The organism is Nocardioides sp. GY 10113, assembly GCF_004919105.1.
Taxonomy (GTDB): domain Bacteria; phylum Actinomycetota; class Actinomycetes; order Propionibacteriales; family Nocardioidaceae; genus Nocardioides.
This window is the reverse complement of the sequence record NZ_STGK01000012.1, coordinates 1-113280: the sequence shown is the minus strand read 5'-3', so window position 1 is coordinate 113280 and position 113280 is coordinate 1. Positions and strand designations below refer to the sequence as shown.

The 113280-nt window shown below is 71.2% G+C and carries 108 protein-coding genes, 1 tRNA gene and 2 pseudogenes (1 of these 111 only partly in view); 39 read left to right on the top strand and 72 right to left on the bottom strand.

The genetic code is table 11. From position 1 onward, the window contains the following. Positions 1–478, bottom strand: the start of a protein-coding gene (locus E8D34_RS15195) for an acyl-CoA dehydrogenase family protein (protein WP_136595490.1). It extends 1556 nt beyond the left edge of the window; the window shows 478 of its 2034 coding nt (coding positions 1–478); its start codon is at positions 476–478; the stop codon falls past the left edge of the window. An 82-nt stretch (positions 479–560) separates the two neighbouring features. Between E8D34_RS15195 and E8D34_RS15190 the strand changes: the two genes are divergently transcribed. After that, a complete protein-coding gene (locus E8D34_RS15190) occupies positions 561–1277 on the top strand; it encodes a class I SAM-dependent methyltransferase (protein WP_240771386.1) in 717 nt (238 codons plus the stop codon). Here E8D34_RS15190 and E8D34_RS15185 read toward each other — a convergent pair. Genes E8D34_RS15185 through E8D34_RS15175 form a run of 3 tightly spaced genes read right to left on the bottom strand, consistent with a single transcriptional unit; the run spans position 1251 to position 4418 of the window. Next, the gene (locus E8D34_RS15185) at positions 1251–2384 is read right to left on the bottom strand and encodes a prenyltransferase (RefSeq protein ID WP_136595489.1); all 1134 of its coding nucleotides are present in this window, start codon (positions 2382–2384) and stop codon (positions 1251–1253) included. The genes E8D34_RS15190 and E8D34_RS15185 overlap by 27 nt on opposite strands. Further along, complete coding sequence (locus E8D34_RS15180) at positions 2374–3168, bottom strand: class I SAM-dependent methyltransferase (protein ID WP_136595488.1); 795 nt, start codon at positions 3166–3168, stop codon at positions 2374–2376. The genes E8D34_RS15185 and E8D34_RS15180 overlap by 11 nt, the downstream gene beginning before the upstream one ends. Next, the gene (locus E8D34_RS15175; protein WP_136595487.1) at positions 3168–4418 is read right to left on the bottom strand and encodes a glycosyltransferase family 4 protein; all 1251 of its coding nucleotides are present in this window, start codon (positions 4416–4418) and stop codon (positions 3168–3170) included. The genes E8D34_RS15180 and E8D34_RS15175 overlap by 1 nt, the downstream gene beginning before the upstream one ends. A 217-nt stretch (positions 4419–4635) precedes the next feature. On the opposite strand from E8D34_RS15175, the gene E8D34_RS15170 reads away from it, so the two are divergent. Further along, positions 4636–5262: a TetR family transcriptional regulator gene (locus E8D34_RS15170; RefSeq protein WP_240771380.1), complete on the top strand. Its 627-nt coding sequence runs from the start codon at positions 4636–4638 to the stop codon at positions 5260–5262. 28 nt (positions 5263–5290) lie between these two features. Here the strand turns inward: E8D34_RS15170 and E8D34_RS15165 are convergent, their stop codons facing one another. From E8D34_RS15165 to E8D34_RS15085, 17 genes are all read right to left on the bottom strand, one after another. Next, entirely contained in the window at positions 5291–6046 is a 756-nt protein-coding gene (locus E8D34_RS15165; RefSeq protein ID WP_136595485.1) for a glucose 1-dehydrogenase, read from the bottom strand. A 28-nt stretch (positions 6047–6074) separates the two neighbouring features. Next, entirely contained in the window at positions 6075–6989 is a 915-nt protein-coding gene (locus E8D34_RS15160; protein ID WP_240771379.1) for a 3-oxoacyl-ACP reductase, read from the bottom strand. Then, a complete protein-coding gene (locus E8D34_RS15155; RefSeq protein WP_136595484.1) occupies positions 6986–7183 on the bottom strand; it encodes a ferredoxin in 198 nt (65 codons plus the stop codon). The genes E8D34_RS15160 and E8D34_RS15155 overlap by 4 nt, the downstream gene beginning before the upstream one ends. Before the next feature lie 79 nt (positions 7184–7262). Next, complete coding sequence (locus E8D34_RS15150) at positions 7263–8270, bottom strand: NAD(P)/FAD-dependent oxidoreductase (protein ID WP_240771378.1); 1008 nt, start codon at positions 8268–8270, stop codon at positions 7263–7265. Positions 8271–8334: 64 nt separating this feature from the next. Then, positions 8335–9222 (bottom strand): hypothetical protein, encoded by an 888-nt coding sequence (locus tag E8D34_RS15145; protein WP_136595483.1) that lies wholly within the window; start codon positions 9220–9222, stop codon positions 8335–8337. 13 nt (positions 9223–9235) lie between these two features. Next, complete coding sequence (locus tag E8D34_RS15140) at positions 9236–9856, bottom strand: hypothetical protein (RefSeq protein ID WP_136595482.1); 621 nt, start codon at positions 9854–9856, stop codon at positions 9236–9238. Positions 9857–9858: 2 nt separating this feature from the next. After that, complete coding sequence (locus E8D34_RS15135; protein WP_136595481.1) at positions 9859–11130, bottom strand: MlaD family protein; 1272 nt, start codon at positions 11128–11130, stop codon at positions 9859–9861. After that, on the bottom strand, positions 11127–12506 hold the full coding sequence (locus tag E8D34_RS15130; RefSeq protein WP_240771377.1) for an MCE family protein: 1380 nt from the start codon (positions 12504–12506) through the stop codon (positions 11127–11129). Before E8D34_RS15130 ends, E8D34_RS15135 begins: the two co-directional genes overlap by 4 nt. Further along, complete coding sequence (locus E8D34_RS15125; protein WP_136595480.1) at positions 12503–13741, bottom strand: MCE family protein; 1239 nt, start codon at positions 13739–13741, stop codon at positions 12503–12505. The genes E8D34_RS15130 and E8D34_RS15125 overlap by 4 nt, the downstream gene beginning before the upstream one ends. Next, positions 13741–14724 (bottom strand): MlaD family protein, encoded by a 984-nt coding sequence (locus E8D34_RS15120; RefSeq protein WP_136595479.1) that lies wholly within the window; start codon positions 14722–14724, stop codon positions 13741–13743. Before E8D34_RS15120 ends, E8D34_RS15125 begins: the two co-directional genes overlap by 1 nt. Beyond that, on the bottom strand, positions 14724–15800 hold the full coding sequence (locus E8D34_RS15115; RefSeq protein WP_136595478.1) for an MCE family protein: 1077 nt from the start codon (positions 15798–15800) through the stop codon (positions 14724–14726). The genes E8D34_RS15120 and E8D34_RS15115 overlap by 1 nt, the downstream gene beginning before the upstream one ends. Continuing rightward, the gene (locus E8D34_RS15110) at positions 15797–17221 is read right to left on the bottom strand and encodes an MCE family protein (RefSeq protein ID WP_240771375.1); all 1425 of its coding nucleotides are present in this window, start codon (positions 17219–17221) and stop codon (positions 15797–15799) included. Before E8D34_RS15110 ends, E8D34_RS15115 begins: the two co-directional genes overlap by 4 nt. A gap of 49 nt (positions 17222–17270) precedes the next feature. Then, positions 17271–18104: an ABC transporter permease gene (locus E8D34_RS15105; RefSeq protein WP_136595477.1), complete on the bottom strand. Its 834-nt coding sequence runs from the start codon at positions 18102–18104 to the stop codon at positions 17271–17273. Positions 18105–18132: 28 nt separating this feature from the next. Further along, the gene (locus E8D34_RS15100) at positions 18133–18855 is read right to left on the bottom strand and encodes an ABC transporter permease (protein WP_168929467.1); all 723 of its coding nucleotides are present in this window, start codon (positions 18853–18855) and stop codon (positions 18133–18135) included. A gap of 443 nt (positions 18856–19298) precedes the next feature. After that, positions 19299–21431: an excinuclease ABC subunit UvrB gene (uvrB, locus tag E8D34_RS15095; RefSeq protein WP_136595475.1), complete on the bottom strand. Its 2133-nt coding sequence runs from the start codon at positions 21429–21431 to the stop codon at positions 19299–19301. A gap of 62 nt (positions 21432–21493) precedes the next feature. Then, entirely contained in the window at positions 21494–22765 is a 1272-nt protein-coding gene (locus E8D34_RS15090) for a phospholipase D-like domain-containing protein (protein WP_240771374.1), read from the bottom strand. A gap of 89 nt (positions 22766–22854) precedes the next feature. After that, the gene (locus E8D34_RS15085) at positions 22855–23781 is read right to left on the bottom strand and encodes a DNA-3-methyladenine glycosylase 2 family protein (protein ID WP_136595474.1); all 927 of its coding nucleotides are present in this window, start codon (positions 23779–23781) and stop codon (positions 22855–22857) included. Positions 23782–23905: 124 nt separating this feature from the next. Here E8D34_RS15085 and E8D34_RS15080 point away from each other — a divergent pair, with 124 nt between their 5' ends. The 3 genes from E8D34_RS15080 (at position 23906) to E8D34_RS15070 (ending at position 26887) form a co-directional block, all read left to right on the top strand. Then, a complete protein-coding gene (locus E8D34_RS15080) occupies positions 23906–24517 on the top strand; it encodes a TetR/AcrR family transcriptional regulator (protein ID WP_168929462.1) in 612 nt (203 codons plus the stop codon). Positions 24518–24569: 52 nt separating this feature from the next. Beyond that, positions 24570–26108, top strand: coding sequence for an ATP-dependent DNA ligase (locus E8D34_RS15075; RefSeq protein WP_136595472.1), 1539 nt, complete (start codon positions 24570–24572; stop codon positions 26106–26108). Between the two features lie 77 nt (positions 26109–26185). Next, positions 26186–26887 carry a TetR/AcrR family transcriptional regulator gene (locus tag E8D34_RS15070; RefSeq protein ID WP_136595471.1) on the top strand — a complete coding sequence of 234 codons (702 nt, stop codon included), beginning with the start codon at positions 26186–26188 and terminating at the stop codon, positions 26885–26887. Positions 26888–26998: 111 nt separating this feature from the next. Here the strand turns inward: E8D34_RS15070 and E8D34_RS15065 are convergent, their stop codons facing one another. Beyond that, positions 26999–28279 (bottom strand): acetyl-CoA C-acetyltransferase, encoded by a 1281-nt coding sequence (locus tag E8D34_RS15065; RefSeq protein WP_136595470.1) that lies wholly within the window; start codon positions 28277–28279, stop codon positions 26999–27001. A gap of 165 nt (positions 28280–28444) precedes the next feature. Between E8D34_RS15065 and E8D34_RS15060 the strand changes: the two genes are divergently transcribed. Together E8D34_RS15060 and E8D34_RS15055 are read left to right on the top strand one after the other, a co-directional pair. Then, positions 28445–29797 (top strand): 3-oxoacyl-ACP reductase, encoded by a 1353-nt coding sequence (locus E8D34_RS15060; protein WP_136595469.1) that lies wholly within the window; start codon positions 28445–28447, stop codon positions 29795–29797. Further along, on the top strand, positions 29790–30695 hold the full coding sequence (locus E8D34_RS15055) for a MaoC/PaaZ C-terminal domain-containing protein (RefSeq protein WP_240771372.1): 906 nt from the start codon (positions 29790–29792) through the stop codon (positions 30693–30695). The genes E8D34_RS15060 and E8D34_RS15055 overlap by 8 nt, the downstream gene beginning before the upstream one ends. 156 nt (positions 30696–30851) lie before the next feature. Here the strand turns inward: E8D34_RS15055 and E8D34_RS15050 are convergent, their stop codons facing one another. From E8D34_RS15050 to E8D34_RS15010, 8 genes are all read right to left on the bottom strand, one after another. Further along, positions 30852–31775, bottom strand: a complete 924-nt coding sequence (locus E8D34_RS15050) for an acyl-CoA thioesterase II (protein WP_136595468.1) — start codon at positions 31773–31775, stop codon at positions 30852–30854. Beyond that, positions 31772–32719 (bottom strand): PAC2 family protein, encoded by a 948-nt coding sequence (locus E8D34_RS15045; RefSeq protein WP_136595467.1) that lies wholly within the window; start codon positions 32717–32719, stop codon positions 31772–31774. The genes E8D34_RS15050 and E8D34_RS15045 overlap by 4 nt, the downstream gene beginning before the upstream one ends. A gap of 28 nt (positions 32720–32747) precedes the next feature. Beyond that, complete coding sequence (locus tag E8D34_RS15040; protein ID WP_136595466.1) at positions 32748–34058, bottom strand: hypothetical protein; 1311 nt, start codon at positions 34056–34058, stop codon at positions 32748–32750. Then, on the bottom strand, positions 34039–35979 hold the full coding sequence (gene dxs, locus E8D34_RS15035; RefSeq protein WP_136595465.1) for a 1-deoxy-D-xylulose-5-phosphate synthase: 1941 nt from the start codon (positions 35977–35979) through the stop codon (positions 34039–34041). Before dxs ends, E8D34_RS15040 begins: the two co-directional genes overlap by 20 nt. A gap of 23 nt (positions 35980–36002) precedes the next feature. Beyond that, positions 36003–36974, bottom strand: coding sequence for an SMP-30/gluconolactonase/LRE family protein (locus E8D34_RS15030; protein ID WP_240771370.1), 972 nt, complete (start codon positions 36972–36974; stop codon positions 36003–36005). After that, entirely contained in the window at positions 36971–37408 is a 438-nt protein-coding gene (locus tag E8D34_RS15025; protein ID WP_136595464.1) for an NUDIX hydrolase, read from the bottom strand. The genes E8D34_RS15030 and E8D34_RS15025 overlap by 4 nt, the downstream gene beginning before the upstream one ends. Before the next feature lie 68 nt (positions 37409–37476). Continuing rightward, positions 37477–38178 (bottom strand): DUF3105 domain-containing protein, encoded by a 702-nt coding sequence (locus tag E8D34_RS15020; RefSeq protein WP_168929461.1) that lies wholly within the window; start codon positions 38176–38178, stop codon positions 37477–37479. Positions 38179–38264: 86 nt separating this feature from the next. After that, positions 38265–39461, bottom strand: a complete 1197-nt coding sequence (locus E8D34_RS15010; RefSeq protein WP_136595462.1) for a hypothetical protein — start codon at positions 39459–39461, stop codon at positions 38265–38267. Between the two features lie 207 nt (positions 39462–39668). Between E8D34_RS15010 and E8D34_RS20820 the strand changes: the two genes are divergently transcribed. Continuing rightward, entirely contained in the window at positions 39669–40538 is an 870-nt protein-coding gene (locus E8D34_RS20820; RefSeq protein ID WP_168929460.1) for a hypothetical protein, read from the top strand. Positions 40539–40675: 137 nt separating this feature from the next. Here the strand turns inward: E8D34_RS20820 and E8D34_RS15000 are convergent, their stop codons facing one another. From E8D34_RS15000 to E8D34_RS14985, 4 genes and pseudogenes are all read right to left on the bottom strand, one after another. Continuing rightward, positions 40676–40861, bottom strand: a complete 186-nt coding sequence (locus E8D34_RS15000) for a hypothetical protein (protein WP_136595461.1) — start codon at positions 40859–40861, stop codon at positions 40676–40678. A gap of 63 nt (positions 40862–40924) precedes the next feature. Further along, the gene (locus tag E8D34_RS14995) at positions 40925–41965 is read right to left on the bottom strand and encodes a hypothetical protein (protein ID WP_136595460.1); all 1041 of its coding nucleotides are present in this window, start codon (positions 41963–41965) and stop codon (positions 40925–40927) included. After that, positions 41962–42120, bottom strand: a pseudogene (locus E8D34_RS14990) (thiamine-binding protein); the annotation flags it as partial. The pseudogene E8D34_RS14990 and the gene E8D34_RS14995, both read right to left, overlap by 4 nt. A 53-nt stretch (positions 42121–42173) precedes the next feature. After that, the gene (locus E8D34_RS14985; RefSeq protein WP_136595459.1) at positions 42174–42491 is read right to left on the bottom strand and encodes a thiamine-binding protein; all 318 of its coding nucleotides are present in this window, start codon (positions 42489–42491) and stop codon (positions 42174–42176) included. 289 nt (positions 42492–42780) lie between these two features. On the opposite strand from E8D34_RS14985, the gene E8D34_RS14980 reads away from it, so the two are divergent. Continuing rightward, on the top strand, positions 42781–43182 hold the full coding sequence (locus E8D34_RS14980; protein ID WP_136595458.1) for a hypothetical protein: 402 nt from the start codon (positions 42781–42783) through the stop codon (positions 43180–43182). A gap of 88 nt (positions 43183–43270) precedes the next feature. On the opposite strand, the gene E8D34_RS14975 is transcribed toward E8D34_RS14980, so the two are convergent. The 4 genes and pseudogenes from E8D34_RS14975 to acnA form a co-directional block, all read right to left on the bottom strand. Beyond that, positions 43271–44131, bottom strand: a complete 861-nt coding sequence (locus E8D34_RS14975) for a phage major capsid protein (protein WP_136595457.1) — start codon at positions 44129–44131, stop codon at positions 43271–43273. A 105-nt stretch (positions 44132–44236) separates the two neighbouring features. Then, positions 44237–44395: pseudogene (locus E8D34_RS14970) on the bottom strand (thiamine-binding protein); the annotation flags it as partial. A gap of 55 nt (positions 44396–44450) precedes the next feature. Continuing rightward, positions 44451–45155 carry a hypothetical protein gene (locus E8D34_RS14965; protein WP_136595455.1) on the bottom strand — a complete coding sequence of 235 codons (705 nt, stop codon included), beginning with the start codon at positions 45153–45155 and terminating at the stop codon, positions 44451–44453. Positions 45156–45298: 143 nt separating this feature from the next. Next, positions 45299–47974 (bottom strand): aconitate hydratase AcnA, encoded by a 2676-nt coding sequence (gene acnA / locus E8D34_RS14960; protein WP_136595454.1) that lies wholly within the window; start codon positions 47972–47974, stop codon positions 45299–45301. Positions 47975–48221: 247 nt separating this feature from the next. Here acnA and E8D34_RS14955 point away from each other — a divergent pair, with 247 nt between their 5' ends. The 4 genes from E8D34_RS14955 (at position 48222) to E8D34_RS14940 (ending at position 51501) form a co-directional block, all read left to right on the top strand. After that, positions 48222–49028 carry an ABC-2 family transporter protein gene (locus tag E8D34_RS14955; protein WP_136595453.1) on the top strand — a complete coding sequence of 269 codons (807 nt, stop codon included), beginning with the start codon at positions 48222–48224 and terminating at the stop codon, positions 49026–49028. Then, positions 49021–49872 carry an ABC-2 family transporter protein gene (locus tag E8D34_RS14950; protein WP_136595452.1) on the top strand — a complete coding sequence of 284 codons (852 nt, stop codon included), beginning with the start codon at positions 49021–49023 and terminating at the stop codon, positions 49870–49872. Before E8D34_RS14955 ends, E8D34_RS14950 begins: the two co-directional genes overlap by 8 nt. A gap of 53 nt (positions 49873–49925) precedes the next feature. Continuing rightward, on the top strand, positions 49926–50909 hold the full coding sequence (locus E8D34_RS14945; protein WP_136595451.1) for an ATP-binding cassette domain-containing protein: 984 nt from the start codon (positions 49926–49928) through the stop codon (positions 50907–50909). Between the two features lie 166 nt (positions 50910–51075). Then, positions 51076–51501 (top strand): TIGR03618 family F420-dependent PPOX class oxidoreductase, encoded by a 426-nt coding sequence (locus E8D34_RS14940; RefSeq protein WP_136595450.1) that lies wholly within the window; start codon positions 51076–51078, stop codon positions 51499–51501. A 100-nt stretch (positions 51502–51601) separates the two neighbouring features. Here the strand turns inward: E8D34_RS14940 and E8D34_RS14935 are convergent, their stop codons facing one another. Next, on the bottom strand, positions 51602–53476 hold the full coding sequence (locus E8D34_RS14935) for an ABC transporter ATP-binding protein (protein ID WP_136595449.1): 1875 nt from the start codon (positions 53474–53476) through the stop codon (positions 51602–51604). A gap of 161 nt (positions 53477–53637) precedes the next feature. Here E8D34_RS14935 and E8D34_RS14930 point away from each other — a divergent pair, with 161 nt between their 5' ends. Together E8D34_RS14930 and E8D34_RS14925 are read left to right on the top strand one after the other, a co-directional pair. Continuing rightward, the gene (locus E8D34_RS14930) at positions 53638–54213 is read left to right on the top strand and encodes a dihydrofolate reductase family protein (RefSeq protein WP_136595448.1); all 576 of its coding nucleotides are present in this window, start codon (positions 53638–53640) and stop codon (positions 54211–54213) included. 109 nt (positions 54214–54322) lie between these two features. Next, the gene (locus E8D34_RS14925; RefSeq protein ID WP_136595447.1) at positions 54323–54676 is read left to right on the top strand and encodes a hypothetical protein; all 354 of its coding nucleotides are present in this window, start codon (positions 54323–54325) and stop codon (positions 54674–54676) included. Positions 54677–54682: 6 nt separating this feature from the next. On the opposite strand, the gene E8D34_RS14920 is transcribed toward E8D34_RS14925, so the two are convergent. Then, the gene (locus E8D34_RS14920; RefSeq protein ID WP_240771369.1) at positions 54683–55573 is read right to left on the bottom strand and encodes an esterase family protein; all 891 of its coding nucleotides are present in this window, start codon (positions 55571–55573) and stop codon (positions 54683–54685) included. 508 nt (positions 55574–56081) lie between these two features. Between E8D34_RS14920 and E8D34_RS14915 the strand changes: the two genes are divergently transcribed. Then, on the top strand, positions 56082–56261 hold the full coding sequence (locus E8D34_RS14915) for a hypothetical protein (RefSeq protein ID WP_136595445.1): 180 nt from the start codon (positions 56082–56084) through the stop codon (positions 56259–56261). Between the two features lie 38 nt (positions 56262–56299). Further along, on the top strand, positions 56300–56542 hold the full coding sequence (locus E8D34_RS14910; RefSeq protein ID WP_136595444.1) for a hypothetical protein: 243 nt from the start codon (positions 56300–56302) through the stop codon (positions 56540–56542). 44 nt (positions 56543–56586) lie between these two features. Here the strand turns inward: E8D34_RS14910 and E8D34_RS14905 are convergent, their stop codons facing one another. From E8D34_RS14905 to E8D34_RS14885, 6 genes are all read right to left on the bottom strand, one after another. Continuing rightward, positions 56587–58239 (bottom strand): NERD domain-containing protein, encoded by a 1653-nt coding sequence (locus E8D34_RS14905; protein ID WP_136595443.1) that lies wholly within the window; start codon positions 58237–58239, stop codon positions 56587–56589. Further along, positions 58227–58667: a hypothetical protein gene (locus tag E8D34_RS21090; RefSeq protein WP_206056748.1), complete on the bottom strand. Its 441-nt coding sequence runs from the start codon at positions 58665–58667 to the stop codon at positions 58227–58229. Before E8D34_RS21090 ends, E8D34_RS14905 begins: the two co-directional genes overlap by 13 nt. Beyond that, positions 58640–59068 (bottom strand): hypothetical protein, encoded by a 429-nt coding sequence (locus E8D34_RS21085; protein ID WP_206056747.1) that lies wholly within the window; start codon positions 59066–59068, stop codon positions 58640–58642. Before E8D34_RS21085 ends, E8D34_RS21090 begins: the two co-directional genes overlap by 28 nt. A gap of 211 nt (positions 59069–59279) precedes the next feature. After that, entirely contained in the window at positions 59280–60368 is a 1089-nt protein-coding gene (locus E8D34_RS14895; protein WP_136595442.1) for an ADP-ribosylglycohydrolase family protein, read from the bottom strand. Positions 60369–60376: 8 nt separating this feature from the next. After that, a complete protein-coding gene (locus E8D34_RS14890) occupies positions 60377–61834 on the bottom strand; it encodes an ADP-ribosylglycohydrolase family protein (RefSeq protein WP_136595441.1) in 1458 nt (485 codons plus the stop codon). Beyond that, entirely contained in the window at positions 61831–62403 is a 573-nt protein-coding gene (locus E8D34_RS14885; RefSeq protein ID WP_136595440.1) for a hypothetical protein, read from the bottom strand. The genes E8D34_RS14890 and E8D34_RS14885 overlap by 4 nt, the downstream gene beginning before the upstream one ends. A gap of 65 nt (positions 62404–62468) precedes the next feature. On the opposite strand from E8D34_RS14885, the gene E8D34_RS14880 reads away from it, so the two are divergent. The 5 genes from E8D34_RS14880 (at position 62469) to E8D34_RS14860 (ending at position 67572) form a co-directional block, all read left to right on the top strand. Then, the gene (locus E8D34_RS14880) at positions 62469–62954 is read left to right on the top strand and encodes a helix-turn-helix transcriptional regulator (RefSeq protein ID WP_168929458.1); all 486 of its coding nucleotides are present in this window, start codon (positions 62469–62471) and stop codon (positions 62952–62954) included. Next, positions 62951–63844: an HNH endonuclease signature motif containing protein gene (locus E8D34_RS14875; RefSeq protein WP_168929457.1), complete on the top strand. Its 894-nt coding sequence runs from the start codon at positions 62951–62953 to the stop codon at positions 63842–63844. Before E8D34_RS14880 ends, E8D34_RS14875 begins: the two co-directional genes overlap by 4 nt. Before the next feature lie 352 nt (positions 63845–64196). Next, positions 64197–64640: an SHOCT domain-containing protein gene (locus E8D34_RS14870; protein ID WP_136595437.1), complete on the top strand. Its 444-nt coding sequence runs from the start codon at positions 64197–64199 to the stop codon at positions 64638–64640. Positions 64641–64724: 84 nt separating this feature from the next. After that, positions 64725–65717, top strand: coding sequence for an SHOCT domain-containing protein (locus E8D34_RS14865; RefSeq protein WP_136595436.1), 993 nt, complete (start codon positions 64725–64727; stop codon positions 65715–65717). Between the two features lie 310 nt (positions 65718–66027). Then, on the top strand, positions 66028–67572 hold the full coding sequence (locus E8D34_RS14860; RefSeq protein WP_136595435.1) for a hypothetical protein: 1545 nt from the start codon (positions 66028–66030) through the stop codon (positions 67570–67572). A gap of 288 nt (positions 67573–67860) precedes the next feature. Here the strand turns inward: E8D34_RS14860 and E8D34_RS20815 are convergent, their stop codons facing one another. Next, positions 67861–68007, bottom strand: a complete 147-nt coding sequence (locus tag E8D34_RS20815) for a hypothetical protein (RefSeq protein ID WP_168929456.1) — start codon at positions 68005–68007, stop codon at positions 67861–67863. Here E8D34_RS20815 and E8D34_RS14855 point away from each other — a divergent pair. Beyond that, complete coding sequence (locus E8D34_RS14855) at positions 68006–69112, top strand: cutinase family protein (RefSeq protein ID WP_168929455.1); 1107 nt, start codon at positions 68006–68008, stop codon at positions 69110–69112. The two genes, E8D34_RS20815 and E8D34_RS14855, sit on opposite strands and share 2 nt — an antisense overlap. Before the next feature lie 471 nt (positions 69113–69583). On the opposite strand, the gene E8D34_RS14850 is transcribed toward E8D34_RS14855, so the two are convergent. Both E8D34_RS14850 and E8D34_RS14845 read right to left on the bottom strand, forming a co-directional pair. Continuing rightward, a complete protein-coding gene (locus E8D34_RS14850) occupies positions 69584–71218 on the bottom strand; it encodes a hypothetical protein (protein ID WP_136595433.1) in 1635 nt (544 codons plus the stop codon). Between the two features lie 525 nt (positions 71219–71743). Then, positions 71744–72094 (bottom strand): hypothetical protein, encoded by a 351-nt coding sequence (locus tag E8D34_RS14845; protein WP_136595432.1) that lies wholly within the window; start codon positions 72092–72094, stop codon positions 71744–71746. A gap of 161 nt (positions 72095–72255) precedes the next feature. Here E8D34_RS14845 and E8D34_RS14840 point away from each other — a divergent pair, with 161 nt between their 5' ends. After that, positions 72256–73464 (top strand): IS481 family transposase, encoded by a 1209-nt coding sequence (locus tag E8D34_RS14840; protein WP_136595431.1) that lies wholly within the window; start codon positions 72256–72258, stop codon positions 73462–73464. A 150-nt stretch (positions 73465–73614) separates the two neighbouring features. Here E8D34_RS14840 and E8D34_RS14835 read toward each other — a convergent pair whose 3' ends face one another. Next, a complete protein-coding gene (locus E8D34_RS14835; RefSeq protein WP_136595430.1) occupies positions 73615–75228 on the bottom strand; it encodes a CHAP domain-containing protein in 1614 nt (537 codons plus the stop codon). A 427-nt stretch (positions 75229–75655) separates the two neighbouring features. On the opposite strand from E8D34_RS14835, the gene E8D34_RS14830 reads away from it, so the two are divergent. Continuing rightward, positions 75656–78058 carry a M66 family metalloprotease gene (locus E8D34_RS14830; protein ID WP_168929454.1) on the top strand — a complete coding sequence of 801 codons (2403 nt, stop codon included), beginning with the start codon at positions 75656–75658 and terminating at the stop codon, positions 78056–78058. Between the two features lie 466 nt (positions 78059–78524). Here the strand turns inward: E8D34_RS14830 and E8D34_RS14825 are convergent, their stop codons facing one another. Then, entirely contained in the window at positions 78525–79673 is a 1149-nt protein-coding gene (locus E8D34_RS14825) for a TRAM domain-containing protein (protein ID WP_136595428.1), read from the bottom strand. Next, positions 79670–81721, bottom strand: a complete 2052-nt coding sequence (locus E8D34_RS14820; RefSeq protein WP_136595427.1) for an APC family permease — start codon at positions 81719–81721, stop codon at positions 79670–79672. Before E8D34_RS14820 ends, E8D34_RS14825 begins: the two co-directional genes overlap by 4 nt. A 49-nt stretch (positions 81722–81770) precedes the next feature. Here E8D34_RS14820 and E8D34_RS14815 point away from each other — a divergent pair, with 49 nt between their 5' ends. Both E8D34_RS14815 and E8D34_RS14810 read left to right on the top strand, forming a co-directional pair. After that, entirely contained in the window at positions 81771–82427 is a 657-nt protein-coding gene (locus E8D34_RS14815) for a TrkA family potassium uptake protein (protein WP_240771384.1), read from the top strand. Positions 82428–82442: 15 nt separating this feature from the next. Continuing rightward, positions 82443–83114: a TrkA family potassium uptake protein gene (locus tag E8D34_RS14810; RefSeq protein WP_136595425.1), complete on the top strand. Its 672-nt coding sequence runs from the start codon at positions 82443–82445 to the stop codon at positions 83112–83114. A gap of 203 nt (positions 83115–83317) precedes the next feature. Here the strand turns inward: E8D34_RS14810 and E8D34_RS14805 are convergent, their stop codons facing one another. From E8D34_RS14805 to dut, 4 genes are read right to left on the bottom strand one after another with little or no spacing between them, the layout of a single operon-like run. Then, the gene (locus E8D34_RS14805) at positions 83318–84094 is read right to left on the bottom strand and encodes a DUF3159 domain-containing protein (protein ID WP_240771368.1); all 777 of its coding nucleotides are present in this window, start codon (positions 84092–84094) and stop codon (positions 83318–83320) included. Beyond that, the gene (locus E8D34_RS14800; RefSeq protein WP_136595424.1) at positions 84091–84450 is read right to left on the bottom strand and encodes an OB-fold nucleic acid binding domain-containing protein; all 360 of its coding nucleotides are present in this window, start codon (positions 84448–84450) and stop codon (positions 84091–84093) included. The genes E8D34_RS14805 and E8D34_RS14800 overlap by 4 nt, the downstream gene beginning before the upstream one ends. 10 nt (positions 84451–84460) lie before the next feature. Beyond that, positions 84461–85147, bottom strand: a complete 687-nt coding sequence (locus tag E8D34_RS14795; protein ID WP_168929453.1) for a DUF3710 domain-containing protein — start codon at positions 85145–85147, stop codon at positions 84461–84463. A 52-nt stretch (positions 85148–85199) separates the two neighbouring features. Further along, on the bottom strand, positions 85200–85655 hold the full coding sequence (gene dut / locus E8D34_RS14790) for a dUTP diphosphatase (RefSeq protein WP_240771383.1): 456 nt from the start codon (positions 85653–85655) through the stop codon (positions 85200–85202). A gap of 123 nt (positions 85656–85778) precedes the next feature. Between dut and E8D34_RS14785 the strand changes: the two genes are divergently transcribed. After that, a complete protein-coding gene (locus E8D34_RS14785; RefSeq protein WP_136595421.1) occupies positions 85779–86258 on the top strand; it encodes a DUF3093 domain-containing protein in 480 nt (159 codons plus the stop codon). A 61-nt stretch (positions 86259–86319) separates the two neighbouring features. Next, positions 86320–86619, top strand: a complete 300-nt coding sequence (locus E8D34_RS14780) for a DUF4235 domain-containing protein (protein ID WP_136595420.1) — start codon at positions 86320–86322, stop codon at positions 86617–86619. A 129-nt stretch (positions 86620–86748) separates the two neighbouring features. Here the strand turns inward: E8D34_RS14780 and E8D34_RS14775 are convergent, their stop codons facing one another. The 3 genes from E8D34_RS14775 to E8D34_RS14765 all read right to left on the bottom strand — a co-directional run bounded on the left by E8D34_RS14775 (position 86749) and on the right by E8D34_RS14765 (position 89120). Continuing rightward, the gene (locus tag E8D34_RS14775) at positions 86749–87039 is read right to left on the bottom strand and encodes a DUF4193 domain-containing protein (protein WP_136595419.1); all 291 of its coding nucleotides are present in this window, start codon (positions 87037–87039) and stop codon (positions 86749–86751) included. Positions 87040–87187: 148 nt separating this feature from the next. Further along, positions 87188–88003: an inositol monophosphatase family protein gene (locus tag E8D34_RS14770; protein WP_136595418.1), complete on the bottom strand. Its 816-nt coding sequence runs from the start codon at positions 88001–88003 to the stop codon at positions 87188–87190. 7 nt (positions 88004–88010) lie between these two features. Then, a complete protein-coding gene (locus tag E8D34_RS14765; RefSeq protein ID WP_240771367.1) occupies positions 88011–89120 on the bottom strand; it encodes a ferrochelatase in 1110 nt (369 codons plus the stop codon). A 93-nt stretch (positions 89121–89213) separates the two neighbouring features. Between E8D34_RS14765 and E8D34_RS14760 the strand changes: the two genes are divergently transcribed. From E8D34_RS14760 to E8D34_RS14750, 3 genes are all read left to right on the top strand, one after another. Then, positions 89214–90443, top strand: coding sequence for an MFS transporter (locus tag E8D34_RS14760; protein ID WP_136595417.1), 1230 nt, complete (start codon positions 89214–89216; stop codon positions 90441–90443). Continuing rightward, on the top strand, positions 90400–91731 hold the full coding sequence (locus E8D34_RS14755) for a D-arabinono-1,4-lactone oxidase (RefSeq protein ID WP_136595416.1): 1332 nt from the start codon (positions 90400–90402) through the stop codon (positions 91729–91731). Before E8D34_RS14760 ends, E8D34_RS14755 begins: the two co-directional genes overlap by 44 nt. Positions 91732–91825: 94 nt before the next feature. After that, positions 91826–92641, top strand: a complete 816-nt coding sequence (locus E8D34_RS14750) for a trypsin-like serine protease (protein ID WP_206056746.1) — start codon at positions 91826–91828, stop codon at positions 92639–92641. Between the two features lie 30 nt (positions 92642–92671). Here E8D34_RS14750 and E8D34_RS14745 read toward each other — a convergent pair whose 3' ends face one another. The 9 genes from E8D34_RS14745 to E8D34_RS14705 form a co-directional block, all read right to left on the bottom strand. Then, positions 92672–93361 carry a histidine phosphatase family protein gene (locus tag E8D34_RS14745; RefSeq protein ID WP_136595415.1) on the bottom strand — a complete coding sequence of 230 codons (690 nt, stop codon included), beginning with the start codon at positions 93359–93361 and terminating at the stop codon, positions 92672–92674. A 5-nt stretch (positions 93362–93366) separates the two neighbouring features. Then, on the bottom strand, positions 93367–94110 hold the full coding sequence (locus E8D34_RS14740) for a C4-type zinc ribbon domain-containing protein (RefSeq protein ID WP_136595414.1): 744 nt from the start codon (positions 94108–94110) through the stop codon (positions 93367–93369). Continuing rightward, positions 94107–95228 carry a Nif3-like dinuclear metal center hexameric protein gene (locus tag E8D34_RS14735; protein WP_136595413.1) on the bottom strand — a complete coding sequence of 374 codons (1122 nt, stop codon included), beginning with the start codon at positions 95226–95228 and terminating at the stop codon, positions 94107–94109. The genes E8D34_RS14740 and E8D34_RS14735 overlap by 4 nt, the downstream gene beginning before the upstream one ends. Before the next feature lie 69 nt (positions 95229–95297). Next, positions 95298–95717, bottom strand: coding sequence for an NUDIX domain-containing protein (locus E8D34_RS14730; protein WP_240771366.1), 420 nt, complete (start codon positions 95715–95717; stop codon positions 95298–95300). A gap of 86 nt (positions 95718–95803) precedes the next feature. Beyond that, positions 95804–97357, bottom strand: coding sequence for an AMP-binding protein (locus tag E8D34_RS14725; protein ID WP_136595412.1), 1554 nt, complete (start codon positions 97355–97357; stop codon positions 95804–95806). Between the two features lie 119 nt (positions 97358–97476). Beyond that, positions 97477–97548: transfer RNA gene (locus tag E8D34_RS14720), tRNA-Val, on the bottom strand. Positions 97549–97849: 301 nt separating this feature from the next. Then, positions 97850–98305, bottom strand: coding sequence for a peroxiredoxin (locus E8D34_RS14715; protein ID WP_346763612.1), 456 nt, complete (start codon positions 98303–98305; stop codon positions 97850–97852). 23 nt (positions 98306–98328) lie between these two features. Next, on the bottom strand, positions 98329–99978 hold the full coding sequence (locus tag E8D34_RS14710; protein ID WP_136595411.1) for an AMP-binding protein: 1650 nt from the start codon (positions 99976–99978) through the stop codon (positions 98329–98331). Positions 99979–100166: 188 nt separating this feature from the next. Further along, positions 100167–100595 carry a DUF3052 domain-containing protein gene (locus E8D34_RS14705; protein WP_136595410.1) on the bottom strand — a complete coding sequence of 143 codons (429 nt, stop codon included), beginning with the start codon at positions 100593–100595 and terminating at the stop codon, positions 100167–100169. Positions 100596–100782: 187 nt separating this feature from the next. Here E8D34_RS14705 and aceE point away from each other — a divergent pair, with 187 nt between their 5' ends. After that, complete coding sequence (gene aceE, locus E8D34_RS14700) at positions 100783–103593, top strand: pyruvate dehydrogenase (acetyl-transferring), homodimeric type (RefSeq protein WP_136595409.1); 2811 nt, start codon at positions 100783–100785, stop codon at positions 103591–103593. A 76-nt stretch (positions 103594–103669) separates the two neighbouring features. Here the strand turns inward: aceE and E8D34_RS14695 are convergent, their stop codons facing one another. After that, complete coding sequence (locus E8D34_RS14695) at positions 103670–104668, bottom strand: alpha/beta fold hydrolase (protein WP_136595408.1); 999 nt, start codon at positions 104666–104668, stop codon at positions 103670–103672. A gap of 171 nt (positions 104669–104839) precedes the next feature. Between E8D34_RS14695 and E8D34_RS14690 the strand changes: the two genes are divergently transcribed. The 5 genes from E8D34_RS14690 (at position 104840) to E8D34_RS14670 (ending at position 109725) form a co-directional block, all read left to right on the top strand. Beyond that, entirely contained in the window at positions 104840–106024 is a 1185-nt protein-coding gene (locus E8D34_RS14690; protein WP_136595407.1) for a helix-turn-helix domain-containing protein, read from the top strand. Between the two features lie 108 nt (positions 106025–106132). Next, positions 106133–107116, top strand: coding sequence for an ACP S-malonyltransferase (locus E8D34_RS14685; protein WP_136595406.1), 984 nt, complete (start codon positions 106133–106135; stop codon positions 107114–107116). After that, complete coding sequence (locus E8D34_RS14680; protein WP_136595405.1) at positions 107113–108084, top strand: beta-ketoacyl-ACP synthase III; 972 nt, start codon at positions 107113–107115, stop codon at positions 108082–108084. Before E8D34_RS14685 ends, E8D34_RS14680 begins: the two co-directional genes overlap by 4 nt. An 89-nt stretch (positions 108085–108173) precedes the next feature. After that, positions 108174–108419 (top strand): acyl carrier protein, encoded by a 246-nt coding sequence (locus E8D34_RS14675; protein WP_136595404.1) that lies wholly within the window; start codon positions 108174–108176, stop codon positions 108417–108419. A 40-nt stretch (positions 108420–108459) separates the two neighbouring features. Continuing rightward, on the top strand, positions 108460–109725 hold the full coding sequence (locus E8D34_RS14670) for a beta-ketoacyl-[acyl-carrier-protein] synthase II (RefSeq protein WP_136595403.1): 1266 nt from the start codon (positions 108460–108462) through the stop codon (positions 109723–109725). Positions 109726–109855: 130 nt separating this feature from the next. On the opposite strand, the gene E8D34_RS14665 is transcribed toward E8D34_RS14670, so the two are convergent. Both E8D34_RS14665 and E8D34_RS14660 read right to left on the bottom strand, forming a co-directional pair. After that, positions 109856–110365 carry a DUF3145 domain-containing protein gene (locus tag E8D34_RS14665; protein WP_168929451.1) on the bottom strand — a complete coding sequence of 170 codons (510 nt, stop codon included), beginning with the start codon at positions 110363–110365 and terminating at the stop codon, positions 109856–109858. Positions 110366–110538: 173 nt separating this feature from the next. Next, entirely contained in the window at positions 110539–111492 is a 954-nt protein-coding gene (locus E8D34_RS14660; RefSeq protein WP_136595402.1) for an alpha/beta hydrolase, read from the bottom strand. Between the two features lie 67 nt (positions 111493–111559). Here E8D34_RS14660 and E8D34_RS14655 point away from each other — a divergent pair, with 67 nt between their 5' ends. After that, the gene (locus E8D34_RS14655; RefSeq protein WP_136595401.1) at positions 111560–112129 is read left to right on the top strand and encodes a hypothetical protein; all 570 of its coding nucleotides are present in this window, start codon (positions 111560–111562) and stop codon (positions 112127–112129) included. A gap of 48 nt (positions 112130–112177) precedes the next feature. On the opposite strand, the gene E8D34_RS14650 is transcribed toward E8D34_RS14655, so the two are convergent. Continuing rightward, the gene (locus E8D34_RS14650; protein WP_136595400.1) at positions 112178–113113 is read right to left on the bottom strand and encodes a tetratricopeptide repeat protein; all 936 of its coding nucleotides are present in this window, start codon (positions 113111–113113) and stop codon (positions 112178–112180) included. Positions 113114–113280 lie beyond the last annotated feature (167 nt).

Genomic DNA, 113280 nt, shown 5'->3' with positions numbered 1-113280 from the left:
GGGTGACCGCGAGCCGGCGCCGGCGGGCGTCGTCGGAGGCGCCGGAGGCGCCCGCGTGCCGGGCACTGAGGTCGATACCGAGCGCCGGGGTGCCGGCCACGGCGCCGTCGGCGAGCAGCGGCTCGGCGGCGGTGCCGCCGTCCCAGACCACGTCGCCGACCTGCACGCCGTACCGACCGGGGCGGCCGGTGAGCAGCCCGCCGACGGCGGCACCGAGCAGCCCCCCGGGCAGCAGCTCGTGGGCGCAGGCCTCGAGGGCGACGGCCTGGTCGAGCACCGAGCCACCGCCACCGCCGGCCGACTCGGGCAGGGCGATCGCGTGCAGCCCCATCTCCTCGATGGCCGTCCACTGCTCGTCGAAGCGGGCCGCGACCTCGCCCTCGGACGCGCGGGCGGCCTCGATCGGGCCGAGGCTCGCCGCCCACTTGCGCAGGGTGCTGGCGAGCTCGACCTGCTCGTCGCTGATGCCGAGGGACATGCGGGCTCCTTCGCGTCGACACGCGGCCACCGGGGACCGAAGTAGAACGTGTTCTAACACTACTAGAGTGAGGCGCGTGCCGATGATCCCGCTGCCCGACATCCGGATGCCCGCCGACCTGCTCGCCCACGCCCGCGACGCCAAGGGCTTCATGCCCGAGGACGAGGGTGAGCTGCTGCACCGGGCCGCGCGAGCGCGGCTCCCGCACGGGCCCGCGCTCGAGGTCGGCACCTACTGCGGCAAGTCGGGGGTCTACCTGGGCGCGGCCGCCCGCGAGGTGACCCGCGAGATGACCCGAGAGAGGAGCGGCGATCCGGCGCGGCCGGCGACGGTCTTCACCGTCGACCACCACCGCGGCTCCGAGGAGAACCAGGCGGGCTGGGAGCACCACGACAGCAGCCTGGTGGACCCCGAGTTCGACCGGATGGACACCCTCCCGGTCTTCCGCAGGACGATCGCCCGCGCCGACCTGGAGGAGCACGTGATCGCGGTCGTCGGGCGGTCCGCGGCCGTCGCGGCGCACTGGCGCACGCCGCTGTCGCTGCTCTTCATCGACGGCGGCCACGGCGAGCAGCCGGCGCGCGACGACTTCGAGTCCTGGCCGCGCTGGGTCCAGGCCGGCGGCTACCTGGCGATCCACGACGTCTTCGAGGACCCGGCCGAGGGCGGCCGCCCGCCGTACGAGCAGATCTACCTGCCCGCGCTGGCGAGCGGCCACTTCACCGAGGTGGCCGCGGTCGGCTCGATGCGGATCCTCGAGCGCACCGCCGGCTCAGCGGGCGACGCTCTCCCCCGCTAGGCAGCCGCACTCCAGCGCGATCTCCTCGAAGTGACGCGCCAGGGAGGTGCCGCGCATGATGCCCGAGCCGGCCGTCGCGTGACCGTAGGTCTCCCCCAGCGCGTCGACGGCGAGGAGCACGGCGGCGGCGGTGTAGGTGGTGTGCTCGACCGGCCAGTGCACGTTGCGGGGCTCGTCGCTCGGTGACGGGCGGCGCGGGTCGTCGTAGACCCAACCCGTCCAGTACCGGCCGTCGTCCTCGCGCAGGTGCTGCACGTCGGAGACCAGCCTCCGGGCGCGCTCGGTCTCGCCGAGGTTGTCCAGCGCCATCGCCAGCTCGCAGGTCTCCGCGCCGGTCACCCACGGATTGGTGTCGACGCAGTGGATGCCCAGCCCGGGCACCACGAAGTCGTCCCACCGCTCGGCGAGCAGCGCGTGCGCCTGCTCGTCGCGCACGGCACCGCCGAGCACCGGGTAGTACCAGTCCATCGAGTACGTCGACTTGTCAGCGAACGCGTCGCGGTGGCTGCGGATGGCGTGACCGAGGCGGCCGCCGGCCAGCTCCCACTCCGGCTGCGGGTCGTCCATCAGCTCGGCCAGCGCGACACCGGCGCGCAGCGAGTGGTAGATGCTCGAGTTGCCGGTGAGCAGGCAGAAGTCGTCGACCGGCGTCCACTGGATGCCGCCGAACGGCTGCTGGAGGCTGACCACGAAGTCGAGCCCGGCGCGGACCGAGGGCCAGTAGCGCTGGACGAAGGCGATGTCCCGGCGCACCAGCCAGTGGTGCCACACGCCGACGGCGAAGTACGCCGACATGTTGACCTCGCCGCGCTCGTCCTCGGGCTTGCCGTCGACGATCTTCATCGGCCAGGAGCCGTCGGCACGCTGCATCGTCGGCACCCACGCGTAGGCGCGCTCGGCGGCCTCGACCTGGCCGCCGATCAGCATCGCCATCGCGGCCTCGACGTGGTTCCAGATGTCGACGTGCTCGCCGACGGTCCACGGCACGGCGCCCCAGGGCTCCTGCATGGCGGCGATGGCGGCGGCGGTGTCGGCCACCTGCTGCGCGCTGAGCAGGCCGTCGACGTACGGGATGCGGGCGAGCGGGACCTCGGGCTCAGCCGGCATCGGCGGCCCCCAGCACGTCCCGATGGTCGGCGCGCTCGGCGTCGAGCGGCTTGCGGAAGTAGAGCACCATGCTCTTGCCGATCATCGGGTCGAGCACCTTGCCCGCCCACCGCAGCGCCTTGGGCTGCTTCATGATCTCCCAGACCAGGAGCTTGTGGTACGCCTTGGCCAGCGGGTGCTCGTCGTTCTCGACGCCCACCGCGCACTTGATCCACCAGTACGGCGCGTGCAGGCCGTGGGTGTACTCCTTGCCCTCGAAGACCATCGCGTCGCCGGGCGTGCCGTCGTTGAACCGGCCGGCCTTGGTGACCTTGTCGATCAGCTCGTGGTCGGTGTAGATGCGGATGTGGCCGCCGGTCGCGTTGTGGTAGTCGGCCGACAGCTTCCAGTTGATGACCTCCGGCAGCCACCGGGGCACCGAGATCGCCAACGTGCCGCCGGGGCGCAGCACCCGGACCAGCTCCTTGATGGCGTCGACGTCGGCGTGGATGTGCTCCAGCACCTCCGCGGCGACGATCCGGTCGAACTCGCCGTCCGCGAACGGCAGCGCCAGCGCGTCGCCCTGCTTGACGTCGGCCTCGGCCCCGGCCGGCACCTCGCCGGCCTCGGCCATCGCCACGAAGAGGTCCTTCACCCCGGCCAGCTCGTCGGCGTCGAGGTCGAACGCGATCACGTCCGCGCCGCGTCGGTACATCTCGAAGCTGTGCCGTCCGGCACCGGCGCCCATGTCGAGCACCCGGTCCCCCGGGCGCAGGCCGAGACGGTCGAAGTCGACGGTCAGCATCAGTGGCTCTCCTTCTCGCTGGTGAAGTCGTCGATCACGTGCTGGTAGGCCTCGGCGACCTTCTCGGCCACCGCGCGCCAGCTGAAGTGCTCCTCGACGCGGGCGCGGCCGGCGGCACCCATCCGGGCGCGTCGCTCGGGGTCGTCGAGCATCCGCTCGAGCGCGGTGAACAGCTCGCCGACGTCGCCGGGGGTGACCAGGTCCGCGCACTCGCCGTCGGCGCCGACCACCTCGGGGATGGCACCGGCGCGCGAGACCACGAGCGGCGTCGCGCACGCCATCAGCTCCGCGGTGGGCAGGGAGAAGCCCTCGTAGAGCGACGGGACGCAGGCAACCTCGGCCGAGCCCATCAGGTCGACGAGCTCCTCGTCGGTCAGCCCGCTGGCGAACCGGACGGAGTCGCCGATCCCGAGCTTGTCGATGAGCCGCTCGGTGCGTCCGCCCGGCGCGGGGCGGGTGACCAGGACCAGCTCGACGTCGCGCTCGGTGCGCAGCTTCGCGAAGGCCTCGAGCAGCGTCGAGATCCCCTTCATCGGGGCGTCCGCGCTCGCCATCGCCATGATCCGGCCGGGCACCCTCGGCTTGGTCGGCGGCACGAACTTGCCGTCGACGCCGAGCAGGATCACCTGCATCTTCGCCGGGTCGACCCCGAAGTCCTTGGCGATGTCGCGCTTCGAGGTCTCCGACGGGGTCAGGATCCAGCGGGCCTGGCGCGCCACGGCCGCCTGCATCCGCAGGAAGCCGTACCAGCGGCGCAGGGTGAGCTTGCGCCACGGGTTCTTCGTCTGGGCCAGGTCGATCCGCCGGTCGAAGGTGATCGGGTGGTGGATCGTCGTGATCATCGGCACGCCGACCCGCTCCTCGATCTCGAGCAGCCCGTGTCCCAGCACCTGGTTGTCGTGGACGATGTCGAAGTCGCCCTTGCGCTCCTCGAGGACCCGGGTCACCCGGCGCGCGAAGGTGCGCGGCTCGGGGAAACCGGCCAGGCACATGATCGCGAACTCCTGGAGGTCGTACCGGTCGCGGAACTCGCGCGGCTTGGGGATCCGGAACGGGTCGGGCTCGCGGTAGAGGTCGAGGCTGGGCACCTTGGTCAGCGCCACCCCCTCGTCGAGCTCGGGGTAGGGCTGCCCCGAGAAGACCTCGACGGTGTGACCCAGCGCGGTCAGCTCTCGGCTGAGGTGACGCAGGTAGACCCCCTGCCCTCCGACGTGGGTCTTGCTGCGGTAGGACAGCAGGGCGATCCGCATTCGACTCTTCTCCTCCCTGGTGGGCGCTGACTCATGGCCGGTGTCGTGGCGCTTCCTCACGCCGGTCACGGCGCCGCACTCGCAGGGAGCTGGGCCGACTCGGAACTGGAACGTGTTGCTGATTATGCGCTACAGGTGAGTAGCCTAGGGCCACCATCCGGAACATCGGTGCGAGGCATGTCCGACGGGTGAGGAACGAACGACCGAGGAGATGTCTGTGACCACCAACTCGCTGCCCGCGTCGACCGACGGCGGCGCGCCGACCGACCGCGGCGGCTCCGCCGCGCAGCGGGACCGCCGTCGCCGGATCCTCGACGCGACCTACGAGCTGGCCAGCGACGGGGGCTTCGACGCCGTCCAGATGCGTGCGGTGGCCGAGAAGGCGGACGTCGCGCTCGGCACGCTGTACCGCTACTTCCCCTCGAAGATCCACCTGCTCGTGTCGGCCCTGGGCCGCCAGTTCGACGAGGCCGCGCCGCGGCTCGCGGCCAAGCCGGTGCCGGGCGACACCGCCGCCGACCGGGTGCTCTACGTGCTCAAGCGGATGGCCCGCGGCATGCAGGGCGACCCCAAGCTCACCGAGGCGCTGACCCGCGCCTTCATGTTCGCCGACAGCAGCGTCAGCACCGAGATCCACCAGGTCGGTATGGCGATGACGTCGATCGTCACCCACGCGCTGCACGGTGAGGACACCTCCGCGGAGACGACCGAGGAGGAGGTCGCCATCGCCCGCGTGCTGGGCGACGTGTGGCTCTCGACCCTGGTCGCCTGGGTGACCGGACGGTCCACGGCGGCCGAGACGGCGGCCCACATGGAGACCGCCGTCCGGCTCGTGCTGCGCTGATCCGGCGCCCCGAGGCGCCGGGCACACCTCAGGCGCCGAAGGCGTGGGTCGAGGTGACGCCGCCGTCGATCGCGATCTCCGCGCCGTTGACGTAGCCCGACTCGTCCGAGGCGAGGTACACGTAGAGCGGCGCGATGTCCTCCGGCAGGCCGACCCGGCGCAGCGGCACCTTGGAGGCGCCGTACTCCATCGCGGCGTCGCCGCCGTGGACGCGCGTCATCGGGGTGTCGATCATGCCCGGGTGCACCGAGTTCACCCGGATGCCCTTCGGCCCGAGCTCCATCGCGGCGCACTTGGTCATGCCGCGGATCGCCCACTTGGTCGCGGCGTACGCCGTGCACGCGGGCATGCCGGCGAGCCCCTCCACCGAGGAGGCGTTGATGATCGAGCCGCCGCCGTTCTTGCGCATGGTGCGGGTGACGGCCTGCATGCCCAGGAAGGTGCCGAGCTGGTTGACGCGCCACAGCAGCTCGACCTCGGCGGCGGGCATCCGCTCGATGTCGCCGAAGCGCAGCACGCCGGCGTTGTTCGCGAGCACGTTGACCGGACCGAACCGCTCGTTGGTGTCGACCACCAGCGCGGTCCACGACGCCTCGTCGCTCACGTCGTGGTGGGTGAAGTGCGCCGCGGCGCCCAGCTCGTCGGCGAGCGCCTGGCCGGCCTCCTTGGCCACGTCGGCGATCACCACCTTCGCGCCCTCCGCGACGAACCGCCGCACGATCTCCGCGCCCTGGCCCTGCGCGCCGCCGGTGACGATGGCGACCTTGTTGTCCAACCGACCCATCTGGTCCTCCTCCTTCGGTACGTCGCGCTCAGACCGTGAGCTGCATGATCGAGTCGGCGGCGAAGCCGACCGACGGGTCCCGGTCGACGAAGAAGCCGCCGAGCTGCTTGTCGAGGTCGTCCGCGGTCCACAGGTCGCCGGCGGCGTCGAACCGCTGCTCGACCACCGGCGCCGCGACCAGTGCGACCATGCCGCCGTAGACCACGAACACCTGACCGGTGATCTGGGCCGCGGCCGGGGAGGCGAGGTAGGCGACCAGCGGCGCGACGTGGTCGGGCGAGTACGGGTCCACCGCGTCGCCGGAGGTGTCCTCGCCGAAGACCTGGGCGGTCATCGCGGTCCGCGCACGCGGGCAGATCGCGTTGGCGCGCACGCCGATCCTGGACAGGCCGCGCGCGGTGGAGAGCGTCAGCGCGGCGATGCCCGCCTTCGCAGCGGCGTAGTTGGGCTGCCCCGGGGAGCCGCCGAGGAACGCCTCCGAGGCCGTGTTGACCACGCTGGCCTCGACGGTGCCGGACTCGGACGCCTTGGCCTGGGAGCGCCAGTACGACGCGGCGTTGCGGGAGAGCAGGAAGTGGCCGCGCAGGTGGACCGCGATCACCGCGTCCCACTCCTCGTCGCTCATGTTGAACAGCATCCGGTCGCGGGTCATGCCGGCGTTGTTGACCACGATGTCGAGCCGGCCGAAGCCGTCCACGGCGGCCGCCATCATCGCGTCCGCGGTGCTGCGCTGGCTGACGTCGCCACCGACGGCGACCGCCTCGCCGCCGCGCGATCGGATCTCCTCGACCGCCTCGTCGCCGGCACCGGGCAGGTCGTTGACGACCACCCGCGCGCCGGCGTCGGCCAGCGCGAGCGCCTCGGCGCGGCCGAGCCCCGCACCCGCGCCGGTGACGATCGCGACCTTGCCGTCCAGGCTGGTCGGCCCCTGCAGCGCGCTCACGCGTCGCCCTCCAGGCTGATCGCCGCGCGCGGGCAGGCGGCCACGGCCTGCTTGACGGCGTCGAGGTTCTCCGGGGTCGTCTCGTCGGTGTGCACGTGGAGCAGGTCGTCGTCGTCCAGCTCGAACACGTCGGGGGCCATCGCCTCGCACAGCCCGTTGGACTCGCAGAGGTCGAAGTCGACCTTGATCTTCATCTTCCTTCTCCTTGTGGATGCTCGGATGCTGGATGCTCGGGTGCCGAGGGCTCGGGCGCGGTACGACGCCGGCTCGGTCTCAGGTGCCCTCGGAGGAGTGGCCCGGGAAGAGGTGCGCGTCGGGGTCGATCGCGACGGCGGCGTTGTTCACCGCGGTCGCCGCCTCGCCGAAGCCGACCGCGATCAGCCGCACCTTGCCCGGGTACTCGGTGATGTCGCCCGCCGCGAAGACCCGGGGCAGGTTCGTCCTCATGGCGCCGTCGACCACCACGTGTCGCTTCTCCGTCTCCAGTCCCCACGCCTGCAGCGGGCCGAGGTCGGCGAGGAAGCCGAGCGCCGCGACCACGGCCTGGCAGGGCCGGACGACGGTCTCGCCGTCGACGTCCAGCTCGACCTCGGCGACGTGATCGTCGCCGCGCAGGGCAGTGACCTGCGCCTTCGTGATGATCTCGACCGAGGACTCCCGCGCCTCCGCGACCGTGCGGGCGTGCGCGCGGAACGCGTCGCGGCGGTGCACCAACGTGACCGAGCGCGCCACCGGCTCGAGGTGGAGCGCCCAGTCGAACGCGCTGTCGCCACCGCCGACCACGACCACGTCCTTGTCGGCGTACGGCTCGAAGGACGGGACGAAGAACTCGAGGCCCCGACCCAGCCACTCGCCGCCGGCGGGCAGCGGGCGCGGGCTGAACTTCCCGATGCCGGCGGTGATGATCAGCGCGCCGGCCCGGACCGTGGTGCCGTCGTCGAGGCCGAGCACGACCCCGTCGTCCTTGCACGTCAGGTCGGTCGCGGTGCGGCCGAGCAGCAGCACCGGGTCGGCGGTCTGGGCCTGCGCCACCAGTCCGGCGACGAGCTCGCGACCCTTGACGGTCGGGAAGCCGGCCACGTCGAGGATCGCCTTCTCCGGGTACATCGCGGTGACCTGGCCGCCCAGCTCCGGCAGCGAGTCGACCAGCGCGACCGAGAGACCGCGGAAGCCGGCGTAGTAGGTGGCGTAGAGTCCCGCCGGTCCCGCGCCGAGCACCACCACGTCGACGACCACGTCGCTCACGATCTCGGCCTCGTCGCCGCCCTCTCCCGCTGTCACGGTCGAACTGTAACGTGTTCTAGTTCTTCTCGGTATCCCGTTCCCATTGGCCACGCGACAAGACTTACTTGGTGTCGAGGCCGTCGACCAGCCATCCGCGGTCGGTGTTCACGACGGTGACGACCGCGCGGTAGGGGGTGTACGTGGTGCGCTCCTGCCCCTTCTCGCCCTTGGTCGTGTACTGGTTGAGGAAGATCAGCGCTTCCACCTGCGTGTCCGTGGCTCGCACGACGCCCTGCGCGACCACGCGGGACTGCACCGCGGTGCGGTTGGCGATGAACTCGTCGCGGATCTGGTCGGTGGTGGTGCGGTACTCCGCGGCGAATCGCTCGGTCATCGTCGCCGCCGCCTTCTCCACGTCCCGGTCGTAGGACTTGAAGTTGCGGCTGACGACGAGGTCCAGCGCCTTCGCCGCCGCGTCGACGCCCGCCAGCGCGTCGGCCTCGTTGGCCACCACGGGTCGGCCGTCGGGCACGTCGAGCTCGGCCCGCTCGGCGGCGGTGGTGTCGTCGACGTGGACCGGCGCCGGCTCGTGGCGGGCGAACCAGACGCCCTGCACCGCGAGCACGACGCCCAGGAGGGCGAGGACGACGACCAGCAGGCGGGTCACGCGGCGCCCGGCCAGGGGCGAGCCCGACCCGGCGCCGGCGGCGGGCGGCTGGGCGACAGCCGGCTCCACCGCCGGCTCGGGGGCCTCCGGCGCCAGGATCGCCGACCGCTCGACGACCGGCTCGTCCCGGCCCCGCTCGTCCCGGACCGGCTCGTGCAGGACCGGCTCGTGCAGGACCGGCTCGTGCAGGACCGGCTCGTGCAGGACCGGCTCGTCCAGGACCGGCGCGTCGGCGGTCGACACCTCGGTCCGGGGCGCGGCGGCGCCCTGTCCGGCCAGCTTGCGCGGACGGGCGGTGGCGCCGGACGACGACGGCTTGCGGCGTGCGATGTTCTTGCTCATCGTTGCCTCCCCCTCACGCCACGAACTGCAGGTCGCGGACGAGCCACAGGCGGTCCTTGAGCACCAGCTCCATCTGCAACCGGTAGTTGCGCGCCTGCGGCTGGAACTTCGTCACCTTGTTCTTCACGGACCCGGTCGTCGCCGCGATCACGGTCGCGGAGTCGTCGTCGCTGTCGACGATCCCGGACCACAGCACCTCGCCCTCCATCTCCGACTGGGCGCGCTCGGTCATCTTCACCAGGCTCTTCACCGACTTGTCCCACTGGGTCTGGAAGGCCCCGGTCGCGTACGTGCGGACAGCGTCGAAGTCCAGGTTGACGAAAGCGGTGGCGATCGCCGAGGTCGCCTGCAGGATCGCCGCGCTGCGCTCCTGCTCGGACTCGGGTGCCTCGTCGACCGCCTTCACGGTGCGGGCCCCGAGCGCGGCGCCGGCCTCCTCGCCCGTGGGCTGCCGGTCCGCGATCACCGCCACGGTCCGCTCGAGGACGTTGCCCGAGGTGTCGCCGCCGTCGCTCCGATACTGGTCGACCATCCGCATCCCTGCCCAGGTCGCCGCGGCACCGCAGAGGATGACCAGCACCCACAGCGCGATGTTCACCCGGAGCCGCCGTCCCTGGCCGCTCGCCACGCTCATCGTCATCGTCCCTTCACTGGTCCTACCAACATCCACTTCCACGCGTCCCCACCGAGGACGGACATGGCTGCCGGCGGGTTGAACCGCACCGGGTTGCCCTCGGCGTCGACCACGCCGGCCACGTCACCGGTGGCGGCGTCGTACGCGCTGGTGTAGGCCCGCGGGGCCGACGCGTTGGCGCCCGAGCCACCGGGGGCGGACTTCGACCCACGGGGCACGTACGGCGCCCCCGCCGTGCAGCTCGCCGGGAAGATCGGCGCATCGGTCAGGTCCTGGGTGGAGCGCCACTCGCTGGGGCGCAGGTATCCCTGCGTGCACGGCGGCACCTCGTAGTCGAACTGGAGGTTGATCCGCCCCCAGCCGTCCTCCGTGATGCCGTTCGGACCGCCGTTGATGATCACCGGGTAGGTGACGAGCAGCTGCTCGACGCCGTCGAGGTGCGTGAGCACCGTCTGGGTGGTGGTGGAGAGGTCGTTCAGCAGCACCGGCAGCGTCGGCTCGAGGTCCTCGAGCAGCGCCTGCGCCTCGCGGGCCGCGCCCGGGGTCTGCCCGATCACGGTCCGCAGGTCGCCGTCGCTGCGCCGCAGCGCCGCCGTCACGGTCGCGAGGTCCGCGGAGAAGCTGCGGATGTTCTCCTTCTGCCCCCGCTGGGTGCGCAGCACGGTGAGACCGCTGTCGAGCAGCTTGACCGTCTCGGCGGTGTGCGCGGAGGCCTCCTCGATGAACGCCGTGCCACCGTCGAGGAGCCGCTGCAGGTCGTCCCCGGTGCCCCGGAACATCCGGCCGAGCTCGCGGACGGTGACCTGGAGGTTCTCCTGGTCGACGGACTGCACGAAGTCGTTGAGGTCGACCAGCAGGTCGCCCTCGTCGACCGGCAGCGAGTCGCTGCTGCCGTGGTAGACGGTGCCGTCCTCGGCGTACGGCGGCTGGTCGTCCGGCGGCTGGAAGTCGAGGTACTGCTCGCCGACCGCCGAGAGGTTGTGCACGTACATCTTCGACTCGACGGGCAGCCGCGAGTCCGGGTCGAGGTCGAGACCGAGCGTGACGCCCTTCGCGGTGGGGGTCATCGCGGCCACCTTGCCGATCTTGACGCCGCGATAGGTCACCTCGCTGCCGACGAACAGCCCGCCGGACCCGGGCAGGGTCGCGGTCACCTCGAGTCGGCGTCCGGTGATCCGGTCCACCACGCCGAGGTAGGAGGCGGTCACGTAGGTGATCCCGACCGCGCTGAGGATGACGAACGCCATCAGCCGCATCCGCACCGCGCGGGTCATGCCGCACCTCCCAGCAGGGTCGCGGTCGTGGTCGCCGGATCCGCCGTACCGCCGGCGATGCCGCGGGTCAGCCCCTCCGGCCCCTGCACCGCCGCCAGCCCCGCTTCGGCCACCCGCCGGTCCGCGAGCCGCTTGAGCTCGACCGCCGGGACGGTCGCGATGACCTCGCACACGGGGCTGCGACGCAGCCCCGGCTGCTCGCAGCGCTCGGTGAGGCTCTTGCGAGTGGAGACCTGTTGGAGCGCGGTCGTGCAGTTCTCGCTGGTGATCCGGCCGCCGCGCACGCAGCCCCGGACCGCACTCTGCAGGACCCGGCCGAGCAGCCCGCGGACGTTCACCTTCGGCAGCTCGACGCCGACGTTGCTCAGGATCTGCTCGATGTCGAGGTCGGCGCGCATGATCGTGTCGGCGTAGTCGCCCTGCACGATCGCGTTGGCGGACTTCGGGAACGGGAAGCTGACCAGCATGTTCAGGCCCGGGCCCAGCTCGTCCCCGGAGTCGGCGAGGCGGTTCAGCACCGGGTCGAGGTGGCGGAGGATCTTCAGCACGTCGTCCTTGCTCGCGTTGATCACCCGGGTGCCCACCCTGCCCAGCTCGTCCAGCGCGCCGAGCATGTCGACGAGCTCGTCGTGCTGGTCGGAGAGCACCCGGATCGCCGGACCGGTCGCGTCGAGGGCGTCGGTGATCGTCCCCTTCTCGGCATTGAGCGTGGCGGTCAGGCTGTTCAGCGAGTCCAGCGCGCGGATGATGTCCGACTTCTGGCCGTCGATGGTGCCGATCACGCCCTCCAGCGACCCCATCAGGTTGCGCAGCCGACCCTCGCGGCCGGACATCACCGCGTTGGCCTCCTTCATGATCGTGCCCAGCTGCGCGACGCCGCCGCCGGTGAGCAGGAAGGAGAGCGCGCCGAGGACCTCCTCGACCTCCGGGTTGCGACCGGTCGCGCTCATCGCGATCCGGTCGCCGTCGGAGAGCCTGCCGACCGCCCCGGCCCCCTTCGGCGCCTCCAGCGCGACGTACTTCTCACCGAGCAGGGAGACCTGCCGGATGTCGGCGACGGCGTTGTCGGGCAGGTCGACGGTGTCCTTGATGCGCATCGTCACGCGGGCGTTCCAACCGATCCGCTCGACGTCGACCACCTCGCCGACCACCACGTCGTCGACCATCACGGTGGAGCGCGGGACGACGTTGAGCACGTCGGCGAAGTCCGCGGTGACCTCGAAGGAGTCGTCGTCGCCCACCGGTGACCCCGGCAGCGGGAGGTCGTAGGCCTCGAGCGAGCAGCCGCCGAGCACCAACGCGCCGGCGACCGCCGCCGCGCCGGCACGCACCAGCCGGGCGCGGGCGGTCGAGGCGATCATCCTGGAGCCGATCACTGGGCACCTCCCAGGAGTCCGGTCACCGACGCGTCGTCGGGCGCGGAGTAGGTGACGGGTCGGACGGGCACCTCGAAGCCACGCTGCGTGTCGCCCGGGGCGTACGAGGCGTTCTGGTTGTCGTCGGTGATCCCGGCCGGCTTCCAGGGCAGCGAGGTGACCAGCGGCTCCAGGTACTCCTCGAGCAGGTCGCAGGCGAGCTTCTTCATCGACTTGGAGATGTCGGGGTTCAGCTTGACCGTCGCGCAGATGAACCCGTCGAGGTCCCAGATGTTGTTGCCGAAGTTGATCCGCGAGTTCTGGGTCATGCTGGCGATGTCGAAGCCGAGGTTCAGGTTGGCCATCGCGACCGGCGCGATCCGCAGCGCGGTGTCGAGGTTGTCGCGCTCGGAGGCGATCGCGGAGATGGTGGTGGTCAGCTGACGCACGTCCTTGACCAGGGCGGTCCGGTTGTCCCCGAGGAAGCCCTTGACCTCGCCGACCGCGCCGGCCACGGCGGCGACGGCCTGTTGCAGCTCGTCACTCTCGTCGGCCAGGAGGTCGGAGACGCCGGCCAGGTCCTTCATGAACGCCTGCACCAGCTGGTCGTTGTCGGCGAGGGTCGTCGTGAACTCGGCGAGCTGGGTGACGGCCTCGAACAGGGGCCCGGCCCCCTCGCCGAACGTCTCGGCCGCGACCGACAGCTCCCGGATCATCCGGTTGCCACGGGCGCCCTGGCCGTCGAACGCGTTGCGCGCCGCCTTCATGACGTTGTTGAGGGTGCCGTTCTTGTTGACGCCGTTCGGGCCGAGCGTCGTGGTCAGGGTCTGCAGGCTCGCGTAGATCCGGTCGAGCTCCACCGGCACGGCCGTGTCGGGAAGTGGGATGTCGGCTCCGTCGGCCATCACGTCGCCCCGGGTGTAGACCGGCGTGAGCTGGACGAAGCGGTCGGCCACCAGCGTCGGGGTGACCACGACCGCCTTCGCGTCCTCGGGCACCCGGTACGACGCGTCGTACTCGATGTCCACCCGGACCGAGTTGCCCTCGGGGATGACGGCGGTCACCCTGCCCACGCTCACGCCGAGGATCCGCACGTCGGTGCCGGGGTAGACGCTGACCGCGCGCGGGAAGTGCGCGGTGACGGTCTTCATCTGCGCGGGCGAGCGGACGACGTTGAGCGCGACGGCAGCCACCAGGATCACGGCCACCAGGATCACGATGCGCCGGTCGATGCGACTCCAGATCTTCGCCACCATCAGTACCTCCCCGGGGCGATCTCGAACTCGCCGGTGACGACGCCCAGGACGTTCGCGGCGTACGCGTCGAACCACGGGCCGGTGCCGACGATGTTGCTGAGGATCGACACGTACGGCCCGAGCTGGGCGAGCGTCGCCTTGAGCTGCTTCTTCCGCTCGACCAGGAGCGAGGTGAGCTGGTCGACCTGGGCGAGCGCCGGGCCGATCTGCGCCGCGTTGTCGGTCGCCACCCCCTTGAGCTGGTCGGCCAGCACGCGGGCGTTGACCAGCAGGTCGTGCACGGCCCGCCGCCGCTTCTGCAGCTCGTCGAAGACCAGGTCGCCGTTCTTCATCAGGTCGACGATGTCGTCGCTCCGTGCCTGGAGCACCTCGCTGACCTGCGCCGTCGACTTGAACAGCGTCTGCAGCTCCTCGTCGCGTGAGGCGATCGTCTTCGAGAGCCGCGCGATGCCCTCGAAGGCGCCCTGCACCTCGGGCGCCGCGGCGTCCAGGGTGTCCGCGACCACGTCGAGCGCTTGGGTGAGCTTCTGGGTGTCGATGCCCTCGGTGGTCTCAGCGAGGTCCCCGAAGACACCGACGATGTCGTAGGCCGCCGTCGTGTTCTCGACCGGGATCGTGCCGCCCGCCTCGAGCTGGCCCGACGCGTCGGGCTCGACCTTGAGGTACTTCTCCCCCAGCAGGTTCAGCACGTCGACCGAGGCCTTGCTGTCGGGGCCGAAGTCCACCCCACCGTCCACCTCGAACGTCACGACCACCTTGGGTCCGTCGAGGTTGAGGTCGGTGACGCGACCGACGCGGATGCCGCCGACCTGCACGATGTTGCCCTTGTGCAGGCCGCTGGCATCGCTCAGCTCGGCGTAGTAGGTGGTCCCGCGGAAGCCGGGGAACTTGGAGAGGTTGAAGGTCGCGGCAGAGACCAGCACCAGCACGGCGAGGGTGATCACGCCGAGTCGCAGGACCTGCTTGTCGTTCGTTCTGGCCATCAGCGGTCCTGGCACCGGGGTGCGGTCGAGGCGAGCTCGTAGCCCGCGATCTTGTCCTGGAGCTGCTTCACGATCGGGATGTCGCCGATGTAGGGCAGCTTGATCGCGACCGAGATGCCGCAGACGTAGTACTGGTACCAGGAGCCGTAGGTGCCCGTCCGGGTCTGGTCGCTCATCATCTCCGGCATCCGGTCGAGCAGGTCGATGATCGAGGCCCGCTGCTTCGGCCGGTTCAGCAGCCGGGCGAGCCGGTCCAGGGCCGCCACGTCCTGCTTGATCAGCGGCCGGCCCTGGCGCAGCAGGTCCGCCACCACCACCGTCAGGTCGGAGATGTTGTCCAGCGAGGAGCCGATGGTCTCGCGGTCCGTGGCGAGGTCCTGCATCCAGTCCTTCAGCTCGATCACCAGCGTGCTCAGCTGCTGGCGCCGGCCGTTGACGGTGTCCAGCGTCTGGCTCAGGTTGGAGACCACCTCACCGATCAGCGCGTCCCGGTCCGCCAGCGTGTTGGTCAGCGAGGAGGTGTTCGCGAGCAGTCCCTGGATGGTGCCGCCCTCCCCCTGCAGCACCTGCACGATGTTCATGCTCAGCTCGTTGACCTGGTCCGGCGTGAGTGCCTGGAAGAGCGGCTTGAACCCGTCGAACAGCACGGTCAGGTCCAGCGCCGGTTGGGTCTGCGACACGGGGATCGTGGCGCCGTCCGGGAGGGGGGCCGCGCCCTTCGCGGTGCCGCGCTCCAGCGCCATGTAGCGGTCCCCGACCAGGTTGAGGAAGCGGATCTCCGCCGTGGAGGCCGTGGTCAGGTCGACGTCCTCGGCGACCCGGAACGTCACCTTCGCCATCGATCGCTCGTAGTGCTCGACCTTCTTGACCTCGCCGACGTTCACGCCGGCGATCCGGACGTCGTCGCCCTTCTGCACCATGCTCGCGTTGGTGAAGACGGCCGCGTAGGTCTTGCCGCCGCCGAGGCCGACGTTGCCCATCAGCATCGCGAGCATCCCGGTGACCACCACCGAGATCACCGTGAAGATGCCGAGCTTGACGCCCGCTGCGATCGTGACGTTGTTGCGCCGGCTCATTCGGCGACCTGCTCCCCGGCGGGCTGCCCCTCGCGGACCACCGGGCCGTACAGCAGGCTGCCGAGCGCGCCGTAGGCGGCCGGCTCCTTCCCGCTCTGCTCGGCCAGCAGCACGTTGACCAGCTCCTTGTCCCTGTCGGTGCCCGCGAAGCCGCTGCTCACGCCCCGGGCGTCGCCGCCGGCCCCGCCCGCGTTCCCGCTGGTCGTCGTGCGGCCTCCCCCGCGGCCGATGTCACCGCTGTCGATGCCGAACTCGTCCTGCAGCTGGACGGGAACCCAGCTGGTCGGCGGGTTCTCGTCCATCGGCGACCCCTGGTCCAGCGGGATCCGCTGCGCCGGGCTGGTGAAGTGCGGGAGGCCCAAGCACCACGGGCCATGGCCCACCTCGCCGTTGACCGGCTTGTCCCGCTCGTCGAAGTTCCGGTACTGCGGCGTGCCCAGGAACATGTACTGCTTGACCACGTTCCCCTCGAAGGTCTTCGACAGGATCGGCTCGTACCGGGCAGCGCCCTTGAGCAGGCAGCTGAACTCCGGCGAGTAGGTGTCCAGGACCGCCATCACCGGCTCGCTCACCTGTCCCATCCGGACGAGGTTCTGCTCGTTGTCGTCGAGCACCCGGTTGGCCACACCGGCGAGCCCGGAGATGTCCGAGAAGAACGTGTCCAGGTCGCGCCGCTTCTGGACGATGGTCCGGCTGGTCACGGTGAGGTTCGCCAGCGTGTCCAGCAGGTCCGGCGCGGCCAGGTCGTAGACGTCCGCGACGTCGGCCAGCTCGACGAGGTCCTGGCGCAGCGTCGGCAGGTGATCGTCGATCGCGGTGAGGTAGCCGCCCAGCTGCTCCATGGTGCGGCCGATCTGCTCCCCGCGCCCGCTGAGGGCGGTCGCGATCGCGTTCAGCGTGGCGTTGAGGTCGGCCGGACGGACCGAGCGCAGCAGCGGGAAGAGCTGGCTCAGTACCTGCGACAGCTCCACGTTGGTCTGCACCCGGCTCGCCGGGATCACCTCGCCGTCGGCGATCGGGGTGGTCGACGGCTGGGCCGGGCGGACCAGGGAGACGAACTTCTGTCCGAAGAGCGTGGTCGGCAGGATCTCGACCGAGATGTTGCTGGGGATCCCCTCGGCAGCCGCGGGGTCCAGCGCCAACCGGATCACCGCCTGCTGGCCGTCCTGGCTGATCTCGCGGACCTGGCCGACCAGGACACCGTCGATCCGCACGTCGCCGTACTTGGCGAGCTGGAGACCTGCCCGGTCGGCCTCGACGGTGACCCAGGTGGCCCGCTGGAACGTCTTGTTGTAGATCGCGATCGAGAGGACGATCAGCAGCGCGATCGCGGTCAGGAAGGCGACGCCGGCGACGAAGAGCCGGGCGTGCTCGCGGGGCGAGTCGTGGTGGACGTTGACCAGCATCACCGGGGTCCCCACGATCTTGTTCGGGGGAGCGGAGCGGCGGAGAAGAAGATCGTGGGGTGGTTCATCCTGTGATCCTGACCGTGGTGGTCGAGCCCCAGATCGCGAAGCTCAGGAAGAAGTCGGCGACCACGATCGTCACGATGCTGGTCCGGATCGCCTGGCCGACCGCGCGGCCGACGCCGGCCGGGCCACCGGAGGCGGTGTAGCCGTAGTAGCAGTGGATCAGGATCACCGCGACCGCCAGGAAGAGCAGCTTGAAGAAGGACCAGAGCATGTCGATCGGCGGCAGGAACTGCAGGAAGTAGTGGTCGTACGTGCCCGGCGACTGACCGTAGATGAGGGTGACGATCAGTCGCGGCGACAGGTAGGAGGCGAACAGCGCGACGATGTAGAGCGGGATCACCGCGACGAAGGCGGCGATCATCCGACTGGTGACCAGGAACGGCAACGACGGGATGCCCATCACCTCCAGCGCGTCGATCTCCTCCGAGATCCGCATCGCGCCCAGGCGCGCGGTGTACCCGCAGCCGACGGTGGCGGCCAGGGCGATCGCCGAGACCAGCGGCGCCACCTCGCGGGTGTTGAAGTACGCCGAGATGAACGCGCTGAACTTCGCGACGCCGATCTGGCTCAGCGAGGCGTAGCCCTGGATGCCGACCTCGGTGCCGGCGAAGAACGCCATGAACCCGATGACCCCCGCGGAGCCCGCGATCAGGGTCAGGCCGCCGACGCCGAAGGCCACCTCGGCGAGGGTGTTCAGGATCTCCCGGGGGTACCGGACGATCGCCCGCGGCACCCAGCCCAGCGCCTTGACGTAGAAGAGCAGCTGGTCGCCGTAGCCCTCGACCGAGCGTCGCCATCCGCCGAGGATCCCCATCGGCATGCTGAAGGCCATCAGCGCACTCCCCTGTCCACTGCCGTGTTCACAGGCCCACCGGCGGGGCGACCTGGAAGTAGATGGCGGTGATCACGGCGTTCAGGAAGAAGAGCGCCATGAACGCGATGATCACCGACTCGTTGACGGCCCGGCCGACGCCGCTGGGGCCACCGCCCGCGCCCAGCCCCTTGTAGGCGCCGATGATCGCTGCGAGCCATCCGAAGATGACCGCCTTGATCATCGAGATGTAGAGGTCGGGCAGCGAGGCGAGCGCGGTGAACGAGCTCAGGAACGCGCCGGCGGACCCGCCCTGCACGATCACGGTGAAGAAGTAGCCGCCGCCGATCCCGGCGCCGATCACGATCCCGTTGATCATCAGCGCAACGAACATGGTGGCCACCACGCGGGGCGCCACCAGCCGCTCCAACGGGTCGACGCCGAGCACCTCCATCGCGTCGATCTCCTCGCGGATCTTCCGGGCGCCCATGTCCGAGCAGATCGCCGACCCGGCCGCGCCGGCGATGATCATCGCCGCCGCCATCGGCGCCGCCTCGCGGACCGTGGCCAGCACCGCGGTCGCGCCGGCGAACGACTGCGCGCCGAGCTGACCGGTCAGGTTGCCGACCTGCAGCGAGATCACCGCGCCGAACGGGATCGAGACCAGGATCGTCGGCATCAGCGTCACGCTGGTGACGAACCAGGCCTGCTCCAGGAACTCACGGAACTGGAACGGACGGGTGAAGATCCGCTTGGTGACCTCCAGGACCATCAGGGCGATCTCGCCCGGTCCACGGATCACAGCCACCGCGTTGAACGCCACGGATCGCTCTCCTCCCGAATCGATCGCCATCGGCCGACTAGAACGTGTTCTCGTTGTGACCAACGCAACAAGGCACGTTCGCGTTACGGCCCGATGCGCGACCATTTGTTTCAAGTGATCCAACGAGGCAGGTGTGGCGACGGTCACGGCCTCGGGAGAAAATGCGTGACACCGCGTCGCGGCGACTGCGCTGGGGCGCTCGGGATGGGGAACGCCCGAGGCCGGCGAACCACCAGTGGCGGCTCACGCGGTCGCCAGCTAGCGACCCGACTGACGAGCGCGTACCCGCTCGACCTTCAGTCGGCTCACTTGGTCGCCGGCGCTCGCTTCGCTCGCGCTGCTCCTCGTTCGTCGGAACTACTCGAGCTCGTTCCTCGCTCGGCAGTTCCTCCTCACTTCGTTGCTTCCATCATCTGGCGGAGCTCCTTCTTGAGCTCGCCGATCTCGTCGCGCAGGCGTGCGGCCAGCTCGAACTGCAGCTCCGCGGCCGCCGCCTTCATCTGGTCGGTGAGGTCCTGGATCAGCGCGGCGAGGTCCGAGCTGGGCAGGCCGGCCAGGTCCTTGCTGTGCGCGCCCACGTCGGTGGAGCGCAGCGCCGGGGTCGGCGAGCCCTGGCGGGCCTTCACGCCACCGGCCCGACCCTTCTGGCCCACGTCGGCCCAGGTCTGCAGCAGCTCCTGGGTCGTCTCGTCCTCGCGGGCGAGCATCTCGGTGATGTCGGCGATCTTCTTGCGCAGCGGCTGCGGGTCGATCCCGTTCTCGGTGTTGTAGGCGATCTGCTTGGCCCGGCGACGCTCGGTCTCCTCGATCGCCGAGGCCATCGACGGGGTCACCTTGTCGGCGTACATGTGGACCTCGCCGGAGACGTTGCGCGCCGCGCGGCCGATGGTCTGGATCAGCGACTTGTCCGAGCGCAGGAAGCCCTCCTTGTCCGCATCCAGGATGGCGACCAGCGAGACCTCCGGCAGGTCGAGGCCCTCGCGCAGCAGGTTGATGCCGACCAGTACGTCGTAGGCGCCCAGCCGCAGGTCGCGGAGCAGCTCGACCCGCTTGAGGGTGTCGACCTCCGAGTGCAGGTAGCGGGTGCGGATCCCGGCGTCGAGGAGGTAGTCGGTGAGGTCCTCGGACATCTTCTTGGTCAACGTCGTGACCAGGACCCGCTCCTCCTTCTCGGTGCGCGCGCGGATCTCGCCGATCAGGTCGTCGATCTGGCCCTTGGTCGGCTTGACCACGACGTGCGGGTCGACGAGCCCGGTCGGGCGGATGATCTGCTCCACGACGTCGCCCTGGACCCGGTCCAGCTCGTAGTCGCCCGGCGTCGCGGAGAGGTAGATGGTCTGCCCGATCCGCTCCACGAACTCCTCCCAGCGCAGCGGCCGGTTGTCCATCGCGCTGGGCAGCCGGAAGCCGTGCTCGACCAGGTTGCGCTTGCGCGACATGTCGCCCTCGTACATGCCACCGACCTGCGGCACCGTGACGTGCGACTCGTCGATCACCAACACGAAGTCCTCGGGGAAGTAGTCGAGGAGCGTGTTGGGCGCGGTGCCGCGGCCGCGGCCGTCCATGTGCATCGAGTAGTTCTCGATCCCCGAGCACGAGCCGACCTGGCGCATCATCTCGATGTCGTACGTCGTGCGCATCCGCAGCCGCTGGGCCTCGAGCATCTTGCCCTGCCGCTCGAAGGCGGCCAGCTGCTCGGCCAGCTCCGCCTCGATCCCGGCGATCGCCCGCTCCATCCGCTCCGGGCCGGCGACGTAGTGGCTGGCCGGGAAGATGTAGAGCTCGGAGTCCTCGGTGAGCACCTCGCCGGTGACCGGGTGCAGCGTCATCAGCCGCTCGATCTCGTCGCCGAAGAACTCGATCCGGACCGCCATCTCCTCGTACACCGGGAAGATCTCCAGGGTGTCGCCCCGGACCCGGAAGGTGCCACGGGTGAACGCGAGGTCGTTGCGGGTGTACTGGATCTCGACCAGCCGACGCAGCACGGAGTCGCGGTCGTGCTCCTCCCCCACCCGGAGCCGGACCATCCGGTCGACGTACTCCTGCGGGGTGCCCAGGCCGTAGATGCAGGAGACCGTGGAGACCACGATCACGTCGCGGCGGGTCAGCAGCGAGTTGGTCGCCGAGTGGCGCAGCCGCTCGACCTCCTCGTTGATCGAGGAGTCCTTCTCGATGTAGGTGTCGGTCTGCGGGACGTACGCCTCGGGCTGGTAGTAGTCGTAGTAGCTGACGAAGTACTCGATGGCGTTCTTGGGGAACAGCTGGCGCAGCTCGTTGGCGAACTGCGCGGCCAGCGTCTTGTTGGGCTGCAGCACCAGCATCGGCCGCTGCACCTGCTCGGCGACCCAGGCCACGCTCGCCGTCTTGCCGGTGCCCGTGGCTCCGAGCAGCACCACGTCCTGCTCACCCGCGTTCAGCCGGCGGGTGATCTCCTTGATCGCCGCGGGCTGGTCGCCGGAGGGCTGGTAGTCGGACTCGACGTGCAGCGGCGCGACGCGACGCTCGAGATCGGTGACCGGACGCATGGTGCGAGCCTACGAGGTGGCGCCGACAGCCCTGCTCACGGCGCCGCCCGGCGCGGGTCGGCTCAGAGCAGAGGACGCAGCGGTGTGAGCACCAGCTCGGTGAACTTGCGATGCAGGTCCCGGGCCGCCCACTCCTCGCGGGTCAGCTCGAGGCAGTTGGACTCGTCGACCCGGAAGACCTCCTCCAGCTCGCGCGCCACGTCGGCATTGATGAACTCGACGTTGATCTCGTAGTTGCCCTGCAGGCTGAGCCGGTCGATGTTGGCGGTGCCCACCGTGCTCCACCGGCCGTCGACGGTCGCGGTCTTCGCGTGCACCATCGCGTCGCGGAAGCGCAGGATCCGTACGCCGGCGTCGAGCAGCTGGCTGAAGTAGCCCCGGGAGATCCAGTCGGCGACGATGTGGTTCGACTTCAGCGGCAGCAGCAGCCGGACGTCGACGCCGCGGCGGGCGGCCGCCTTGAGCGCGTCCACCAGGTCCTGGTCGGGCATGAAGTAGGCCTGGGTCATCCAGACGTTGCGGCTCGCCCGGTTGATCGCCTCCAGGTACATCCCGCGGATCGGGAACACCAGCAGCCGCGGCACGTTGCGGTGGATCCGGATCTGCGGCTCCCAGGTCGACGCCGTCTCCAGCAGCAGCGGGCGCTCCGAGGCGCGCAGCCGGCGGCGGCGGTTGAGGTTCCAGAAGTCGGCGAAGCTGCGCTTGAGGTCGAAGACCGCCGGACCGGTGATCCGCACGTGCGTGTCACGCCACTCGGTCTCGTACGCCGTCCCGATGTTGTAGCCGCCGACGAACCCGACCTCGTCGTCGACCACCAGGATCTTGCGGTGGTCGCGTCCGTAGCGGCGGAAGTCGAAGAACCGCCAGCCGGCCGGGTAGACCGGGTAGCGCAGGACCTTGATCGAGGACGGGAACCGCTGGAACCGCGGGGAGACCACCAGGTTGGCGAAGGCGTCGTAGATCACGTAGACCTCGACGCCGCGCTCGGCCGCGGCGCGCAGCGCCTCCTTGAAGCGCTCGCCGACGGCGTCGCCCTTCCAGATGTAGGTCTCGAACAGGATCTGCCGCTCGGCGCCGTCGATCGCGGCCAGCATGGCGTCGTACAGGTCCTTGCCGAAGGTGTAGGCCGTGACCTCGCCCTCGCCGATCGCGGCCGACCCCGGGCCGTACACCGGGAACGGCTTGGGACGCTTGCCGCGGCGGCGGTAGGAGTCGACCAGCGACATCGCGATCGCCACCAGCATCGGGATCCCGAAGAAGGCGAGCAGTGTGCGGCGCACCCAGGCACGGAGGCTGACCCTGCCGGTGCTGGCCTCGCCCGCTTCGTTGCCCACGCGCACAATCTAGTGGAGCCGGCCCACCGCCCGCGCCCGGCCCCGGTGGGCCCGCGGACCCTGGACCGACGCCGTCACCTGCGCAAACGCTAGCGGGACGGGAGGTGCGCGCGCGGGGCCATGCGGGGGCCACGGCGGGGCTTGCCCAGGGCCGCGGCCGCGATCAGGAACGGCACCCGGCCGCGGTGCGGGCGCCAGGGCTCCAGGTACGCCGCGAGGGCCCGGTCGTCGAACGGGGCACCGGTCAGCGCCCAACCGACGTCCTTGGCCACGTGGTAGTCGCCGAAGGAGACCGCGTCCGGGTCGCCCAGCGCCCGCTGCCGGACCTCGGCGCTGGTCCAGACGCCGACGCCGGGGATGCTGCGCAGGGCCCGGTCGACCTCCTCGGCGGACCCCGCCCCGACGCGCGCCCAGGCGGCGTCGCCGCGCCGCGCCACCTGCACCAGCGCCCGCGAGCGGGCCGGGTCGACGTGCAGCGCGAGCCACTCCCAGGACGGGATCGCCGCCAGCGTCGCGGCGTCCGGCTGGAGCCGGAGCCGCAGCTCGGCGCCGGGGCCAGGAGCGTCCTCGCCGTGGCGGCGTACCAGCGCGCGGAACCCGCCGAAGGCCTCCTGCCCGGTGACCTTCTGCTCGATGATCGCCGGCACCAGGGCCTCCAGCAGCAGACCGGTGCGCCCCTGCCGCAGGTGCGGGTGGCGGCGCCGGATCTCGGCCAGCAGCGGATGGCGCGGCTCGAAGCCGCTCCAGTCATCGGCCTCCCCCAACAGCTCCGGGAGCTGCTCGAGCGCCCAGTCGGCGCCGGGCCCCCAGGCCTCGGCGTCGATCGTGCCGTCGCCGGCCTGGGCCGACACCGCCAGCGTCGCCGCGCCCACAGGGGTGCGGCAGGCCCGCCAGTGCCGGTGCCCGCGGACCACGAGCGTCGGGTCCCCGCCGCCGCGCCGGTGCTGGCCCAGCAGGCGCCCGACCGGGACCGGGCGGCCCGGGCGCCACGTGCGCCGCGACGGCGTCTCCGACATGCCGACGACTCTAGCCAGGACGCTGCCGGTCACGACGCCCGACGGACCGCCCGGTCGCGGTCGACGGCCGCACCACTACGATGTCTCGTGTCAGCACGAAATACCTTCGCACACAGGAGACACCGTGAGCCTCGAGAGTGCACGGCCCCGCCGTGGGCGGCTGGACCAGGAGGTCGTGCTGCAGGCGGCCGAGGCGCTGGTGGACCGCGACGGCTACGACGCCCTGACCATGACATCCCTGGCCGCGGAGCTCGACGCCCGGGTCTCCTCGCTCTACAACCACGTGGCGAACCTCGAGGAGCTGCGCGCGCTGATCCAGGTGCGCGCGATGCGGATGCTCGGCGACCACGTCCGGCGCGCGGCGATGGGGCACTCCGGCGCCGACGGGCTGCGTGCGCTCAGCCACGAGCTGCGCTCGTTCGCGCTGGCCAACCCGCAGCGGTACGCCGCCCTGACCCGGCCGCCGCTGGACCGCGAGGCGTTCTACAGCGCGGCGATCGACGCGATCGAGGCGCTCGCCGTGATGGTGCGCTCGGCCGGCCTCCCCGAGGATCGGCTGCTGATGACCGGCACCGCGGTCTTCGCCGCGCTGCACGGCTTCGTCTCGCTCGAGGTCGCCGGCTACTTCGGCGACTTCGACGGGGTCGAGGACCAGCCGGGGTTGGAGCTCGACGAGATCTTCGAGCTGGTGATCCGCGGGGCGGTCACCGCCGCGGTGCTCGAGGCCACGCACTGACGCGGCCGGGCACCGGCTGATCGGCGTCGGACCCGGGTGGCAAGGTGATCGCGTGCTGCTCAGCGACCTGGTCTCCACCTCCGCGGCGGTCGCCGCCACCCCGGCTCGGACCGAGAAGACCCGGCTGATCGCCGAGGCCCTGGCCGCCGCCGAGCCCGACGAGCGCGCCCTCGTGGCGCGCTACCTCGCCGGGCGGCTGCGGCAGCGGCGCACCGGCCTCGGCTGGCGGTCCCTGCGCGACCTGCCGCCGCCGGCTCCCGCGCCCTCGCTGACCGTGGTGGCGGTGGACGCGGCGTTCGACGCGATGGCCGCACTGGCAGGCCCGGGCTCGGCGGGCGCCCGCACCGCCGCCGCGACCTCGCTCTTCGCCGGCGCCACCGAGGCCGAGCAGGCCTGGCTGCGCGCGGCCGCGCTCGGCGAGGTCCGGCAGGGCGCCTCGGACGCACTGCTCGTCGATGCGCTCGCGGCCGCCACGTCGCACCCGGTGGCGGAGGTACGGCGGGCGGCGATGCTCGCCGGCGGCGTACCGCCGGTCGTGGCCCAGGCGTTCGCCGGGACCCTGGACGCGATCCGGTTCGAGGTCGGCCGGCCGGTGCTGCCGATGCTCGCCGCCTCCGCGCCCGACCTCGCCGCCGCGTGGGAGAAGGTCGGTGCTGTCGCCGGCGCGGCCGGCACCGGGCTCGCGGTCGACGCCAAGCTCGACGGCATCCGGATCCAGGCCCACCGGCGGGGCGGCGAGGTGCTGCTGGTGACCCGGACCCTGGAGGAGATCACCGCCCGCCTGCCCGAGGTGGTCGACGTCGTGGCGGCACTGCCCGGTGGCGACCTCGTGCTCGACGGCGAGGCGCTGCTGGTGGGGCCCGACGGCCGCCCGCGACCGTTCCAGGAGACGGCCGCGCGCACCGCGAGCACCGGGGCGGGCGGCGCCCGCGTGGCGCCGTACTTCTTCGACCTGCTGCACCTCGACGGGCGGGACCTGCTCGCCGCGCCCGCCCAGGAGCGTTGGGACCTGCTGGCGGGCCTGGTGCCCGAGCAGCACCGGGTGGCGCGGTGGCGCGGCGCGGACCCCGCGGCGGCCGAGGAGTTCGCGCGGCGGGTGCTCGCGGCGGGCCACGAGGGGGTGGTGGTCAAGGCCCCCGGGGCGCCGTACGACGCGGGCCGCCGGGGCTCGGCGTGGGTCAAGGTGAAACCCGTGCACACCCTCGACCTGGTGGTGCTGGCCGTCGAGTGGGGCTCGGGGCGGCGGCGCGGCTGGCTCTCCAACATCCACCTCGGCGCCCGGGCGGCCGACGGCTCCGGCTGGGTGATGGTGGGCAAGACCTTCAAGGGGATGACCGACGCGATGCTCGCGTGGCAGACCGAGCGGTTCCTTGAACTGGAGACGCACCGCGACGGCCATGTGGTCCACGTCCGGCCCGAGCAGGTCGTCGAGATCGCGTTCGACGGCGTCCAGCGGTCGACCCGCTACCCCGGTGGCGCGGCGCTGCGCTTCGCGCGGGTCGTGCACTACCGCGACGACAAGCCCGTGGCGGAGGCCGACACGATCGACACCGTGCGGGCGTACCTGGGCGGCGGACCGAGCACTGACTGACCCTCACCCGGACGGCCCGGAGCGTGCCGTGCAACAACGGTGCAACTGCGAGTTGCACACGCCGTACACTCGCTGACATGGTCACCCCGGCACCGCCGACGGATGGTCGGCGCAAGGCGGCAGCGGCGCGACGACGCGAGCGCGAGGCTCAGATCATCGGCGCCACCCGGCAGATCTTCGACGCCAAGGGCGTCCGGGACGTGCAGATCGAGGAGATCGCGACCGCCGTCGGGATCAACCGCGCGATCGTCTACCGCCACTTCACCGGCAAGGAGGAGATCGTCGCCCTGACGCTGGTCGGCTACCTGGAGGAGCTGGGCGAGGCGCTGCGTGCGGCGGTCGCGACCTCCACGGACCCGGTCGAGCAGCTGCAGGCGCTGGTGGGCGCGTTCGTCGACTACGGGGTGGCGCACCCGGCGTTCATCGACTGCTCCCACGCGCTGATGACCCGGCCCGGCCACGAGCTGCTCGACGAGCTCTCCGAAAGCGCCCTGTTCCGGGTCGGCCGGGCGATCAGCTCCACCCTCAAGGTGCTCTCCGACGCGCTCGCCGCCGGGCAGGCCTCGGGGATCTTCGCCAGCAGCGAGGACCCGACGCTGCTGGCCAACATGCTCTACTCCAGCGGCCTCGGCGCGCTGCAGCTCGCCCGGCTGGGGATCCTGGTCGGAGAGTCCGCGCCCGGCATCCCCACCGTCGGCGCGGTCTCCCCGGAGCAGGTCCGCTCCTACCTCGTGGCCTCGGCGCTGGCACTGATGTCGCCCGCGCGTACGACGGCCTGACCGTGTCCCGGGCGCCCCACGCGCCCCACCGGACGGCCACTTCCCTCGCGTGACGGCCATTGCAGTGGCCGTCACGCGCGGGAATCCCCGGTCGACCGGGGATTCCAGGGCTCACGCCTCCAGGATCGCCACCACGCCCTGCCCGCCCGCGGCACAGACCGAGATCAGCGCCCGGCCACCGCCGTTGGCGGCGAGCAGCTTCGCGGCGTTGGCCACGATCCGCCCACCGGTGGCGGCGAACGGGTGTCCCGCGGCCAGCGAGGAGCCCTTCACGTTCAGCTTGTCGCGGTCGATGGAGCCCAGCGGGGCATCCAGGCCGAGGCGCTCCTTGCAGAACACCGGGCTCTCCCATGCGGCCAGCGTGGAGAGCACCTGCGAGGCGAACGCCTCGTGGATCTCGTACAGGTCGAAGTCCTGCAGGGTCAGGCCGTGTCGCGCCAGCATCCGCGGGACGGCGTACGCCGGCGCCATCAGCAGGCCCTCGGCGCCGTTGACGAAGTCCACGGCCGCGACCTCGGAGTCGACGAACCAGGCGAGCGGGGTCAGCCCGTGCTCCTCGGCCCAGTCCTCCGAGGCCAGCAGCACCGCGGAGGCGCCGTCGGTCAGCGGGGTCGAGTTCGCGGCGGTCATCGTCGCCGCCTCGCCCTTGCCGAAGACCGGCTTGAGCTTCGCGAGCTTCTCCAGGGAGGAGTCGGCGCGCAGGTTGTTGTCGCGCTCCAGGCCGCGGAACGGGGTGATCAGGTCGTCCTGCCACCCCTCGTCGTACGACGCCGCGAGGTTGTGGTGGGAGGCGACGGCCAGCTCGTCCTGGGCCTCGCGGGTGATCTGCCACTCCAGCGCCGTCAGCGCCTGGTGCTCGCCCATCGACAGCCGCGTGCGCGGCTCGCCGTTGCTGGGGATGGCCAGCCCGATGTCACCGGGCCGCAGCGACCCGAGCACCCGCAGCCGGTCGGCGTTGGTGCGGGCGTTGTTGAGCTTGATCAGCTTCTTGCGCAGCCGCTCGGAGAGCGCGATGGGGGCGTCGGAGGTGGTGTCGACGCCGCCGCCGACCCCGGCCTCGATCTGGCCCAGCTTGATCTTGTTGGCGATGTAGTTGATCGCCTGCAGGCCGGTGCCGCAGGCCTGCTGCAGGTCGACGGCCGGCGTGTCGGGGGCGAGCCTGCTGCCGAGGACGGACTCGCGGACCAGGTTGAAGTCGCGGCTGTGCTTGAGCACGGCGCCACCCGCCACCTCGCCGAGGCGCTCGCCCTCGAGGCCGAACCGCGCCACCAGGCCGTCCAGGGCGGCGGTGAACATCTCCTGGTTGGACGCGCCGGCGTACGCACCGTTGGAGCGCGCGAACGGGATGCGGTTGCCGCCGATCACGGCGGCCCGGCGGGCAGTGTCAGCCATGGTTCCTATCCTCGTACTCGGGTCCCGCGGCGGTCACCGCGCGGGTGCTTCAAGAAATGTGGACTCAGAGTTACACATACAGTTACATTCGACCAGCGGGCGGCGCCCGCCGTGACCATTCTCGCAATACTCCCTCGCAGCTGGCGAAAGGCGCAGGCGCACACCATGAGCGACAAGTACCAGGGCTTCGTGACCTCCCCGGTCGGCAAGTTCCTCGTCAAGAACCTCGGCCTCCCCAACCCCACCCCCCTCGAGCGGTACGCCGAGGGCGACCCGCTCGTGCAGGGCACCGTGCTGGTCGGCGGCACCGGCCGGCTGGCCGAGTCGCTGCACGGTCTGCTGGACCTGATCGGCGCGACCTCCACCGGCGACCCGACCAGCGGCGAGACCGAGCCGTTCAAGGGCATCGTCTTCGACGCCACCGGCCTGACCAGCAGCGCCGAGCTGGTCGCGCTCCGCGACTTCTTCACCCCGGTGCTGCGCAGCCTGGCGTCGTGCGCGCGGATCGTCGTGCTCGGCACCCCGCCGGAGCAGACGGCCGGCGCCGAGCGCGTCGCCCAGCGCGCCCTGGAGGGCTTCACCCGCAGCCTGGGCAAGGAGGTCGGCCGGGGCAGCACCGTCCAGCTGGTCTACGTCGCCGCGGGCCAGGAGGCGGCGGTGACCAGCACCCTGGCGTTCCTGCTCTCCCCCAAGTCCGCCTACGTCTCCGGGCAGGTGGTCCGGATCGGCGCCCACGGCGCGGCGACCCACACCAACGTCGAGGACTGGGCCCGCCCGCTCGAGGGCAAGGTCGCCCTGGTCACCGGCGCCAGCCGCGGCATCGGCGAGGCGATCGCCCGGGTGCTGCACCGCGACGGCGCCACGGTGGTCGGGCTCGACGTACCGCAGGCGGCCAGCGAGCTGCAGTCGCTGATGAAGGAGCTCGACGGCGACTGGCTGACCCTGGACATCACCGCGAAGGACGCGCCGCAGCGGATCGCCCACCACCTGACCGAGAAGCATGGCGGCGTGGACGCGGTGGTGCACAACGCCGGCATCACCAAGGACCGCAAGCTGGCCAACATGGCGGCCGACGAGCGCGGCGACCGTTGGACCGCGGTGATCGGGGTCAACCTGACCGCGCCGGAGCTGATCACCCGCGAGCTGCTCGACCAGGGCGTGGTCCGCCCGGGCGGCTCGATCATCGGCGTCGCCTCGATCGCCGGCATCGCCGGCAACGTGGGACAGACCAACTACGCCGCTTCCAAGGCCGGCGTGATCGGCCTGGTCGACTCCCTGGCCGACGAGCTGACCGACGGGATCACGATCAACGCGGTGGCGCCCGGCTTCATCATCACGCAGATGACCGCGGCGGTGCCGTTCGCGACCCGCGAGGTGGGTCAGCGCCTCAACGCGATGTCCCAGGGCGGCCTGCCGGTCGACGTCGCCGAGACGATCGCCTGGTACGCCAACCCGGCCTCCTCCGGCGTCAACGGCAACGTGGTCCGGGTCTGCGGCCAGATGATGCTGGGTGCCTGAGGTGGTCACGCCGATCCGGGTGGTCGACCGCTCCGCCGGCACGGGGACCATGGTCCGGGCGGCACTGCCGGCGGTGCCGGGACTCAACCGGCTGCCCGGGGTCCGACGAACCGGCACCGAGCTGCCCGACGTGGTGCTGCGCCGCCCGCTGGTCACCGTCGAGCGCGACCACGTGGACCGGTACGCCGCGGTCTGCGGCTTCCCGGTCAAGGACACCGCCCCGCTGCCCTACCTGCACCTGCTGGCGTTCCCGCTGCACATGGAGCTGATGACCGATCCGTCGTTCCCGTTCCCCGCGATCGGCACGGTGCACCTGGAGAACGTCATCACCCAGCACCGCCCGGTCGGGATCGGCGAGACCGTCGAGGTCAGCGTCGGCGCCCGGGACCTGCGGGCCAGCACCAAGGGCCGCGCCTTCGACATCGTCGCCTCCGCCAAGGCCGGCGGCGAGACGGTCTGGGAGTCGACCTCCACCTACCTGCGGCTCGGCGGCGGCGACAAGGAGCACGGCGACCCGGGCACGACCTTCGCCCCGGTCGAGCCGACCGCCCCCGAGTGGCGGCTGCCCGCCGACCTGGGCCGGCGCTACGCCGCCGTCTCCGGCGACCGCAACCCGATCCACCTCTACCCGCTGACCGCCAAGGCCTTCGGGTTCCCCCGGCACATCGCGCACGGCATGTGGAGCCTGGCGCGCTGCGTGGCCGCCCTGGAGAACCGGCTCCCCGACGCGGTCCGGGTCGAGGTCGGCTTCAAGAAGCCGCTCTTCCTGCCCGGCCGGGTCAGGTTCGGCGTACGGCCCTCGGAGGCCGGCTGGGAGTTCAGCCTCTCCAGCGCCTCCTCGGGCGCCCCGCACCTCCTCGGCCGAACCGTGGCTGAGGCAGCCCCGAGCCGGGCCTGAGGCACCACCGACCCGGGGCTCAGGCACCCCCGAACCGGGGCTCAGGCACCACCGGGGACCGCGCCCGCTTCGCTGTCGGCGCCCTACTCCCGGCTCGGCCGTCCCCAAGGCCCGGGTCGAAGGCCCGGGTCGACGGTCGCCGGAGGCCCGGGTCGGTCAGCCGTGGGGGCGCTCCACGTTGGCGTTGGGCCGGATCAGGCCCTCCTGTGCCACGGTCGCGACCAACGTCCCGTCCTGGGCGAAGACGCGGCCCATGGAGAGTCCGCGGCCGCCGGTGGCCGAGGGCGACCACTGGTCGTAGAGCCACCACTCGTCCGCGCGGAACGGCCGGTGGAACCAGATCGTGTGGTCCAGCGACGCCATCTGCACCTTGGCCGGGTTGGTGTCGTGCGCGGCGAGGGAGACGCCGAGCAGCGTCACGTCGCTGGCGTAGGTGAACAGCGCCAGGTGCTCCAGCGGATCCTCCGAGAGCCGTCCGGCGACCCGGAGCCAGACCGCGGCGCGGGACGGCCGGCTGGGGTCGTCGGCCAGGCCACCGAAGCGCGAGTTCCCGATCCAGCGCACGTCGAGCGCGGCCCACTCCTGCGCCAGCCCGTAGTCGGACTCGCGCGACCGCATCATCTCCAGCAGGTCGACGCCCTCGGCCGGCGGCTTGACCTCCGGCATCACGTCCTGGTGCTCGAAGCCCTCCTCGGGGCGCTGGTAGTTGAGCGTCTGGTAGTAGATCGGCCGGCCGTGCTGGCGGGCCACCACCCGGCGGGTGAGGAAGGACTTGCCGTCACGGATCCGCTCCACGTCGTAGATGATCGGCACCTGGTAGTCGCCGGGGCGCAGGAAGTACGAGTGCAGCGAGTGCACCGTGTAGGCGGGGTCGACCGACGTGTTGGCCGCGATCAGCGCCTGGGCGGCGACCTGACCGCCGTAGACCCGCTGCCGGGTGGTCTCGGGCTGCTTGCCGCGGAAGAGGTCGACGTCCAGCGGTTCGAGGTTCAGCAGCCCGACCAGCTTGCGGGTCTCGGCCTGGGCCGACTCGTTCGTCCCGGCGGCCGACTCGTCGGTCGGCGTGGTCGTGTCGCTCATGCTCCCCCTCCGGTGGTGCCCTCGTCGGGCCCCTCGAGGCCCGCGAGGAACTGCTCGAACTGGCGACCGAGGTCCTCGCCGGTCGGCAGCGGCTCGTCGGCGGCGAGGAGGCTGGAGCCCTCCTCCTCCGCGCGAGCGAACGTGTCGTACTGCTGCTCCAGCGCGGCGACGACCCCGGCCACCTCCTCGTTGGAGGCCAGGTACCGCGCGATCTCGCCCTCGCGCTCCTCGGCCAGCAGACGGAGGTCACCGAGGTCGATGGTCAGCCGTGCGGCCAGCTCGACGTGCTCGAGCAGCGCCAGCGAGGCGCGCGGGTAGTCCAGCTGCGCCAGGTAGTGCGGCACGTGCGCGACGAATCCCTGCGCGTCGTGTCCCCACTCCCCCAGCCGCACCTCGAGCAGCGCCTGAGCGCTGCCGGGGATCCGCAGCTCACCGCGCCAGGGGCTGGTGCCGGTGAGCAGGTCGGGGTTGTTGGCGTGGTGCGTGATCGCGATCGGGCGGGTGTGCGGGACCGCCATCGGCACCGCGCCGATGCCGATCACCAGCGACACGTCGAACCGCACGATCACGTCGCGCACGGCCCGGCAGAACGCCTCCCACCGGATGTCGGGCTCGGGCCCGTGCAGCAGCAGGTACGGCGTGCCGCCGGCGTCGCGCAGCAGGCGCACCACCAGGCGCGGGGCGTCGTAGGCCTCGTAGTGGTCGCGGACGAACGACATCGGGGGGCGGCGTGCCCGGTAGTCGTGGAGCTCGTCGACGTCGAAGGTCGCCACGACCACGCCGCCGCCGCTGGCACCGGACTCGACCAGATGGGCGCAGGCGACCGCGCCCGCGTTCCCGGCGTCCAGGAAGCCGTCCAGGGCGATCACCAGGCGAAGGTCGGTGACGCCGTCCAGCTCGGGGACGTCGTCGACGATGTGGACGAGTCGGGCGGAGTTGCTCACGGGCACAACCCTATTCCGCCGCGTCGGATCACCGACGATAGGTGCTGGTCATCAGCGCGACGCCCCGCTGGACGAGCTGGTCCTCGGTCAGCCCCAGCCGGTCGGCGAGCACCCCCGCCTGGTCGGCGCCGCCGGCCAGCTCGTCGAGGAGCACCCACAGCATCGACGGCCCCTCGGTGTTCGCGACGTACTCGCAGACCCACCAGGCCACGGCGTACCAGCCGACGGCGTCGGGACCCTGGAAGTCCTCCGCCGAGGGCAGGGCGCTCGCGCCGGCGCCGACCTCGAGCGCGGCCGCCGGCAGCCTTCGCTGCAGGGCGTCCATCGGCTGCACCGAGACGTACTCGGCGATCCCCTCGGTGATCCACAGCGGCGCGCCGCGACCCTCCGCGCCGAGCAGGGCGTGGGTCAGCTCGTGGCGCACCAGCCGGTCGCGCACCGACGCGGACTGGGCCAGGACGCGGGGGTTGAGCGAGATCCGGAAGCCGGCCGTCGGACTCGAGCTGTCGCCGGGGACGCTGGGGATGGCGATCGTCAGCCCGTCGGCGCGCTCGGGGTCACCGACGGTGTCGCCGGTCAGGTCGTCGACCGCCGACCGGTCGGAGAGCACGTAGACGACGGTGCCGAGGTCGCGCGGAGCACCGTCAGCGCCGTCACCGTCGACGGCCGACGACCGCTCCTCGGGGAGCTGCAGTCCGACCTCGAACCGGCCGTCGGAGACCGCGTCGAGCACCATCGGAGCGTCGCCGATCGTTGTCGCGTCGAAGATGCCGAGCGCGTCCAGCCGCTCCTCGACCCGGATCGGACCTCGGTCCCAGGGCTGCTCCGCGGAGGTGTGCTCCTCCTCCCAGGCGGCATCACGGGTCGAGGCGAGCACGTAGCGTCGCCCGTGCTCGCCGAGGGTGAACCGCCACCGGTCGCGGGTGCGCACCGGCACCGCGTCGTACCCCTCCAGCTGCAGGCTGGTCTGGACGACCGCCCACACGCTGCGCTGGTCGTCCGGGTCGGCGGTGACCGATCCCCTCTCCACGCGGTAGCGCAGCACCTCGACGGGCAGCTGGGCGAGGTTGGCCAGGTAGGTGGCCTGCTGACGGCGGATCGCGTCGCCGGGCGCCAGCGTCCGCTTGAGCGCCGCGGCGTCGTCGTCGAGGATCGCTCGCGCGCGCTTGCGCAGCACCGTGGTCAGGTCGGCCTCGAGCTGCGCGGAGGTCGGCTCGATCGGGCCGGGCGGATCGGCGGAGCAGGCGACGAACGGGAGCAGGCTCAGCAGGAGGACCGGGACACCGAGCGTACGACGACGGGCGGGGCTCCGGCCCGGCTCAGCGCGTCCCGTCCGCATCGAGGAGGGCCCGCGCTGCGGCGCGGACGTCCGGCTCCGTGTCCGGGTCGGCCGTGATCGCGTGCACCACGTCCAGGGCGATGGCCTGGGCCGAGAGCCCGACCCGCTCCATGATGACCGCGCGCTTGGCGTGGTCCAGGAACTCCTGGGGGATGCCGTGCAGGTGGACCGGGACGTGGACGCCGGCGTCGTTGAGCTCCTGCAGCAGGACCGCGCCGACGCCGCCGACGCGGCCGTTGTCCTCGATGGTGACGACGCGACGGAAGCCTCGGGCGAGCTCGACCAGGGCGGCGTCGACCGGCTTGACCCAGCGCGGGTCGACGACGGTGACCCCGATGCCCTGGGCCTGCAGCCGCTCGGCCACGTCGATCGCGACGCCGGCCATCGCGCCCACGGAGACCACGAGCACGTCACGGGCACCCTCGCGGTAGAGCACGTCGATCGGGCCGTGCTCGCCCGTGAGGATGTCGATCGCCGGGAGGTCGCTCGGCGGCGGACCCTTGGGGAACCGGACCACCGTGGGCGCGTCGGCGACCTCGACCGCCTCGTCGAGCAGCTCGGTCATCCGGGTCACGTCGCGGGGTGCGGCCAGGCGCAGCCCCGGCACCACCTGCAGGATGGACATGTCCCACATGCCGTTGTGGGAGGCGCCGTCGTCGCCGGTGACGCCGGAGCGGTCCAGCACGAACGTGACGCCGCAGTTGTGCAGCGCGACGTCCATCAGCACCTGGTCGAAGGCGCGGTTGAGGAACGTCGCGTAGACGGCGACGACCGGGTGCAGCCCGCCGATCGCCAGGCCGGCGGCGCTGGTCGCGGCGTGCTGCTCGGCGATGCCGACGTCGAAGGTGCGCTCGGGGAACCGGGCCTGGAACTTGTCCAGCCCGACCGGGTGCATCATCGCCGCGGTGATCGCGACGACGTCGGGACGGCGGGCGCCGATCTGCACCATGTGGTCGGCGAAGTGATCGGTCCAGATCGGACCCTTCGGCTTCTCGGCGCCGGTCTGCACGTCGAACGGTCCGGGCGCGTGGAACTGGTCCGCCTCGTGCCGCTCGGCCGGGTCGTAGCCGAAGCCCTTGCGGGTCATCGCGTGCACGATCACCGGGCCGCCGAAGCGCTTGGCCTGGCCCAGCGCCTGCTCCATCGCGACCCGGTCGTGACCGTCGACGGGGCCGACGTACTTCAGGCCGAGGTCCTCGAACAGGCCCTGCGGGGCGAGGGCGTCCTTGAGCCCGCGCTTGACCGCGTGCAGCGCGTCGTAGGCGGTGGGCCCGACGCCGGGCACGGCGTTGAGCCGCTTCTTGATCAGCTCGAGCACCTGCTCGTAGCGCGGGTTGGTGCGCAGCCCGGCCAGCGCCTGGGCGAGGCCGCCGATCGTGGGCGTGTAGGAGCGGCCGTTGTCGTTGACGACGATGACCAGCTTGGAGTCGTCGGCGATCGCGATGTTGTTGAGCGCCTCCCAGGCCATGCCGCCGGTCAGCGCGCCGTCGCCGATCACGGCCACCGTGTGCCGGTCCTCGCCGCGGATCGCGAACGCCTTGGCGATGCCGTCGGCGTAGCTGAGCGCCGTGGAGGCGTGGGAGTTCTCGACCAGGTCGTGCTCGGACTCCGCCCGGCTCGGGTAGCCGCTCAGTCCGCCCTCGCGCCGCAGGGTGCCGAACTCACCGGCGCGGCCGGTGACCAGCTTGTGCACGTAGGCCTGGTGGCCGGTGTCGAAGACGACCTTGTCGCGCGGCGAGTCGAAGACCCGGTGGATCGCCAGGGTCAGCTCCACCACGCCGAGGTTGGGGCCGAGGTGCCCGGAGTTCGTGGCGACCGTGCGGATCAGCAGGTCGCGGATCTCGGCGGCGAGGTCGGTCAGCTGGTCCTCCGACAGGTCACGCAGGTCGCGCGGGCCGGAGATCGTGTCGAGGACTGCCATGGCGCCGAGTCTAGGGCGTGCCACTACCGCGCGGCCCCGGCGAGGTCGAACCGCGCGACCGCCGGCTCGTGCAGGCTGCCCAGCCAGACCGTGCCGTCGTGCTCCCGCACCCCCGTGACCATGTGGTACGCCGACCCCGGGCGGTCCGGGTCCAGGTCGAGGTCGTGCACCAGCCGCCCCCGGGCGTCGTAGGCCTGCACGCGCACCGTGCGCTTCGGGTTCGGCTGCAGCGGCTCGGGCAGCGTGGTCACGACGCGGCGCAGGAGCATCGGCGAGCGCTGCAGCCGCTCGACCACCCGGTCCCGCGGACTCGCCAGGGTCACCCAGATCAACCCGTCGCTGCCGCGGGAGATGTTGTCCGGGTAGCCGGGCAGGTCGGAGCAGAGCCGGTCGCGCATCCCGGCGCTGGGCCCGGTCAGCCAGTACCGGACCACGTCGCGGGTGCTGGTCTCGGCGACGCAGACGAACGAGTCGTCCGCGGCGAGGGCGACGCCGTTGGCGAACGCCAGGCCGGAGAGCACCGTGGTGCGGGTGCCGTCCGGGTCGACCCGGATCAGCCGGCCGGTGCGGGTCAGCTGGACCATCTCCTCCCGCCAGCGGTCGATCCCGAACTTGGTCGAGGAGTCGCTGAACCAGATGGTGCCGTCGGCGGCGATGGCGGCGTTGTTGCAGAACGTCAGCTCGCGGCGGCCCTCCGGGCTGGCGCTGTCCACGATCGTCTCGATCGCGCCCGTCGCGGGATCCAGCCACAGCAGCCCGCGGCGGGCGTCGCAGATCAGCAGGCGGCCGTCGGCGGCGTACTCGATGCCGAGGGGGCGGCCCGCGGTGTAGCCGACCTTGTCGATGCGCTGGCCGTCGGCGCTGATCCGGAAGACCGAGCCGTCCTCGGTGCCGGTGAAGGCCGCGCCGGTGTCCGGTCCATGGGTGGCGACGACGACGTCCTCGGCGCCGCCGGCGGGGACCCGGGTCACGGAGAGTGTCACGGGACGGGTCACGCGGGCCTCCTGCTGAGCTCGGCGTACAGGTCGGAGTCGAGGAACGCCGGCAGCGTGGTCGCGGCGAGGTCGCTCAGCGGCAGCCCACGGGCGACCTCCGGGTCGACGAAGACGATCTGGCGCCCCTCCCCGAGCACCACGTCGTCGTCGGTCAGCTCGGTCGGCGCGGTGAAGAACGCGATCGTGTCCTGCGACCGGGTCTCGGGGTGGAACAGGTCGAAGTGGCCGTGCAGGCGCAGGTCGGCGGCGGCCACCTCGATGCCGGTCTCCTCGGCGAGCTCGCGCACCGCCGCGTCCAGGTCGGACTCCCCCGGCTCGACGTGCCCGCCGCTGTAGCTCCACCGCTCGGGGGCGATCCGCGCGTGCTCGTCGCGCTCCTGGAGGAGCACCCAGCCGCGAGGGTCCACGAGGACGACACAGGCGAAGCGGGTCACCGGCCCACCGTAGCGACCGACCGCGACGGCCGCCGATGAACGCCGTGTCGTGGGCTCAGGCGGTGGGGTCAGGCGAGTCGGCCCTGGTCGGGGCGCGCCCCGCCGGCGCAGGAGGCGAACGGCTCCGGCGCGGTCTCGCCGTGGCCGTAGGCGGCGATGAAGAGCGGGAGCCGCGGGTCGTCGACGCCGGTCAGCTCGAGCTGGCGGCCCCAGACGGTGATCACCACCGGCGCCTGCTGCGCGGGCCACGGCGTCAGGATGCCGTTGCTCGGCAGCTGCGCGGCCAGGGTGCCGACCCCGTCGCCGTCGACCGCGTCCGGCCGGTAGCTGATCACCACGGTCCCGTGCTCGAGGTCATGCACCAGGTTCTCGGCGGGCACCGGCAGGTCGTAGACCCCGCAGTCCAGCCAGGTCGGGGCGTGCGGTCCGCCCACGGGCGGCGACTGCGGATAGTCGATCGGGCCCCGCTCGTGGTCGCGGGAGAGGTTGTCGTAGGCAACGACCTCGTCGAGGTCGGCCGGCGCCTGCCGGGTCTCGCCCGCCGGTCTCAGGCCGACGCTGCCGTCGCCGTCGACCAGGATGGCCGGGACCGCGATCGCGATCACGAGGACCAGCAACCCGCCGACCACGCCGAGCGCCACCGGAAGCGCCGTGCGCCGGGGCCGCGTGGGGCCCTGGGACTGGGGGTACCCGGGCGGCGGGTACGGCGGAGGCGGGACGGGCGGGTATGCCGGCGGGGGCGGCGGCGGGGCCGTCGTCTCGTCGTTCACGGTCACCCTCCTTCACCGATCCGCGGGCCGGAGGATTCTGTCAGTGCGCCCGACCGTGCCCGTGCCCGGGTCGCCGAACGCCGGCGTCAGGCCCGGGGTGCAGCCGGCGCGACGAACGACGGCGCCAGCTCGCCGAAGCAGCTGGCGCGGTCCTTGCCCCAGTACCCGGCGTGGACCTTCCCCGAGGTGAAGATCTGCAGCGGGCTGAGCCCACGCTCGGTGTACCGGATCGAGGTGGGGCGCACCGCGCCGATGCTGACGTCGCCGGCGCCCTCAGCCTTGTCGTCGCCGTTCACGAGGTTCGAGGCGAACACATCCGCCTCGATGAAGACGTTCGTCCACCGCAGGTCGTCCTTGCGGGCGATGCGCCCGTCGTCGTAGCCGGGACTGAACAGGCGCACCATGTCCAGCGGGCAGCCGACCGTCACCATCGAGGCGACCTCCTCGGGCGGCGCGAAGTCGCGGAGCGAGCCGTCGCGCGGGAAGAACGTCTCGAACAGCACCAGGCTTCCGAAGCTGTAGCCGAGGAGGTGCACCGGGCCCACCCAGCCGCTGGGCCGGAGGCCGTCGATCGCCTGGTCGAGCGCCTGGCTGACGGAGTCCGCGATGACGTCGGTGTTCTTCACGAACCAGATCGAGGCCTGGATCGCCCCGACCACGCCCAGCAGGCGGTTGCGGAGCGCGGCCCAGGTGACGACCACGCCGAGCGAGGAGATGCTGATCCAGGGGCTCTCCCCGCCGTCGTAGAAGCCCTTCAGCCAGGACGGCATCGTGACGCCCAGGGCCGCCAGCAGCCCGACGGCCGCGTAGACGGCCCCGAAGGCCAGGACGGCACACGCCCCCACGCCGAGCCAGAGCTGGACCTTGGTCTGCCACCGCTTCGCCGGCCGGCGGAACGCGGCGGCGAGGGCCAGGATGGCCTGGCCGGTGAGCGCGACCGCCCGGACCGCACCGGGTACGACCGGCGGCAGGGCGCCGCTCGACCGTGGCACCAGCCTCGCGGCGTAGTCGAACTGGAACAGCTGGAGGACCTCGACGTCGTTCTCGTCGACGATGGTCTTGCTGACCCTCAGGCCGGACGGCGAGGGAACGCCGGCGGCGTCGACGAGCCGGAACGACCCCGGCCTCTGGGGATCCAGGCTGGCCCGGATCGAGTCCGCCACCTGGTCCGCGGTGTTCTCCTCGGACGCGCCGAGGCCGGGGACGTAGATGAGCAGCGGCGTCGTCTTGGGGGCCGGCGTCGTGCCCACAGGATCGGTCGCCTCCGCAGCGTGTTCGCCCATCTGTGCAGGATCCACCGCACGGGGCGGGGCCGCCAGCGCCGGCTAGACCGGATCACCCGCATGGCCTGCGGGTGACCAGCGGCGCCGGGGCGCCGACACCGATCGCTGCGCGCCCCGCGTCCCCGCGCGTAGAGTCGCCGGGCGCCCCTCCGCCACCGCGGCGGGCGGGACCCAGCGTCGGGCCGACGGGAGCGACCGATGAGGTTGGTGAGCACGTGCGTGGCGACCGTCGTCGCCGCCGCGCTCCTCGGCGCGACGGGATGCGGGAGCGGCGACGAGCCCGGCAGCACCAGCGACGCCGGCACCACCGGCGCGGCCAGCGACGCCGGGACCACCAGCGCCACCGGCGAGGCCGGCGAGGCCGGCGAGTCCGGCGACGCCGGCGCGACCGCGCCGCCGGCCGCGGTGCAGTGCCCGTACGGGGAGTTCAGCACCGTCTACACGCCGACCGACTGGGTCGCGGGGGTCGCGAGCATCTGCCACACCGGCGATGGCGGCGCGGTGCTGCTGGTCAACGACTCCGCCGTCCTCCTGGATGTCGGGCCCGGCCCGGGCGCCGGCGTCAGCCAAGCGGGCGCGAACGAGCCCGAGACCTTCGAGGACCTGACGAACCTCGAGGCCGCCGGCGCCTTCGCCACTCCACCCGGCCACGCGGCGGTCCCACCCGGGGGCTGGGTCGTCGTCACCGGCCAGCCGGCGACCGTCACCGTCGAGGTGCCGGCGCAGGCCGTCGTGCTGGCGTACGCGACCTCGAAGCTCGTCGGGTACGCCGAGGACAGGCTGGCGCCGGACCGGGCGCGAGCGCAGAGCGTGGCGGGCTGCGCCCAGGACGTGGCGACGGCCTGGTCACTGGCGCAGGACCCGCAGGCGAGCCTGACCCACCTCCTCGCCGACACGCTGCTCGGCCCCACCTGGAGCTGCTCACAGCTGCTCGACGAGCTCGACGAGGTCGACCCACCGCCGCGCGCGACGTCCGCGCTGGGCGAGCGCCTGGCTCGCATCGGCAGCGTCGTCGAGGCGACCGTGGTGGACGACGTGCTCCGCTACGTCCGCAATCTCGCACGGATCCTCCCCTGAGTCCTCCCCTGAGCGGCGCGGACGCTGCCGATCGGTTCGGTGGGCTGCGTGGTCGGCCTCACGGTGACCCACCAGCCCGGGCGCGGCCCTGGGCCTGCCCTCTCCCGCCGCCAGGGGCGTGAAGGTCAGCGCGGTCGTCAGGCCGGGCGGCGGAACGGCCTCTCGTCCCGCAGGTACCAGATGAGCCAGGTGACAGGGAAGGCGAGACCGGCCAGCGCGACCAGGGGACCCGACGTCCCGCGGCGGCGTTGGCCGAGGCCGGTCAGCAGCGCGAGCAGCACGCAGGGCGCCACCGCCAGGAGCGCCACCGCAACCGCCATCACCTGCCCATGCTGGCGTAGGCCGGGGCACGCCGCCACCCGTTCGGCGCGCGAGGTGGCGGCCGGTCAGGGCCAGGTGCCCGCCTCCAGCAGCAGGTCGGCGTACCCGCTCTCCTGGTAGCCCGACCGGAGCACCGGGCTGACCGGCGAGCAGGCGAGGCTGGCCAGCTCGCAGGTGACGACCTGCCGCGCCTTCGCGCTGCCGCCGACCCGCTCCGCGATGCCCATGAAGGTGTCCTCGTCGCTCCAGCCACCGAGCGTGAAGTACCGCGACGGGCCGTCGAGCCGGCGCTGGCGCCCGGTCGTCGCGTCGTACACGACCGCGGCGGCCGGCCAGCTGGAGGCGTCGAAGAGGGTGCTCCGGTCCGGCGAGAGCCGCCCCACACCGAACGCCTCGCTACCGGTCATCTCACGGCGCCGGCCCTCTCCCCCGATGCCGACGTGGTAGCCGTCGGGGAACAGCGTGTCGGCGTACCCCTCGTAGACCTCGACGCGCTCCGCGTCCCGGGTCGCCGGGTCGGACGAGCCGTCGTCGAGGTGGATGGTGGAGCGGTCGAAGAACAGCAGCTCGTCGCTCACGCCCCGCAGCAGCGGCATGATCTCGCCGTACAGGTCGGCCAGGTCGTCGCCGTCGGCCGGCTCGCGGTCGGGGGTGCGGTACAGCTGTTCGCCGGTACGGGTGTCGAACGCCGCCACCTGCAGGACGTGGGTGCCGTAGCGGTCGGTGGGTCCGCGCGACTGGTCAACGGTCGCGAGCACGGAGCGGTCCGCGGAGATCGCCAGGTTCGCCCAACCGACCTCCGCGACCTGCTCGGTGAGTCCGGCCGCGCTGGTGAACATCAGCATCCCGTCACGCACCCAGTAGACCCCGGTCGCGCCGAGCACGAACTCCTCGACGGCGCCGAGCTCGAGCCTCTCGTCCCCGACGTGCAGCGTCCCGTCGTGGTACCAGGCCGCGACGGGCACGTCCCACTCGGTCGGGCCCACGGGGAGCGTGAACGGGTCCGCGCTCGCCCCCTCGACGCCGACGTCGATCCCGCACCCGGCCGCGGCGAGGCAGGCGAGCAGGGCCGCGACGGCGCCCCGCCCGAACGGCCGCGCGCTCACTCGGACAGCGCTGCTTCGATCCGCTCGACCTTCGCTGTCAGCTGCCCGGTGTAGCCGGGCCGGATGTCGGCCTTGAGCACCAGCGACACCCGCGGCGAGACCGCGGCGACGGCGTCGACGGCGGCCTTGACCACCGCCATCACCTCGTCCCACTCTGAGGCAAATCCATGGGGGTAGTGGCGCTGAACAGGCTCGCAGGTCAGAGCACTCATTCCGCCGCACCGCCGTCCGCGGACAGCGCCGCCTCGATCCGCTCCACCTTCGCCGACATCTGGCCTTCGTAGCCGGGCCGGATGTCCGCCTTCAGCACCAGGCCGACCCGCGGAGACACCTCAGCGACTGCGTCCACAGCCCGCTTCACCACCGCGAGGACCTCGTCCCATTCGCCCTCGACATTCGTGAACATCGCGTTCGTCTCGCAGGGCAGGCCGGACTCGCGGACAACCTGCACAGCCCGCGCTACAGCGTCGGTCACTGAGCCGCTGCCGTCGGAGGACATGGGCGAGATGGAGAAGGCGACCAGCATGTGCCACACCGTAGGGGAAGGCGCGCGCACTCCTGCGGAAGGGTGGGGAGGCCCCTGCGGCCCAGCCCACACAAGGAACCCCCGGCCAGCGAAATTTCCGGCCCCGCAGTTATCTCGGCGTCGAGATACCGACGTCAGGGGTCGATGCCTCGCCGGACAGTAAAGAATGAACGGTTCAGCAGCCCCCCGGCGGTTCGTCCTGTCATCATCCGGGCCCAGTTGCATCTAGCAACTCCTGGCCTCGCATCCGCGCGGCAGCCACGGAGGGCAAGCAAGAGGAGCGAGTCTCATGGGTTGGTTCGGTAACAAGAGAGCAGCCGTAATCAACAAAGAGACGCCGGTCTCCGCGCAGATGATCTTGCGGTTCAAGTTCGCTCCTTCCGGGCCCGTCATCTTCACGCTGGATCAGGGGGCAAGAGGGCGCACCTGGTACTCCGGGTACACGAAGCTCCTCCTTGTCGAGGACCCGCGCACCCTCGAAACCGCGTCGATGGAAGCGATCTTCGAGTGGATGATGCCGCAAGCCTGGGCAGTCGTTCAGGACCAGGTGCCGAGTGCAACAAAGACGCAGATGCAAGTTCAACTCGACGGTGAAACCGGCGATTTTGTCTGCGTCGGCCCCGTGACCTTCCTGGAGTCCGAGTGGTCGACGTCGAAGGCACGACTCCTACGACTCGCCCAAGGCGACTGACTCCACAGACTGCGCAGGACTACGGCCGTCCCCCACTGGAAGGGCGCGAGTCGCCCGACCGGCGAGGACGGTCGGGGGACGGCCTTGCCTACTTCTTCCTCGTGGCCGGCGCCTTCTGCGTCGCAGGCGAGCCCGACTCGCTGTCGTACCCGAGACCGTAGGCGCTGCTGAACGCGGCACCCTGCACCCCCGACAGCGCCCGGATCGAAGCATCCGGCACCGGCACACCCACCGTGAACTGACCGCTGGTCCGCAGCGCCACCGAGTCACGCTGATACGCCGGGGCGTAGTCCCGCGACGGCGTCACCACGAAGTCCTCCGCGACGATCAGGTAGCAACCCGACTTGTCGTAGACCAGCCCCTCGTCGGCGGCCATCGCCGGAACGGCGACCACCTCCAGCCCCGCGTACGCGGTCAGCGCCCCGTCATAGAGCGGACGGTTCTGGGCGTCCAGCCGGGCCTCCTCAGCGACGATGGCCGAGGGTGGCAGCGCCACCGTCGTCGGGGAACCGCCCGCCGTCACGATGGCCGCCTTCGCGGCGTGCACCGAGGACCACAGGTCCGTCCCGGTGGCCTCCTCCGCGAACGAGAACACGCCCGTCGGGTTCGGCGCGGTGCCGTTGCCGTGCAGCAGCCCGTCGTCGAGCACGCGCCCGAAGTAGAGACGCAGCACCCGCTGCACCTCGGCGAGCAGGTTCACCTTCGTGTCACGCACCGCCCGCTCGGACACCAGCGGGATGCCCGCCAGTTCCTGGGCGACAGCGACGTAGGACGACACGGACGCGGACACGTCGGGCTTCGCGTCGGCCTCGTTGATCCAGGCGGCCCCGGTGAGGGAGTCGATGACACCGAACACGGCGCGACTGTTGCCGGTGTCGTAACGAGTGAGCGAGTCCGCGAACGGGTCTCGACGACCTCCAGCCCGAGGCGGTCGGCTAGGTCGCGGCATCGCTTCTGCTGCGCCGTCACCCCGTCTGAATCGTGCCGGTCGTCCCTACTGATGCGGGCGTAGATCGCGGCCCGTCCTGCTGTTCCCATACCCACATGGTCGCGCCTCAGCCCACTCCCCCTCGACGTTCGTGAACATCGCGTTGGTCTCGTTGGGCAGCCCGGACTCGCGCACCACGCGGACGGCCGCGGCGACGGCCTCGGCCACGCTCCCGCTCTCGTCGGCGGCGGCTCCGGTCGGGGCGATGCTGAAGGCGGCGATCATGGCGCCCACGCTAGCCGGCGCGGCGGCAGGCCCGGGGGAAGGCTCGGACCAGTGCTCAGCTGAAGGTCGCGTAGTCCCCCGGCGCCAGGAAGAACCCGGTGCGGGTCGACTCGTCGACGCAGGTCACGCCGATCTTCTCGACGGCGCAGGTGACGGCGCCGGCGGTGACCACGGCGGGCGGGGCGATGGTCGTCGCGCCCGGCTCACGGATGGTGTCGGTGTTGCACTGCGGCAGGGCACCCTGGTCGGTGAACTCGATCCGGCCGACCGCGTCGCCGAGCGCGTTGGCGCAGATGTCGGGGTCGGCGATCGCGCCGACGCGCAGCTCGCAGGCGACGAAGCCGTCGAACAGGCAGTAGATCGCGTCGCCGGGGGTGGAGAAGCGGGCGACGGCCTTCACACTCGCGCCGGAGGTCACCTGGTCCGTGATCTCGGCCTCGGCCTCCGCGTACGTCGTCGGACGGTCGACGACCGGCTTGCCCGATCCGGCGCCAGCCGACGCCGGGGCTGCGGTCGACGGCCCCGCGTCCCCCGGTGTCGCCGTGCTGGCCTCCTCCGCCGCGGCCGAGGAGGTCTCCTGAGCGGCGGGGGTGGTCTGCGGCGCCGCTGCGGCGGGCGAGCTGCCGGCCTCGGCGGGCACCGGGGTGGCGACCGGCTTCTCGGCGGCGTCGCAACCCGTGACGAGCCCGCCCGCGAGGACGGCGCCGAGTGCCGCGGCGGCCAGGACGGCGGGACGGGGGCGGCGGGAGCGGGTGATCACCGGGACATCCTGCCGATCGGGCCGCCCGGATCGTGGGAGGCACGACGGATCCACGCCGGGAAGCGCGACGGCCCGCCACCCCGAGGGGTGACGGGCCGTCGTACCGCGTCCGCGGTCGGCCGAACCGGGCGGATCAGCCCGGATCAGGACTTCCGCAGGTTGCGCAGCACGTACTGCATGATGCCGCCGTTGCGGTAGTAGTTCGCCTCGCCGGGGGTGTCGATCCGGACCACGGCGTCGAACTCGACGTCGCCGGCCTTGACCTTGACCGTCTTCGGCGTGACGCCGTCGTTGAGCGCGGTGATGCCGGTGATGGAGAAGGTCTCCTCGCCGGTCAGGCCCAGGCTCTCGGCGTTCTGGCCCGCGGGGAACTGCAGCGGGATGACGCCCATGCCGATCAGGTTGGAGCGGTGGATGCGCTCGTAGGACTCGGCGATGACGGCCTTGACGCCCAGCAGCGAGGTGCCCTTGGCCGCCCAGTCACGCGACGAGCCGGAGCCGTACTCCTTGCCGGCCAGGACGACCAGCGGCACGCCGGCGTCCTGGTAGTTCACGCTCGCGTCGTACACGAAGGTGACCGGGCCGCCCTCCTGCGTGAAGTCGCGGGTGAAGCCGCCCTCGGTGCCCGGCGCGATCTGGTTGCGCAGGCGGATGTTCGCGAACGTGCCGCGGATCATGACCTCGTGGTTGCCCCGGCGCGAGCCGTAGGAGTTGAAGTCACGCTGCTCGACGCCGTTCTCGGTCAGGTACTGACCGGCCGGGCTGTCCTTCTTGATCGCACCGGCGGGGCTGATGTGGTCGGTGGTGACCGAGTCGCCCAGCTTGAGCAGGACGCGGGCGCCGTCGATGTCGGTGACCGGCTCCGGGGTGTCGGGCATGCCGTCGAAGTACGGCGCCTTGCGGACGTACGTCGAGGCCGGGTCCCACTCGAAGGTGTTGCCGTCCGGGGTCGGCAGCGAGCGCCAGCGCTCGTCACCGGCGAAGACGTCGGCGTAGTCCTTGGTGAACATCTCGGAGTTGATCGCGCTGGCGATCGTCTCCTCGACCTCGGCCGGGGTCGGCCAGATGTCGTGCAGGAAGACGTCGTTGCCGTCGGCGTCCTGGCCGAGCGCGTCGTTGAACAGGTCGACGTTCATGTTGCCGGCCAGGGCGTAGGCGATGACCAGCGGCGGCGAGGCCAGGTAGTTCATCTTGATGTCGGGGTTGATCCGACCCTCGAAGTTCCGGTTGCCCGAGAGCACCGAGACGACGGCCATGTCGTGCTCGTTCACCGCGGCGGAGACCTCGGGGATGATCGGGCCCGAGTTGCCGATGCAGGTGACGCAGCCGTAGCCGACGAGGTTGAAGCCCAGCTTGTCCAGGTACGGCGTGAGGCCGGCCTTCTCGTAGTAGTCCGAGACGACCTTCGAGCCCGGCGCCAGGGTCGACTTGACCCACGGCTTGCGCTGCAGGCCCTTCTCGACGGCCTTCTTCGCCAGGAGCGCGGCGCCGATCATGACCGACGGGTTGGAGGTGTTGGTGCAGGAGGTGATCGAGGCGATCGTCACCGCGCCGTTCTCCAGCTCGAAGGTGGTGCCGTCCTCCAGCGTCACCGGGACCTTGACGTCCGGGGTCTCGGAGTAGGTCGGCAGCGCCTCGCCGAACGCCGCGGCGGCGTTGGCGAGCTCGATGCGGTCCTGCGGGCGCTTCGGGCCGGCGATGCTCGGCACCACCGTGGAGAGGTCCAGCTCGAGCTTCTCGGAGAAGCGGGGCTCAGCGGCCGGGTCGAGCCAGAGGCCCTGCTCCTTGGCGTACGCCTCGACGAGCGCGATCTGCTCCTCGGAGCGACCGGTCAGGCGCAGGTAGTCGGTGGTCTGGCTGTCGATCGGGAAGATGGCGCAGGTCGAGCCGAACTCCGGGCTCATGTTGCCGATCGTCGCGCGGTTGGCCAGCGGCAGCGCCGAGACGCCCTCGCCGTAGAACTCGACGAACTTCCCGACCACGCCGTGCTGGCGCAGCATGTCGGTGATGGTGAGCACCAGGTCGGTGGCGGTCGAGCCCTCGGGCAGCTCGCCGGTCAGCTTGAAGCCGACGACGCGCGGGATCAGCATGGAGACCGGCTGGCCGAGCATCGCGGCCTCGGCCTCGATGCCGCCGACGCCCCAGCCCAGGACGCCGATGCCGTTGACCATGGTGGTGTGGGAGTCGGTGCCGACGCAGGTGTCGGGGTAGGCCTGCAGCACGCCGTCGACCTCGCGGGTGAACGCGACGCGGGCGAGGTGCTCGATGTTGACCTGGTGCACGATGCCGGTGCCCGGCGGGACGACCTTGAAGTCCTCGAAGGCGCCCTGGCCCCAGCGCAGGAACTGGTAGCGCTCGCCGTTGCGCTGGTACTCGATCTCGACGTTGCGCTCGAACGCCTCGGGGGTGCCGAAGACGTCGGCGATCACGGAGTGGTCGATGACCATCTCGGCCGGCGCGAGCGGGTTGATCTTGGAGGCGTCGCCGCCCAGGTCGGCCATCGCCTCACGCATGGTGGCGAGGTCCACGACGCAGGGCACGCCGGTGAAGTCCTGCATGATCACGCGGGCCGGCGTGAACTGGATCTCCTTGTCGGGCTCGGCGGTCTCGTCCCAGCCGGCCAGCGCCTTGATGTCGTCGGCGGTGATGTCCGCGCCGTCCTCGGTGCGGAGCAGGTTCTCCAGCAGCACCTTGAGGGAGTACGGCAGCGAGGCGACGTCGAGCCCCTCGCCGGTCACGGCGTCGAGGCGGAAGATCTCGTAGGACTTCCCCTCCACGTCCAGGGTGCTCTTCGCACCGAAGCTGTTCACGCTGGGCATCGCGTCTCCGTCCTGATTCGTTGATCCGGCTCGAGGTTCTCCCGGGGCCGGTCCGCCTCGCCTCCGACCATCCTGCCGCCGCCGGCAACCGCGCCGGTAGTGAGGCAGACCTAACCGTCGAGAGCGACTCGCGAGCGGCTCGGACCCGGAATATCTTGATATCAAGATACATCACCGTGGAGGTCGGGCCAACACCACCCCTCGACTGCCGCTCCGACCGGGCGCCGCTCCGGTAGCGTCGCCGTCGATGCGCGCCACGACCCGGGTCTACTGGCGGATCCTCGTCGCCGGCTTCCGGCGCCAGTCCACCTACCGCCTCGCCGCCCTCGGCGGCCTGGTCGCCAACGTCACCTTCGGCCTGCTCAAGGTCGCCGTGCTGCTCGCCACGGTCGAGGCCGCCGGCGGCGAGCTCGCCGGGTACGACGCCGCGATGATGAGCACCTACGTCTGGCTCTCGCAGGGGCTGCTGGGGTCGGTCAACCTGTTCGGCCGCTCCGACCTCGCCGAGCGGATCAAGGGCGGCCAGGTCGCCGTCGACTTCCTCCGCCCCGTCGACGTGCACGCCGCGGCGGTCGTCACCGAGGTCGGCCAGTCGCTCTTCGCGCTCATCCCCCGCGGGATCCCGTCCGTGCTGATCGGCGCGCTCGTGGTCGGCATGGCCGCGCCGCCCAGCCTGGCGGCGTACCTGCTCGGGGCGGTGAGCCTGCTGCTCGGGATCGTGGTCTCGGCGGCGACGGTCTACCTGGTCGGCGTCTCCGGGTTCTGGCTGGTGGAGACCCGCGGCGCGCAGGTCTTCTACATGGTCGTCTCCGGCTTCCTCGCCGGGCTCTTCGTGCCGATCTACCTGTTCCCCGCCTGGCTCCAGGCGCTGGCCCAGGCGACGCCGTTCCCGGCGATGATGATGTATCCCGTCGACGTCCTCTCCGGGCGGGCCACCGGCCTCGACGCGCTCGGGCTGGTCGCCGCGCAGGTCGGCTGGCTGATCGTGATCGCGGCCGTCGGGCAGGCGCTCACCCGAGGCGGGCGACGGCGGCTGGAGGTGCAGGGTGGCTGACGTCCCCGGCTCCCCCGGCTCCCCCGGCTCGGCGGGCACGCTCGCCGAGCGGCTGCGCCCCTACCGCGCGGTGCTCGGCTCCCGGATCCGCTCGCAGCGCACCTACCGCGCCAACTTCGCGACCGACCTGGCCAGCTCGCTGCTGGTCGGGATCATCGAGCTGGCCGAGGTCTGGGTGATCTTCCACAACGTGGTCAGCCTCGGCGGCCTGGAGTTCCACCAGATGCTGCTGGTGTTCGGCATCGCCGACCTCTGCTTCTCCCTGGCCGACCTCTCCTTCGGTCACTGCGACAACCTGCCGACGTACCTGCGGGCGGGCACGCTCGACGTCTTCTACCTGCGTCCGCAGCCGCTGCTGCTGCAGCTGGTGACCTCCGACATCAGCCTGCGCCGGCTCGCCCGCGCGGCGGTGGGACTGATCGCGCTGGTCGCCGGGTTCGCCGTCAACGACGTCGACTGGACGCCGGCGCACGTGCTGCTGGTGGCGCTGGCCCTGGTCAGCGCCTACGCGACGTTCTGCGCGCTCTTCGTCTGGGCGGCGGGATGCCAGTTCTTCCTCGTCGACGGCGCGGAGGCGACCAACGCGTTCGTCTACGGGGGCCGGTACGCCGCCACACAGCCCGCCTCGGTCTGGTCGAAGCCGCTCGTGGTGCTCTTCGGCTTCCTGTTCCCGATGGCGTTCACCGGCTTCCTGCCGGTGGTCACCCTGCTGGGGCTGCCCGGCCCGGAGTGGATGCCGTCGTGGCTGGGCTGGTGCGCGCCGCTGGCCGCGGTCTGGGCGTGGGCGATGGCGCTGCTGTTCTGGCGGGCCGGCGTGCGGCACTACCGCGGAGCAGGAGGATGACGGAGCCGCGGAGCAGGAGGATGACGGAGCCGCGGAGCGGGAGGATGACGGGGATGGACGGGACGGGCGGACCGGAAGCGGGCTCCGAGGCGATCGTCGAGACGGCCGGGCTGACCCGGGAGTTCTCGGTGCGCGACGGGCTGCGCCGCCGCCGGATCACGGCCGTCGACGACCTGTCGCTCCGGATCACCGCGGGAGAGTCCGTTGGCTACATCGGCGCGAACGGGGCCGGGAAGTCGACCACGATCAAGATGCTCACCGGGATCCTGGTGCCGACCGCGGGGTCGGTGACCACCTGTGGCCTGCGGCCGGTGCCCGACCGCCGGCGCCTCGCCCGCGAGGTCGGCGTCGTCTTCGGGCAGCGCTCCCAGCTGTGGTGGGACCTGCCGGTGCGGGAGTCGTTCCGGATCCTGGCCGCGATCCACCACCTGTCCTCCACCGAGGAGCGGGAGCGGTTCGAGGAGCTGGTCGAGCACCTGGAGATGGGCGACTTCCTCGGCACGCCGGTGCGCCAGCTCTCGCTCGGCCAGCGGATGCGGGCCGAGGTGGCCGCCGCGCTGCTGCACTCACCCCGGCTGGTGATCCTCGACGAGCCGACGATCGGGCTGGACGTGCTGTCCAAGCAGCGGCTCCGTGAGTTCCTGCTCGCCGAACGGGCCCGGCACGGCACCACGCTGCTGCTGACCACCCACGACATGGGCGACATCGAGAGGCTCTGCGACCGGGTGCTGGTGATCGACCACGGCCGGCTCGCGTACGACGGCGACCTGCCCGGCCTGTCCCGGACCGTCGGCGCGGAACGGGTGCTGGTGGTCGACCTGGTCTCGCCCACCGCGGACCTGCTCGGCATCCCCGCCACCCGGCACCTGGCCAGCGAGGGCAACGGCCTGCGCCAGCGCCTGTCGTTCGACCCCGAGCTGACCACCGCCGCCCGGGTGCTGGCCGCGATCGGGGAGCGGGTCGAGGTGCGGGACCTGGCGATCGAGGAGCCCGACATCGAGGACGTCGTTCGGCGGATCTACGCGGCCAGACGGTGAGGATCGGGGCGGCGCCCGCTCCTGGGCCGGGTCGTGGCGGGGTGGCGTGCCGACCCGGATCGGGTCGTGTGCCCGAGAGCCCGGCATAGGGAGGCGTCAGGCACACGACCCCGCACCGGGCAGGATGGGAACCCCGCCCCACCGCCATCTCATCGGAGGACCGCCCATGGCAGTCGACCCACCGCAGCCCGAGTCCACGGGCGACTCCTTCTGGGAGGAGCGCCGGATCTGCTTCCTGGTGACCCACCGCCCGGACGGCAGTCCGCACCTCGTCCCGGTGGGAGTCACCTTCGACCCCGACGCCGGCATCGCGCGCGTGATCAGCAGCGCCGGCAGCAAGAAGGTCCGCAACGTCCTGGCCGCCGGCCCCGGCGCCCAGGTGGCGGTCAGCCAGGTCGACGGCGCCCGCTGGTGCACCCTCGAGGGCACCGCGCAGGTGAAGGACGACCCGGAGTCCGTGGCCGAGGCGGTCCGGCGCTACACCGCGCGGTACCGGGCGCCCCGCGAGAATCCCGACCGCGTCGTCATCGAGATCACCGTGACCCGGGTGATGGGCAACGAGCGCCCGTCCGGGGAGCTGCCTCGCCGGTGATCCGGCCCGGCCCGCCGCCCGGGGCGCGTCGTCACATGGATTCTGGCCCCTCCCCCCGGCGTGTCGGGGCGAGAATCCATGTGACGCGGGGCCAGCAGCCTCAGCCGACGGCAGCGTCCTCCGCGAACTGCGTCCGGTAGAGCTCGGCGTAGCGCCCGCCCGCGGCCAACAGCTCCCCGTGGGTCCCGCGCTCGACGATCTCGCCCGCCTCGATCACCAGGATCAGGTCGGCGGCGCGGACCGTGGAGAGCCGGTGCGCGATCACCAGCGCTGTGCGGCCGTCCAGTGCCTCCCCGAGCGCCGCGGTGACGGCCGCCTCGGAGGTGGAGTCGAGCGAGGCGGTCGCCTCGTCCAGGATCACCACGCGGGGGCGCTTGAGCAGCAGCCGGGCGATGGTGAGGCGCTGGCGCTCCCCGCCGGAGAGCCGGTAGCCGCGCTCCCCCACCACGGTGTCCAGCCCGTCGGGCAGCGACCGGATCAGGTCGGCCAGCCGGGATCGCTCCAGCGCCTCCCACAGCTCGGCGTCGGTCGCCTCGGGGCGGGCCAGCGCCAGATTGCCGCGGATGCTGTCGTGGAAGAGGTGGCCGTCCTGGGTGACCACGCCGACCGCGCCGCGCAGGTCGGCGGCGGTCAGGTCGCGCACGTCGACGCCGGAGAGGCGTACGGCGCCGGCGTCGACGTCGTACAGGCGCGGGACGAGCTGGGCGATGGTGGACTTGCCCGCGCCCGAGGAGCCGACCATGGCGACCATCTGGCCGGGCTCGGCGGTGAACGAGATGCCGTGCAGGACCTCCTCGCCGCCGCGGGTGTCGAGCACCGCGACGTCCTCGAGGGAGGCGAGGGAGACCTTGTCGGCCGAGGGGTAGGCGAACCGGACGTCGTCGAACTCGATCGCCAGCGGTCCCTCCGGCAGCGCCCGCGGCTCGTCCGGCTCGGAGATCATCGGCTCCAGGTCGAGCACCTCGAAGACCCGCTCGAAGCTGACCAGCGCCGACATCACCTCCACCCGGGCGTTGGCCAGGGCGGTCAACGGGGCGTAGAGGCGGGCCAGCAGCAGCGACAGGGTGACCACGGCGCCGGCCTCCAGGGAGCCGCGCAGCGCGCCGACGCCGCCGACGCCGTACACGACCGCGACGGCGAGCGCGGAGACCAGCGTCAGCGAGGTGACGAAGGTGGTCTGCACCATCGCGGTCTTCACGCCGATGTCGGCGACCCGGCGGGCCCGGCCGGCGAACTCCGCCGACTCCTGGTCCGGGCGTCCGAAGAGCTTGACCAGGGTCGCGCCGGGCGCGGAGAAGCGCTCGGTCATCTGGTTGCCCATCGCGGCGTTGTGGTCGGCGGCCTCGCGCTGGATGCCGGCGAGCCGGTTGCCCATCCGACGGGCGGGGATCACGAAGACCGGCAGCATCGCCAGCGCGAGCACGGTGACCAGCCAGGAGATGCGCAGCATCACGCCGAGGGTGAGCACCAGCATCACCAGGTTGCCGACGACGCCCGACAGGGTGTCGCTGAACGCCCGCTGCGCGCCGATCACGTCGTTGTTGAGGCGGCTGACGAGCGCGCCGGTGCGGGTGCGGGTGAAGAAGGCGACCGGCATCCGCTGCACGTGGTCGAAGACGGTGGTGCGCAGGTCGAGGATCAGCCCCTCGCCGATCCGGGAGGAGAACCAGCGCATCAACAGGCCGGCCCCTGCGTCGACCACGGCGACGACGGCGATGGCGCTGGCCAGCAGCACGATCGTCCGGCTGGAGGAGCCGGCGATGATCTCGTCGACGACGCGGCCGGCCAGGATCGGGGTCGCCACGGCGAGGACGGCCGTGGCCACGCTCAGGACGAGGAACCCCGCCAGCTTCCGCCGGTGCGGGCGCGCGAACGCCAGCACCCGCCGGGCGGTCGCCCACGAGAACGACCCGCGGTCCTCCGTGCCGTGGGACCGGCGGAACATCTGCTGCCGGGCCACCATCTCCATGCTCATGGGCGCAACGCTAGGACTTCACGTGGACATGAGGTCCAGCGGGAGGGCCGGTGGCCGAGGTGCGAGCGCGCGAGCCCCTCGACCACCACGCCGATGAGTTGTCCCGTTCCAGCCGGTCGATCCACGAGGATGAGGATCCGACCACAACCCGAGGAGAACCCTTGCGCACCCTGATCAGCACCGCCTTCGTCTCCCTCGACGGCGTCGTCGAGGCACCCGGCGGCGAGCCCGGCTACCGCAACAGCGGCTGGACCTTCCAGGACCTCGAGTTCGTGCCCGAGGCGTACACGATCAAGGGGTCGGAGCAGCAGGAGGCCACGGCGATGCTGATGGGCCGCGTCAGCTACCAGGCGTTCGCGCCGGTCTGGCCCTCGATGACCGAGGAGTTCCCGCTCTACAACGCGATGCCCAAGTACGTCGTCTCCACCACGCTGGACGAGTCCGACCTCGTCGACAACTGGGGTGAGACCACGATCCTGCGCTCCCTCGACGACGTCGCCGCGCTCAAGGAGACCGACGGCGGCCCGATCTCGATGCACGGCAGCGCCGCCCTCGGTCGGTCGCTCTCGGACGCCGGGCTGATCGACCGCTACCACCTGCTGGTCTTCCCGGTGCTGCTCGGAGCCGGGAAGCGGCTGTTCAGCGACACCGACAAGGACAAGCAGATGCTGACGCTGGTGGAGAGCGAGTCGTACGCGAACGGCATCCAGAAGCTGGTCTACGACGTGGTGCGCTGAGGGGACGGATCGATCAGGACCAACGACCCGCGGAGCGCCGCTCATCGCCTCTGACCCCGCCGCGCCGGACCGGCCAGCATGAGGGTGTCGACTGACGGAGGTGAGGACGGTGTCCGGACGCCCGGCGCAGGCCACGGGGAGCGATCGCGACGTGCGACGCGCCTGGTGGAGCCTCGCGCTCTTCGTGCCGTCCACGGTCGCCGCCTTCGTCATCGGCGAGGGCCTGGCCGCCGCCTTCGGGTACGCCGACCTGGTCGACGTCCCCGTCGGGGTCGCGCTGGCGGCGGGACTGCCGGCGATCCTGGTGTTCGCGCTGCCCGTCGCCGCCGTCTGGTACTTCGGGCACCGGGCAGTACGGCGGGGCCACCCTCAGGGACGGGTGCCGATCATCGTGGCGGCCGTCGTCGGGGGCGGTTTCCTGGCGTTGAACCTGCTGCAGCTCGCGATGCGGCTAGTGCTCTGAGCCGTCTCAATCCACCAAGGCGTTCCCGAGGTGCTCGAGCGCGTGCGGTGCGATCCGGCGCCAGTAGCCGACGTCGTGCCCACCCGGTTCGAACCCGCCGGCCGGTGGGGCGTCGAAGCCCGCGACGTACTCCCGGGTCGCGGAGCAGAACGGGTCGCCCTCCCCGCAGTCGACGCGCAACGGGACGTCGTCGAACGTCGCCTGCTGGTGCATCACGGCGACCCGCTCGAAGTCGGCGGCGTCGTCGTACGCGCCGGGAGTGGTGTCGGCGTAGGTACGGAAGAGGGCCGGGCTCATCACCGCCACCCCGGCGACCCGCGTGCCGCCGCGTGCCTCGCTCAGGGTGTGGGTGAGGTGGAGCGACCCGAAGCCGCCCATCGACCAGCCGAAGAAGCCGATCCGATCGATGTCCAGGTCGTGCTCGCGCAGGAGTGGCAGGAACTCCTCGAGCACCATCGACCCGCACCGATCACCGTCGGCCCGGTCGTGCCAGTACGCCTCGCCACCGTCCACGCTGGCCAGCGCGAAGGGCGGTACGCCGCCCGCGACCGCGGCGGCGAGGAACCGGTCCAGCGCGAGGTGAGTGCCGCGGAAGGGGGTCGCGTGGTTGCCGCCCCGGCCGTGCAGCACCACCACCACCGGCAGCCGCCCGGAGGCGCCGGGCGGTCGGGCGATCGTCCAGCCGACCTCGGTGCCCCGGGCAGCGGAGTCGAAGGAGCTGCTGACGGTCGGACCGGGTTCGATGTCGGGCACGGTCCCGTCGGGCCCGTCGAGCCCGAGCGCGCTGTTCAGCCGCGTCCGCCCGGGCAGCATCCCATCCTCGATCGCGAGGACCCCCGCCCCGCCGAGGGCGACGGCAGTGCTGGCCCCCCACAGCAGGCTGCGGCGCGTCAGCACGCGGCGACCAGGCGACCGACCGGATCGGTCCGCATCGTGTCCACCCACCGCCGTCCCCCCTGTCATCGATTCGCTCGATGATGACGCGCAGTGTCCGCCGAAGGTTGAGATGTTCAGGAGACCGTCGTCGGCTCCAGCAACGCGACGCATTCGACGTGATGCGTCATCGCAACAGCATCTGGGCCTCTGAGCGCGGGCGAAATTGCCTGGTTCGCGTTGTTCAATTCGGCAGAAAACCATGGTTGAACTGCTGTTTCACGACTGGAGGCGGCTTCGCGCGTGAGTTCACTCGAGAAGCGATCCGCGATTCGAACCGCGCCCAAAGCGCGCCCTCATTCGGGTGCTTCAGATGGCTTCATCCGGCCGACATTTCGGTCCTCCGCGAGTGCGGGGCTCCTGGGATCGCCGCCCTCCAGGACACCGCCATGTTACCTCCGACTCAGCCGTGAAGCACCCCGCAGGCGATCTGCCCCGCACTCCCGGCGGCGGGCACAAGCAGCCAGGCGGGATGGCCGTCGTCCAGGAGGTTGGTCGCCAGGCGCAGTCTCCACTGGCCCTTGCGGGTCATCTGCTCGGCGAACTCGAACGGGTCCGGGACGAGCGCACAGAGCAGCGCGAGGTCGTGGTAGTGACGCTCCGGCCCGGTCAGCGCCGTCGCTGCCGCCTTGCCGACGATCGCGGCAAGTAGTCGCCACCGTCCCTCGATCCGCGTGGCACTCTTCAGCCATGAAGCTTAGATACAAGGACTATGAAACCGGGTTCCTCCACGTCTGGGACGGAAGCGAAGTGACCTGCTTCGGCGACGCAGGTGAGGAACGCTTCCGCGAAGCCCGCGAACCGATCAAGTCGGTAGCGCTCGCATACCTCGACAAGAGCGGGCAAGACGGAAGCGACATCATCGTGCTGCACATCAACGGCACGGCTCCCGCCCATGCGCTCGAGGTCACCGACTTCGAGGTGTCGCTGTAGTCGTCTCGTGTGGCATTCGGGAGTGCCGCAGGCTCCGAGACGGGTCAGATCCCGAGGCGCTTGGCCACCTCCGGCCCACCGACGGCGCGCACCATCTCGGGATCCCCAACCACCACGAGCTGGTCGGTGGCGCGTGACATGCCGACGTACAGACGCTCGCGGGCGCGATCGCGCGAGCCGTCCTCGTTGAGGCACAGCACGACGGCGGAACGTTCCAGGCCCTTGCAGCCGAGGACGTGGCCGTAGAAGACGTCCTCGTCGTCGAAGTAGCCCTGCCAGTAGGCCTCCTGGCCGTGGCGCTCGGTGATCTCGAGCTGGACAGGGTGGCGGCGGCCGCTGGTGATCAGCGCGACGCGGCCCGGGTCCCATCCCGCCTCGAGCAGCGCGTCGACCTGGTCGTCGGCGACCTCGAGCGCATCCTCCGGCGTCGTCGCGACGAACCGGACCGCGGGGCCCTCCCCGCCGCGGGCGTACATCCGTCCCGGCGTCATCGGACCGAACGCCTCGAAGACCTGCTTGGTGTTGCGCAGGCAGTGGTCGAGGACGAGCGGAACCAGCTGTACAGGCGGGCGGCCGAAGCGGGAGAAGACCCGCTGGTTCTCGTCAGCGAACACGAAGAGACCACCGTCCTCCTCCGAGCGAAGCGCTGTCATCAGCGGCCGCCACCAGGAGTCGGCGAAGTCCTGGGCCTCGTCGACCACGACCGCGTCGTACTTCTTGCCGTCCGGCAGGTCGGCGGCCAGGTCGGTCATCAGGCCGGGCAGGGTCTCCTCCCAGAACTCGGAGTCCTCGCGGGTGCCGGGCGGGGCGCCCCACATCCGACCGAGCTCCTCCCAGGTACCCACGAACGCGGGCTGCTCACGACGCTTCCAGGTGGCGACCTCTCGCTTGAAGTACTCGGCCAACCCGATCGAGTAGCAGAGCAGCGCAGTCCGCTGCGCGGGGACGTCCGCGCGGCCGCGCTGCAACTCCTTGGCCTTCTGCAGCGCCAGCACCGTCTTGCCGCTGCCCGCGCCGCCGCGCACCTCGACCCGGTTCAGCAGGCGCGTGACCTGCAGGATCATCGCCTGCTGCTCGGTCAGCCGGTCGGCCTCGGCTGCCCGATCTTCGGCCTCCGCGTTCGGGTTGCGGGTACCGCGGGCCAGCCTGCCGGTGAGGATGTCGACGAGGGCTTCGACGTCGTCGTGGTTCGTGAGGCGCTGGTCGCGGTCGAGGCGGTAGGCGTTCTGCCGGGCGCGGGTGGCCAGGTGCGCCAGGTCGCCGCGGCCGTGCAGTGCGAAGCGGGGCAGGTCGGGCATCGCGTCGTCCTCGGCGAACGAGGAGTACGGCGCCACCACGCCGTGTGCCCACGCGACCCGGCCTCGGCTGCCCCACCGTGGTTGGTGCTCGGCGAAGGAGCGCAGCGCGTACTTGTTGTTGCGGGCCTGATCGACGGGGTGGATCTCCTTGTGCTCGCCGCCGGCCGACTGCCACCAGCCGTCGTCGTACCAGACCGAACCGCCCTTGACCTCCAGCACGCGTACGCCGTACCCGGGCATCACGACGACCAGGTCGGCCTCGTGGTCCTGGGCCTCGGTGGTCAGGCGCACATTGGCCAGCAGGACGTCGTCGTCTCCGAGCTGGTCGCGGAGGAGCTCCCAGACCGCCTGCTCGGAGGCAGTGACGAACACGGGCTTCTCCGGGATCAGACGAGGCACGGAAGGAGTGTGCCCGGCCGCGAGCCCAACCGGTCGGATCTGTAGGGATCGTGTCGGCCGGCGAACCTCGTGGGCCGCGATCGACGTGTCACCGAGGGGAAGATCTTGACGACCGTCGCCAGGTCGACCGGCGTGAAGGGCGCGTGATCCTCGACGAGCACCTCGCCGATCGTCCTCACCTTCGTGAGGGTGTCGCTCGGCGCGAGATCGGCGTGGTCGGCGTCGTGGTAGTCGAACCGGCCGCACCAGACGTACGTCCCGCGGTCGATGGGCGTCGGCGGCGGGGCCTCGCCGGCAATGGCCGTCCACTCGGCCGCCGAGCACAGGTGGATGAACACCCGCCAGGAAAGATCCGCGTCGTACGCGGCGAGAGTGCGGTCGCCGGCGGAATTCTCCTGCTTCACCCGCCCGCCCGCGCCGAGGCCCACGGCCGCACCAGGCGGCGGTGCGGGGACATCACCATGTCCATCTCGGCGTCGTCCCGCCGAGGGCGCGCGATCCGCTGCGCGAGGGCGGCGGCGGTGAGACCGATGGCCCGGAGTTGGACGGCTTCGTCGACCTCCTCGCCGCGCACCTGCGCCTCGACCGTGGCGCCGTGCCCCAGCGGTACGGCGACGACCTGTCGGATGAAGCCGTCGCCAGCGTTGATCCCGGCATGCCAGGGCTGCTCGGGCACGGGGGCGTAGCTCTGCAGGTCCTGACTGAGGCGCAGCGCCCAGTCGTTACCGCTGACGGCGCGCACCCGGCCGACGCCCACCTGAAGCGCAGCCGGTTCGTCGGCCTCAAAGAACAGCCACATCGCTTCGCGCTGATAGACCGGCAGCATCACTCTCCACGAGCCAGCCACTCCGCCGGCGCAGTGTCGGGGTCCTCGGCCCGCCGCAACGGAAACCTGCCGAGGCCAGGCGGGAAGGGATACCAGCCGTCCTCCGGGACGCGGAGCGTGCGCAGGAACGCCACCCGCGCCGCACGCTCGTATGGCTGTCCTCGCGGGCGGCCAGATGCCCCGCTCGCGACCGGCTCTTGCCTCCGGGGCGAGGTCAGACCCCCGGGTACTTGGTGTCCTCCCACCACGGGTCGATCGGGTCGTCGCCGTACCCGTCGCCCTTCCAGCCCTCACCGGCCTGATTCTCGGTGGTCTGCCGTGCGAGGTCCCGCGCAAGGGTGTCCATGACCCAGCCGAGTTCGAGGCGGGACACGAGAGGCGTCGGGAAGGCTTCGTAGCCGTGCACCGCGCCGAGGAGAGCACCTGCCACCGCGGCGACGGAGTCGCCGTCGGGCGCCCAGCCGGCGAACTCGAGCGCCTCCTCGACGGTGTCGAGGTCCGGGAACGAGAGCGCCACGTAGATGCCACCGGCGAGCGCGGACGTGGCGGTCTTGTCGGGGGCCAGCCGTTCGAGCAGTTGTGGCACGCAGGGCTCCGCCATGCCCCGGTCGACGATCAGGTCGATGGCGGGCATCACCGCGGCGGGCACGCCCTCTCCGATCGTGTGGTCGAACGCGCGCTGGAAGCTGTCGGCCCCCAGACACGCGCCGGCGAGAAGAACCGCGAAGCCGGTAGCCGCGTTGCGGTTGCCATCGTCGTGGGTGAGACCGGCCGCGGAACACGCCAGCGCCTCCACGGCGTCGGACGGCTCGCGCCGGGAATACGAGGCGATCGGGAGCGAGCGGAGCAGTGCCTGGCAGCCCGCTGACTTTCTCGGGCGGCCGCGCGTGATCGCATCCAGGGTGGCCGGCGAACTTCCCCTGGCTTCTCCCATCGCGGGTACGTCGATCAGCCAGCCGCGCGTGAACACCTCGTCGATGTCCCCTACCGGGTACCACCACTCCGGGTTGGGTCGCCCGCCACGCAGGAGCGCCCAGCGCTGGTAGGCATGCCGGAGGACGTCCTCGGTACTCGGCAGCATGTATCCGCCGTATCGGGTCGCTGAGCGCAGCAGGCCTTCGGCCGTCCAGGCCGCGAGTTGGGTCGCCGCTCCCCCCTCGAGGACCCCGGTCGCCGGGACATCGCTGCGGCGCGAGCCGATCGCGTCGCCCAGGGCGAGCCCGATCATCAGTCCCCGGAGCTTGCTCTCCCAGGTCGTCGGCGCGGTGTTGCGCAGACCGTGTCGGTTGTTGCCGGTCGGCATGGGTCGATTCAAGCGCGGATCCCCTTGTCGGCGAGTCGTTTCAGGGCGGTTCGGAATGTCCGGTTGGGGCGGGCGTACGGCAAGGCGGAGCACACCTCGGCGACCGCGCGGTCGTGCTCGACTCCGCGCAGCATGGCGTAGGCGGCGCCGACGGTTGGGGTGCGTGACTGCGCTGCGACACAGTGCACCAACACCGCCTTGCCCTCGGCTCGCAGCGCGGCTACCGTCTGGGCCGCGTCGCGGATGACGAAGTCCAGATTCGGGTTCGCGGCGGGGTCGGGCACGTCGATCAGCCGGAACCCGACTCCCTCGAGGTCTTCGGGTACCTGCGTGCGGCCCACCAGGCACAAGCTGACCACGGCGTCGACCTCGTCTGGGAGGTCGTCGAGCGCGGTGGCCGAGGAGAGCCACACGCCGGTGTCGTGGGGGTGCCGGGCCAGCGCGGGCGTGGCGCCCTGCCAGTCCGTGTAGTCGATGTGGTCCGCCAGCGGCCACCCGTACGGGCCGGGCGCCCCGCCGGTTGCGGCGAGGTAGGCCAACTCCTCCAGGGTGCGGGCGGACGCGCGCGGCCAGCCGTGCAGCATCCGCCGCCATCGGGCGGGTACCGCGCTGGCTCCCCAGCGGGCGCCGAGGAGGGCACCGGCGATGGCGGCGACGGTGTCGGTGTCGTGGCCGATCCGGACGGCGGACCCCAGCGCGTCGACCAGTTGTCCGCAGGGATCCTCGGCCGGGATCGGGGTGTGGGTGATGGCCGACCACGCCGCCTGCAGTGCCCCTCCCGCCCAGGCGTTGGTTGTGAACTCTGCCGGGTGCCGACTTTCGGCCTCGGCAAGGACCTCGCGCCAGTAGGCGGGGTTCGGGCACCACTGCTCGATGTCGGACCATACGGGCAGAGTGCCCGTCAGCACCGCGTGCCGGATCATCAGGCACCACACCGCGCACGCCTCCCCTGCCACGGCTTCGTGGTGGGTCAGTGCGCTGACCGCCATCGCGGCCTCGACCAGGGCGACGGGATCGTCCAGGTGAGTCAGCGCGACGGGTCCGGTCCGCATCAGCGACCCGTTGCCCGCGCTTCGTCCCCGCAGCTGGTGGACGCGGCGGGCAGCCTCCGCCATCGTCGCACCGGTCGGGCGCGGACCCGCGAGTCGGAGCACTTCAGAGGTCTGCACGCCGACGTCGGCTGGGCCACCGCCGTACCAGTCGGCGAAGCCCTGGGCGATCCGGTCCAGCGCCGTCGGGCTGCGTAGATCGAGTCCGTCCGCAGCGACCACGGCGATGGCCATCGCCTGCGCCGTGTCGTCGGTCCACTCCCCGGGCGCGAAGCCACCGAGTCCGCCACCGATCATCTCCGGCACCAAGCCATCCGGGATCGCGGCGAATTCATAGCCCGCCCCCAGCGCGTCACCCGCCGCGGACGCGACGAGCACTCCCACGGCGCGGTCGAGTTGGGCCGAGGTGAGCTTCATCGTGACTCCAGGATCTGCTTGGCGACGCTCTCGACCCGGCGGCGGTACCCAGTCGTCGGTCCACCTGCGGACTCGGTCATCGGCAGGTCCGCTGCGGCACGGATGTACGCCGAGTCGATCGGCAGGCGCCGCCGTCGGACAGCCCGAAGAGCCGACCAGCGAACCGCCGCCCGCGGCGACGTCAGGCACCGGGTCACGATCTGCTCCGGGCACTGGGGGTGGCGCAACGCCACCCTGAGCTCGAGTTCGTTGCTGTCGCTCAGCGAGCGCAACGTGTCGGTCGAGAGGAATGGCAGTTGCAGGTAGCGGGCCCTCGCCAAGCCCGGCGGCGTCCTCCGGTAGCCCTTGATGGCAGCCTCCGTCAACAGGTCCTCTGCGATGTCTCCCCGCTTGGCGAGACAGTCGAGATCCCATGCGCTCGGCCGAGCCGCCAGGTAGCGCGTCGCGCACGCCAATGGCCAGGTCGGATCCGCAAGGATCCGCGCCTTGAAGTCGGACACCGCGATGAACTCCACCGGACAATCGGGCCGGTACAGCCGAGCGACCTCGTCAGTCACGCTCAGTGTCATGCCATCCCCCTCGCATGCTATGCGATCCGCATAAGTCTGATGCAGCCGAACGTACCACATTGTCAATGCGCCTGGATGCGATCATGTTATGCTTCGTGCATAGTCCGGCCGAAGAACTCGACCTGAGGAGCAGCGACGTGGTGGCGTCACCCAAGACAGGCGACCTGGAGCTCGGTCGCACCATCGCCGCCCGGCGCACCGAGTTGGGGATGTCCCGCAAGGAGCTCGCCGAGGCGACCGGCCTGTCCTACCCATATGTGGCCCAGATCGAGACTGGCTACCGGCTTCCGTCCAGCCGACACCAGGTCCCCATCGCGAAGGCGCTCGGGCTTTCCCTCGACGAGCTCTTCTCGACCGGCATGGACGTCGGACCCGGAGCATCCAGCCGAACCACCAGAAGCCGGAAGCCCTCGCTCGACGAAGCCGTCGAGGCCGCCACCGCCGCAATCGACGCGCTGCCCGTCGCGGTGCGGCTCGAGGCGCTGTCCCGCGTCCAGCTCAACGTCATGACCAGCGTCACCCAGGCCCAACCACCGAAGAGGAACCAGTGAGCCAACTGCCCATTCGCAACGAGGCCGCGCCGATCGGCGCCTTCGTCCGTCAGCACCTCCCCCAGATCCTCGCCTACTGCCAGGCGAACCCCGAGGAGTTCGCCAACCTCCAGGATCGGGAGTACTGCCTCACGAACTTCCGGCAGTCCTACGCCGTCCTGCGCGCACGCACGGGCGAGAGCAAGCCGTCGAAGTGCTGGGCTGCGAAGAGCTCAGGCCCATTCAGCGACGCTGGCTACTGGGTCACGTCGGAGTGGGTGTCGAACCTGCACACCGCGCACTTCATCGTCTACCTCATCAGCAAGGGGATCGAACCCATCGGGGTGAGCGAGGATTTCATCGCCTGGGCGCAGGAGACCGTCGATGAGTTCGGCACCACCAGCGCAGCACCCGGCGGCGCGCGCTACCGATCGACCGCCCTCGGCGTCGCGCAGAACGCACTCGTCCGCTACCTCCTTAGCAACCTCCCCTACGAGACGTTCGCCCAGGACGACTGGGAGGCAGTGAAGGCCCGCGACTTCGGCGGCACCTGCGCCTACTGCGGCGAGACCAAGAAGACCACGATCGACCACGCCGTACCGATCAACCGGATCCACCTGGGCGAGCACCGACTCGGCAACCTCGTCCCTGCCTGCGGTTCCTGCAACGGCAGGAAGAGCAACACCACCTACACCGAGTTCCTCGAGACGTTCTACGCCGCCGACCCGGAGCAGGCTCGGATGCGCATCGGGGACCTCGACACGCACGCGGCCAAGCACGACTACCAGCCGATCGAGGACCACGAGGGGGTACGCCCGATCATCGAGGAGGCCCGCGCCAAGCTCGCGGAGGTCGCCAGCCTGTACCTCGACAGGATCAACGAGCAGTTGGCCCAGCAGCGGGGCTGCTGAACTCGGGGCGCGACCAAAGCGCGCCCTCTTCCGGGCCTCGGATGGACCACCGCCGACCTGATCCTCAGGTGTCACCTCTCATGCAGCCAGGCTGCGATAGCGACGGGTGACGGCGGCCCTAGCATGCGCGCCGAGTGCAGAGCACCCCCATCAGCCCCGGCACGCAACAACTGAACCGGCGCGATGCAAACGACGGTCGAAACCTGACCCTTTCCGTCGGGCGAGTTCTACGGCGGATTTTGGGCGCCGTCGACACACGAGACAATCCGCCGAAGGATGACGACTCAACCTCGTACACTCCGATGACTTCTCGCACCCCTGCGAGTGAGGACAAGCACGAAACGAGGATCGGGTGACGCTGGCGGACGACCTGGAGGAGCTCTCCGAGCTGCGCCGCACGGGCGTCCTTTCCGAGCCGGAGTTCACCGAAGCCAAGCGCCGACTCCTTTCTTCGTCTACCGAATCGACCGATACAGGCGCGTCGTTGTCAGCGAGCCTTCCGCCGGAGAAACACCACCCGGGGCTGTTCGCCGGTCCGCGCCGGCGAAGCTGGATCGCCGGTGCTGTCGTTGCGACACTCGTCGCGCTTGTTGCCGGGGTCGCACTGGTCAGCTCACTCGGAGACGACGGCCGCCCGAACGAGGAGATCGAGCAGCGCCCCGACGCCGAGTGCCAGGCGCTGAGTGACGATCTGGCTGCACAGGGAAAGCCGATGGCTGAGGTGTATCCGTCCCTGCGAGGTCTCGGGTGCGGCAAGTGGCTCGACGAACGGCTCGCCGCGAACAACCCTTCGTGAGTGCCTACCACGGCTTCTCCCAGCACCAACGCCACATGACTGCGCCCTGCCGTCATCCGGAACACACTCGAAGAAAGTCGTCACATGTCCATTGCCGAGGAACTGCGTCGCATCGCCGATCTGCACGCAGCCGGAAGTCTCGATGACGAGGAGTTCGCCGCCGCCAAGGAGCACATCCTCCGCAGCAACGGCGCTCCCGGGCCTACGGAGCGAGGTGTGAGCTCCCCGGCGGATCCGGCACCCGGGGGCGCCACCTCTGGAGTGGTCAGCTCCAAGCGAACACGGATCGCGCTCGCCGCCAGTGCGACCCTCCTGGTAGCCGCCGGAGCGGGTGTGGCAACAGTCCTCGCCACCGACGACTCGACCCCGACCGGTTCCCAGGCTCGGCCTGCGCAAGCCGGGAGCGGCACTTCAGGGGACGGAAGGGCCGACGCTCTTGGATCCGAAAACGCCGAGCAGGCCCTCGAGGAGGAGATGAGCGCCGAGGGCCCCGGAATGTACGACGGCGACGTGACCATCCTCGACTCCGGGTTCACCCGCATGTTCGGTGGAGCCGTAGCCAGCTGGGGCGTCACTCTCGACAACCCGACCGAGTACTTCCCGAACGCAGAGATCACCGTCGAGGTCTTGGACGGTGACGGCGCCATCAGTGACTCCTACAGCGTCGATGTGTCGCTCAAGCCGAACAGCGTGACGCCAGTCGGCGGATATGTCCCGCTGGACCCGTTCGCCGGGGACCTCGGCTTCTCCGTCGACTTCGATACCTACGACGAGGTGGACGGCGAGTACTTCATCGACTCCGAATGGTCTGCCACCGGGGCCATTCTCGGCCGCGACACCAACGCTGACCTCACCATCACCGCGGGGTCCTCCGAAGGCGTGGGCGAACTGTGCCCCATCTACCTGGTCTTCCGCGACAGCGCTGACAACATCGTCGGCGGCGCCACCATCGAGGACCACCCGAACATCCCTGCTGGGGTTTCCAAGACCTTCAAGAAGTACCTCATCGACGACCTTTTCGTCCCCAAGAGTGCCGAGACGTTCGAGGGATATCCGGACAGCACCGCTTGTTGGTGAGGCAAGCGGGCCGCGCAGCCACCTGGCCCTGACCCACAGCGAGACCCCGCACCATCAGGTGACCGCGGCTACGGCCGGCGAACGCCCGACGTCGTCCTGCGGCTGCAGCCGTCTGAACTGCGGCGTGTTCACCGCGTATCCACTACCTACTGCTGGCGGCGCAACGATGGCGGGTGTCGGCGCCACACCGAGCTGTCACGGACGGTGCAGCACGCCCCTGGGTGGGCTCGGATTCGTGGGCCGTCTCCCGGCGATGCGACCATCGACAGGTAGACCGGTAGACCGGCACAGTGCCGTAGGAGTAGAAGTCGTGCGTCAGAACAACCTAGGGATTCCCGGGCCGATACGCGGTACTCGCTTCCCCTCCATCCTGGCTTGGGTCATCACCTCGATCGCGTGCCTGGTTGCCTCGGTTGCCGTGGTGCCGACCTCCGCGTCGGCAGCCGAGGGAACCGATACGGCCACCATCACGGGGCGCGTGAGCAGCCACCGTCAGCCGCTCGACAAGGCATCTGTGGCCGCCTACTCGCTGGGCGCCGCGGAGTCCCCGCCGGATGCGGCCGAGCTTCCAGTGGCTGAGGCGGCCACGAACGACGAAGGGCGCTTCACCCTGGTGGTCCCGGTGGGCCAGTACCAGCTACGGATTGTCGACCAGCGACGCTTCTACGCTTCCCATTGGGTCGGTCCGGATGGGACGCGGGCGTCTGCCTCGATCGTGGACGCCTCCGCCGGGTCGACCCACACCATCGATGTCACCAGCCTCGAGATCCTGAAGACCGTCCGCCTCTCGTACGGAACCTGGGGAACGCTGTCGGCCCGGCGGTGGGACGAGACTACCCAGACCTGGGGACCCCTCTACCGACTGACCGACCAAGCACTGTTCGGGTGGGTCATCGAACCGGGCCGCTACCGCTTCCTGCTCAACGGCGAGGGCCTGCCCACCTGGTACGGCGACACCACCGACTTCGACGAGGCGACAGACGTCGTCGTCAACGAGAATGACGACCCCCAGCTCGTGCTGACCATCTCCCCCGTCTACGCCCAGTCCATCGTGGCGCTCGAACCGGCCGAACTGCTGGGCAGCGGATGGGTCGGAGACACCCTGGCGTTCCGCGATGCCGCCTGGAGCGTCGCTCCCGGGATGTGGTCGTACACGGTCGTCCGCGACGACGGAAAGGTCCTCGCCCGCAACGGGCCCCATAGCTACGTCCCGACCAGCGCGGACGCCGGGCACACGATCACGCTGCATGTCACCGCCCACCGGGACGGGTACAACGCCGGCGCATCGGTGTCCGACCCAGTACTCATCCAGAACCTGGTGGCCACCAGGCCGCCCACCGTGGCAGGACAGCCCCATCCCGGGAAGACGTTGCGGGCGCGCGTCGGCAACTGGAACCACCCAGTGGCCTCCTACAACTACCAGTGGACCCGCTCGGGGAAGCCGATCGCTCGCGCAACCCGAGCCACCTACAAGCCCACAAAGGCCGACCTCGGAGAGAAGGTCGCCGTCCAAGTCACCGCTACCACCTCGGATGGCCATAGTGGCACCGCCGCCGCCAAGGCCGTCCGGGTCCGCGTGGGCGTCTCGTTCACGGTCTCTCGCCGCACATTCCGCAGCGACGGCCACACCCTGACCAGGTTCAAGGCGACCATTCACCTCACTGGCGCCAAGCGAGTACGCACGATATTCAAGGTTTCCGGACACCGGGTCGGCGTATGGGGGGCCACTGAAGACGGCACCTCGGTGACCTGGACGACCCCCAGCAAGCCTGGTCGATACAGCTACCGGATCAGCCAGCGTTCCTCGAGCACGGTCGAGGGAGCCGTCAAGACGGTGACCGCCAAGGTCCGCTGACGCACAGAGGCCGACCGGCGACACCTAGTCAGCGGTCCGACCAGCAAAGGGTGGACGCCTGCAGCGGTGTTAACTACGGGCTTCACCGCGTATCTACTACCTACTGCTGCCGGGGCGACGCTGCCGAGCGCCGCGCCTCACCGAGTTGTCACGGATGGTGCAGCAGTCCCGACCGTTACGGAGGGTTTGATCAGCCCGCTTGGCGGCGGCGATCTGCTGCGCGACCGGACGCTGAGCGATCCGCTTCGCCTTCGCCGCGGTGGCGACACGGGTCGGCGTCGGTCAAGGTCACGTTCCGCTGACGATCGGGGCCGCGACGCTCAACGTCACGTCCCACGCGCCGAACACAGCAATGACAGCCGCCCCCGCCGACGCGGCGCGGGGACCGGACGCATCCCCGCGTGCCCGGCTGCCGTCGCCGAACAGGAGCACCATGAAGAAGATGCTGACCCTCGCCGTCGCCCTCGTCGGGCTGGCGGCACTGCCCACCCCCGCCGACGCCGCCCCACCCGGCGGAGGTGGCACACCCCCGCCCGCGCCGACCAAGGTCACCGTGAGCGTCTACGGATCCGGCTACAAGGTCGCCTGGACCAAGGTTACCGGCGCGGTCGCCTACACCGTCGAGGTATCGGCCGTCACCGGCGCGAAGGGCGCCCTCACCACCAAGACGGTCACCGCCAAGGGCAGTACCGTCACCTCCGCGGTCGTGCCCGCGATCACGACGGCGATGCGCGGCGGCATTGCCAAGCCCACGATCAAGGTCCAGGCCATCAACTCCTCGGCAAGGAAGAGCCCCTGGCGCTACGCCGCCGCCAAGGCGGTGCCCTGCGCCAGCGGCTACATCGTCGACGTGCGCGGCTCGGGCCAGAGCAAGGACGTCACCGGGCGCAACCCCAAGATCAGCGTCCAAGGCAAGGAGTTCGCCAAGCAGATCCGCAAGGCCGTCGGCGTCGCGGAACGCACCCTGCCCTCGATCTGGGTCAACTACCCGGCCGTGGGCGCCCTCAACGCCGCGACCGCCAAGTTCCACCTGTCCTCGACCTACACCAACTCGGTCAAGGCCGGCGTCACGGCGCTGAACACGACGATGAACGCGATCGAGGACGCCTGCCCGAACGCGAAGGTGATCTTGTTCGGGTACTCCCAGGGCGCGCAGGCCACCGGCAACTGGCTGGCCAGCAGCAGCGCAGACCGCCACCTCGACCAGATCCGTTACACCGCACTGCTGGCCGACCCGACCCGCAACGCCGCAGACCACCGTGTGGACCGGGGCAGCGAGACCGACAGCAACGGGTTCCTCACAAAGCGCGCCAAGTTCGAGAAGCACCGGTTCGTCGGCTCGTGGTGCGACGAGGACGACGACTTCTGCGCCGGCTACGGGTTCCCGCTCACCAACGGCATCCCCTTCCATCACGACACCGCTCCCGACGAGCGCCTGGTCGAGTGCGCGGCCACCGAGGCGACCACCTACTTCAAGGCCCAGCAGGTGCTGCCCGACCACGAGCCCACCGCCGACCTCAGCGACCTCGACTGCGACTGACCCCGCGACCCGGCCCGCAGAATCTGCGGGCCGGGTCGCCCGGCTGCGACGGCGACCGCATAGGGGCGGGTTGCCCCACCCACCCGCACCGCCCACACGCGCAGGAGCACCCAGATGCCCCTGAAGTGGCCCCGGTAGCCCGGACACCTTGATTGAGGCGACGATCGTCGCCCGAGAGGAGTCCCCATGCCGGCACCGAAGAACCGAGATCCGTCGTCGGGCAATCGAGCTGGGCCGTCAACGGGACAAGCCAATCTCCCAGATCGCCAAGGATCTCGGGGGGCCTCAGCACGTGGGCGTGCTACCCGGGGCAGCGCCAACAATCGGTCTTTCGAGCCACGCTACCGACGTGTGGCGCCGTTGCCCGAGTAAACCCCCAGGCGGGGCCGCCTTCTCAGTCGACCGAGGCGTCGATTCCCGTCGCCCGGATCAGCTTTGCCGGGACACCGGCGATGACCGCGTCCGCGGGTGCTACCGAGACCGCGTCAGTGGCCGGACCCGGTCGGCGGGAGCAGCGCGGGCCAGCAGCGTGCGCAACTGGCTTAGCAGGTCCTGGACCTGTGCCCGACTCGCGTCGATGTCCGCGACTTGTTGCTCGTGCCTGTGGCGGGGAGCCGCTAGAGTGCCGACAATCTCGGCCTCGATCTGGTCTGCCTGCTTTCGGAGGGCCTCGATCTCGGCGCTCCCAACGGAGATGCGGGCTTCCCTGTCCTGGCGCTCCCTCTCGAGGTCGGCCGGCAGTTGGTCGAGTAGGCGGCGAGCCTCGGTCACTCTCCACTCGAGATCATCAGCGGTCACCTTCTGGACACGGCCGATAGTCGACGCCCATCCCTTGCCAGCGCGCAGACCCTCAAGGAGGAACACTTGTTGACTAAGGCGTTCCGCCATCTCCTCCTCGAACTGAGACCACCTAACCTGGTTCAGGAGGTGACCGATCTCATCCTCCCGGGCCCTCCGGTACGCCTGACCTCCGTCGACGACTAGGTCCTTACAGGCCAGCTCCTTCGTGGAGATCTGGCCTCTGATGTGAGCGACCTCCTCGCGCGAGGACACCAAAGTGCTCGACTCGAGCAACTCCAGCTCTGCACGGTGCTCGCCCTGGATCGTCCCCGCGGCGGCCCGCAAGCCAGCGTCTGCCTTCTGTCGGAGGGCATCGACCAACTCCGGCGCCCGCAGCAGGAGGTCGCAGGCTTCAAGCACCTCATCGAGTGGCGACAGACCAGAACTCGGCACGGCCAGCTGACCAAAGGACTCGCATGAGGTGAACGGAAGTGCCGCGACCTGAGCAAGGAGCCGCCTGAGCTCGGCTGCAAGGTCGAGGGTCGGCGCGAGGCTTCCGCCGACGGCAGCCTCCTCAAGTTGGTCGGGCGTGCGGAGCATCGCGACACTCACGAGTTCCGGAGCGACGAGAATCGACGATGAAAGGACCGATGCGTCGTCGCCGAGTTGGACTCGAAGCAGCCCCAGTTCAGCGCAGGTCGGATAGTCCTGATGGGCGCGAGTGGCGGTAGCCAGCGCCTCGGCGAGGTCGCCTGCCTCAGAATGCAGACGCGCGAGTAGGAGTGCTGCGCCAACTGCCAGTGGTGGCTCGTCCGGCGTCCCGTAGCGGACCGCCTTCGACAGCGGCGCGACGGCGTCCGGCTCACGGTCGGGTGCCCGCAGGATGGTTAGGGCGAGCATCAGGTGAGCGATCGCGAGATAGGGGTCGTCCGTCACGGCGGCCGTGAACTCAGTCTCGGCCTCAGGCAGCCACTCCCGCTCATACGCGCGGATGCCCCGGTGGTAGCGCTCCCTCGCGGCTGTGCCGAGCGGCGTGCGGAGCACTTCCTCGATGCCGCGGAGGAGAGCGTTGGAGTTGGCGACCCCGCGCGCGATGTCTCTCAAACCGACTCCGAGCGTGGCCGCAGCTCCGAACAACGACTCGCGCAACGAATCCTGCACTCCGGCGAGCCCGTCGGAGATCACCTCTGTCAAACCGGACTCCCTGATTCCGGTGGCGAAACTCTCGGCGTCGTAGTGACGCTCGAGCGAATAGCCGGTGGTGCGGGCGCGGTTCTGCTGCTCGAGCAGTCCGACGACGGTCGACACACTTGCTTCCAGGGTCACAGTCGGCGACCCTACTGACTCGATCCAGCTGCGATCGGGGTAGAAGATATTTCGGCCGATCTGCCCGGATGCTGGTCTAGGGCTTTTTGACACCGGGGAGGTCGGCGGGAAAGCGGCACGACCAGGCGACAGGGTCCTCTCGCCGGCAACGGCCGACCCCACCCCTGCTCGATCCGACGCAGCCAGCTGGAGCGCCGATCGCGGCTGGAAGACCGTGTTGCGCTGTCGGAATGAATCACGCCGGGCCTGATGAAGGCTCTCAGTCCATGGAGGCTGAGAGCCATCGCAGCACCCAGCAAGTACCCGACGGGGTGCGTGAGCGCGCCACCCGGATGGCGGTTGAGTTCCGGCAGGCCCCGGCCATAAGCAGGGCGCGATCACTCGCGTGGCCGAGCAGCTCGGCATGCACCGCGAGACGCTGCGCGGCTGGGTCCGCCAGACCGAGACTGACGGCGGCGCCAGGCGCGGATCCACCAGCAGGTCGACGTAGAAACTGGGGCCGGGAAGCAGCCCAGCGCCGGGCTCCTACAGGGCGAGAGCTCCTGCGAGCGCCGCAGCGTCATTGAACGAGTTCAGCTTCACGGTGCGGCTCAGACCACCGCCGAAATGGATCTTGGCGAACACGCTGCCCGCGCCGGCGTCGCTGATCTCGAGAGACGACACCGATGCAACCGCAATGACCGCCCAGTTCCCGCCGTCCTCCATCAAGAACACACGCCGATTCGTCACCGCAATGTCGCGGTTGTCGGTACCGAGCGTCGCGAGGAGATCCTCCCCCTCTACCAGGAGCGGCTCGACAGCCTGCCGTCCAGCAGGCGCGGCAGCGGGTGCAGCAGAAGGGCTTGTCGACGTAGACGCAGAGTTTCGGTTGAACAAGGTGGTCTCCTTACAGGGTGGTGCGACGCGTGCGCGCCACATGGCGGACTGTTCTGGCTCAGGACATCGGAATGGGGTGTCTCACGACATCGGAATAGCCATGTCTCGCGTCATCGGCATGGCACCCACCACCCCACCAACCAGCGGCGGCAGGCTGCCCGGTGTCGAAACGTCGCCTCGTCATCACCGCCGTCCTGGCCGGCGCCTCCCAGTCCGAGGTCGCCCGCACCTACGGCGTCTCCCAAGGCTGGATCAGCCGCCTCATGACCCGCTACGCCACCGAGGGCGAAGCCGTCTTCGAACCCGCCTCCCGCGCCCCGAAGACCAGCCCCACCGCAACTCCGCCAGCCACCGTCGAACTGGTCCTACGGCTGCGCAAAGAGCTCACCGACGCCGGCCACGACGCCGGCGCGGACACCATCGCCTGGCACCTGACCCATCACCACGACCAGACACTGTCGCGGGCCACCATCCACCGCATCCTGACCCGCCACGGCACCGTCACCCCCGAACCGAACAAGCGCCCCAAGTCCTCCTACATCCGCTTCGAGGCCGAGCAGCCCAACGAGACCTGGCAGTCCGACTTCACCCACTACCGACTCACCCGGCCCGACGGCAGCCCGGGCGCGGACGTGGAGGTCATCACCTGGCTCGACGACCACTCCCGCTACGCACTCCACATCAGCGCCCATACCCGGATCACGGCCCCGATCGTGGCCGCCACGTTCACCGAAACTGCAGGCCAGCACGGGTATCCCGCATCCACCCTGACCGACAACGGGATGGTCTACACCGTCCGTCTGGCCGGCCAGGGACGCCGCGGGGGCCGCACCCAGCTCGAGGCCGAGCTGCGCCGACTCGGGGTCCGGCAGAAGAACTCCCGCCCCGGCCACCCCACCACCTGCGGCAAGGTCGAACGCTTCCAACAGACCATGAAGAAGTGGCTACGCGCCCAACCCGTCCAGCCGAGGACCCTGGCCGAACTGCAGGCGCTGATCGACGCCTTCCGCGCCGAGTACAACCAGCAGCGACCGCACCGCTCGCTGGCACACCGAGCGACACCGGCGGCCGCCTACACCGCCCGGCCGAAGGCCAGCCCCGGCGTCGACCGCAGCGGCGACACCCACGACCGGGTGCTGACCAGCATCATCGACAGCTCCGGCACCGTCACCGCCCGCGTGAACGGGCGACTGCACCACATCGGCATCGGTCGAGCCCACGCCCGGACCCACGTCATCGTGCTCCTCCAGGACCTGCACGCACGCGTCGTCAACGCCGCCACCGGAGAACTCCTCCGCGAACTGATCATCGACCCCAACCGGGACTACCAGCCCACCGGCAGACCACCCGGGCCCGGAAAAACGAACTAGCCCGGACCCACATTCCGTGGGTCCGGGCTATTCCGATGTCTTGCGACATCACACGCCACATGGCGGACTACTTGAACCCACGCCAGACCGGTAAATCGCAGAACCATCGACCGTCCCTCATATGGGGCTGTCTGGGTCGGTGTCGTTGACTCAGAGGTCTCGGATGTGGATGAACCACGACGGCCATCCGTTGGACCGGGTCACCGTGCGCTTGTTGTAGAGGCCGGTGTATCCGTAGTTGTACTCCTCGATGACGATCGAGCCATCGGAGTTGACCTGCAGCACCCAGGCGACGTGGCCGGACCACTCGGCGATCGCTCCTCGCTTGGGAGTGCCGTTGACCGTGTAACCGATGGCGGCTGCGTTCGTGTGCCAGTTGCCGGCGTTTCCGAAGTGCCCGGACTTTCCATTCGGTCCGGTCATGTTGTTGGAGAACTGGACGTGGTTGTTGTTGTTCAGCTTCCAGGCGACCCAGGAGGTGCACTCTCGGTTGTAGAACCGCCACGGATCGACCACGGAATCCTGGGCGACGGGGGCACGGAGCCCGGCAGGGTAGTCGTCGCCCCCGCCTGCCGAGCCGGAGCTCGTGCTCACGTTCGTGTGGGTGTGCCAGACGGCGGCCGAGCCGCTGTAGAGGACCAGGTTCCGGTCGCTTTGAAGGACGAGGCGGTCCGCGCCCTTGCCGACCGTGTAGGTGGCCCAGCGTGCGGTTGCATCCGCGTAGAGCACCAGGTTGCCGTCGCCTTGAAGGACTAGACGGTTCGCGCCGGAGCCGTCGGTCTCGGTATTCCAGCGGGCTGTTCCTCCTTCGTAGAGGACGAGGTTGCCGTCTCCTTGAAGTACGAGGCTGTACTTGCGGCCGACCGAGTAGAGGCGCTCGCCGGGGTAAAGCGTCTGGCCCGTCTTCAGCCGGTCGCCGATGTAGCCGCCCTTGGTGCTCCAGATCGCTCGAGCGCCCGCGTACAGGACAAGGTTGCCGTCATCCTGCATCTGCAGCGCGTCCGCGCCGGTGTTGACCGTCGCTGTATTCCAGCGCGCCACACTGCCCTGGTACATCACGAGGTTGCCGTCACCTTGCATGGTGAGTCGGTCGGCGCCACTGCCGACGGTGCTGCTGGCCCAGGTCGCGCCAGTTCCCGCCTTGTAGATCACCAGGTTGTTGTCGCCCTGCATGACCAGCCGATACTCGCCATTGGGTGAGACCAACTGCTCCCCTGCACGCAACGCCTCCCCCGCTACAAGGGAGTCCGGTGTCGGGGACTCGATCGTGACGACACTCGACGGCGCCGTCGACGGCAGGGCGGCCGTCACCTTGACGCGCTTCGCCTTCGAGGCGATCACCTTTCCGGAGCCCACCTTCGCCGTCACGCGATACCGATGGACACCTACTGCGGCGTTGCTCAGCGAGAAAGTTGCCTTCCCGCGGCGGTTGGTCTTCTTCGAGCCGACCTGAACCCACTGCCCGGCGTACCTCACCTTGAACCGCACCCGGACCCGCCCCTGGACCCCGCGAACCGTCACCCGTGCCCGGGATCGAACACCCTGGGTTGTCTGCTTCGGGACCACCAGACGAACGCTGCGCTTGACGGTTCCCCGGCGGGCAGCCGCATCGACCAGCAACGCCGCATCGACTCGCTGTGCCGAGCCCGCAGTTGCCGGTTCACCCTGCGGGGAAGCCGCCGCGGGCGAGACGACACCTACCAGCGCGCCGGCCGCGAGCAGGCAGAGGATCGCGGCACCGATCACGATCCGGTTCGCTCGCACAAGGCACTCCGCTCTCTTTGGCCGTAGACGCGGCGACACATGACCACGGCACACGGCACCCTGTCCCACGAATCGCGACAGTTCACTACTTGTCGGTGCGCGACCAGTGAACTGGTCTAGGCGGTCGGGTTGATCCTGACGGACGCACTCTTCTGCGGCAGCATGGACTGCCGCCTTCACCGCATGCCTGTTTCAGCCGCGGCGCGGTGGCGCGTCGCGGGGCCCCACCGAGATCTCGCGGAGGTGCGGCAGGCCCGCCCGGTATCCAAACATTTAGGGATGCAGCAACCACTTCCACCGCCGCTACCTTCGGCGAGTCAATCGCCAGGGGCAAAGCCGAGCAAGGTCGCCTCGGCTCGCGCCCGCGCGGCACGGAGGAGTCATGCACAAGGTCAACCGACACCGGAGCGTCTCGCTCGCTAGCGCGATGATCCTGGTGCTGATCGTCACCGTCCTCCCGCTGCTGTTTTCGGCATCGCCTGCGGTCGCTGCAACGCGTGCGATCCAATCCAGCGGTCCGTTGAGCGAGGTTGCGATCTCCTCCGACCTCAACTGTTCCGTGCAGCACGTCAACTTCAGTCATTCCGCGTTCTACGGCGACACGGCGTGCGGAACCCTCGCTGTCGTCGACGGCGAACTGTTCGGGCCGGACAGCATCCCCGCTGGATCGTCTGCGACACCCAGGACTCCCTTCACCGAGATCTCGCAATCAGCCGTGTCGGGCAGCGGAACCTCCAGCTCGCCGTACTCCATCACCACGGTCGTCGAGCTCGGAGCGACGGGCGTGCGTCTGACCCAGACCGACACGTACGTCACGGGGTCGGAGGCATACGACACCCGCCTCGTCGTGCAGAACACGAGCGGCTCGGCCACGTCCGTGCGGCTGTACAGAGCGGGCGACTGCTACCTCGCGGACTCAGACCTTGGATACGGCGCGAAGGGGGCAGCTTGGACCGCTTGCGTCGACGAGACCAAGCAGCGCATCCTCCAATTCACCGACGTCTCCGGCGGAGCCCATACCTACGAAGCGGGCTACTCGTCCGTGTGGAGCGTGATCGGCCAGCAGGAGCCTTTCGACGACTCCTGCCTGTGCGACTCCCATCTCGACAACGGACTCGGCCTCAGCTGGGATCTCTCGGTACCGAGCGGTGGGCAACGGTCAACCACCAGCCGGATCGCCTTCACTCCGGACGCGGGCACGGACGACCTCGACGGAGATGGCCTGAAGGACGAGTGGGAGACCTCCGGCTACGACTACGGCGGGATCCACGTGCCCCTCGACGCATGGGGGGCCGACCCTGCCAAGAAGGACGTGTTCCTTCAGGTGAACTGGATGTCGACCCACTGGTACCGCGAGTGCAGATGGGCGAACTTCTGGATCAAATGCACCGAGAGGTCCAAGGACTTCGCGCCCAGTAGGACCCGATTGGCGGCACTCCGAGACGCGTTCGCAGACGAGGGGATCAACCTCCACATCGACGCCGGACCGAGATCACCTCTGAACAGCGACGGCCGCGAGTTTCCGCTGCCGCTTGGCGGGATGTCCGTGCAGTACCGCGAGTCGTTCGCTGAGAGCTCTTCGAATGAGCACCAGGGTGAGGCACTAGACGCCGCGCACGAGACCGGCCTATCGGACGCCCGCAAGCAGAGCTTCCACCTCGTCGTGATCGGCGATCATCCCTGGGGCACCTCACGCACAACCGGATTCGGCTACACGCCGGGCTCCGTGCTGTTCGTATCGGGAGGGGCGGTGGCCTCCGACGCCGAACTGGTCCAAACGATCATGCACGAACTCGGCCACAACCTCGGGCTGAATCATGGTGGGCCGCGCCGGCAAGCGGGCAGCGACCTCAACTGCAAGCCGGCCTACAAGAGCGTCATGAACTACCAGTTCCAGCTGAGGGGCGTCGGGCTCCAGTACGAGTCGAGCTCGTCGACAGGCAACCCCGCGCCGGCGTTGGCGAACATCCAGTCCTGCATCGACTCCGGGGGAACGCCCTATCCCGCGGAGTCCTACAGCGTGTTCGCCGACTGGCCCGAACTGGAATTCACCGGGGGCGGGATCGGCGGACTGTCGTCCGGCAGCCTGGCTGACCCCGTGATCGGCACCGAGCCGGACTACGCAGATCTGCTTGCGAACGGGATGGCGGGCGAGGACGGTGATGGCGGCGTCGACGTCGTCGCACCTACAGCCCTCTTCGCCGGTCTCCCTCGCCAATCCTTGACCGTCCGGGTGACGAACCCTGGAAACGTCGCGTCGAGCTACGCCCTCGACGTTTCGCTCGGCGGGATTGCCCAGCCGACGCGGACCATCACCGTGTCTGCCAGGGCCTCCACGGATGTGCAGGTTCCCGTGACTGACGTCTCGGGGTCAGCGCTCAAGGTGTCGGCTGCTGTCTCCGCGGCCGGGGAAGCAGAGCTCTTGTCGACGCGCACCGTCACGCTTCCCGTGATGCGGAACGACCCGGATGCGGCGAGGTCTGCCCTGAAGTCCGCCGGATCGGACGGTCAGGACATCCCGGCGGACCTGCGCTCCACCCTGACGCACGCGCTCCAGCAACTGGCGGCAGACGCGCCTCGGAGCCGGCCGAAGGCCCGAATCAGCAAGTGCCGGGCCCACAAGGTGCGCGTGGTTCTGGACGGTCGCAAGGCCACCAAGATGACGCGCTACAAGGTGGTAGTCGATCCCATTCGCGGGAAAACAAAGCACCGAGTCCACAAGTTGAAGGCTGGCAAGGCCAAGCGGTTGGTCCTGCGCAAACAGCGATCGGGCACTCGCGTTCAAGTTAGGTTCAACGGAAAGATCGTCAAGCGCCGGCTCCAGTGTTGACGCCGTCGCCCATCGACCAGTAGCGCCTGCTCTGTCGGGGATGAAGCAACCGGGTCTGCTGCACGATCGCGCGACAACAACGGGGACTGCTGCACGAACAGGTGACAGCGCCGAGCCCCGGCGCGGTCACCTGACGCCGAGCCTGGGCTGCAGCAGTATGAACTGCGGGCTTCACCGCATATCGATTACCTACTGCTGATCGCGCCGCGCGGTCGCAGCGCGTCACCGATATGTCAGGGAGTGTGCAGCAACCGCCGGAATCGACCTCGTCAATCCACCCTCCGCGTCAATCCACCCTCCGCGGCCACACGCACGTCCGCAAGGCGCTGGCATCGCGGCTGCTCGGCTACCGCGGGCCCGCGCCGCCCCACGCTGGCGCGACGCTCAAACCGCGCCCAAAGCGCGCCCTTGGCCCACTTTCGGCCGTTGAGCCCTACGAGGGCTCAACGCTCCGCCGCAGGTCAGATCAACTTTTCTCGAGCAACGCGACGCATTCGACGTGATGCGTCATCGGAAAGAGGTCGAACGCACGCAGCGACACCATCCGATACCCGTGCTCGGCGAAGATCGCGACGTCCCGCGCCAGCGCCGCCGGGTCGCAGGCCACGTACGCCACGGCCCGCGGCGTCCGGGCCACGACGGCCTCGACGACAGCGCGCTTCGCGCCCACCCGGGGCGGGTCGAGTACGACGACGTCGAAGTGCTCGGCGTACCGGGACTCCAGGACGGAGCCCACGTCGCCGGCCGAGGCCTCGATGCCGGGGCAGTTGATCGTGGAGAGCTCGCTGGCGCGGGGCTCGCCCTCGATCGCGACCACCCGGCCGGTCGCACCGCCCGCCGACACCGCGTCCAGCAGGAACCGGCTGAACAGGCCGACGCCGGCGTACAGGTCCAGCGCGGACTCCCCCGGCTGCACGTCGAGGTAGTCCAGCACCGCCCCCACGAGGGCCTCGGGTGCGCCGGGGTGGACCTGCCAGAAGCCGTCCTGGGCCACCTCGAACGCATGCCCCCGCACCGTGTACGACGGCCCGGTCGGCGCCTCGAGCAGGCAGTCCTCGACCGGCACCACGTCGTGCGAGCGGTGCTTGCGCATCCCCCGCCGACCGTCCGGCAAGGACACGTACCGCTGCCGCGTCCGCCAGCGCAGACCGTCCTCGTCCCCGGGAACCGCCTCCACCGAGACCTCGATGTCCAGCCCGGCCAGCCGCCGCAGCTGCTCCTGCACGACCGCGGCCTTCAGACCGCGCTGGGCCGGGAGCGAGACGTGCTGGAAGTCGCAGCCGCCGCAGGCACCGGGGCCCGCGACCGGACAGGGTGCCGGCACCCGATCAGGAGAGGGCGAGAGCACCTCGACGGCGTCGCCGCGCCAGAACCGGTCGCCCTCGGTGCCCTCGGTCAGCTCGACCACCACCCGCTCGCCGGGCAGCGCGTGCCGGACGAAGACCACCCGCAGGCCGTCCTCGACGGGCACCCGGGCCACGCAGTGGCCGCCGTGCGCCACCGGCCCGGCCTCGACCTCGAAGCGCCGGCCCACCACGGACGCACCGCGCGCCGTGCGCTCCCGGTTGGCTCCGTGCCCGGCGGGGCGGCCCCGGCGGGGCGCCTTGCGGGTCATCGCTGGATCTGCCGGTCGCGGTCGCGGTCGCGCAGGCGGACCCGCCCGCGCCGCAGGTCGCCGGGGTGCACCCGCAGCTCGTCGCGCTCCCCGCGCTCGCGCGCGATCTGGGAGGACCGCAGCTGGTAGGGCACGGAGATCACCATCACGCCCGGCGTGAACAGCAGCCGGCCCTTGAGCCGCAGCGCCGTCTGGTTGTGCAGCAGCTGCTCCCACCAGCGCCCGACGACGTACTCGGGGATGTAGACCGCGACCACGCCGCGTGGGTTGGCGCGCCGGATCGCGGAGGCGTAGTCCACGATCGGCCGGACCACCTCGCGGTACGGCGAGTGCAGCACCTTGAGCGGGATCCCGGTGTTGCGGCGGTCCCACTCCTCCAGCAGTTGGGCGGTCTCGGCCTGGTCGACGGAGACGTAGACGCCCTCCAGCGCGTTGGGCCGGGTCGCCTTCGCGAAGGCCAGCGCCCGCAGCGTCGGCTTGTGCAGCTTGCTGACCAGGACGATGGCGTGCACGCGGGTCGGCATCACCTTGTCCTCGTCGCCGGCGGCCAGCTCGTCGGCCACCTTGTCGTAGTGGCCCTTGATGGCGCGCATCACCATGAAGAAGAACGCCATCGCCAGGATCGTGATCCAGGCGCCGGCCAGGAACTTGGTGATCACCACGATCACCAGCACCACCGAGGTGAAGCTGAGGCCGATCGCGTTGATCAGGCGCGCGCGCATCATCCGGCGGCGCTCGGCCGCGTCCGGCTCGCGCTCCAGGGCCCGGGTCCAGTGCCGGATCATGCCGAGCTGGCTGAGGTTGAAGGAGACGAAGACACCGACGATGTAGAGCTGGATCAGGCGCGTGGTCTCGGCCTCGAAGACGATGATCAGCAGGCAGGCCAGCACCGCGAGGAAGACGATGCCGTTGCTGTACGCCAGCCGGTCACCGCGCGAGCCCAGCGCGCGCGGCGCGAAGCCGTCCTTGGCCAGGATCGAGCCGAGCACGGGGAACCCGTTGAACGCGGTGTTCGCGGCGAGCACCAGGATCACGCCGGTCACGGTGATCACCAGGTAGAAGCCGGGCGAGAAGTCGTGGAAGACACCGCGGGCGATCTGCGCGATCACCGCGTGCTGGTCGTAGTCGTCGGGCAGCGGCTGGCCGTTCATGGTCAGCCGGTCCAGCTGGTGCGGATCGACGTAGCGCAGGCCCATCTGCTTGGCCAGCACGATGACGCTCATCATCATCGTGATCGCGATCATCCCGAGCAGCAGCAGCGTGGTGGCGGCGTTCTTGCTCTTGGGCCGCCGGAAGGCCGGTACGCCGTTGGAGATCGCCTCCACGCCGGTCAACGCGGCGCAGCCCGAGGAGAACGCCCGCATCAGCAGGATCAGCAGACCGATCGTGGTCAGCGGCTGCTGGAAGTCCGGGTCGGCGGTGATGTCGAGGCCCGCGCTCTCGGCCATCGGCAGGTCGCCGATCGCCAGCTCGAAGAAGCCGTAGATGCACATGCCGAGGATGGCGAACATGAACGCGTACGTCGGGAACGCGAAGAACGCGCCCGACTCCCGGATGCCGCGCAGGTTCATCGCCATCAGCAGCAGCACCATGACGACCGCGACCAGCACCTCGTGGCCCTGGATCGCTGGTATCGCCGCCGCGGCGTACTGCGAGCCCGACGAGATCGACACCGCGACCGTGAGCACGTAGTCGACCAGCAGCGCGCTGCCGACCACCGTGCCCGCGGTCTGCCCGAGGTTGACGGTCGCCACCTCGTAGTCGCCGCCGCCCGACGGGTAGGCGTGCACCGTCTGGCGGTAGGAGGCGATCACCGCCGCCATCACCACCGCGACGGCGATCCCGATCTTCCACGACCACACGTACGCCGAGGCGCCCGCGAGCGAGAGCATGATGAAGACCTCGTCCGGCGCATAGGCCACGGACGAGAGCGCGTCGCTGGCGAAGACCGGCAGCGCGATCCGCTTCGGAAGCAGCGTCTCCCCCAGCTGGGCACTGCGCAGCTTGCGGCCCAGCAGGATCCGCTTAGAGACGTCACCGACACCCACGGGCGAGAAGCGTACGGCACGCTACGGTGATGCCGTGCACGTCGTGATCATGGGCTGCGGCCGAGTGGGCTCCACCCTGGCCCGAAGCCTCGAGGACCGCAACCACACCGTCGCCGTGATCGACACCGACCCGGACGCGTTCCGACGCCTCGGTCCGGGCTTCAACGGCGACAAGGTGGCCGGCATCGGCTTCGACCAGCAGGTCATGGAGAAGGCCGGCATCCGGCGGGCGGACGCGTTCGCGGCCGTCTCCAGCGGCGACAACTCCAACATCATCGCCGCGCGTGTCGCGCGGGAGACGTTCGGGATCCAGCAGGTCGTCGCGCGGATCTACGACCCCGGCCGGGCGGAGGTCTACCAGCGGCTGGGGATCACCACCGTGGCGACCGTCCGCTGGACCTCCGACCAGTTCCTCCGCCGGATCGTGCCCGCGGGCGCCGAGCCGGACTTCCGGGACCCCTCCGGCACCATCCGGCTCGACCACATCATGGTCCCCGAGGTCTGGGTGGGCGCCCGCGTGGGCGCCCTGCAGGAGCAGGCCCGCGCCCGGATCGCCTGGATCGACCGGCTCGGCGAGGGCATGCTGCCCACCTTCGACTCGGTGATTCAGGAGGGCGACGAGCTGCACCTGGCGATCCGCGAGGAGCACGCCAGCTTCGCCTACGACGTACTGGCCCGCGGGCCCGAGCACGATGACGGCCGCTGAGGCCGGAGGAGAGACATGAGGGTCGCCATCGCCGGCGCCGGCGCGGTCGGACGTTCCATCGCGCGGGAGCTCATCCAGAACGGGCACGAGGTGCTGCTGATCGACAAGTCGGCCAGCTCCATCCGCCCCGAACGCGTCCCCGACGCGGAGTGGCTGCTCGCCGACAGCTGCGAGCTCTCCTCGTTGGAGGAGGCTCGACTCGACCGCTGCGACGTGGTCATCGCCGCCACCGGCGACGACAAGGCCAACCTGGTCACCTCGCTGTTGGCCAAGACCGAGTTCGGGGTGCCGCGCACCGTGGGCCGGGTCAACCACCCCAACAACGAGTGGCTCTTCACCGAGGCCTGGGGCGTCGACGTGAACGTCTCCACCCCGCGGATCATGTCCGCGCTGGTCGAGGAGGCGGTCACGGTCGGCGACCTGGTCCGGCTGTTCACCTTCCGGCAGGGCAACGCGAACCTGGTCGAGATGACGCTGCCGCCGGACTCGCCGTACGTCGGGAAGCCGTGCGGGCTGATCCCCCTGCCGGAGAACTGCGCGCTGGTCACCATCCTGCGCGACGGACAGGTCTACGTGCCGGAGAAGGAGCAGCCGGTGGAGGCGGGCGACGAGCTGCTGCTGGTCGTGCCGGCAGAGGCCGAGGACGAGCTGGAGCGCCTGCTGGCGCCCTCCGCCCACCCGGGCTGAGCCTCACCGGGGGTTGAGGTGCGAGCGAGCCTCACCGGTGGTTGAGGTGCGAGCGAAGCGAGCCTCGAAACCACCACCCGGCGGGCGCCTTGGTTTCGAGGCTCGGCGCTAGCGCGCCTCGCACCTCAACCAGCGGCGACAGTCCGCGCGCGCCTTGGTTTCGAGGCTCGGCGCTAGCGCGCCTCGCACCTCAACCAGCGGGGTCAGTCCTCGCGGGCCTCGGGCGCGGCGGCCTCCGCCTCGGCTCTCTCGAGGTCGACGGCCTCCTCGGCGGCCTTCTCGGCGCCGGTCGGCGGCAGCGGCGTCGCGTTCCGCGCCAGCAGCCAGATCATCAGCGACCACGAGCCGATCCGGAGCACCCAGCCGAGGCCGGTGCGCAGGATCGTGATCAGCAGGACGGCGAGGTCGGGCTCGATCACGTCGGCGTGGCCGAGGAGCCAGATCGGCCCCTGGAGCAGTACGCCGATCGCGCCGGGGGCGAGCATCACCCAGGTGAGCCGGCTGCACAGCCGCACCACCAGCGGATCGTCGTGCCACGCGGTCGGGTCCCCGGTGACGCTGCCGAGCATGAAGCCGAGCACCGGCCAGCGGACCAGGCAGGAGAAGCCCATCACGATCGTGTAGCCGAGGCTGATCAGGATGCCGGGCAGGAAGAAGGCCAGCGCCTGGTCGGTCTCCGAGCCGCCGGAGCTGGCCGCGATGCGCACGAACACCCAGCCGATCGCGATGCCGAAGAGCGCGTTGAGCACGAACTGCAGGGTCGAGCGCTGGAGCAGTCGCAGCACCAGCGCCACCCCGGCCACCACCAGGCTGCCGACCAGCGCGGCCTGCAGGTCCTTGGTGACCAGCCAGGTCAGGGTGAAGACGATGCCGGGGATGCCGGCCTCGGCCATGCCCCGACGCCCTCCCAGCGCGCGGGCGAGCTGGTGGCGGACAAGCGCCTCGACGGTGTCGATGCCGACGGGATGAGTGGTGCTCACAGCAGTTCGTACCTCGGGTTGTAGAGCACGCGGACGCCGTCCTGCTCGCCGATCCGGCCGGTGACCTCGATGCCCCGGCCGGCCATGATGCCAGCGATCCGGCGCCGCCCGAGCCAGATCACGGTGACGGTGCCGGTGCCGTCGTACAGCTCCGACTCCAGGGCGGGCACGCCGCCGCGGGGGCGCAGCGTCACGGTGCGCAGCGTGCCGCGCAGGTGGACGGTCTCGCGGTTCGGCGCATCCGCGATGCAGACCACGCCCGTGCCGGAGAACTGGCGGCGCAGCTCGCGTGCCTCGGCCTCGTGGCTGTTGGCCCACCTGCTGATGGTGCGGCGCAGGCGACTCTTCTCGGGCATCCGCGGCCGCTCAGTCCGCGGGCTTGTCGATGCGCTGCAGTCCCTCCGGAAGGGTCAGCGGGAGCTGCTCGCCGACCGGCATCGCGTGCGCGCCGCGGCGCACCACGATCCCGGCGATCGTCTGGTTCCAGGCCGCGGCGGCCTCGGACTGGCGGGCCGGCTCGCCCAGGAAGGTCGCGCGCAGCATCCAGCGCGGTCCGTTCACGCCGACGACGCGGGAGTGCTGGACGCCCGGGTTGCCGTCGGGCAGGGCGACCCGCACCTCGCAGTGCAGCTCGGTGCCGAACGGGCCCTCGGACTCGGTGGCGGTGCCGCCGCGACGGTGGGTCTCCGCGGCGATCTGCGGGCGCACCTCGGCCCACAGGTCGCCGTTGCGCGGCGCGGCGAACGCGCGCAGCTCGACGGCGCCGGACTCGTCGGTGAGCAGCACGGCCTTCACGGCCCCGGTGGCCTCGTCGACCTGGACCCGCAGGTTCCGGCCCTGCACCGGCGCCACCAGGAGGGCGCCGAGGTCGATCAGCGGCCGGGAGCGGTGCTCCAGGTCCACGTCCTCGATGTCGTAGGGGCCGGTGGGCTCGCTCGCGCCGGCCCCGTCGGTCGTCGCGCCGTCGCCGACCTCGGCGACCTCGGCCGCCCCGGTCGCGTCGGTCTCCTCGACCGACGGCTCCGCACGGCCCGCCTTGCGCCGCAGCCTCACTGTTGCCTCCTCGTCGACCCGCTCCCGGGCCGTCGCAGTCCCCGTCGGACGCTCAGGGCGATCCGAACCCACCGGTAGAACCGTAGCCCCCATCGCCACGCACGCTGTCCGGAAGGTCCTCGACAGGGGTGAACGCGGCGCGTTCGAACCGCTGGATCACGAGCTGGGCGATCCGGTCCCCACGGCGCAGCTCGATCGGCTCGCGCGGGTCGTGGTTGATCAGCATCACCTTGATCTCGCCCCGGTAGCCGGCGTCGATGGTGCCGGGCGTGTTCACGATGGACAGGCCGTGCTTGGCGGCCAGCCCGGACCGGGGGTGGATCAGCGCCACGTAGCCGTCGGGGAGCGCGATCGCGATGCCCGTGGGAGCCATCGCCCGCTCCCCCGGAGCCAGCGTCAGGTCCACGGTGGTGACCAGGTCCGCTCCGGCGTCGCCGGGGTGCGCGTACGCCGGCAGCGGGACGTCGGGGTCGAGGCGGGCGACCTGCACGGTCAGCTGTCCGGTCACCGGGGTGGTCGGCGCCGCGGTCGGGTCGGCGGCGCGTACGGCGCTGTCGGCTTCACTCACCCGGCAGACCCTACGCAAGACCCAGCGCTCGGCGCGCGGGACCCGGATGGGATCATTCATGTCGTGAACGACAGCGGTGCGCGGGCGGACTACCACGAGCGCCTGGGCGTCCCACTGCGGTGGTGGGCCCAGGGAACGATGCTGGTGGCGAGCGTGTGGATCGCCATGATCGTGGCGATCCCGGAGAAGCCGCTGCCGTGGATCCTCACGGGCCTGGCGCTCGCCCTGCTGGCCGCCTGCCTCTACTGGTACGGCGACGCGCGGATCGAGGTGCGCGACGGCTGGCTCCGCGCCGGCCGTGCCCGGATCCGCACCATGCACCTCGGCGCCGTCTCGGCGCTGGACGCGCAGGACACCTGGCGGGTCGCCGGTCCCGAGGCCGACGCCCGCGCCTTCCTGCTGCTGCGCCCGTACCTGCGGCGAGCGGTCCGGATCGAGATCGACGACCCGGCCGACCCCACGCCGTACTGGTTGGTCAGCTCGCGGCACCCCGACGCGCTGGCCGGAGCCCTCAACGCTGCGCGCTCCCGCCACGCGGGCTGAGCCCGGATCCGCGCCGGGCCTCCGAGGCTCACAGGGCGGACCGGGACGCTAGGGTCGGACCATGGCAGATGACAGTTCCAAGGTCTGGTCCGCGTTCTCGCTCGTCGCGGGCCTGGGCGCGGCGGCCGTCGCACGCAAGGCTCTGCGCGGCGGCTGGAAGGCGGCGACCGGCAAGGAGCCCCCGGCGAACCCCGCCGACCCCGACGTGGACGTCTGGGAGGCGGTCGCCTGGGCGGCCGCCAGCGGCACGCTGATCGCGCTCGCGAAGATGGCCGCGACGCGGCGCGCGGCGACGTACTACCTCAAGTCCACCGGTGAGCTGCCGCCCCCGCTGCGCAAGGACGAGCCGGCCAACGCCTGACCGCGCAGACGTCCGCCACCTCGTCCGGAAACGAAGAACGCCGGGTTCCCACGTGGGGGCCCGGCGTCGTCGTCGGCGGAGCCAGCGGCTCCGCCTACTGCTGATCCTCAGATCACGCGGAGGTCGCGCTCACACGCAGTCGCGGCAGATCATCTTGGCGGGGTCGGCGAGCTGGCTGTGGTGGTGCACCAGGAAGCAGCTCATGCAGGTGAACTCGTCCTCCTGCTTGGGCTTCACCTCGACGGCGAGCTCCTCGTGCGAGAGGTCGGCACCGGGCAGCTCGAACGCCTCGGCCGCCTCGGTCTCGTCCTCGTCGACCTTGCCGGAGTTCTTGTCGTGGCGGCGAGCCTTGAGCTCCTCGATGCTCTCCTCGGACTGCTCGTCCTCGTTCTTACGCGGTGCGTCGTAGTCGGTCGCCATGACGTTCTCCTCTCCCCTGTGGGGGTACAGCGCGGGGGTATCTCGCGGTGGTCTGCGGGCCTGAGCGGCGCGGCAGATTGTGCACCATGTGGCGTCGGATCGCGACTCCGGTCTGGGTGCGAGTCAGGGAACAGCGGTCGGGGGCCCGCTATTCCCCCAGGAATCCGGCAGATCGCACGGCCTCCAGCAGCTCGTCGAAACCGTGCCCCGGACCGGCCAGGATCAGCTCCCGGCCGCCGACGCCGGTCCGCACCTCCACCCGCGCGCCCGCGAGGCGAGCGATCAGCCCGCCGGCCGCGTGGTCCCACAGATTCACGCCCTCCTCGACGTAGCCGTCCAGGGACCCCTCCGCGACCTGGCACAGGTCGAGGGCGCACGAGCCGCCGCGGCGGATGTCCCGGATCCGTGGCAGCAACCGGGTCATCGCCGTCGCCTGCAGCGCACGCAGCTCCGCGCTGTAGTTGAAGCCCGTGGCCAGCAGCCGCTGCGACAGCGGGGCCGGGCCGCGGACCGCCAGCGCCGCGCCGTCGCGGGTCGTGACGCCGCCACCGGGCGCGGTCGGGTCGAGGTGGGCACGGTAGACGACGTCCGCCCCGACGCCGTGCACGACGCCCGCCACCACCTCGCCGTCGACCTCCGCGGCGATGGAGACGGCGTGCTCGGGACGGCCGTACAGGAAGTTGACGGTGCCGTCGATCGGATCGACGATCCAGCGCACGCCGCTGGTGCCCGGCTGGTCGTCGCCCTCCTCGCCGAGGATCGCGTCGTCGGGCCTGGCCGCCAGGAGGCGCGCGCGGATCAGCTCCTCGGCGGCCCGGTCGGCGACGGTGACCACGTCCACCTCGCTGGACTTGGTCGCGGCCACCCCGACGCCGGCGTGGCCGCGGACGAGGTCGGCGGCCTCCGCCGCGACGGCGGCCGCCAGGTCGGCCAGGACCCGCGGCTCGGGCAACGGGGCGCTCACCGGCCGGTCAGCCGTTCCGGGGCAGGCAGCAGCCCGCGGGGCAGCGGTCGCAGACGGGACCACGCGAGCCCAGCGCGGCACGCTCGGGCTCCTCGCCGCGCTCGGCCGCGGCCCGCTCCACCAGCAGGTCCCGGATCGCCGCGACGAAGCGGGGGTCCGTGCCGGCGGTGGCGGCCCGCCGAGCCGGCAGGTCCAGCCGCTCCGCGGTCGCCAGCGCCTCGGTGTCGAGGTCGTAGACGACCTCCATGTGGTCGGAGACGAAGCCGATCGGGATCATCACCACCCCGGGGCAGCCCTCGGCGGCCAGCTCCTCGAGCCGGTCGTTGACGTCCGGCTCCAGCCACGGCGTGCGCGGGGACCCGGACCGGGAGCAGAAGACCAGCTCGTGCGGGCGGGTGACGCCGGTGCTGGCGGCGACGGCCTCGGCGACGACGCCGGCGACCTCGAGGTGCTGGGCGAGGTAGGCGCCGCCGCCGGCGTCCACCGGACCGCTCTCGTCGTTCATGGCGGTCGGGATCGAGTGGGTCACGAAGACCAGCCGCGCCGCCCGGCCGATCTCGCCGGAGGGCCCGCCCGGGAGCTCGCCGAGCGCGGCGATGGTCGCGTCGACGGCGGGCTGCACGAAGCCGGGGTGGTCGTAGTAGGGGCGCAGCTTGTCCAGCACGGGCGCCTGGAGGCCCTCGGGCACCGCCGCGACGGCGTCCTCGAGGTTGGTCAGGTACTGGCGGCAGCTCGACCAGGACGAGTACGCCGACGTGGCCAGGCAGGCCGCTCGTCGTACTCCGTCGCGGGCCATCTGCTCGACGACGTCGTTGAGGTACGGCCCCCAGTTCCGGTTCCCCCAGTAGACCGGGAGGTCGATCCCCGCGGCGGCGAGGTCGGCCTCGATCGCCGCCTTCAGCGCCCGGTTCTGGTCGTTGATCGGCGACTTCCCGCCGAACAGGAAGTAGTGCTCGCCGACCTGCTCCAGACGTTCCCGCGGGATCCCGCGGCCGCGGGTCACGTTCTCCAGGAACGGCACCACGTCCTCGGGCTTCTCCGGTCCGCCGAAGGAGACCAGCAGCAGGGCGTCGTAGGGGTCGGTCACGGTCGTCGTCGAGGTTTCCGAGGTCGCCACGCCGCCATCCTAGGTACCGCGCCCCACCCGCGGACCCGCGGTGGCTCCCCGGGCTTGGCCGCCGGGGCGGGGTGGGTGGAGGATGCGCAGGCCATGCTCGACACCTACCGCGCGATCTTCACCCGGGGCAGCGCCGCCTTCAGCCTCACCGGGCTGGTCGCACGCCTCCCGATCTCCATGGTCGGACTGGGCCTCGTCCTGCTCGCCGAGCACCAGACCGGCTCCTACGGGTACGCCGGAGCCGTCTCCGCCGTCGCGCTGATCGCGAACGCCGCGTTCGCGATCCCGCAGGGGCGCCTGATCGACCGGTTCGGCCAGGGCCGGGTGCTGTCGCTGGTGATCACGCTCTGGGGCGTGGCGCTGGCCGCCACCATGTGGTCGCTCCGGGCCGACTGGCCGCATGCGGCGACCTTCGCGCTCGCCGCGGTGGCGGGCGCCTCGCTGCCGTCGGTCGGCACGTGCGTGCGCGCCCGGTGGTCCCACACCCTCGCCGACCAGCCCTCCCGGCTGCACACGGCGTTCTCGTTCGAGGCCGTCGCCGACGAGTCCACCTTCCTGGTCGGCCCGATCACGGTGACCCTGCTCGCCACCGCGGTGCACCCGGTGGCCGGCCTGGCGACGGCGCTCGCGGTCGGCACGCTCGGCACCTACGCGTTCGCCGCCCAGCGCGGCACCGAGCCGCCGGCGCACCCCCGCCGCGCCCGCGGCGTCCGCCGGGCGCCGATCCCGTGGGGAGCGATCGTTCCGCTGACGGCGGTGTCGATCGCGATGGGCGTGGTCTTCGGCGCGGCCGAGGTGACCACCGTGGCGTTCGCCGACGAGCAGGGACAGCAGGGGCTGGCCGGCGTCCTGCTGGCGCTCTGGGCGCTGGGCAGCCTGCTCTCCGGCCTCGCCTCCGGCGCGATCACCTGGCGCAGCTCGACGCTGACCCGGCTCCGCGTCGGCGCGTTGGCGATGGCGGTCGCGATGGCTCCCCTGGCCCTGGCCCCGTCGATGGCGTCGATGGCGGTGCTGCTGCTGATCAGCGGCCTGGCCATCTCGCCGACGCTGATCGCCACCATGTCGCTCGCCGAGCAGGTGCTCCCGACGTCGCGGCTCACGGAGGGCATGGCGTTCCTGCAGACCGGGCTGGCCGCCGGGGTGGCGCCCGGCGCGGCGGTCGCCGGGCTCGTCATCGACGGCGCCGGCGCCTCCCCGGCGTACCTGATCTGCGTCGCCGGGGGTGTCGCCGGCCTGGTGGGCGCCCTTCTGCTCCGGGTGGGCGCTACCGTGCGGTCCCATGACGAACGCGTTGACGGACCGCAAGCCGGGTACGTGGCGTAACTGGTCCGGCCTGGAGGAGGCCTCCGGGCTGGAGGTGGTGACCCCGGCGAGCGCCGCGGAGGTCGCCGCGGTGGTCCGCTCGGCGGCCGAGGCCGGGCGCACGGTCAAGGCAGCCGGCACCGGGCACAGCTTCACCGCCATCGCCCGGCCCGAGGACGTCCACCTGCTGCCCGGCGCGATGGCGGGGATCGTCGCCGTGAACCGCGACGCGATGACCGTGACCGCGCTCGCGGGCACCCAGCTGAAGACGCTGAACGCCGCGCTGGAGCGTCTCGGGCTGAGCCTGCACAACATGGGCGACATCGCCGAGCAGACGCTGGCCGGAGCGATCTCGACGGGCACCCACGGCACCGGGGGCCGCGCCGCGGGGCTCGCCGCCCAGGTGGTCGGCGTGGAGCTGGTCACCGGCACCGGCGAACTGGTCCGCGCCACCGCGACCGAGAACCCGGAGGTGCTCGAGTTCGCGCGGGTGGGGCTCGGCGCGCTCGGCGTGCTGACCACCATCACCTTCGCGGTGGAGCGGCAGTTCCTGCTGCGAGCGGTCGAGCAGCCGATGTCGTGGGACGAGGCGATGAGCACCTTCGACGCGATGGCGGCGAGCGCCGACCACGTCGACATGTACTGGTTCCCGCACACCGACCGAATGCTGACCAAGCGCAACTACCGCGCCGGGACCGATCTCGCGGCCGCCGACCCGGTGGCCCGGTGGCGCGGCTGGCTGGACGACGAGTTCCTCTCCAACACCGTCTTCGGCGCCCAGACCGCGGTGCTCAACCGGCTCCCGGGCGCGATCCCGGCCGCCAACCGGCTCGCCGCCCGGATGCTGGGGCCGCGCACCTACACCGACGTCGCGCACCGGGTCTTCACCAGCCCGCGGAACGTGGTCTTCCGCGAGATGGAGTACGCCGTCCCCCGCGAGGCGGGCCTGGCCGCGCTGGCCGAGTGCCGGCGGGTCGTCGAGGCCTCGGACCTGCGGGTCTCGTTCCCGGTCGAGATCCGGGTGGCCCCGGCCGACGACATCCCGCTGTCCACCGCGTCGGAGCGCGACTCGTTCTACCTGGCCTTCCACACCCACCGCGACGCCGACCACCTGGCCTACTTCGCGCTGATGGAGCGGATCATGGTCGACCACGGCGGCCGCCCGCACTGGGGCAAGGTGCACACCCGGACCGCCGCGGACCTGGCCGCCGTCTACCCGCGCCTGTCGGAGTTCCAGGCGCTGCGGGACAGGCTCGACCCGCAGCGGGTCTTCGCCAACGGCTACCTGCGTCGCGTGCTCGGCGAGTAGGCGGGACCTCGGGGCACCGGACCTCTTGTCGGCGCCGCAGGGCGCTGCGAGGATCGCTCCACCATCGCTGGACCCGCTCGAGGAGGGACCACCCATGCGCCTCACCCGACTGCTCGCTGCCGGGGCGACCGCCCTGGCCACCATCACCGCGCTCGCCTCTCCGGCGTCGGCGGTCAAGTACGGCGACCTGGACGGCGAGGGGCACCCCTTCGTCGGCCTGATGGTCGCCCAGGACGACGACGGCGCGCTGTGGCGGTGCAGCGGCACGCTGATCTCCCCGACGCTCTTCCTGACCGCCGGCCACTGCACCGAGTCGCCCGCCACCCACGTCGAGATCTGGTTCGACGCGGACGTGCAGTCCGGCATCCCGGAGAACGGCTACCCCGACGACGGCGACGTGGGCGGGACGCCGTACACGCACCCGGACTACGACCCCGACGCGTTCTACCTGCACGACCTCGGCGTGGTCGTGCTCGACGAGCCGGTCGTGATGGACGAGTACGGGGTGCTCCCCGAGCTCGATCAGCTGGACGCCCTGGCCACGCGGCGCGGCAAGAAGGACCTGACCTTCACCGCGGTCGGCTACGGGCTGCAGCGAGCCTTCCCGACCGCGGCGGAGTGGAAGGAGGTCGCCGAGCGGATCCGGATGGTCGCGACGCCGAAGCTGATCCAGATCAACACCGGCTTCACCGGCGACGGGTCGCTGCTGCTGTCGAACAACGCGCACACCGGCGGCACCTGCTTCGGCGACTCCGGCGGGCCGAACTTCATCGGCGACAGCCTGGTGATCGCCGGAGTCACGTCGTTCGGCCTGAACAGCACCTGCGCCGGAACGGGCGGCGTCTACCGGGTCGACCGGGCCGACGACCTCGACTGGCTGTACGGCGAGTTCGGGAGTCACCTCCCCTGACCGGCGAGCGACGCCGCTCGACCCCGGCCGCTACCAGCGGCCGGTGTCGAGCAGCGTCCGGCGCCCCGGTGCGAGTCCGTTGAACGAGCGCAGCGAGGGGCGCCGCCCGTCCGGCGCGGTCTCGTCGGGGTAGTAGGCGACCACCGACACCGACGCGGGCGCCAGCTCGAGCGCGAACAGCGCCTCCAGCGGCGCGCCGAGCGCGTGCGCGACCAGCGTCTTGATCGGTGTCACGTGGGAGGCGACCACCACGGTCTGCCCGGCGTGCTCGATCAGCACCCTCTCCAATCCGCCGAGGACCCGCTCGCGGACGTCGTGGAAGGACTCGCCGCCGTGCGGCGCGGCCGCGAGGTCGGCGAACCAGGCGTCCATGCCCGCCCGGTCTTCCGCCGCCACCTCGGCGAACGACCTGCCGTCCCAGCGGCCGAAGTCCATCTCGGCGAACGCGGGCTCCTCGGTGACGGCGAGCCCGAGCTCGGCCCCGATCAGGGCGGCGGTCTCCCGGGTCCGCCGTACCGGCGAGGTGAGCACCGCGTCGACGCGGTCGCCGAGCTCGGTCAACCATCGAGCGGCCTGCGCGGCCTGGTCGCGGCCCTCCTCCGACAGCGGCGGGTTGTCGCCGCCCAGGCCGCCGGAGAAGCGCCGCGCCGAGGTGTGCTCGGTGACGCCGTGGCGGACCAGCACCAGCGTGGTGGGCCGGTCCGCGGGGGCCGCGGCCATCGGTGCTACAGGCCGCTCTCGTCGGTGCGCACCAGGATCCGCGAGCACTCCTCGCAGCGCACCACGTCGTCGGCGGCGCGGTTGCGGATGTGGGCGATCTCCAGGTTGTCCAGGGTGAGCATGCAGCCGCCGCACTGGCGGGCGCGCAGCAGCGCGGCGCCGACACCGTTCTTGGACGCGCGCAGCTTCTCGTAGAGGGCCAGCAGGTCCGCGGGCAGCTGCTCGGCCACCGGGGCGCGGCGGGCCTCGACCGCGGCGATCCGCTCGTCGAGGTCTCCCTGCTCGGCCTCCTGGGCGGCGAGGAGCTCGGTCAGCCGGGCGTCGATCTCGGCCAGGTCGGCGGTGAGCGCGCTCAGCCCGGTCTGGGCCTCCTCCAGCCGCTCCATGACCTCGAGCTCCTCGTCCTCGAGGGTCGTGATGCGGCGCTCGAGGCTCTCCATCTCGTGCTGCATGCGCTCGAGGTCCTTGGGGTTGCCGATCAGGCCGGCATCGATCCGGTCCTGGTCGCGCTTGCGGCGCGCCTTGACCTGCTCGACGTCGGCGTCGGCCTGCTTCTGCACCACCGCCAGGTCGTCGACGACGATCTGCTGGTCGCGGATCCAGCCGGCGGTCTCGGTACGACGCGCGGTGAGCGTGGCGACCTCGGCCGCCTGCGGCGGGCGAGCCTTCTGGTGACGCAACTGGTCGATCTGAGAGTCGATCGACTGGAGGTCGAGCAGCTTCAGCTGGGCGGACGGGTCAGCCTTCATAGCCTCATTGTCCAGGGATCGGTGACAGTTGTGCTCACTCGGGTCTCCAACGTCTCACCCAGTGCACCTCGGAGCCGGTCCTGGAGCACCGGGAGCCAGGTCCACTCGGCCGCCCAGTGGGCCACGTCGACGAGCGCCGGGCCGCCCTTCTCGACGAACTCCGCGGCCGGGTGGTGCCGCAGGTCGCTGGTCAGGTAGACGTCCACGGGACTGCCGGCGACGCGGTCCAGCAGGAAGTCCCCGGCGCCGCCGCAGACGGCGACCCGCGACACCACGCGGTCGGGGTCTCCGGCCACCCGGACGCCGTGCTCGGTGTGCGGCAGCGTCTTGGCGACCCCTTCGGCGAACTCCCGCAGGGTGACCGGCGCGATGCTGCCGATCCGGCCGGTGCCGGTCGCGGCGAGCTGCGGGTCGGCCAGCTCGCTGACGTCGTAGGCGGGCTCCTCGTAGGGGTGCGCGGCGAGCATCGCGCGCACCACCGCGGCGCGGTGCGACCGGGCCAGCACGGCCTCGACGCGGACCTCCTCGACGGTGGCCAGCTCGCCGACGGTGCCGATCATCGGCTGCGCGCCGTCCAGGGGGCGGAAGCGTCCCTCGCCGGGGGCGCTGGTGAACGAGGCGAACTCGTAGTCCCCCTTCCGGCCGGCGCCGGCCTCGGCGATCGCCGCCCGGACCGGCGCGGCGGCGTCGGCCGGCACGAAGACGGTCAGCTTGTCCATCGGCTCGGCCGCCGCGGGCAGGATCGGCGCGAGATCGGTGAGCCCGACCGCCCGTGCCAGCGCCTCGGAGACGCCGTCGACGGCCTGGTCGGCGTTGGTGTGGGCGGTCAGCAGGGCGCAGCCCGAGCCCGCGAGCGTGGCCAGCGTGCGGCCCTTGGGCGTGGTCGCCGGGAACCCGTGGACCGGCTTGAGGAACAGCGGGTGGTGGACCACCAGCAGGTCGGCCTTCCACTCCGCCGCCTCGCGGGCGACCTCCAGCGTCGGGTCGACGGCGAGCATCACCCGGCGCACCTCCTGGTCCGGATCGCCGCAGACCAGGCCGACGGCATCCCACTCCTCGGCCGTGCCCGGCGGGTACCAGCGGTGGATCAGGTCCAGGACATCCTTGAGGGCGGGCATGTCGGCCAGGCTAGCGGGCGCCCCTGCGCCCGGAGCGGGGGCTTTCAGGAGCCAGGGCGCTCCCCGCGCCTAGCGGTCGGTCGCGGCGAGGGCGGGCGCGACGACGTCGCGCAGCAGGGGCGCGATCCGTTCGGCGGGCACGGCCGGATCGGCGGGGTCCCACCAGAGCAGCTCCTCGATCTCGGCCTGCGGCCCACGGAGGGAGACCAGGCGGGCGGTGAGCACCACCGCCTCGATCACCCGGCCCGGCTCGTTCGCGGCGGGAGCCGTCCACTCCCCCAGCCACGCGACGTCGGCGACGACGGCGCCCAGCTCCTCGTCGAGCTCACGGATCCCGGTCTCGATGGCGCTCTCCCCCGGCTCGGGCTTGCCGCCGGGCTGCATGAACGCGTCGGTGCCGCGCTTGCGCACCGTCAGGAAGCGGCCCCGGGCGTCGCGGACGGAGACGGCGACCACGCGGATCGGCGGGTGGGCTGCGGGATCGGTCACGACCACGCACGCTACCTGTCGCGTGCCCCGCGCCACCGCGCCGCGTGGGGGTCGGCGCGGTGGCGCGGGGGGGCCGAGTGCGTCTCCTAGTTGACCTGGCGGTCCCGCCCGCTCCAGTACTCCTCCCGGAGCTTGAACTTCTGCAGCTTGCCGGTCGCCGTGCGCGCCAGCTCCTGGCGGAACTCGATCGAGGTCGGGGCCTTGTAGCCGGCCAGCCGGTCCTTGCACCAGGCGATCAGTGCGGCCTCGGTCTCGGGGCCGGCCTCAGCGTCCGCGGTGAGCACCACCAGCGCCTTGATCGTCTCGCCCCACTTCTCGCTCGGCACGCCGATCACGGCGACCTCGGCGACCGCCGGGTGGGAGAAGAGCGCGTCCTCGACCTCGATCGACGACACGTTCTCCCCACCGGTGATGATCACGTCCTTCTTGCGGTCCGAGATCGTCAGGTAGCCGTCCTCGCCGATGACGCCGCCGTCGCCGGTGTGGAACCAGTCGTCGGCCAGGCAGCGGGCGCTCTCCGCGGGGTTGTCCCAGTAGCCCTCGAGCACCACGTTGGAGCGGGCCAGCACCTCGCCGCTGCCCTCCGGGCTGTCGTCGATCCGCAGCGTGACCCCGATCGCCGGCGCCCCGGCCCGGGTGAGCAGCGCGGCGCGCTCCTCCGCGGGCAGGTCGTCCCACTCGGCGCGGGTGCGGTTGAAGGTGAGCAGGGGCGAGGTCTCGGTCAGCCCGTAGATCTGGATGAACTCCCAGCCCAGCTCCTCCTGGACCCGGATCACCGTCTTCGTCGGCGGCGGGGCGCCGGCCATGATGATCCGGACGCTGTCCCGGCCGGGGATCGGGCCCTCCCAGCCCTGGGCGGCCTCCAGCACCGCCGCGGCGACCGCCGGGGCCGCGCACATCACGGTGACGCCGTGCTGTTCCACGCGGCGCAGGATCTCGGCGCCGTCGACCTTCCGCAGGATCACGTGCTGGGCACCGACCCCGGTCATCGCGAACGGCATCCCCCACCCGTTGGCGTGGAACTGGGGCAGCGTGTGGAGGTAGACGTCGCGGTCGCCGATCTGGGCGTGAAGCCCGAAGGTGAGCGCGTTGGTCCAGATGTTGCGGTGGGTGATCTGGACGCCCTTGGGGCGCGCGGTGGTGCCCGAGGTGTAGTTGATGGTCGCCGTCGCGTTCTCGTCGTGCTCCCACGGCACCGGCTCGGCGCCGGGCTCGGCGTACAGGTCGGAATCGGTGCCGAGCACGAACTTGTGCTCGCAGTCGACGCCCTTGAGCGCCTCCTCGAGCTCGGGGTCGACGTAGAGGACCCGGGCCCCGGAGTGCTCCACGATGTAGGCCACCTCGTCCGGCCGGAGCCGGAAGTTCACCGGGACGAGCACCCGGCCCCACCCGCTGACGCCGTAGAACGAGGTGAGCAGCCGGGCGCTGTTCTGGCTGACCACGGCGACCCGTTCGCCGACCGCGATCCCGAGCTGGTCGAGCTTGGCCGCCTGCCGACGGGCGAGGTCGGCCATCTGGCGGTAGGTCAGGTCTCCCAGGCTCGCCGCCGGCTGCTGCGGCTCGTCGACGATCCCGATCCGATCCCCGTAGACCGTCTCCGCGCGGTCGAGGAAGTCGTTGACGCTGAACGGAACGAACATGGCACCTCCGTAGATGTGATCGTCGCCACCATAGGCAGGCGCGCCGGATCACGCTTCCCCTGAGAGGGACCACGCGCCGAGCGGCGGCGGAGGTGCGACCAACGGTCGTGGAGGTGCGGTGGACGCAACAGGGATCGAACCTGTGACCGCCTCGTTGTAAGCGAGGAGCTCTACCGCTGAGCTATGCGTCCGTGGAGCGGCGCTCACCCTACTGGACGGGCCTCACCCCCGCCGAAGCACCACCGATGTACGCCGACGGTTCGGCGCGAGAGGTCGGACGCGGGAGGCCGGGCGCGAGAAGCCGGGCGGCTCCGCGATCCGGCGGACCCGAAAAAGCGTCGAACCGCCGGTGTCTCGGGTCACCAGCGGTTCAACAGGTACAACCGTACCCGTGGCAGTTGGCGCGTCAACGGATTCGCCGGTATTCGTGACATTCTTCCTGAGCATCTAGCCCAAATGGACTAGTCGTCCCGCACGAACGGGCTACGGCGACTAGGACCCTGCCGCGGCGCGCAGTTGTGCAAGGTGCTCATCGACGTCCCGGCTGTCCTCAGGCGCGTTGTGCACCGCCCAGGTCACGACCCCGTCCGGATCGAGCACGAAGGACGAGCGCCGGGGAGCGCCGGTGGTCTCGTCGAAGACCCCGAACGCCCGGGTGACCTCGCCGTGCGGCCAGAAGTCGCTGAGCAACGGGAAGTTCAGCCCGTCGGTGTCGGCGAAGACGCGCAGCGCATAGATCGGGTCGCAGGAGATGGCCAGCACCTCGGTGTCGAAGGTGAGGAACTCGTCCAGGCGCTGCCGGATCAGCGACATCTCACCGGTGCAGACCCCGGAGAACGCGAACGGGTAGAAGACCAGGGCGACCGCCTTGCGCCCCCGGTACTGCGCCAGGGCGGTCGACTGCCCGAACTGGTCGCGCAGGGTGAACTCCGGCGCGCGGTCCCCCACGCCCAGGGGTTCTGTCCGCGGGGTCACGACAGGTCCACCAGCTCCCTCTTCAGCACCTTGCCGGTCGCGTTGCGCGGCAACGCGTCGACGAACACGATGTCGCGCGGAACCTTATACCGGGCCAGCTGCGCCCGGACGTGCTCCCTCAGCTCGTCCTCGGTCGCGGCACCGGCCTCGCCGGCCTCCAGCACCACGAACGCCTTCAGCCGCTGGCCGAAGTCGTCGTCGGCGACCCCGACCGCCGCGACCTCGTGCACCGCAGGATGGCCGGCCAGGCAGTCCTCGACCTCCTTGGGGAAGACGTTCTCCCCACCGGAGACGATCATCTCGTCGTCGCGCCCCTCCACGTAGAGCCGGCCGTCGTCGTCGAACCGGCCGACGTCGCCCGACGACATGAGGCCGTCGACGACCTCCTTGGCGCCGCCGCCCGTGTAGCCCTCGATCTGGAGCCCGTTGCCGACGAAGATCCGCCCGGACTCGCCCACCGGCACCGGGCGGCCGTGTCCGTCGAGGATCCGCACCTCCGTCGCGTGCGGCACCCGGCCCGCGGTGCCCGGGGCGCTGCGCAGGTCCGCCGGGGTGGCGATCGACGCCCAGGCGATCTCGGTGGAGCCGTAGACCGAGTAGAGGTTCTCGCCGAACCGGTCCATCCACCGGATCGGCAGGTCTCCCGGGAGCGCCGAGCCCGAGGACGCGACGACGGACAGGTCGGGCAGCGGATGCGCGTCCAGGACCTCCTCGGGCAACGCCATGATGCGCTGCAGCATCACCGGGATCGCCGCGAACGACTGGCAGTGGTGGCGGTCGAGGACCTCCAGCGCCTCCGCCGGGTCGAACCGCCGCGTGAGCACCAGTGTGGTGCCCAGCAGCATCGCCAGCTGGTAGTGCGCGAACCCCCAGGTGTGGAAGAGCGGCGCGGCGACGTAGCAGCGCCAGCCGGAGCGCAGCGGCATCCGGGAGAGCAGCGCCACGGCGGCGGGGACACCGCCCTGCGGGCGCGGTGCGCCCTTCGGCGTACCGGTGGTGCCGGAGGTGAGGATGATCGTCCGGCCGCCACGCTCGGGCGCGTCGAGGTCGTCCTCGCTGCCGGCTCGGATCAGGGCCTCGAGCGTGTCGGGTCGGGCCTCGTCGGCGCCCCCGTCCCCGGGCTCCTCATCGGTCCAGGCGAGGACCCGCTGCTCCACCTCGGCCCCCGCGAGCAGGTCGGTGAACTCCTCGTCGTGGATCACCACCCGCGGCCGCTCCCGCTCCAGCACGTCGGCGAGCTGGGGACCGGCGAAGGCCGTGTTGAGGTAGAGCACGTCGGCCCCGAGCTTGCTCACCGCGATCGAGGACTCGATGAACCCGCGGTGGTTGCGGCACAGCACGGCGACGCCGTCGCCGGGACCCACGCCGCGGTCGGCCAGGGCGTTGGCCAGGGCGTTGGTCCGCCGGTGCAGCTGGGCGTAGGTCAGCGAGCCGCGCTCGTCGATGATCGCCAGCTTGTCGGGCATCCGCAGCGCCGCGGTCCGGAACCCGCCGGCGGGGTGGGAGCCCCAGCGACGCAGGGTCAGCACCACGTCGGCGAGCACCGTCGGCGAGTACGGGCGGACGACGCCGGCCTCGGTCAGCAGCCGCACCGCGTCGGCGGAGCCCCGCAGCCTGTCCCAGGCCCGCGCGGTCATCGATCCCATGCCCAACTCCTGTTCGACGCGGCGTCGCGTCCACTCGGGGACGCTACCCCTTCGGCACCGGCGCCAGGGCCGGTCGATTCCTGGCCGCCGGCGCGCTGGTGCGCCGGCGGTGTCGATCCCGCGCACGAGGGCCCGAGGCGGCCGCGACCCGCCGCGGACGGCGGGGCGCGGCCTGCGCGCGGCGGGCCTCAGCCCTGGGTCTTCGGCGCGACCAGCCGGGTCGCGGCCCAGTCCTTGCTCACGGTGACCGTGGTCGTCTGGGACAGCCCGGCGATCGGGGCCGCCTCCGCGATGTCCGCAGCGTCCACCGCGTTGGGTCGGCCGATCTTCGGCGTCAGCAACCAGATCACGCCACCCCCGGCGAGGTCGGTCAGGGAGTCGACGAGCCCGTCGACCAGGTCGCCGTCCTCGTCACGCCACCACAGCACGACGGCATCGACCACGTTCCCGTAGTCGCCGTCGACCATGTCGCCGTCGATGCAGTCCTCGATCGCGACCCGGAGGCCGTCGTCGGTGTCACTGTCCCAGCCGAGTTCCTGAACGATCATGCCGGGCTTCAGGCCCAGGCGCTCCCCGGTGCCTGACGGTGCGGTCCCGCCACCGGCGGTGGATGTCACGGTGTTTCCCAACTCCTTGAGTCAACGGTCCGCCGAGCGCGGATCGGCAGTAGTCCAGCCCAGTCCGCGCGGTCGGCGCAACCCATGTCGCACATTCGCCCCCCAGTGTCCCGCCTCCGGGCCCTGCGTGTGACCGCCTCGCGGAATACTCCGGGGTAGATTTTCCGCGTCCGCGATGAGTGCAACGATGGGCACCGTGACCCACGACACCTCATCGCCCAGCGGCACCACCTCCGCCGCGCGCGGGTCGGCACGCTCGGTCATCCACGAGGGCCTGCCGACCCAGCTGCCCGACATCGATCCCGACGAGACCCAGGACTGGCTGGCGTCCTTCGACGCCCTGGTCGACGAGCGTGGTCGGGAGCGGGCGCGCTACGTGATGCTGCGCCTGCTCGAGCGCGCGCGTGAGTCCCGGGTCGGGGTGCCCGCGCTGCGCAGCACGGACTACATCAACACCATCCCGCCGGAGCGGGAGCCGTGGTTCCCCGGCGACGAGGACATCGAGCGCCGGATCCGCGCGTTCATCCGCTGGAACGCCGCGGTCACGGTCTCCAGCGCGAACCGCAAGGGACTGGAGGTCGGCGGCCACATCGCCACGTACCAGTCCAGCGCCAGCCTCTACGAGGTCGGCTTCAACCACTTCTTCCGGGGCCACGACCACCCCGGCGGCGGTGACCAGGTCTTCATCCAGGGCCACGCCTCCCCCGGCATCTACGCCCGCGCCTTCCTCGAGGGCCGGCTGACCGAGGAGCGGCTCTACCGGTTCCGCCAGGAGGTCCAGCACGGCACCGGCGCCGGCCTGTCGTCGTACCCGCACCCGCGGCTGATGCCGGAGTTCTGGGAGTTCCCGACCGTCTCGATGGGCCTGACCGGCATCAACTCGATCTACCAGGCGCGGTTCAACCGGTACCTGCAGAACCGCGGCATCAAGGACACCAGCGACCAGCGGGTCTGGGCGTTCCTGGGCGACGGCGAGATGGCCGAGCCCGAGTCGCTGGGCGCGATCCGGATCGCCGCCCGCGAGGAGCTCGACAACCTGGTCTGGGTGGTCAACTGCAACCTGCAGCAGCTCGACGGCCCGGTGACCGGCAACGGCAAGATCATCCAGGAGCTGGAGTCCAACTTCCGCGGCGCCGGCTGGAACGTGATCAAGGTCGTCTGGGGCCGCGAGTGGGACGACCTGCTGGCCCGCGACGTCGACGGCGTCCTGGTCAACCAGATGAACTCCACCCCCGACGGCGCGTTCCAGACGTTCTCGGTCGAGGACGGCGCCTACACGCGCGAGCACTTCTTCGGCTCCGACCCCCGGCTGCGCGCGATGGTCGAGCACATGTCCGACCAGCAGATCCGCAAGCTGCCCCGCGGCGGCCACGACTACCGCAAGGTGTACGCCGCGTTCGACGCCGCCACCAAGCACGTCGGCCAGCCGACGGTGATCCTGGCCAAGACGGTCAAGGGCTGGACGATCGACGCCCTGGAGGGCAAGAACGCCACCCACCAGATGAAGAAGCTGACCAAGGACGACGTCCGCAAGTTCCGCGACCGCCTCTACCTGCCGATCAGCGACCGCGACCTGGACACGGCGTACGAGGAGACCGGCACCGCGCCGTTCTTCCACCCGGGCATGGACGCCCCGGAGATCGAGTACATGATGGAGCGGCGCCGCCAGCTCGGCGGCTCGGTGCCGAGCCGGAAGAACCGCTCCGCCCCGCTGACGCTGCCCGGCGACAAGGTCTACGCCGACCTGAAGAAGGGCGCCGGCCACAACAAGGTCGCCACCACGATGGCCGCGGTCCGGCTGCTCAAGGACTGGATGCGCGACCCCGAGATCGGCAAGCGGATCGTGCCGATCGCGCCGGACGAGTACCGCACGTTCGGCATGGACGCGATGTTCCCCTCGGCCAAGGTCTACGACCCGCACGGCCAGCGGTTCGAGTCGGTGGACCGCAACATGCTGCTGTCCTACAAGATGTCGCCGCAGGGCCAGATGCTGCACGAGGGCATCTCCGAGGCGGGCGCGATGGCCTCGGCCACGGCGGCCGGGTCGTCGTACACCACGCACGGCGAGCCGATGATCCCGTTCTACATCTTCTACTCGATGTTCGGCTTCCAGCGCACCGGCGACTCGATCTGGGCGATGACCGACCAGCTCGCGCGTGGCTTCCTGGTCGGCGCCACCGCCGGCCGCACCACGCTGACCGGCGAGGGCCTGCAGCACGCCGACGGTCACTCGCCGCTGCTCGCGGCCACCAACCCGGCGGTGGTGCACTACGACCCCGCGTTCGCCTACGAGGTCGGCCACATCATGCGCTCGGGCCTGGAGCGGATGTACGGCTCCAGCGAGGAGCACCCGCAGGGCGAGGACGTGGTCTTCTACCTGACCGTCTACAACGAGCCGGTGGCACAGCCCGCCGAGCCCGAGGGCGTGGACGTGGAGGGCATCCTCAAGGGCATGCACCGGGTCTCGGTCGCCGATGGCGACGGCCCCCGGGTCCAGCTGCTCGCCTCGGGGGTCGGCTACCCCTGGGTCGAGGAGGCCGCGCGCCTGCTGGCCGAGGAGTGGGGCGTCCAGGCCGACACCTGGTCGGTGACCTCGTGGAACGAGCTGGCCCGCGACGCGGTCGCAGCGGAGGACTGGAACCTGCTCCACCCCAGCGAGCAGCCGCGCCGGCCCTACGTCACCGACAAGCTGGCCGGCGTCGACGGCCCCGTGGTCGCCGTCTCGGACTACATGGCCGCCGTGCCGCTCCAGATCGCCCGCTGGGTGCCTGCGGACTACCGGGTCCTCGGCACCGACGGGTACGGCTTCGCCGACACCCGCCCCGCCGCCCGCAGGTACTTCCACGTCGACGCCCAGTCGGTCGTCGTTCAGGCGCTCGCCGGCCTGGCCGCGGCCGGCCAGATCGACCCGGCCCGGGTGAAGGAGGCCGTCGACCGCTACCAGATCGACGACCCGACCGCCGTGGCCGGCGTCCAGCAGGAGGGCGGCGACGCCTGAGCCTGCCGTGACGACGACGGCCCCGTCCCGGGTGGGACGGGGCCGTCGTCGTACGGGCAGGCGTGCCGGCTGGGCCTCAGGCGCTGGCGCCCGGCGAGGGCACGCTCTTCAACGGCGTCACCGGCGCCACCGGCGAGGCGGGGCCGGCGAGCAGCAGTCGGCGCCAGCGGGCGCGGCTGTAGCGGGCCGGCTCGGTGCTGGAGATGAAGTCGTCCAGGATCCGCACGAAGCGCTCCGGGTCGGACTTGTGCGGGAAGTGGCCGGCGTCCTCGATCACCTCGACCCGGGCGCCCGGCGCGATCTCGGCCGCGTTGGCGGCGTGGGAGACCGGGATGACCTGGTCCTCGCGCCCCCACACGACCGCCATCGGCATCGCCTCGGTCAGGTAGGCCCGATCTGCCATGGTGACCACCTGGCCGCGCCAGTCGACCACGGCCCGCACCAGGTGCCGGATCGCGTAGCGGGTGCCGCGGTCCTGCCAGGAGTCGATGATGTCGGCGATCTCGGGCAGGTCCCGGGTGAGCGGCCGCAACGGGCCGCCGACCGCGCCGAGCGCGCGCAGCCCCGCCGTCTCGACGTGGCGCACGCCCGGCAGGGTGAGCAGCGACATCGCGGCCTCCCAGCCCGGCGCCTGGATCAGCCGGATGAACGGGGTCACCTGGGGGCCCAGGCCGCCGGTGGCCACCAGCATCACGCGCTCGGTGCGCTCGGGGAACTGGTAGCCGAACTGCATCGCCACCCCGCCGCCGAAGCTGTGGCCGACCACCGTCGCCTTGTCGTAGCCGAGCACGGTGAGCAGGTCGCGCATCCCGTTGGCGTAGCCGCCCAGGGTGTAGTCGGCGCGGGGCTTGTCCGAGAGGCCGTGCCCGAGCAGGTCGGGAGCGATCACCGTGTACTTCTCCGCCAGCGCGTCGATGATCGGGTCCCACGTCCGGCGGTCGCACGCGAGGCCGTGCAGGAGGAGCACGACGGGCCCCTCCCCTTCCTTCAGGTAGGCGCGCCGCTTGCCGTGGATCGTGACGTAGTGGACCTCGTGCCGGCCCTGGCGGGTCGCTGCGCGGTCGGGCTCGCCCATGGCGACCTCCTGGTCGCGCCCCACCTCCGCCGGGCGGGTGCGGCACGTTCCTGTCGAGGGATACGTCGTCCCGGGCCGCGCTGCCCGGGGGTGATTGTCGATTCAACCACGAAACTCCGTCGAGGGTCACCGGTCCGGGCGGCCGGGAGGGGTGGTTCTAGGCTGGACCTCATGCCCGCCCCCGACCCCACCAGCCGCGCGATCGAGCAGCTCCGCGCCGCCGCCGGGGACCTCAGTCGCGCGGCGGTGACGCGGATCGAGCACGACCGCCCGTGGTTCCGCAACCTGCGGGCCGAGGAGCGCGCCTGGGTCGGCCAGATCGTGCAGTCCGGCGTGCGCGGCTTCCTGGACTGGTTGGGCGCCGAGGGCGAGGTCGCGCTGCCCCGGGAGGAGGACCTGGTCGTCTCCCTCTTCGGCACCGTCCCGCAGGCGCTGGCCGGCGTGATCGACCTGCGCCAGACCGTCGACCTGATCCGGCTCACGATCGACGAGGCCGAGCGACAGATCGACCAGATCCTCGACCCCGAGATCACCCCGGAGCTGCACGCCGGCATCCTGCGGTACGGCCGCGAGGTCGCGTTCGCCACCGCCGAGGTCTACGCCCGCGCCGCGGAGATGCGCGGCGCCTGGGACGCGCGCCTCGAGGCGCTCGTGGTCGACTCGGTGCTGCGCGCCGAGTCCGACGACGCCATCCTCTCCCGCGCCAGCGCGGTCGGCTGGGCGGCCCGCGGCGAGGTCGCCGTCGTGGTCGGCCGGGCGACGCCCGACCAGGCCGAGGTCGGCGACTTCGACGAGGTCCGTCGGGCCGCACGCAACGCCGGCCTGGACGCGCTGTGCGCGGTGCAGGGTCATCTGCTGGTGGTGATCCTGGGCGGCGTCACCGACCCCGAGAAGGCCGCCGCCTCCGTGGTCCGCGGGTACGACGAGGGGCCGGTCGTGGTCGGCCCGGTGGCCACCGACCTGGCGCACGCCCACGTGTCGGCCAGCTCGGCGCTCGCCGGCCTGCGCGCCGTCACCGGCTGGCCCGACGCGCCCCGCCCGGTCTGCTCCCACGACCTGCTGCCCGAGCGCATCCTCGCCGGCGACGAGGACGCCCGCCGTGAGGCGATCGACGCGGTCTACGCCCCGATCGCCGCGGGCCGCGGCTCATTGGTGGAGACGCTGACCACGTACTTCAGCCACGGGCAGACCATCGAGGCCACCGCCCGGGCGCTCTTCGTCCACCCCAACACGGTCCGCTACCGGCTCGGCCAGATCGCCGAGCTGACCGGCTTCACCCCGAACCGCGCCCGCGACGCGCTGGTGCTCCAGATCGCGCTGATGCTCGGGCGCCAGGACGCCGCCCAGGGGATCTGAGGGCATGAGCGCCCACGGCGGATTTGTAGGGATCTCACAAAGGCACTGCCGACAAGTTCGTCGGGCTCCGAGCAGCCGTTGTGCATCCCCACAGGGCAGGCTGAGACCGTGCTCGTGATCCTCGCTCCTGGCCAAGGTGCCCAGACCGCAGGTTTCCTCCGTCCGTGGCTCGACGACCCGATCTTCGCCGCCCGACTGGAGTGGCTGGGCGCGGTCGCCGGACTCGACCTCGCCCACTACGGCACCGATGCCGATGACGAGACCATCCGTGACACCAAGATCGCCCAGCCGCTGCTGGTCGCGACCGCGATCCTGACCGCGCTCGAGCTGTTCCCGTCGTCCGGCGACGACCCCTCGGACGGCCTCGCCGCCGTCGGCGCCGTCGCGGGCCACAGCGTCGGCGAGATCGGCGCCGCCGCCTTCGCCGGCGTGCTCTCCCCCGAGCGGGCGATGGTGCTGGTCCGCGAGCGCGGCAACGCGATGGCCGCCGCCTCCGCGGTCACCCCGACCGGGATGACCGCCGTCCTCGGCGGCGACCGGGACGAGGTCTTGGCAACCATCGACAAGCACGGTCTGACCGCCGCGAACGACAACGGACCCGGCCAGATCGTCGCCGCCGGCACGATGGAGCAGCTGGCCGCGTTCGCCGAGGAGCCGCCGCCCAAGGCGAAGCTCCGCCCGCTCTCGGTCGCCGGGGCCTTCCACTCCGCGCACATGGCGCCCGCGGTGGACCACGTGACCCGGCTCTCCGGCGCGGTCCCGGTGCACGACGCCCGCACGGCGTTCATCTCCAACGCCGACGGCACGGTCGTGCGCGACGGCCGCGAGGTGCTGACCAAGATCGTCGGCCAGATCGCCCGTCCGGTCCGCTGGGACCTCTGCCTCGAGACGATGACGGACCTCGGGGTCACCGGCATCCTGGAGCTCCCCCCGTCCGGCACGCTCGCCGGCATCGCCAAGCGCTACTTCCGCGGCGGGCCGCAGCCGGTCGAGACCCTCGCCCTCGGCGGCCCCGACCAGCTCGACGCGGCACGGGAGTTCTGCGCGAAGCACGGCGCCACCCCCACCGGCGACGAGGGAGGCGCGGCATGAGCGGCCTGAACGCGATCACCGGCGCGCCCTACTCGGCGATCCTCGGCGTCGGCAGCTACCGACCCGCCCGGCTCGTCCCGAACTCGGAGATCGTCGACGCGATCGACTCCAGCGACGAGTGGATCCAGCAGCGCTCGGGCATCAAGACCCGCCGGATCGCGTCGGAGGAGGAGACGGTGGCGATGATGGCCGTGGAGGCCTCCCGTCACGCCCTCGAGCACGCCGGGATCGACGCACGCCAGGTCGACGCCGTGGTGGTGGCGACCGTCAGCCACCTGCTCGCCACGCCGTCGGCCGCTGCCGCGATCGCGCACGAGCTCGGCACCGACCAGGCCGCCGCGTTCGACATCTCCGCCGCCTGCGCCGGCTTCTGCCACGGCGTCGCGCTCGCCGACGGCATGGTCCGCTCCGGCAGCGCCCGTCACGTCCTGGTGATCGGCGTCGAGCGGCTCAGCGACATCACCGACACGACCGACCGCGGCACCGCCTTCATCTTCGCGGACGGTGCCGGCGCCGTCGTGATCGGCCCGTCGGAGACCCCGCAGATCGGACCGGTGGTCTGGGGGTCCGACGGGGAGCACCAGGACCTGATCCGCTCGGTCAGCCCGACGAACCCGAACCTGACGATGCAGGGCAGCGCCGTCTTCCGCTGGGCGTCGTACGAGATGGCGAAGGTGGCGCAGCAGGCGCTCGACCGCGCCGGTATCACAGCCGACGACCTGGACTGCTTCATCCCCCACCAGGCCAACAACCGGATCACTGACACCATGGTCCGTGCCATGAAGCTTCCCGCCACCGTGAAGGTCGCCCGCGACATCGTCGACGCGGGCAACACCTCGGCCGCCTCGATCCCGCTCGCGCTGGACCGCATGTACGCCGACGGCGACGCGAAGTCGGGCGACCGGGCGCTGCTGATCGCCTTCGGCGCCGGACTGGCCTACGCCGCGCAGGTCGTCGTCCTCCCCTGACGGGCCGCGCCGACGTCACCGGCGCCGCCGGCCGACGTCCCCAGAACCCCACCTACGCATCACCAACCCAACCGATGGAGACAAACAGAATGAGCACCGAAGAGATCCGCGCCGCCCTCGCCGAGATCGTGAACGAGGTCGCCGGCGTCGACGCCGACGACGTCCAGCTCGACAAGTCGTTCGTCGACGACCTCGACGTCGACTCGCTGTCGATGGTGGAGGTCGTGGTCGAGGCCGAGGAGAAGTTCGGCGTCACCATCCCCGACGACGAGGTCAAGAACCTCAAGACCGTCGGCGACGCCGTGTCGTACATCGAGAAGGCCCAGGCGGCCTGATCGCAGAGCTGGGTTCGGAGCGAGTCGAGAGGTCGAGACGATGAGTCGTACACGTGTCGTGGTCACCGGGCTGGGCACCACCAACCCCCTGGGCGGCGATGTCGCCAGCACCTGGGAGGGGATGATCGCCGGTCGGTCCGGTGTGCGCCGCCTGACCGAGGTCGCGAGTACGGCTGACTGGCCGGCCGACCTCGCGGTCCAGATCGGCGCACCCGCGGCGGTCGACCCGAGCGAGGTCCTGGAGCGGGTTCGGGCCCGCCGTCTCGACCGCTCCTCCCAGCTGGCCCTGGTCTCCGCGATGGAGGCCTGGACCGACGCGGGGCTGGACCAGCCCCTCGCCGACGGCGAGCTGGACGGCGACCGGATCGGCGTCGCGATGGCGTCGGGCATCGGCGGCGTCCAGACGCTGCTCACCAACTACGACGCGATGCTGGCCAAGGGCCCGCGCCGCGTCTCCCCGCTGGCGGTGCCGATGCTGATGGCGAACGCCCCTGCGGCGACCATCAGCCTCCAGTTCGGCGCCCGGGCCGCGGTCAACACCCCGGTGTCGGCGTGCGCCTCGGGCAACGAGGCGATCGCCCTGGCCGCCGACCAGATCCGACTCGGTCGCGCCGACATCGTCGTCGCCGGCGGCACCGAGGCGGCGATCCACCCGCTGCCGGTGGCCGCCTTCTCCAACATGATGGCGTTGTCCAAGAACGAGGGCGACCCGACGACGGTCTCCCGCCCGTGGGACACCGGGCGGGACGGCTTCGTGCTCGGCGAGGGCGCCGGCGCGCTGGTCCTCGAGTCCGAGGAGCACGCCCGTGCCCGCGGAGCGCGGATCTACGCCGAGGTCCTCGGCAGCGGCATCACCGCCGACGCCCACGACATCGCCCAGCCGGACCCCGAGGGTCGCGGCGGCACGCGCGCGCTCAGGCGGGCGCTGGCCGACGGCGACATCTCCCCGTCCGACGTCGCGCACGTCAACGCCCACGCCACCTCGACGCCGCAGGGCGACGTCGCGGAGGGCCTGATGCTGCACGCCGTGCTCGGCTCGCACGCCAACGAGATCGTGGTGACCAGCACCAAGTCGATGACCGGACACCTGCTCGGCGGCGCGGGCGCCCTGGAGGGCGTCGCCACCGTGCTGGCGCTGCACCACCGGATCTCGCCGCCGACCATCAACCTGGACAACCAGGACCCCGCCGTGGAGCTGGACATCGCGACGAAGCCGCGGGACCTCCCGATCGGCGACATCGTGGCGCTCAACAACTCCTTCGGCTTCGGCGGCGCCAACGTCGCCGTCGCCTTCGGCAGCGTCTGACCCCGGGCCGGGCTGAGCGGCGCGCACCGGCGCCTGACAGCACAGAGGCCGGCCGAGCAGTGCTCGGCCGGCCTCTGTGTTTCTCTGCTGTGCTACGCGCGGGGGCTCGTGGTCCCTCGGACGTCCTCGGTCAGACGACCTGGTGCAGCCACCGGACCGGTGCGCCGTCGCCGGCGTGCCGGAAGGTCTCCAGCTCGTCGTCCCACGGCTTCCCGAGCAGCTTGTCGATCTCGTTCTCGATCGTCGTCTCGCCCAGGCCCGCCCGGACCGTCGCCGCGCGCAGCCTGTCCTCGGGGATCATGATGTCCCCGTGCAGGCCGGTCACGGCGTGGAAGACACCGAGGTCCGGGGTGTAGGAGAAGCGGGCACCCTCGGTGCTGAGGGTGGGCTCCTCCGTGACCTCGAACCGCACGTGGTTCCAGCCTCGGAGCGCCGACGCCATCGCGGCGGCGGACCCGGGCTTGCCGGTCCAGGAGAACTCGCACCGATAGGTCCCGGCCTGTGCCGCCTGAGCGGTCCAGTCCGGGCTGACGGCCACACCGAGAACACCGCCCACAGCCCACTCGATGTGAGGGCACAACGCGGACGGTGCCGAGTGGACGTAGAACACGCCGCGAGTAGCACTGTTGTTGTGGGTCACCGTGAACTCCTCGATCTGCCTTTCCCTCCGGCGCGAGATACGCCTTCCCCAGCGGTCTCACGAAAGCGAGTCGGCATCGAGTGGTTCTCGAGTGACTCCTGTGGAGTTGTGCCTCCGATGTTACCGATGTGACGGAGGAAAACCAGCGATTGTGCAGGCGTGGCGAGGTGTCGTCACCCGTCGAACCCGAGTCCCGGAGTGGCGCCCACCCCCATCATGGCCTCCAACACCGTCCGAGCGATACCCAGTCCGCCCAGATGGCTCTCGCCGTCGATCACGGTCAGCGCGGCGTCCGGCAGCAGCGAGACCGCGTGCACGCCGTGCGCGAACGGGACGATGTGGTCCTGGCCCCCGTGCCACCAGCGCACCGGAGCCTTCACGTCGCCCAGCGCGAAGCCCCAGTCCCGCGTGAAGAGGACCAGGTCGGCCAACGGCGCCGAGATCTGGAACCTGCTGCCGTTGAGCAGGTCGTCGATGAACATGGCCTTGAACTCCGGACGCGCGAGCAGGGCCTTGTCGCCGGCCGGCTGCACCGCGGCGTACAGGTCGAGCGCGGGCCCGGCCAGCGGCTTGACCACCCGGATGGCCCCGGTGAGCGCGACGCCCAGCGGCACCCGCACGGCGGTGAGAGCCGGGGCCAGCCGCACCGCGAGCTGGATCGGTCCGCCCTCGGCCGCGTCGGGACCACGGGTGGGCGCCACGCCACCGAGCACGCCGACGCCGAGCGTCCGGTGCGGCAGCGCGGCACCGGCCGCCAGCGCGTACGGCCCGCCGCCCGAGAGTCCGATGACCCGGAACTCGTCGACCGCGAGCGCGTCCAGCACCAGACGGAGGTCGTCGGTCCAGTCGAGGACGTCGGGGTACAGGTGCGGCGTCGAGGTGCCGATGCCGGGACGGTCGATCCCGATGATCCGGATCCCCGCCTCCAGTGCGAACTCCCGCGCTTCGACCGGGATCTGTCGCCGCCCGCCGGGCGTTCCGTGCAGCCAGACCAGCGGACGCCCGCGCGGGGTGCCGTACTCCGCGAAGCTGAGCCGACGCCCGTCCCGGACAGCGATGCTGCCCTCCAACGTCGGCCGCTCCAGTCCCCCGTGACCGGTGGAGGTCGACCGTGGATGCAGGCTCATGCGGTGGAGTCTGACATGTGGGCGCGGGCTGCGCAGCGGCCAGCGGCGGATGTCCTAGCCTTCGGCCATGAGCAGCGGCCAGCCCCCCTCCTCGAACGGCCCCGCGGCGGGACCGGCGCTGTCGCTGGGCGTTCCGGGGCGCCCTCGCCGCCACGGCCGCTGGCGACGCGTCTCACTCGTCGCAGCCGCGATCGGCCTGCTCGCCGGGTGGGTGGCCTGGTACATGGCGACACCCGAGCCCCTGCCCGTGGACGACCGGGAGGTGGCGGCCACGGGCACCACCCGAGCACCGGTCTACCTGGGCATGTTCGCGGCACCCGAGGGCTTCGACCGCACCCTGCACGTGGCCGGCGTGAAGACCAGCGCCACCGCCTCGGCCGACGTCGCGGTGACGCCGTTGCTCTGCCGAGGGGGCACGATCGGTGTCACCAGCGCACCGGACCACTTCTGCGAGGAGCTGATCGATCCGGCCGGCGCCACCCTCGGCGAGGGCGACTCGATCGTGCTCGAGGTCAGCGGCGAGCAGGCGCTGGTCGCCCAGGTCGACCGGATCCGGGTGGCGTTCCGCGAGGACCTGCGCTGGGACACCGTCCCCGCCGGGCATGCCGGGGCGACGGTCGTCCTGGGCGCGGGCTGAGCCCGCGCCGGCGTACGGCGCGCGACGAGACCGCCGCGCGCCCTGCGATCAGTCCCCGATCCGCTTCTCGAGCGCGGCCGCTCGCTCCGCCGCGTCGGTCAGCTCCTCGCCGTCGAGCGCGTCGGTGCGGTGGAACCACGTGAGGGCGTCCTGGAGGCGGCCCGCCTGCTCGAGGGTGTCGGCATAGGCGTAGCGCAGCCGCAGCACCCACGCCTCGCGCGACTTGCTGTTGATCGGCGCCAGCTCCAGCGTCCGCAGCGCGGCGTCGAACTGACCGAGGTCACGGCGCGCGCCGGCCTCGACGATGGTCATCTCCGCCTTCGCCTCGGGCGCGAAGTTCGCCACCGAGGGGCTCTTGGCCAGCTCGAGCGCGCGCTTGGCGTTGCCCAGCGCCCGATGGCAGTCGGCCATGATCGGCAGGTACGCCGTCGCGCCGTTCATGCGCTTGGCGGCCCGCAGCTCGGAGAGCGCCTCGGCGTAGTGGCCAGCGGCATAGGCCGCCTCGCCGGCGGCCTCGCGCACCACCGCCAGGCGGGAGGCGCGCGCTCGTGCGGCCAGCGTGTGCTGGTAGGCCGTCTCCGGGTCCTCGTCGATCAGCGCACCCGCTGCGGCGAGGTGCCGAGCGACACGGGACGCGAGCTTGTCCGGGAGGCCCTTGAGCTGGGCGCGGACCGCCGGCGCGAGCTCCTTGCCGGTGATCTCGTCGGGAAGCGGCGGGCCGTCGTAGACCGCCTGCTCCTTGGTGCGCTCGACACGATCCCGCGGCGGACGCCCGCCGCCGGACCCTCCGGCCCGAGGCTTCTGACCCCGACGGTCGCCGCCGTCGCTGCTGCGACCGCCGGACCGAGATCCGCCGGAGCGCGACTGTCCGCCGCCGCGTCCCTGGCCACCGGCCTGGGCACCGCGTCGTCCGTTGCTGCCTGCGCCGGAGCCGGACCGTCCCTGAGGACCGCCGCTGCGGCGTGAACCCTGCTGCTCTGCCACGACCAGCTCTCTCTTCTCGTGTAGGTGGTGCAAATACAGTAGAGGCCACCCGAGGGTGGCCTCTACTCGCAAGCGGCGCGTCGGGGACGCGGCCCACGCCTGCTCAATGTTTGTCCGGCGGCGTCCTACTCTCCCACAACCTCGCGGTTGCAGTACCATCGGCGCTG

Bases quoted from the DNA above. Each gene is read 5' to 3' on its own strand.
- E8D34_RS15190 (WP_240771386.1), top strand. From the start codon at position 561: ATGATCCCGCTGCCCGACATCCGGATGCCCGCCGACCTGCTCGCCCAC.
- E8D34_RS15185 (WP_136595489.1), bottom strand. From the start codon at position 2,384: ATGCCGGCTGAGCCCGAGGTCCCGCTCGCCCGCATCCCGTACGTCGAC.
- E8D34_RS15180 (WP_136595488.1), bottom strand. From the start codon at position 3,168: ATGCTGACCGTCGACTTCGACCGTCTCGGCCTGCGCCCGGGGGACCGG.
- E8D34_RS15175 (WP_136595487.1), bottom strand. From the start codon at position 4,418: ATGCGGATCGCCCTGCTGTCCTACCGCAGCAAGACCCACGTCGGAGGG.
- E8D34_RS15165 (WP_136595485.1), bottom strand. From the start codon at position 6,046: ATGGGTCGGTTGGACAACAAGGTCGCCATCGTCACCGGCGGCGCGCAG.
- E8D34_RS15155 (WP_136595484.1), bottom strand. From the start codon at position 7,183: ATGAAGATCAAGGTCGACTTCGACCTCTGCGAGTCCAACGGGCTGTGC.
- E8D34_RS15145 (WP_136595483.1), bottom strand. From the start codon at position 9,222: ATGAGCAAGAACATCGCACGCCGCAAGCCGTCGTCGTCCGGCGCCACC.
- E8D34_RS15140 (WP_136595482.1), bottom strand. From the start codon at position 9,856: ATGAGCGTGGCGAGCGGCCAGGGACGGCGGCTCCGGGTGAACATCGCG.
- E8D34_RS15135 (WP_136595481.1), bottom strand. From the start codon at position 11,130: ATGACCCGCGCGGTGCGGATGCGGCTGATGGCGTTCGTCATCCTCAGC.
- E8D34_RS15125 (WP_136595480.1), bottom strand. From the start codon at position 13,741: ATGGTGGCGAAGATCTGGAGTCGCATCGACCGGCGCATCGTGATCCTG.
- E8D34_RS15120 (WP_136595479.1), bottom strand. From the start codon at position 14,724: ATGGCCAGAACGAACGACAAGCAGGTCCTGCGACTCGGCGTGATCACC.
- E8D34_RS15115 (WP_136595478.1), bottom strand. From the start codon at position 15,800: ATGAGCCGGCGCAACAACGTCACGATCGCAGCGGGCGTCAAGCTCGGC.
- E8D34_RS15105 (WP_136595477.1), bottom strand. From the start codon at position 18,104: ATGGCCTTCAGCATGCCGATGGGGATCCTCGGCGGATGGCGACGCTCG.
- E8D34_RS15100 (WP_168929467.1), bottom strand. From the start codon at position 18,855: ATGGTCCTGGAGGTCACCAAGCGGATCTTCACCCGTCCGTTCCAGTTC.
- uvrB (WP_136595475.1), bottom strand. From the start codon at position 21,431: ATGCGTCCGGTCACCGATCTCGAGCGTCGCGTCGCGCCGCTGCACGTC.
- E8D34_RS15085 (WP_136595474.1), bottom strand. From the start codon at position 23,781: ATGTCGGAGACGCCGTCGCGGCGCACGTGGCGCCCGGGCCGCCCGGTC.
- E8D34_RS15070 (WP_136595471.1), top strand. From the start codon at position 26,186: ATGGTCACCCCGGCACCGCCGACGGATGGTCGGCGCAAGGCGGCAGCG.
- E8D34_RS15065 (WP_136595470.1), bottom strand. From the start codon at position 28,279: ATGGCTGACACTGCCCGCCGGGCCGCCGTGATCGGCGGCAACCGCATC.
- E8D34_RS15060 (WP_136595469.1), top strand. From the start codon at position 28,445: ATGAGCGACAAGTACCAGGGCTTCGTGACCTCCCCGGTCGGCAAGTTC.
- E8D34_RS15050 (WP_136595468.1), bottom strand. From the start codon at position 31,775: ATGAGCGACACGACCACGCCGACCGACGAGTCGGCCGCCGGGACGAAC.
- E8D34_RS15040 (WP_136595466.1), bottom strand. From the start codon at position 34,058: ATGCGGACGGGACGCGCTGAGCCGGGCCGGAGCCCCGCCCGTCGTCGT.
- dxs (WP_136595465.1), bottom strand. From the start codon at position 35,979: ATGGCAGTCCTCGACACGATCTCCGGCCCGCGCGACCTGCGTGACCTG.
- E8D34_RS15010 (WP_136595462.1), bottom strand. From the start codon at position 39,461: ATGGGCGAACACGCTGCGGAGGCGACCGATCCTGTGGGCACGACGCCG.
- E8D34_RS14985 (WP_136595459.1), bottom strand. From the start codon at position 42,491: ATGCTGGTCGCCTTCTCCATCTCGCCCATGTCCTCCGACGGCAGCGGC.
- E8D34_RS14980 (WP_136595458.1), top strand. From the start codon at position 42,781: ATGGGTTGGTTCGGTAACAAGAGAGCAGCCGTAATCAACAAAGAGACG.
- E8D34_RS14975 (WP_136595457.1), bottom strand. From the start codon at position 44,131: ATGCCGCGACCTAGCCGACCGCCTCGGGCTGGAGGTCGTCGAGACCCG.
- acnA (WP_136595454.1), bottom strand. From the start codon at position 47,974: ATGCCCAGCGTGAACAGCTTCGGTGCGAAGAGCACCCTGGACGTGGAG.
- E8D34_RS14955 (WP_136595453.1), top strand. From the start codon at position 48,222: ATGCGCGCCACGACCCGGGTCTACTGGCGGATCCTCGTCGCCGGCTTC.
- E8D34_RS14945 (WP_136595451.1), top strand. From the start codon at position 49,926: ATGGACGGGACGGGCGGACCGGAAGCGGGCTCCGAGGCGATCGTCGAG.
- E8D34_RS14940 (WP_136595450.1), top strand. From the start codon at position 51,076: ATGGCAGTCGACCCACCGCAGCCCGAGTCCACGGGCGACTCCTTCTGG.
- E8D34_RS14935 (WP_136595449.1), bottom strand. From the start codon at position 53,476: ATGAGCATGGAGATGGTGGCCCGGCAGCAGATGTTCCGCCGGTCCCAC.
- E8D34_RS14915 (WP_136595445.1), top strand. From the start codon at position 56,082: ATGGCCGTCGTCCAGGAGGTTGGTCGCCAGGCGCAGTCTCCACTGGCC.
- E8D34_RS14910 (WP_136595444.1), top strand. From the start codon at position 56,300: ATGAAGCTTAGATACAAGGACTATGAAACCGGGTTCCTCCACGTCTGG.
- E8D34_RS14895 (WP_136595442.1), bottom strand. From the start codon at position 60,368: ATGCCGACCGGCAACAACCGACACGGTCTGCGCAACACCGCGCCGACG.
- E8D34_RS14890 (WP_136595441.1), bottom strand. From the start codon at position 61,834: ATGAAGCTCACCTCGGCCCAACTCGACCGCGCCGTGGGAGTGCTCGTC.
- E8D34_RS14885 (WP_136595440.1), bottom strand. From the start codon at position 62,403: ATGACACTGAGCGTGACTGACGAGGTCGCTCGGCTGTACCGGCCCGAT.
- E8D34_RS14880 (WP_168929458.1), top strand. From the start codon at position 62,469: ATGCGCCTGGATGCGATCATGTTATGCTTCGTGCATAGTCCGGCCGAA.
- E8D34_RS14865 (WP_136595436.1), top strand. From the start codon at position 64,725: ATGTCCATTGCCGAGGAACTGCGTCGCATCGCCGATCTGCACGCAGCC.
- E8D34_RS14855 (WP_168929455.1), top strand. From the start codon at position 68,006: ATGAAGAAGATGCTGACCCTCGCCGTCGCCCTCGTCGGGCTGGCGGCA.
- E8D34_RS20815 (WP_168929456.1), bottom strand. From the start codon at position 68,007: ATGGTGCTCCTGTTCGGCGACGGCAGCCGGGCACGCGGGGATGCGTCC.
- E8D34_RS14830 (WP_168929454.1), top strand. From the start codon at position 75,656: ATGATCCTGGTGCTGATCGTCACCGTCCTCCCGCTGCTGTTTTCGGCA.
- E8D34_RS14825 (WP_136595428.1), bottom strand. From the start codon at position 79,673: ATGACCCGCAAGGCGCCCCGCCGGGGCCGCCCCGCCGGGCACGGAGCC.
- E8D34_RS14815 (WP_240771384.1), top strand. From the start codon at position 81,771: ATGGGCTGCGGCCGAGTGGGCTCCACCCTGGCCCGAAGCCTCGAGGAC.
- E8D34_RS14810 (WP_136595425.1), top strand. From the start codon at position 82,443: ATGAGGGTCGCCATCGCCGGCGCCGGCGCGGTCGGACGTTCCATCGCG.
- E8D34_RS14800 (WP_136595424.1), bottom strand. From the start codon at position 84,450: ATGCCCGAGAAGAGTCGCCTGCGCCGCACCATCAGCAGGTGGGCCAAC.
- E8D34_RS14780 (WP_136595420.1), top strand. From the start codon at position 86,320: ATGGCAGATGACAGTTCCAAGGTCTGGTCCGCGTTCTCGCTCGTCGCG.
- E8D34_RS14775 (WP_136595419.1), bottom strand. From the start codon at position 87,039: ATGGCGACCGACTACGACGCACCGCGTAAGAACGAGGACGAGCAGTCC.
- E8D34_RS14760 (WP_136595417.1), top strand. From the start codon at position 89,214: ATGCTCGACACCTACCGCGCGATCTTCACCCGGGGCAGCGCCGCCTTC.
- E8D34_RS14755 (WP_136595416.1), top strand. From the start codon at position 90,400: ATGACGAACGCGTTGACGGACCGCAAGCCGGGTACGTGGCGTAACTGG.
- E8D34_RS14750 (WP_206056746.1), top strand. From the start codon at position 91,826: ATGCGCCTCACCCGACTGCTCGCTGCCGGGGCGACCGCCCTGGCCACC.
- E8D34_RS14745 (WP_136595415.1), bottom strand. From the start codon at position 93,361: ATGGCCGCGGCCCCCGCGGACCGGCCCACCACGCTGGTGCTGGTCCGC.
- E8D34_RS14740 (WP_136595414.1), bottom strand. From the start codon at position 94,110: ATGAAGGCTGACCCGTCCGCCCAGCTGAAGCTGCTCGACCTCCAGTCG.
- E8D34_RS14735 (WP_136595413.1), bottom strand. From the start codon at position 95,228: ATGCCCGCCCTCAAGGATGTCCTGGACCTGATCCACCGCTGGTACCCG.
- E8D34_RS14725 (WP_136595412.1), bottom strand. From the start codon at position 97,357: ATGTTCGTTCCGTTCAGCGTCAACGACTTCCTCGACCGCGCGGAGACG.
- E8D34_RS14710 (WP_136595411.1), bottom strand. From the start codon at position 99,978: ATGGGATCGATGACCGCGCGGGCCTGGGACAGGCTGCGGGGCTCCGCC.
- aceE (WP_136595409.1), top strand. From the start codon at position 100,783: ATGGGCACCGTGACCCACGACACCTCATCGCCCAGCGGCACCACCTCC.
- E8D34_RS14695 (WP_136595408.1), bottom strand. From the start codon at position 104,668: ATGGGCGAGCCCGACCGCGCAGCGACCCGCCAGGGCCGGCACGAGGTC.
- E8D34_RS14690 (WP_136595407.1), top strand. From the start codon at position 104,840: ATGCCCGCCCCCGACCCCACCAGCCGCGCGATCGAGCAGCTCCGCGCC.
- E8D34_RS14680 (WP_136595405.1), top strand. From the start codon at position 107,113: ATGAGCGGCCTGAACGCGATCACCGGCGCGCCCTACTCGGCGATCCTC.
- E8D34_RS14675 (WP_136595404.1), top strand. From the start codon at position 108,174: ATGAGCACCGAAGAGATCCGCGCCGCCCTCGCCGAGATCGTGAACGAG.
- E8D34_RS14670 (WP_136595403.1), top strand. From the start codon at position 108,460: ATGAGTCGTACACGTGTCGTGGTCACCGGGCTGGGCACCACCAACCCC.
- E8D34_RS14660 (WP_136595402.1), bottom strand. From the start codon at position 111,492: ATGAGCCTGCATCCACGGTCGACCTCCACCGGTCACGGGGGACTGGAG.
- E8D34_RS14655 (WP_136595401.1), top strand. From the start codon at position 111,560: ATGAGCAGCGGCCAGCCCCCCTCCTCGAACGGCCCCGCGGCGGGACCG.